The sequence below is a fragment of the Streptomyces sp. NPDC104309 genome (genome assembly GCF_055584025.1).
In genome coordinates this window covers 1-114917 of sequence record NZ_JBVJMV010000023.1, presented here as the reverse complement: position 1 = coordinate 114917, position 114917 = coordinate 1, and the positions used below count along the sequence as shown (strand labels likewise).

Annotated in this window: 104 protein-coding genes, 1 tRNA gene, 1 pseudogene and 1 riboswitch (1 of these 107 running past the window's edge); of the genes and pseudogenes, 68 read left to right on the top strand and 38 right to left on the bottom strand. The window is 71.0% G+C overall.

What is annotated here, in order from left to right; genetic code table 11:
- Positions 1 to 418, top strand: the final stretch of a protein-coding gene (locus tag ACZ68L_RS29280; protein WP_469582516.1) for a class II 3-deoxy-7-phosphoheptulonate synthase. Its footprint begins 929 nt before the window's first position; only the last 418 of its 1347 coding nucleotides appear in the window; its start codon lies beyond the left edge, outside the window; the stop codon is at positions 416 to 418.
- A gap of 168 nt (positions 419 to 586) precedes the next feature.
- Positions 587 to 895, top strand: coding sequence for a (2Fe-2S)-binding protein (locus ACZ68L_RS29275; protein ID WP_469582451.1), 309 nt, complete (start codon positions 587 to 589; stop codon positions 893 to 895).
- A 257-nt stretch (positions 896 to 1152) separates the two neighbouring features.
- On the opposite strand, the gene bfr is transcribed toward ACZ68L_RS29275, so the two are convergent.
- The gene (gene bfr / locus ACZ68L_RS29270; RefSeq protein WP_329616800.1) at positions 1153 to 1632 is read right to left on the bottom strand and encodes a bacterioferritin; all 480 of its coding nucleotides are present in this window, start codon (positions 1630 to 1632) and stop codon (positions 1153 to 1155) included.
- A gap of 155 nt (positions 1633 to 1787) precedes the next feature.
- Here bfr and ACZ68L_RS29265 point away from each other — a divergent pair, with 155 nt between their 5' ends.
- Entirely contained in the window at positions 1788 to 2420 is a 633-nt protein-coding gene (locus ACZ68L_RS29265) for a sulfite oxidase-like oxidoreductase (protein WP_469582447.1), read from the top strand.
- A gap of 31 nt (positions 2421 to 2451) precedes the next feature.
- Here ACZ68L_RS29265 and ACZ68L_RS29260 read toward each other — a convergent pair whose 3' ends face one another.
- From ACZ68L_RS29260 to thiO, 6 genes are all read right to left on the bottom strand, one after another.
- On the bottom strand, positions 2452 to 2757 hold the full coding sequence (locus tag ACZ68L_RS29260; RefSeq protein WP_469582445.1) for a DUF4396 domain-containing protein: 306 nt from the start codon (positions 2755 to 2757) through the stop codon (positions 2452 to 2454).
- Between the two features lie 163 nt (positions 2758 to 2920).
- Entirely contained in the window at positions 2921 to 3778 is an 858-nt protein-coding gene (locus tag ACZ68L_RS29255) for a deoxyribonuclease IV (protein WP_469582442.1), read from the bottom strand.
- A gap of 6 nt (positions 3779 to 3784) precedes the next feature.
- Entirely contained in the window at positions 3785 to 5683 is a 1899-nt protein-coding gene (pknB, locus tag ACZ68L_RS29250) for a Stk1 family PASTA domain-containing Ser/Thr kinase (RefSeq protein WP_469582441.1), read from the bottom strand.
- A 161-nt stretch (positions 5684 to 5844) separates the two neighbouring features.
- Positions 5845 to 6639, bottom strand: coding sequence for a thiazole synthase (locus ACZ68L_RS29245; protein WP_469582440.1), 795 nt, complete (start codon positions 6637 to 6639; stop codon positions 5845 to 5847).
- A gap of 2 nt (positions 6640 to 6641) precedes the next feature.
- Entirely contained in the window at positions 6642 to 6896 is a 255-nt protein-coding gene (thiS, locus tag ACZ68L_RS29240) for a sulfur carrier protein ThiS (RefSeq protein WP_469582434.1), read from the bottom strand.
- Positions 6893 to 8074, bottom strand: coding sequence for a glycine oxidase ThiO (thiO, locus tag ACZ68L_RS29235; protein ID WP_469582432.1), 1182 nt, complete (start codon positions 8072 to 8074; stop codon positions 6893 to 6895). Before thiO ends, thiS begins: the two co-directional genes overlap by 4 nt.
- Positions 8072 to 8185, bottom strand: a riboswitch (TPP riboswitch). It overlaps the preceding gene by 3 nt.
- Positions 8186 to 8236: 51 nt before the next feature.
- On the opposite strand from thiO, the gene ACZ68L_RS29230 reads away from it, so the two are divergent.
- The 6 genes from ACZ68L_RS29230 to ACZ68L_RS29205 all read left to right on the top strand — a co-directional run bounded on the left by ACZ68L_RS29230 (position 8237) and on the right by ACZ68L_RS29205 (position 13055).
- A complete protein-coding gene (locus ACZ68L_RS29230) occupies positions 8237 to 8599 on the top strand; it encodes an avidin-fold protein (RefSeq protein WP_469582429.1) in 363 nt (120 codons plus the stop codon).
- Between the two features lie 9 nt (positions 8600 to 8608).
- Complete coding sequence (locus ACZ68L_RS29225; RefSeq protein ID WP_469582426.1) at positions 8609 to 9862, top strand: NAD(P)/FAD-dependent oxidoreductase; 1254 nt, start codon at positions 8609 to 8611, stop codon at positions 9860 to 9862.
- A gap of 71 nt (positions 9863 to 9933) precedes the next feature.
- Positions 9934 to 10299, top strand: a complete 366-nt coding sequence (locus tag ACZ68L_RS29220) for an Rv2175c family DNA-binding protein (protein WP_469582424.1) — start codon at positions 9934 to 9936, stop codon at positions 10297 to 10299.
- 102 nt (positions 10300 to 10401) lie between these two features.
- The gene (thiE, locus tag ACZ68L_RS29215) at positions 10402 to 11055 is read left to right on the top strand and encodes a thiamine phosphate synthase (RefSeq protein ID WP_469582421.1); all 654 of its coding nucleotides are present in this window, start codon (positions 10402 to 10404) and stop codon (positions 11053 to 11055) included.
- A 99-nt stretch (positions 11056 to 11154) separates the two neighbouring features.
- Positions 11155 to 12072 carry a methylenetetrahydrofolate reductase [NAD(P)H] gene (metF, locus tag ACZ68L_RS29210; RefSeq protein ID WP_469582418.1) on the top strand — a complete coding sequence of 306 codons (918 nt, stop codon included), beginning with the start codon at positions 11155 to 11157 and terminating at the stop codon, positions 12070 to 12072.
- 50 nt (positions 12073 to 12122) lie between these two features.
- Positions 12123 to 13055, top strand: coding sequence for a hypothetical protein (locus ACZ68L_RS29205; RefSeq protein ID WP_469582416.1), 933 nt, complete (start codon positions 12123 to 12125; stop codon positions 13053 to 13055).
- Between the two features lie 97 nt (positions 13056 to 13152).
- Here ACZ68L_RS29205 and ACZ68L_RS29200 read toward each other — a convergent pair whose 3' ends face one another.
- The 5 genes from ACZ68L_RS29200 to ACZ68L_RS29180 all read right to left on the bottom strand — a co-directional run bounded on the left by ACZ68L_RS29200 (position 13153) and on the right by ACZ68L_RS29180 (position 19220).
- Positions 13153 to 14667, bottom strand: a complete 1515-nt coding sequence (locus ACZ68L_RS29200; protein ID WP_469582413.1) for a phytoene desaturase family protein — start codon at positions 14665 to 14667, stop codon at positions 13153 to 13155.
- 30 nt (positions 14668 to 14697) lie between these two features.
- Positions 14698 to 15315, bottom strand: coding sequence for a DUF4126 domain-containing protein (locus ACZ68L_RS29195; protein ID WP_469582411.1), 618 nt, complete (start codon positions 15313 to 15315; stop codon positions 14698 to 14700).
- A gap of 416 nt (positions 15316 to 15731) precedes the next feature.
- On the bottom strand, positions 15732 to 16343 hold the full coding sequence (locus tag ACZ68L_RS29190; protein ID WP_376280292.1) for a TetR/AcrR family transcriptional regulator: 612 nt from the start codon (positions 16341 to 16343) through the stop codon (positions 15732 to 15734).
- A 29-nt stretch (positions 16344 to 16372) separates the two neighbouring features.
- Positions 16373 to 18460: a YhgE/Pip family protein gene (locus ACZ68L_RS29185; protein WP_469582408.1), complete on the bottom strand. Its 2088-nt coding sequence runs from the start codon at positions 18458 to 18460 to the stop codon at positions 16373 to 16375.
- Positions 18432 to 19220 carry an ATP-binding cassette domain-containing protein gene (locus ACZ68L_RS29180; RefSeq protein WP_469582406.1) on the bottom strand — a complete coding sequence of 263 codons (789 nt, stop codon included), beginning with the start codon at positions 19218 to 19220 and terminating at the stop codon, positions 18432 to 18434. The genes ACZ68L_RS29185 and ACZ68L_RS29180 overlap by 29 nt, the downstream gene beginning before the upstream one ends.
- Before the next feature lie 168 nt (positions 19221 to 19388).
- On the opposite strand from ACZ68L_RS29180, the gene ACZ68L_RS29175 reads away from it, so the two are divergent.
- The 3 genes from ACZ68L_RS29175 (at position 19389) to ACZ68L_RS29165 (ending at position 21466) form a co-directional block, all read left to right on the top strand.
- A complete protein-coding gene (locus ACZ68L_RS29175) occupies positions 19389 to 19916 on the top strand; it encodes an SAV_6107 family HEPN domain-containing protein (protein ID WP_469582403.1) in 528 nt (175 codons plus the stop codon).
- 102 nt (positions 19917 to 20018) lie between these two features.
- A complete protein-coding gene (locus ACZ68L_RS29170; RefSeq protein ID WP_351078139.1) occupies positions 20019 to 20777 on the top strand; it encodes a methyltransferase in 759 nt (252 codons plus the stop codon).
- Between the two features lie 296 nt (positions 20778 to 21073).
- The gene (locus ACZ68L_RS29165; protein ID WP_469582399.1) at positions 21074 to 21466 is read left to right on the top strand and encodes a DUF3040 domain-containing protein; all 393 of its coding nucleotides are present in this window, start codon (positions 21074 to 21076) and stop codon (positions 21464 to 21466) included.
- A 318-nt stretch (positions 21467 to 21784) separates the two neighbouring features.
- Here ACZ68L_RS29165 and ACZ68L_RS29160 read toward each other — a convergent pair whose 3' ends face one another.
- The 4 genes from ACZ68L_RS29160 to ACZ68L_RS29145 form a co-directional block, all read right to left on the bottom strand.
- Positions 21785 to 24208: a transglutaminase TgpA family protein gene (locus ACZ68L_RS29160; RefSeq protein WP_469582396.1), complete on the bottom strand. Its 2424-nt coding sequence runs from the start codon at positions 24206 to 24208 to the stop codon at positions 21785 to 21787.
- Positions 24205 to 25599 carry a DUF58 domain-containing protein gene (locus ACZ68L_RS29155; protein WP_469582394.1) on the bottom strand — a complete coding sequence of 465 codons (1395 nt, stop codon included), beginning with the start codon at positions 25597 to 25599 and terminating at the stop codon, positions 24205 to 24207. Before ACZ68L_RS29155 ends, ACZ68L_RS29160 begins: the two co-directional genes overlap by 4 nt.
- Positions 25599 to 26648, bottom strand: coding sequence for an AAA family ATPase (locus ACZ68L_RS29150; protein WP_469582391.1), 1050 nt, complete (start codon positions 26646 to 26648; stop codon positions 25599 to 25601). The genes ACZ68L_RS29155 and ACZ68L_RS29150 overlap by 1 nt, the downstream gene beginning before the upstream one ends.
- A 269-nt stretch (positions 26649 to 26917) precedes the next feature.
- The gene (locus ACZ68L_RS29145) at positions 26918 to 27481 is read right to left on the bottom strand and encodes a beta-class carbonic anhydrase (protein ID WP_469582388.1); all 564 of its coding nucleotides are present in this window, start codon (positions 27479 to 27481) and stop codon (positions 26918 to 26920) included.
- 380 nt (positions 27482 to 27861) lie between these two features.
- Between ACZ68L_RS29145 and rsmH the strand changes: the two genes are divergently transcribed.
- The 16 genes from rsmH to ACZ68L_RS29065 all read left to right on the top strand — a co-directional run bounded on the left by rsmH (position 27862) and on the right by ACZ68L_RS29065 (position 45827).
- Positions 27862 to 28827: a 16S rRNA (cytosine(1402)-N(4))-methyltransferase RsmH gene (rsmH, locus tag ACZ68L_RS29140; RefSeq protein WP_469582386.1), complete on the top strand. Its 966-nt coding sequence runs from the start codon at positions 27862 to 27864 to the stop codon at positions 28825 to 28827.
- A 49-nt stretch (positions 28828 to 28876) separates the two neighbouring features.
- Positions 28877 to 29422 carry a cell division protein FtsL gene (ftsL, locus tag ACZ68L_RS29135; RefSeq protein WP_469582383.1) on the top strand — a complete coding sequence of 182 codons (546 nt, stop codon included), beginning with the start codon at positions 28877 to 28879 and terminating at the stop codon, positions 29420 to 29422.
- Positions 29423 to 29426: 4 nt separating this feature from the next.
- Positions 29427 to 31409 carry a peptidoglycan D,D-transpeptidase FtsI family protein gene (locus ACZ68L_RS29130; protein ID WP_469582380.1) on the top strand — a complete coding sequence of 661 codons (1983 nt, stop codon included), beginning with the start codon at positions 29427 to 29429 and terminating at the stop codon, positions 31407 to 31409.
- 18 nt (positions 31410 to 31427) lie between these two features.
- A complete protein-coding gene (locus ACZ68L_RS29125) occupies positions 31428 to 33155 on the top strand; it encodes a UDP-N-acetylmuramoyl-L-alanyl-D-glutamate--2,6-diaminopimelate ligase (protein WP_469582378.1) in 1728 nt (575 codons plus the stop codon).
- 4 nt (positions 33156 to 33159) lie between these two features.
- Positions 33160 to 34566: a UDP-N-acetylmuramoyl-tripeptide--D-alanyl-D-alanine ligase gene (locus tag ACZ68L_RS29120; RefSeq protein WP_469582375.1), complete on the top strand. Its 1407-nt coding sequence runs from the start codon at positions 33160 to 33162 to the stop codon at positions 34564 to 34566.
- Positions 34563 to 35633, top strand: coding sequence for a phospho-N-acetylmuramoyl-pentapeptide-transferase (gene mraY, locus ACZ68L_RS29115; protein WP_469582372.1), 1071 nt, complete (start codon positions 34563 to 34565; stop codon positions 35631 to 35633). The genes ACZ68L_RS29120 and mraY overlap by 4 nt, the downstream gene beginning before the upstream one ends.
- The gene (gene murD, locus ACZ68L_RS29110) at positions 35630 to 37057 is read left to right on the top strand and encodes a UDP-N-acetylmuramoyl-L-alanine--D-glutamate ligase (protein WP_469582510.1); all 1428 of its coding nucleotides are present in this window, start codon (positions 35630 to 35632) and stop codon (positions 37055 to 37057) included. The genes mraY and murD overlap by 4 nt, the downstream gene beginning before the upstream one ends.
- Positions 37058 to 37170: 113 nt before the next feature.
- Positions 37171 to 38616, top strand: a complete 1446-nt coding sequence (gene ftsW, locus ACZ68L_RS29105; RefSeq protein WP_469582370.1) for a putative lipid II flippase FtsW — start codon at positions 37171 to 37173, stop codon at positions 38614 to 38616.
- A 6-nt stretch (positions 38617 to 38622) separates the two neighbouring features.
- On the top strand, positions 38623 to 39717 hold the full coding sequence (murG, locus tag ACZ68L_RS29100) for an undecaprenyldiphospho-muramoylpentapeptide beta-N-acetylglucosaminyltransferase (RefSeq protein WP_469582366.1): 1095 nt from the start codon (positions 38623 to 38625) through the stop codon (positions 39715 to 39717).
- Between the two features lie 54 nt (positions 39718 to 39771).
- Complete coding sequence (locus ACZ68L_RS29095; protein ID WP_469582363.1) at positions 39772 to 40566, top strand: cell division protein FtsQ/DivIB; 795 nt, start codon at positions 39772 to 39774, stop codon at positions 40564 to 40566.
- A gap of 277 nt (positions 40567 to 40843) precedes the next feature.
- Complete coding sequence (ftsZ, locus tag ACZ68L_RS29090; protein ID WP_469582360.1) at positions 40844 to 42058, top strand: cell division protein FtsZ; 1215 nt, start codon at positions 40844 to 40846, stop codon at positions 42056 to 42058.
- 44 nt (positions 42059 to 42102) lie between these two features.
- A complete protein-coding gene (gene pgeF / locus ACZ68L_RS29085) occupies positions 42103 to 42813 on the top strand; it encodes a peptidoglycan editing factor PgeF (RefSeq protein ID WP_469582358.1) in 711 nt (236 codons plus the stop codon).
- A 6-nt stretch (positions 42814 to 42819) separates the two neighbouring features.
- Entirely contained in the window at positions 42820 to 43539 is a 720-nt protein-coding gene (locus ACZ68L_RS29080; protein WP_469582355.1) for a YggS family pyridoxal phosphate-dependent enzyme, read from the top strand.
- Positions 43540 to 43665: 126 nt separating this feature from the next.
- On the top strand, positions 43666 to 44277 hold the full coding sequence (locus tag ACZ68L_RS29075; protein ID WP_136328319.1) for a cell division protein SepF: 612 nt from the start codon (positions 43666 to 43668) through the stop codon (positions 44275 to 44277).
- Between the two features lie 70 nt (positions 44278 to 44347).
- On the top strand, positions 44348 to 44632 hold the full coding sequence (locus ACZ68L_RS29070) for a YggT family protein (RefSeq protein WP_072483208.1): 285 nt from the start codon (positions 44348 to 44350) through the stop codon (positions 44630 to 44632).
- A 49-nt stretch (positions 44633 to 44681) separates the two neighbouring features.
- On the top strand, positions 44682 to 45827 hold the full coding sequence (locus tag ACZ68L_RS29065) for a DivIVA domain-containing protein (protein WP_469582350.1): 1146 nt from the start codon (positions 44682 to 44684) through the stop codon (positions 45825 to 45827).
- A gap of 236 nt (positions 45828 to 46063) precedes the next feature.
- Here ACZ68L_RS29065 and ileS read toward each other — a convergent pair whose 3' ends face one another.
- On the bottom strand, positions 46064 to 49246 hold the full coding sequence (ileS, locus tag ACZ68L_RS29060) for an isoleucine--tRNA ligase (protein WP_469582348.1): 3183 nt from the start codon (positions 49244 to 49246) through the stop codon (positions 46064 to 46066).
- Between the two features lie 540 nt (positions 49247 to 49786).
- Between ileS and ACZ68L_RS29055 the strand changes: the two genes are divergently transcribed.
- The 4 genes from ACZ68L_RS29055 to ACZ68L_RS29040 are packed head-to-tail and all read left to right on the top strand — an operon-like array spanning position 49787 to position 52670.
- The gene (locus ACZ68L_RS29055; protein WP_469582345.1) at positions 49787 to 50575 is read left to right on the top strand and encodes a TraR/DksA family transcriptional regulator; all 789 of its coding nucleotides are present in this window, start codon (positions 49787 to 49789) and stop codon (positions 50573 to 50575) included.
- 59 nt (positions 50576 to 50634) lie between these two features.
- Positions 50635 to 51225 (top strand): signal peptidase II, encoded by a 591-nt coding sequence (gene lspA, locus ACZ68L_RS29050; protein WP_469582342.1) that lies wholly within the window; start codon positions 50635 to 50637, stop codon positions 51223 to 51225.
- Between the two features lie 24 nt (positions 51226 to 51249).
- Complete coding sequence (locus ACZ68L_RS29045; RefSeq protein WP_469582340.1) at positions 51250 to 52191, top strand: RluA family pseudouridine synthase; 942 nt, start codon at positions 51250 to 51252, stop codon at positions 52189 to 52191.
- Positions 52188 to 52670: a GNAT family N-acetyltransferase gene (locus ACZ68L_RS29040; RefSeq protein ID WP_469582338.1), complete on the top strand. Its 483-nt coding sequence runs from the start codon at positions 52188 to 52190 to the stop codon at positions 52668 to 52670. Before ACZ68L_RS29045 ends, ACZ68L_RS29040 begins: the two co-directional genes overlap by 4 nt.
- A 152-nt stretch (positions 52671 to 52822) precedes the next feature.
- Here ACZ68L_RS29040 and ACZ68L_RS29035 read toward each other — a convergent pair whose 3' ends face one another.
- Entirely contained in the window at positions 52823 to 55144 is a 2322-nt protein-coding gene (locus ACZ68L_RS29035) for a glycosyl hydrolase family 95 catalytic domain-containing protein (RefSeq protein ID WP_469582337.1), read from the bottom strand.
- A gap of 240 nt (positions 55145 to 55384) precedes the next feature.
- Here ACZ68L_RS29035 and ACZ68L_RS29030 point away from each other — a divergent pair, with 240 nt between their 5' ends.
- Positions 55385 to 56971, top strand: a complete 1587-nt coding sequence (locus ACZ68L_RS29030) for a Na+/H+ antiporter (RefSeq protein WP_469582334.1) — start codon at positions 55385 to 55387, stop codon at positions 56969 to 56971.
- A gap of 112 nt (positions 56972 to 57083) precedes the next feature.
- Here ACZ68L_RS29030 and ACZ68L_RS29025 read toward each other — a convergent pair whose 3' ends face one another.
- Positions 57084 to 58208: a mechanosensitive ion channel family protein gene (locus ACZ68L_RS29025; protein ID WP_469582507.1), complete on the bottom strand. Its 1125-nt coding sequence runs from the start codon at positions 58206 to 58208 to the stop codon at positions 57084 to 57086.
- 37 nt (positions 58209 to 58245) lie between these two features.
- On the opposite strand from ACZ68L_RS29025, the gene ACZ68L_RS29020 reads away from it, so the two are divergent.
- Entirely contained in the window at positions 58246 to 58824 is a 579-nt protein-coding gene (locus ACZ68L_RS29020; RefSeq protein WP_469582332.1) for a dienelactone hydrolase family protein, read from the top strand.
- 46 nt (positions 58825 to 58870) lie between these two features.
- On the opposite strand, the gene ACZ68L_RS29015 is transcribed toward ACZ68L_RS29020, so the two are convergent.
- From ACZ68L_RS29015 to ACZ68L_RS28995, 5 genes are all read right to left on the bottom strand, one after another.
- A complete protein-coding gene (locus ACZ68L_RS29015; protein ID WP_469582329.1) occupies positions 58871 to 59851 on the bottom strand; it encodes a zinc metalloprotease in 981 nt (326 codons plus the stop codon).
- A gap of 315 nt (positions 59852 to 60166) precedes the next feature.
- Positions 60167 to 61825: an alkaline phosphatase D family protein gene (locus ACZ68L_RS29010; protein WP_469582327.1), complete on the bottom strand. Its 1659-nt coding sequence runs from the start codon at positions 61823 to 61825 to the stop codon at positions 60167 to 60169.
- A gap of 128 nt (positions 61826 to 61953) precedes the next feature.
- Positions 61954 to 62769, bottom strand: coding sequence for a DsbA family protein (locus tag ACZ68L_RS29005; protein ID WP_469582326.1), 816 nt, complete (start codon positions 62767 to 62769; stop codon positions 61954 to 61956).
- A 48-nt stretch (positions 62770 to 62817) separates the two neighbouring features.
- On the bottom strand, positions 62818 to 63540 hold the full coding sequence (locus ACZ68L_RS29000) for a hypothetical protein (RefSeq protein WP_469582323.1): 723 nt from the start codon (positions 63538 to 63540) through the stop codon (positions 62818 to 62820).
- A gap of 70 nt (positions 63541 to 63610) precedes the next feature.
- Entirely contained in the window at positions 63611 to 64945 is a 1335-nt protein-coding gene (locus ACZ68L_RS28995; protein WP_469582320.1) for a DUF2252 domain-containing protein, read from the bottom strand.
- A gap of 169 nt (positions 64946 to 65114) precedes the next feature.
- On the opposite strand from ACZ68L_RS28995, the gene dnaE reads away from it, so the two are divergent.
- Positions 65115 to 68654, top strand: coding sequence for a DNA polymerase III subunit alpha (gene dnaE / locus ACZ68L_RS28990; protein WP_469582318.1), 3540 nt, complete (start codon positions 65115 to 65117; stop codon positions 68652 to 68654).
- A 100-nt stretch (positions 68655 to 68754) separates the two neighbouring features.
- Here the strand turns inward: dnaE and ACZ68L_RS28985 are convergent, their stop codons facing one another.
- On the bottom strand, positions 68755 to 68934 hold the full coding sequence (locus ACZ68L_RS28985; RefSeq protein ID WP_469582316.1) for a hypothetical protein: 180 nt from the start codon (positions 68932 to 68934) through the stop codon (positions 68755 to 68757).
- Positions 68935 to 69158: 224 nt separating this feature from the next.
- Between ACZ68L_RS28985 and ACZ68L_RS28980 the strand changes: the two genes are divergently transcribed.
- The 4 genes from ACZ68L_RS28980 (at position 69159) to ACZ68L_RS28965 (ending at position 73330) form a co-directional block, all read left to right on the top strand.
- Complete coding sequence (locus ACZ68L_RS28980) at positions 69159 to 70436, top strand: NYN domain-containing protein (protein ID WP_469582313.1); 1278 nt, start codon at positions 69159 to 69161, stop codon at positions 70434 to 70436.
- A 156-nt stretch (positions 70437 to 70592) separates the two neighbouring features.
- Entirely contained in the window at positions 70593 to 71567 is a 975-nt protein-coding gene (locus tag ACZ68L_RS28975) for an ABC transporter ATP-binding protein (RefSeq protein WP_469582504.1), read from the top strand.
- A 265-nt stretch (positions 71568 to 71832) separates the two neighbouring features.
- Positions 71833 to 72561 (top strand): ABC transporter permease, encoded by a 729-nt coding sequence (locus tag ACZ68L_RS28970; protein ID WP_469582500.1) that lies wholly within the window; start codon positions 71833 to 71835, stop codon positions 72559 to 72561.
- Positions 72562 to 72595: 34 nt separating this feature from the next.
- Entirely contained in the window at positions 72596 to 73330 is a 735-nt protein-coding gene (locus ACZ68L_RS28965; RefSeq protein WP_469582310.1) for an ABC transporter permease, read from the top strand.
- A 187-nt stretch (positions 73331 to 73517) separates the two neighbouring features.
- Here ACZ68L_RS28965 and ybaK read toward each other — a convergent pair whose 3' ends face one another.
- From ybaK to ACZ68L_RS28945, 4 genes are all read right to left on the bottom strand, one after another.
- Positions 73518 to 74021, bottom strand: a complete 504-nt coding sequence (ybaK, locus tag ACZ68L_RS28960; RefSeq protein WP_469582307.1) for a Cys-tRNA(Pro) deacylase — start codon at positions 74019 to 74021, stop codon at positions 73518 to 73520.
- A gap of 28 nt (positions 74022 to 74049) precedes the next feature.
- Complete coding sequence (locus ACZ68L_RS28955; RefSeq protein WP_469582303.1) at positions 74050 to 74793, bottom strand: LON peptidase substrate-binding domain-containing protein; 744 nt, start codon at positions 74791 to 74793, stop codon at positions 74050 to 74052.
- Between the two features lie 5 nt (positions 74794 to 74798).
- Positions 74799 to 75836 carry a hypothetical protein gene (locus ACZ68L_RS28950; protein ID WP_469582300.1) on the bottom strand — a complete coding sequence of 346 codons (1038 nt, stop codon included), beginning with the start codon at positions 75834 to 75836 and terminating at the stop codon, positions 74799 to 74801.
- A 325-nt stretch (positions 75837 to 76161) separates the two neighbouring features.
- Entirely contained in the window at positions 76162 to 77763 is a 1602-nt protein-coding gene (locus ACZ68L_RS28945) for an oxidoreductase (RefSeq protein ID WP_469582299.1), read from the bottom strand.
- Positions 77764 to 77901: 138 nt separating this feature from the next.
- On the opposite strand from ACZ68L_RS28945, the gene hisD reads away from it, so the two are divergent.
- The 10 genes from hisD (at position 77902) to ACZ68L_RS28895 (ending at position 85741) form a co-directional block, all read left to right on the top strand.
- Positions 77902 to 79224, top strand: coding sequence for a histidinol dehydrogenase (gene hisD / locus ACZ68L_RS28940; RefSeq protein WP_469582296.1), 1323 nt, complete (start codon positions 77902 to 77904; stop codon positions 79222 to 79224).
- A complete protein-coding gene (locus ACZ68L_RS28935) occupies positions 79221 to 80360 on the top strand; it encodes a histidinol-phosphate transaminase (RefSeq protein WP_469582293.1) in 1140 nt (379 codons plus the stop codon). Before hisD ends, ACZ68L_RS28935 begins: the two co-directional genes overlap by 4 nt.
- Positions 80357 to 80959: an imidazoleglycerol-phosphate dehydratase HisB gene (hisB, locus tag ACZ68L_RS28930; RefSeq protein ID WP_383862861.1), complete on the top strand. Its 603-nt coding sequence runs from the start codon at positions 80357 to 80359 to the stop codon at positions 80957 to 80959. Before ACZ68L_RS28935 ends, hisB begins: the two co-directional genes overlap by 4 nt.
- The gene (locus ACZ68L_RS28925; RefSeq protein ID WP_176740053.1) at positions 80956 to 81123 is read left to right on the top strand and encodes a hypothetical protein; all 168 of its coding nucleotides are present in this window, start codon (positions 80956 to 80958) and stop codon (positions 81121 to 81123) included. Before hisB ends, ACZ68L_RS28925 begins: the two co-directional genes overlap by 4 nt.
- Before the next feature lie 10 nt (positions 81124 to 81133).
- A complete protein-coding gene (gene hisH / locus ACZ68L_RS28920) occupies positions 81134 to 81817 on the top strand; it encodes an imidazole glycerol phosphate synthase subunit HisH (RefSeq protein WP_469582289.1) in 684 nt (227 codons plus the stop codon).
- Entirely contained in the window at positions 81817 to 82542 is a 726-nt protein-coding gene (gene priA, locus ACZ68L_RS28915; RefSeq protein WP_469582287.1) for a bifunctional 1-(5-phosphoribosyl)-5-((5-phosphoribosylamino)methylideneamino)imidazole-4-carboxamide isomerase/phosphoribosylanthranilate isomerase PriA, read from the top strand. Before hisH ends, priA begins: the two co-directional genes overlap by 1 nt.
- Positions 82539 to 82937 (top strand): RidA family protein, encoded by a 399-nt coding sequence (locus ACZ68L_RS28910; protein WP_469582285.1) that lies wholly within the window; start codon positions 82539 to 82541, stop codon positions 82935 to 82937. The genes priA and ACZ68L_RS28910 overlap by 4 nt, the downstream gene beginning before the upstream one ends.
- Positions 82934 to 83689: an imidazole glycerol phosphate synthase subunit HisF gene (hisF, locus tag ACZ68L_RS28905; RefSeq protein WP_469582283.1), complete on the top strand. Its 756-nt coding sequence runs from the start codon at positions 82934 to 82936 to the stop codon at positions 83687 to 83689. Before ACZ68L_RS28910 ends, hisF begins: the two co-directional genes overlap by 4 nt.
- A gap of 196 nt (positions 83690 to 83885) precedes the next feature.
- Positions 83886 to 84473, top strand: coding sequence for a helix-turn-helix domain-containing protein (locus tag ACZ68L_RS28900; protein ID WP_469582281.1), 588 nt, complete (start codon positions 83886 to 83888; stop codon positions 84471 to 84473).
- Between the two features lie 23 nt (positions 84474 to 84496).
- Positions 84497 to 85741: an MFS transporter gene (locus ACZ68L_RS28895; protein ID WP_469582278.1), complete on the top strand. Its 1245-nt coding sequence runs from the start codon at positions 84497 to 84499 to the stop codon at positions 85739 to 85741.
- Between the two features lie 15 nt (positions 85742 to 85756).
- Here ACZ68L_RS28895 and ACZ68L_RS28890 read toward each other — a convergent pair whose 3' ends face one another.
- Positions 85757 to 86389 carry a TIGR03085 family metal-binding protein gene (locus ACZ68L_RS28890; protein ID WP_469582276.1) on the bottom strand — a complete coding sequence of 211 codons (633 nt, stop codon included), beginning with the start codon at positions 86387 to 86389 and terminating at the stop codon, positions 85757 to 85759.
- A gap of 84 nt (positions 86390 to 86473) precedes the next feature.
- Between ACZ68L_RS28890 and hisI the strand changes: the two genes are divergently transcribed.
- The 11 genes from hisI (at position 86474) to lgt (ending at position 95442) form a co-directional block, all read left to right on the top strand.
- Positions 86474 to 86857, top strand: a complete 384-nt coding sequence (gene hisI, locus ACZ68L_RS28885) for a phosphoribosyl-AMP cyclohydrolase (RefSeq protein ID WP_469582273.1) — start codon at positions 86474 to 86476, stop codon at positions 86855 to 86857.
- Positions 86858 to 86868: 11 nt separating this feature from the next.
- A complete protein-coding gene (locus ACZ68L_RS28880; protein WP_469582271.1) occupies positions 86869 to 88359 on the top strand; it encodes an anthranilate synthase component I in 1491 nt (496 codons plus the stop codon).
- Between the two features lie 26 nt (positions 88360 to 88385).
- Complete coding sequence (locus tag ACZ68L_RS28875; RefSeq protein ID WP_469582269.1) at positions 88386 to 89033, top strand: TIGR02234 family membrane protein; 648 nt, start codon at positions 88386 to 88388, stop codon at positions 89031 to 89033.
- Positions 89034 to 89160: 127 nt separating this feature from the next.
- Positions 89161 to 89409: an HGxxPAAW family protein gene (locus tag ACZ68L_RS28870; RefSeq protein WP_469582267.1), complete on the top strand. Its 249-nt coding sequence runs from the start codon at positions 89161 to 89163 to the stop codon at positions 89407 to 89409.
- 87 nt (positions 89410 to 89496) lie between these two features.
- Positions 89497 to 90033 (top strand): DUF2752 domain-containing protein, encoded by a 537-nt coding sequence (locus ACZ68L_RS28865; RefSeq protein ID WP_469582264.1) that lies wholly within the window; start codon positions 89497 to 89499, stop codon positions 90031 to 90033.
- Positions 90034 to 90148: 115 nt separating this feature from the next.
- Entirely contained in the window at positions 90149 to 90958 is an 810-nt protein-coding gene (gene trpC / locus ACZ68L_RS28860) for an indole-3-glycerol phosphate synthase TrpC (RefSeq protein WP_469582261.1), read from the top strand.
- Positions 90959 to 91017: 59 nt separating this feature from the next.
- Positions 91018 to 91185, top strand: a complete 168-nt coding sequence (gene trpM / locus ACZ68L_RS28855; protein ID WP_469582497.1) for a tryptophan biosynthesis modulator TrpM — start codon at positions 91018 to 91020, stop codon at positions 91183 to 91185.
- Positions 91186 to 91321: 136 nt separating this feature from the next.
- A complete protein-coding gene (trpB, locus tag ACZ68L_RS28850) occupies positions 91322 to 92602 on the top strand; it encodes a tryptophan synthase subunit beta (protein ID WP_469582259.1) in 1281 nt (426 codons plus the stop codon).
- A complete protein-coding gene (gene trpA / locus ACZ68L_RS28845; RefSeq protein ID WP_469582256.1) occupies positions 92599 to 93411 on the top strand; it encodes a tryptophan synthase subunit alpha in 813 nt (270 codons plus the stop codon). The genes trpB and trpA overlap by 4 nt, the downstream gene beginning before the upstream one ends.
- A 74-nt stretch (positions 93412 to 93485) precedes the next feature.
- Positions 93486 to 94313: a DsbA family protein gene (locus tag ACZ68L_RS28840; protein WP_469582253.1), complete on the top strand. Its 828-nt coding sequence runs from the start codon at positions 93486 to 93488 to the stop codon at positions 94311 to 94313.
- 100 nt (positions 94314 to 94413) lie between these two features.
- A complete protein-coding gene (lgt, locus tag ACZ68L_RS28835; protein WP_469582250.1) occupies positions 94414 to 95442 on the top strand; it encodes a prolipoprotein diacylglyceryl transferase in 1029 nt (342 codons plus the stop codon).
- Between the two features lie 101 nt (positions 95443 to 95543).
- Here the strand turns inward: lgt and ACZ68L_RS28830 are convergent, their stop codons facing one another.
- The 7 genes and pseudogenes from ACZ68L_RS28830 to ACZ68L_RS28800 all read right to left on the bottom strand — a co-directional run.
- Positions 95544 to 96356, bottom strand: a complete 813-nt coding sequence (locus tag ACZ68L_RS28830) for an HpcH/HpaI aldolase/citrate lyase family protein (RefSeq protein ID WP_469582248.1) — start codon at positions 96354 to 96356, stop codon at positions 95544 to 95546.
- A complete protein-coding gene (locus ACZ68L_RS28825) occupies positions 96353 to 97552 on the bottom strand; it encodes a CaiB/BaiF CoA transferase family protein (RefSeq protein WP_469582244.1) in 1200 nt (399 codons plus the stop codon). Before ACZ68L_RS28825 ends, ACZ68L_RS28830 begins: the two co-directional genes overlap by 4 nt.
- Positions 97549 to 98433 (bottom strand): ribokinase, encoded by an 885-nt coding sequence (gene rbsK, locus ACZ68L_RS28820; protein WP_469582241.1) that lies wholly within the window; start codon positions 98431 to 98433, stop codon positions 97549 to 97551. The genes ACZ68L_RS28825 and rbsK overlap by 4 nt, the downstream gene beginning before the upstream one ends.
- A complete protein-coding gene (locus ACZ68L_RS28815; RefSeq protein ID WP_469582239.1) occupies positions 98430 to 99803 on the bottom strand; it encodes an ADP-ribosylglycohydrolase family protein in 1374 nt (457 codons plus the stop codon). The genes rbsK and ACZ68L_RS28815 overlap by 4 nt, the downstream gene beginning before the upstream one ends.
- Positions 99800 to 100978 (bottom strand): ADP-ribosylglycohydrolase family protein, encoded by a 1179-nt coding sequence (locus ACZ68L_RS28810; RefSeq protein WP_469582492.1) that lies wholly within the window; start codon positions 100976 to 100978, stop codon positions 99800 to 99802. Before ACZ68L_RS28810 ends, ACZ68L_RS28815 begins: the two co-directional genes overlap by 4 nt.
- Complete coding sequence (locus tag ACZ68L_RS28805; protein ID WP_469582490.1) at positions 100929 to 102107, bottom strand: ADP-ribosylglycohydrolase family protein; 1179 nt, start codon at positions 102105 to 102107, stop codon at positions 100929 to 100931. The genes ACZ68L_RS28810 and ACZ68L_RS28805 overlap by 50 nt, the downstream gene beginning before the upstream one ends.
- A 359-nt stretch (positions 102108 to 102466) precedes the next feature.
- A pseudogene (locus tag ACZ68L_RS28800) lies at positions 102467 to 103520 on the bottom strand (ADP-ribosylglycohydrolase family protein); the annotation flags it as partial.
- A gap of 262 nt (positions 103521 to 103782) precedes the next feature.
- On the opposite strand from ACZ68L_RS28800, the gene ACZ68L_RS28795 reads away from it, so the two are divergent.
- The 3 genes from ACZ68L_RS28795 (at position 103783) to ACZ68L_RS28785 (ending at position 111002) form a co-directional block, all read left to right on the top strand.
- Entirely contained in the window at positions 103783 to 104517 is a 735-nt protein-coding gene (locus tag ACZ68L_RS28795; protein WP_469582237.1) for a VIT1/CCC1 transporter family protein, read from the top strand.
- A 445-nt stretch (positions 104518 to 104962) separates the two neighbouring features.
- Positions 104963 to 109549: a glutamate synthase large subunit gene (gene gltB, locus ACZ68L_RS28790; protein ID WP_469582233.1), complete on the top strand. Its 4587-nt coding sequence runs from the start codon at positions 104963 to 104965 to the stop codon at positions 109547 to 109549.
- Entirely contained in the window at positions 109542 to 111002 is a 1461-nt protein-coding gene (locus ACZ68L_RS28785; protein ID WP_469582230.1) for a glutamate synthase subunit beta, read from the top strand. Before gltB ends, ACZ68L_RS28785 begins: the two co-directional genes overlap by 8 nt.
- A gap of 118 nt (positions 111003 to 111120) precedes the next feature.
- On the opposite strand, the gene ACZ68L_RS28780 is transcribed toward ACZ68L_RS28785, so the two are convergent.
- The gene (locus ACZ68L_RS28780; protein ID WP_469582227.1) at positions 111121 to 112044 is read right to left on the bottom strand and encodes a rhomboid family intramembrane serine protease; all 924 of its coding nucleotides are present in this window, start codon (positions 112042 to 112044) and stop codon (positions 111121 to 111123) included.
- A gap of 138 nt (positions 112045 to 112182) precedes the next feature.
- On the opposite strand from ACZ68L_RS28780, the gene ACZ68L_RS28775 reads away from it, so the two are divergent.
- From ACZ68L_RS28775 to ACZ68L_RS28755, 5 genes are all read left to right on the top strand, one after another.
- Entirely contained in the window at positions 112183 to 112926 is a 744-nt protein-coding gene (locus ACZ68L_RS28775) for a vWA domain-containing protein (protein ID WP_469582226.1), read from the top strand.
- Entirely contained in the window at positions 112923 to 113513 is a 591-nt protein-coding gene (locus ACZ68L_RS28770; RefSeq protein WP_469582223.1) for a HutD/Ves family protein, read from the top strand. The genes ACZ68L_RS28775 and ACZ68L_RS28770 overlap by 4 nt, the downstream gene beginning before the upstream one ends.
- A 124-nt stretch (positions 113514 to 113637) precedes the next feature.
- Positions 113638 to 114156 (top strand): DUF402 domain-containing protein, encoded by a 519-nt coding sequence (locus tag ACZ68L_RS28765; RefSeq protein ID WP_469582220.1) that lies wholly within the window; start codon positions 113638 to 113640, stop codon positions 114154 to 114156.
- Positions 114157 to 114304: 148 nt separating this feature from the next.
- Positions 114305 to 114805 (top strand): pyridoxamine 5'-phosphate oxidase family protein, encoded by a 501-nt coding sequence (locus ACZ68L_RS28760; protein WP_469582218.1) that lies wholly within the window; start codon positions 114305 to 114307, stop codon positions 114803 to 114805.
- Positions 114786 to 114855: transfer RNA gene (locus ACZ68L_RS28755), tRNA-OTHER, on the top strand. The genes ACZ68L_RS28760 and ACZ68L_RS28755 overlap by 20 nt, the downstream gene beginning before the upstream one ends.
- Positions 114856 to 114917 lie beyond the last annotated feature (62 nt).

Here is a 114917-nt window from a genome sequence, read left to right as displayed (position 1 = left end):
CGAGCGCGAGCCCGGCCGGCTGACCTTCATCGTCCGCATGGGCGCCGACAAGGTCCGCGACAAGCTTCCCGACCTGGTCGAGAAGGTCACCGCCTCCGGTGCCACCGTGGCCTGGGTGACCGACCCGATGCACGGCAACACCTTCGAGGCCGCCTCCGGCCACAAGACCCGTCGCTTCGACGACGTCCTGGACGAGGTCAAGGGCTTCTTCGAGGTGCACAAGGGCCTCGGTACGCACCCGGGCGGCATCCACGTCGAGCTCACCGGTGACGATGTCACCGAGTGCGTCGGTGGCGGACACGAGATCTTCGTGGACGATCTGCACCAGCGCTACGAGACGGCCTGCGACCCGCGGCTCAACCGCAGCCAGTCCCTCGACCTGGCGTTCCTGGTCGCGGAGATGTACCGGGACCAGTAGGCATCACCGCAGGTGGCGCGCGTACGACTGTGGGGCACGGATCGATGTGATCCGTGCCCCACAGGGCGTTCGGAGGTTTTCACGGGCTCTTGGCGCCGGGTAAGGTTAGGTAAGCCTCACCGATTACGGGGTGGCAGCAACGACCGATCCCGCCGGGAGGTGAACCGCGTGTACGTCTGTTCGTGCTTCGGCATCACGGAGAAGCAGGTCAAGGAACATGCGGACGCCGGTGCGTGCACGCCCCGGCAGATAGCCTCCGCCTGCAAGGCGGGCACGGACTGCGGCGGCTGCGTCCGTGCCATCCAGGCGGTGCTGGGCCGTGGCGCCTGCCCGCGCCGCGAATTGCTGGACCGGAAGCGGACGCCCGGCACGGCCGACGAGTCCGCCGTGGACGCCGTCCCCGCGTCCGGCCCGGGGTCCGCTCCCGGCATCGCCCCGGGCGTGGCCCCGGGAATCCGGCTCTCCGAAGCGGCCTGACTCTCGCGGGGCCCTGACCGTCGCGAAGTCCTGGGGCACCCGAGCCCGGCATGATCCGAACGAGAGACCCTGGCGCCGTGACCGGCACTGAGGGCTGTCCCGTCATCCCTGGCGGGCGCGCGACGACAGCTACAGCTACGGCACCTCGCCGCGTTGTCGGAACGCCCGCATACATCCAGTACGCGGACGTCCCTCCGCCTTGCGATGCACCGCATCTGACGCCGCGCGCTGATCCACCACGGATTACGGGACAGCCTTCAGCTGTCCGGCTGCTCGATCTGCTGCGCGATGTAGAGCGGCTCGCCGAGCTTCTCGACCAGTTCCAGCTGGGTGTCGAGGTAGTCGATGTGGTGCTCCTCGTCCTCCAGGATCGATTCAAAGATGTTTGCGGACGTGATGTCGCCCTTGCCACGCATCAGGTCGATCCCGCGCTTGAGGCGGTCGATCGCCTCTACCTCGACCTGGCGGTCGGCCTGGAACATCTCGGTGACGGTCTGCCCCACTCGTACATGGAAAAGCCGCTGGTAGTTGGGCAGTCCATCGAGGAAGAGGATGCGGTCCGTGAGGATCTCGGCGTGCTTCATCTCGTCGAACGACTCGGAGCGGGTGTACTTCGCGAGCTTTGTCCAGCCGAAGTTGTCCTGCATCTTTGCATGCAGGAAGTACTGGTTGATGGCAGTCAATTCGGCGGTCAGCTGCTCGTTCAGGAACTCAAGGACCTCGGGGTCGCCCTGCATCGCAGAGGCTCCTTCCAACCGGTGAACGGGGCAAGTTGGCCGCATCCTCGCATCGCACCCGGCGATCGTCCAGTAAGTGCATGCTTAGTATGAGTTGCCCGAATTGCCCCCTGTCCTGGTCGGGACCACCCCTGCCTGTCTGTCACCATGGAGGCATGGGTCAGCCGGAAAGCCGGGAAAACCGCGCGTCAGAGCAGTCCGAGCTTCCGCCGGGACAGCGACTCCAGCGTGGTTGGCCGGTTACCCACTACGGGCCGGTTCCCAAGTTCAAGCCCGACCGCTGGGAGTTCCGGGTCTTCGGTGCCACGGTGGACGGCGAGAAGCGCTGCTGGAACCATCAGGAGTTCTCGGAGCTGCCGTTCGCCTCGGTCGTCGCCGATCTGCACTGCGTCACCAAATTCAGCATGCTCGGCGCCGAATGGGGCGGGGTTCTCGCCCGTACGATCCTGGAACTCGCGCCCCCCGCGCCGAACGTCACCCATGTGATGGTCTGGGCCGAATACGGGTTCAGCTCGAATCTGCGGCTCTCCGACTTCGCCTCGGACCGAACGCTTTTCGCCACCCACAAGGGTGGTGAGCTGCTCACCGCCGAGCATGGCTTTCCGCTCCGGCTCGTGGTGCCGCACCTCTATGCCTGGAAGGGACCCAAGTGGGTCCGTGGCATCGAGTACATGACCGCCGACCGCCGGGGCTTCTGGGAGGAGCGCGGCTACCACAACATCGGCGACCCGTGGCGCGAGCAGCGTTACTCGTACCAGGAGGAGCCCGGGGACGGCCCCGAGCTCTGACCTGACGGCTGCCGGTCGCGTCCGGTCGTCCTCAGTGGTGGTACTGGTGCACCACCGCGTGGCCCTTGCCCCGGCCGATCATCCACTTGTTGACCGGTGTGGTGACGACGAAGGCGAGGCCGAGCGAGAGCGCGAGCGCCCCCCAGAACAGCGCGTCGGCGAGGGTCGCATCCATGGCGCCCGGCCACAGCGCGATCACGCCGTTGTCGATCAGCTCCATCACCGCGATGGAGAGGGTGTCGGCGGCGAGGGCGACCCGGAGGGCGGCTGGTGTGGCCTGTGGGGTCGATGTCGGCAACGTGGCTCGGGTGGTCGACGTGACCTGCGCGGCTTGCATGGGTCACGCGCTCGCTGTGCCGCTCGTGCGGGCTCTGGTTCGCGTGTGGCGTCTCGTGTTGCATGGCGATCCCCCGATGCCGAGTAACGGATCCTGCTGACGGCGAGAACCGTATACCCTCATGGGGTATTCCTCGCTGAGAACAGGACGGCGGCTCAGGAACTCAGTCGCGGTCGCGCAGCCCCTTCAGCCGGGCCACATCCGCCGCATGGCCCTCCTTGCCGCCCGGCGTCTCGATGATCAGCGGTACGCCGGCGGTCGCCGGATGCGAGAACAGCTCCCGGAACGGTTCCTCACCGATGTGCCCGGCGCCGATGTTCTCGTGCCGGTCCTTGTGGGCGCCCACCAGGTCCTTGGAGTCATTGGCGTGGATCAGTTTCAGCCGGCCCTCGCCGACCGTCTCCACCAGCAGGTCCAGGGTCTGCCGCATGCCTGCGGGGCCCGCCAGATCATGGCCCGCCGCGTATATGTGGCAGGTGTCGAGACAGACGCCGAGCCGGGGGTGGGCATCGAGCGCGTCGAAGTACGGGCCGAAGTCCCAGGTCCGCGAGCAGAGCGAGAACCCCTGTCCGGCGGTCGACTCCAGCAGGAGGTACGGGTCGTCGTCGTGCGTCAGCTCGTCCAGGAGCGGCCTCAGGTGCGTGCGTACCTGTGCGAGGGCCTGCGCGCGCGGCCGGCCGCCGGTCGCCGATCCGGTGTGCACCACGACGCCCAGGGCGCCTATCTCACGAGCCCGGCGCAGCGAGTGACGCAGTGATTCCACGGACTTCTCGACGGTGGCCTCGGTGTGCGAACCGAAGTTGATCAGATACGGGGCGTGGACGTACGCCGGCATGGAACCGGCGGCGCACTCCGCGCGGAACTGTTCGTCCTGGGCCGGATTTCCGGCGGGCGTCGCCCAGCCGCGCGGGTTGGCGACGAAGACCTGGACGGCCTCCGCCCCCATCTCGCGGGCGTAGGGGAGGCCGACCTTGGCGAGGCCGCCGGCCACGGGAACATGGCCGCCGACGGGGTTGCGCATGTGGATCTAGAGTCCCTTGGTCTTGATGGTGATGGTGCTGCCCTCGGGGGCCTGCCGGCCACCGGCGACGGACTGGCTCGCGATCGTGTCGCTGAAGGAGAGGAACGGGCGGTCGACCTTGACTTCGAAGCCCGCGTCCTCCAGCTCGCTCCTGGCGTCGTCGAGATTCTTGCCGGTGACGTCCGGGACGTCGATCATCCGCGGTCCCTTGGAGACCGTGAGAGTGATGGTGTCGCCCTCGGCGGCCCGGCTGCCCTCGGCCGGTGACTGATGCGCGATGTCGCCCGCGACCTCGGGGGAATTGACCCGGTCGGGCAGCACCTCGGCCTTCAGCCCCTCCTTGTCCAGCGCGGCGGTGGCGTCCTCGACGGACAGCCCGGTGACATCGGGGACATCGACCGGAGCGCCCTTGCTGACCACCAGGGCGACCGCGGAGTCCGGGTGGCGCTCGGTGCCCGCCTCGGGATCCGTACGGATCACTTCGCCCCGGTCCGTGTCCTCGCTGAATTCCTTGGTGACCATGCCGGGCACCAGGCCGGCCTTCTCTAGCGCGCGTTTGGCGTCGGCCGGCGCGAGACCCTGGACATCGGGCACCTTCACGATCTCCGGGCCGCGCGAGACGACGAGCGTCACCGCGTCGTTCCCCCGGATGCGGGCGCCGGAAGCGGGATCGCTGCTGATGACCTCGCCGCGCGCCACGGTGTCGCTGTAGTCCCGCTTGACGCCCTTGAGCTCCAGGCCCGCGTCCGAGAGCCGCTTCTGGGCGGCCTTCTCGGTCTGCCCGAGCAGCGAGGGGACCCGGGTGAACTGTCCGGAGTTGATGTACCAGACACCGGTGCCGATCCCCAGCGCCAGCAGCACGGCGACGACCACGGCTATGACGGAGCGCCGCGGACCGCGTCGGCCCTCCGGCGGTATCGGCGGGGGCATTTCCAGCCGGCTGGTGTGGTGGGCGACGCCCTGGTCGGCCGGGAGCAGCCGGGGGATCACGCTCGTGCGGTCCTCGGCGGCGTCGTGCGCCTCGGCGAGGGCCTGCGGCGGTACGGCGTCGAGTTGCGCGTCGGTGAGTCCGGCGCGGGCCTCCCGGGTCTCGGCGAGCAGCGCCACCGCGTCGAACGGGCGGACCTCGGGGTTGCGGGCGGTGGCGCTCGCCACCAGGTCGTCGAGCTCGACGGGGAGACCCGCGACGGCGGCCGACGGGGCCGGGACGTCCGCGTTGAGGTGCTGGTAGATGACCTGGGCGGGGGTGTCACCGGCGTGCGGCTTGGACCCGGTCAGCATTTCGTACAGGACGACACCGCAGGCGTACACATCCGTGCGCGTGTCCGCCGTGCCGTGTTCTATCTGCTCGGGGGCGAGATAGGAGACGGTGCCCAGGACGGACCCGGTGGTGTTGGTGACGGTGCCCACCGCCCGCACGAGCCCGAAGTCGGCGACCTTGACCCGGCCGTCGTCCCCTATGAGGACGTTCTCCGGCTTCATGTCGCGGTGCACGAAGCCCGCCCGGTGTGCGGCGCCGAGGGCGGCGAGCACCGGTTCCAGGATGTCCAGTGCGGCCCTCGGCTGCAGGGCGCCACGATCACGCAGTACGTCGCGCAGGGTGCAGCCCGCGACGTACTCCATCGCGAGGTAGACGTACTGTCCCTGGGCGCCCTGGTCGAAGACCGCGACCACATTGGGGTGCGCCAGCCGGGCCACGGACTTGGCCTCGCGGATGAAGCGCTCGACGAACGAGGCGTCGGTGGCGAGCGCCGGGTGCATCACCTTGAGGGCGAGCACCCGGTCGAGCCGGGTGTCCACGGCCCGGTAGACCGTGGCCATGCCGCCCACGGCGATGCGGGCATCGACGCGGTAACGGCCGTCGAGCACCTGCCCGACAAGAGGGTCCTGGAGGGTCGTATCCACGCATGCGAGTCTACGAGCAGCCACGGACACGGCTCACGCGCCGGGGCACACCCGGGGCAGTACTGCAGCCGAGCCGTGACAGGGACATGCGCCCCAGGCGTCCCGGCGGGTCCACGGTGGCGCCCCGCCGGGGCACGGTCGGTCCCGGCGGGGCCGGCGGGTCAGAACGCCGGACGTTCCGGGTCCAGCACCGCGCGCCCTTCCACCGGGGAGGAAGCCTCGGCGAAGTGCCGGCGCGGGATCCGGCCCGCGCGGTACGCCAGCCTCCCGCCCGCCACCGCGTGCCGCATCGCCGCGGCCATCAGCTCGGGCTCCTGGGCCCGGGTCACCGCGGACGCCAGCATCACCGCCGCGCACCCCAGCTCCATCGCGAGCGCCGCGTCCGACGCCGTTCCGGCGCCCGCGTCGAGGATCACCGGCACCCGGGCCTGCTCGACGATGAGCTGGAAGTTGTGCGGGTTGCGGATGCCGAGGCCGGAGCCGATGGGGGAGCCGAGCGGCATGATCGCCGCGCACCCCACGTCCTGGAGCCTGCGGGCCAGCACCGGATCGTCGTTGGTGTAGGGCAGCACGGTGAAGCCGTCGTCCACCAGGGTCTCCGCGGCGTCCAGCAGCTCGATCGGGTCGGGCAACAGGGTCCGCTCGTCGGCCACCACCTCCAGCTTGATCCAGTCGGTGCCGAGCGCCTCGCGGGCCAGCCGGGCGGTCAGCACGGCCTCGCCCGCGGTGAAGCAGCCCGCCGTGTTCGGCAGCACGCGAATGGAGAGCCGCCGGAGCACGGAGAGCACCGAGCCCTGCACGGTCGGGTCGAGGCGGCGCATCGCGACGGTGGTCAGTTCGGTACCGGAGGCGGTCAGTGAGCGTTCGAGCACGTCGAGGCTGGGTGCCCCGCCCGTCCCCATGATCAGCCGGGAGCCGAAGGCGGTGTCGCCGAGGGTGAAGAGGTCGTCGGACATGGTCAGCCTCCCTGGACCGCGGTCAGGACCTCGACGCGGTCACCGTCGCCGAGCACAGCGGTGGACCACTGGCCGCGCGGGACGACGGTCTCGTTGACGGCGGCCGCGACGCCGGAGTGCGCGGCGGTCAGGGTGGCTACGAGGGTGTCCAGGGTGGTGCCCGCGGCGAGGAGGCGGACCTCGCCGTTCACGGACACGGACAGGGGCGCGGGCTCGGGAGTGGAAGCCGGCTCGGACAGGGGCGCGGGCTCGGTCATGCGGGCTGCTCCTGACGTACGGGGGCGGCGGGTGAGAAACGGAACGGGGTGAAGGGGCGGGCCACCTCGGGCACCTCGCCACTGGTGAGGAGCTCCGCCATGACGTCACCGGTGACGGGGGTGAGCAACACCCCGTTGCGGTGGTGGCCGGTGGCGAGGTGGAGGCCGGGCAGGGCGGTGGGGCCGAGCAGCGGGGCGTTGTCGGGGGAGGCGGGGCGCAGACCGGCCCAGGTCTCGGTGAGCGGCAGTTCGGTGATGCCGGGCACCAGTTCGTGGGCGTCCCGCAGCAGCTCGTAGACGCCGCCGGCGGTGACGGTGGTGTCCCAGCCCATCTCCTCGCTGGTGGCGCCGACGACCAGTTCGCCGTTCTCGCGTGGTACGAGATAGACATGGCTGCCCCGGACCACGGCCCGGACCGTCCGGGTGAGGAAGGGCGCGTACGCGGCGGGCACCGTCAGCCGCAGCACCTGTCCCTTCACCGGACGGACCGGCGGCACGACCTCGTCCGGCAGTCCCGGGAGCCGGCCGCTCAGGCTGCCCGCGGCGAGCACGACCTGGTCGGCGGTGAGTTCCGTGCCCCCCGCGAGGACGGTTCCGGTGGCCCGGTCGCGTACCACCGTCAGGCGCTCCACCCATCCGCGGTGGAAGACCACCCCGGCCCGCTCGCAGGCGGCCAGCAGCGCGGTGGCCAGTCGGCGGGGATCGATCTGGTGGTCGCCGTCGACCCGCAGACCGCCGCGGACGCCCGGCGCGAGCATCGGCTCCAGGCGGCGGCATTCGCGGCCGGTGAGCCACTCCGACTCCAGGCCGGAACGCTGCTGCAGGGCGTGCAGTTCCCGCAGATGGGCGCGGTCGTCGGAGTCCAGCGCGACGGCCAGCGTGCCGCAGGCGCGGAAGCCGGTCTCCCGCCCGCTCGCCGCCTCCAGTTCGGCCGCGAAGTCCGGATAGCGGGCGGCCGAGGCGACATTGAGGCCCAGCAGCATCTGTTCGCCGTAGTGGAGTTCGGTGACGGCGGCCAGCATGCCGGCCGCCACCCGGGCGGCCCCGCCGCCCGGTTCGGGGTCGACGACCGCGGTGCGCAGTCCGCGTTGCGCGGCCCGCCAGGCGGTCACCAGACCGATGATCCCGCCCCCGATGACGAGGACGTCGGATCCGTTTCCGTTCCGAGAAGAACGCATGGGCGTCCAGCCCCTCCCTTCGCCGGCATGACCCGGATCAGGTTCGTACGGTCGGAGGCCGCCCCAGCCTCCCTCTCAGCCCGGTGCGTCCGGGCTCCCGCGAGTGTTTTACGTTGGCCACCCTAAACCCCGCCCGCCGGACCCAGTAAGGGAGCAGCCATCGTGGCCCGTTCGCTCGACGGACTCGTCCTCTCGCCGGTCGCCGACCAGGCCCCTGGCCAGGTCGGCACCCGTACCCGCTTCACGTACCACGAGGAGAACGGCCGGATCTGGGCCGAGTACGCGGGCGGCGACGTGGTCCGCGGCCATCTCGTCGGCACCCGCGCGGGCGACGCCCTCGACTTCCGCTACGTCCAGCTGAAGCACGACGGAACGACATCCTCCGGCCACTGTGTCTCCACCGTCGTCGACCTCGCGGACGGCAGGGTCCGGCTGGACGAGCGGTGGGAATGGGAGTCGCAGGACGGCAGCGGTACGAGCACGGTGGAGGAGCTCTCCTTTCCTGACGATGCGTCAGATGCGTAAGGTGTACGGGTGAGCGAACAGCAGCAGTCGGAGCGGCCGGACCGGCAGGCGGGGCGACGTGTCGTCATCGTCGGCGCGGGCATGGCCGGAGTACAGACGGCGGTGGCCCTGCGGGAGCAGGGCTTCACCGGCCCCGTCACCCTGATCGGCGCCGAGCCGCACCAGCCCTACGACCGGCCCCCGCTGTCCAAGGCGGTACTGCTGGGCGAGGCCGAGGGCTCCGCCTTCGACGTCGACTTCGAGGCACTGGACATCGATCTGTGGCTGGGGTGCGAAGTCACCGGTGTACGGCCCGCGGCGCACGAGCTGGGCACGCCGTCAGGACCCGTTCCCTACGACGTCCTGGTGGTCGCGACCGGCGCCGAACCGATCGTCCTGCCCGGTGCCGAAGGCGTTCCCGGGGTCCATCTGCTGCGCACCCTCGACGACGCGGCACGACTGCGGCCCGTCCTCGACGAGCGGCACGGCGTCGTGGTCGTCGGCGCGGGCTGGATCGGCGCGGAGTTCGCCACCGCGGCCCGCGCCGCGGGCTGCGCGGTCACCGTCGTCGAGGCCGCCGACCGGCCGCTCGCCGGCGCGATGCCCGCCGAGGTCGCCGCCCCGATGGCGGCCTGGTACGCCGAGAGCGGCGCCGAACTCCTCACCGGGGCCCGGGTCGAGCGCATCGAACCCGGCCGTGTGATCCTCGCGGACGGTCGCGCTATCCCGGCCGGAGCGGTCGTCGTCGGCATCGGCGCACGGCCCGCCACCGGCTGGCTCTCCGGCTCCGGCATCGCGCTCGGCCCCGACGGATCGGTGACCGCCGACGACGCGCTGCGCACCTCGCTGCCCGATGTGTACGCGGTCGGCGACTGCGCCTCGTTCCCCTCCGCCCGATACGGCGAACGCCTTCTCGTCCACCACTGGGACAACGCCCTCCAGGGCCCGCGCACCGCCGCCGCCAACATCATCGCGGCAGGGGCCGAGGACGGTCCGCCGCCGCGGACGTACGACCCCGTGCCGTACTTCTGGTCCGAGCAGTTCGGCCGGTTCGTGCAGTACGCGGGCCACTACGCGGCGGCCGACACCCTGCTGTGGCGCGGCGATCCGACGGACCCCGCCTGGTCGGTGTGCTGGCTGCGCGACGGCGTCCTGGTCGCGGTCCTCGCCGTCGGCCGTCCCCGCGATCTGGCGCAGGGGCGCAGACTCATCGAGGCGGGGGCGCGGCTCGATCCGGCACGGGTCGCGGACCCCTCCGTACCGCTGAAGTCGGCGACCCCCTGACGGCGTACCCGGCACCCCCGTACGGTCGGCCCGGCTACCGACTGTCGGTCCGGGATGGCACGCTTGTCCCCGTGACCGAGATTGACGCAAAGATCGATGCTCTCGTCCCTGCCTGGCTCTACCTCCCCGACATCGCGGAAATGCTCGATGTCGAGGTGACGCGCGTGCGGCAGCTGGTCAAGGAGGGCCAGCTCATCGCCGTACGACGTGGTGAGAACCGGGCGCTGCAGGTGCCTGCCGCCTTTATCGCGGGCGACAAGGTCGTCAAGGGCCTCTCCGGGACCCTGACGCTGCTGCGGGACGACGGCTTCACCGACGAAGAGATGCTGGAATGGCTCTTCACCCCCGACCCGACCCTGCCCGGCACCCCTGCCCAGGCGCTGAGCGAGAATCGCGGCACGGAGGTGAAGCGTCGCGCCCAGGCGCTCGCCGTCTGACCGCCGGCCGTAGGTGAGGTGCGGGCCCCGCGGTATCGCGCGGCCCGCACCCCGCACCGTCCCGACCACCGCTCCACCACGCTCTCCAGGGGGAACCGCACCATGTCCACGCCTCGCGCGCTGCTGTCCGACGCCCGGCTGTATCTGTGCACGGACGCCCGCAAGCGGCAGGGTGACCTCCCCGCCTTCCTGGACGCCGTCCTCTCCAGCGGGGTGGACATCGTCCAGCTGCGCGACAAGGGCATGGAAGCGGCCGAGGAGCTCGAACACCTGGCTGTCCTCGCCGAAGCCTGCAGGCGCCACGGCAAGCTCCTCGCGGTGAACGACCGGGCCGATGTCGCCCACGCCATCGGCTCCGACGTGCTGCATCTCGGCCAGGGCGACCTGCCGGTGCCCGCCGCCCGCGCCATCACCGGCGAGAAGGTGGTGATCGGCCGCTCCACCCACGCGGAGTCCGAGGTCGACGCGGCCGTCGCCGAGCCCGGTGTGGACTACTTCTGCACAGGCCCCTGCTGGCCCACCCCGACCAAGCCCGGCCGGCCCGCCCCGGGGCTGGACCTGGTGCGCCACGCCGCCTCGCTCGGCACGCGGCGCCCGTGGTTCGCCATCGGCGGGATCGACGCGGGCAACCTCGACGAGGTGCTGGACGCCGGAGCCCGCCGGGTGGTCGTCGTACGGGCGATCACGGAGGCCGCCGACCCCGCCGCCGCCACCGCCGAGCTCGCCGAGCGAATCCGGGCACGCACCGGAGCGTGATCCGGCCAGATGTCCGAGGGGTGGACAAACAACCTGTCAATTCGGACAATTAACGCTGGTCTGGTCCTGCGGTCGTCGCGCTCTGGTTAACCTGCCCATATGGCCCTTGGCACATCTTCCACCAGGACGGATCACGCGCGTACGGTGCGTGAGCTCCTTGCGACCGGCAAGACCTCGTATTCGTTCGAGTTCTGGGCGCCGAAGACCGAGAAGGGCGAGCGGAATCTCTGGAACGCGCTCCGCCGCGTGGAGGCGGTGGGGCCGAGCTTCGTCTCCGTGACCTACGGGGCCGGCGGCTCCACCCGGGCCGGGACGGTCAAGGCCACCCAGCAGATCGCCGCCGACTCCACCCTCACTCCGGTCGCGCACCTCACGGCGGTCGACCACTCCGTCGCCGAGCTGCGCAACATGATCGGGCAGTACGCCGACGCCGGAATCCGGAACATCCTCGCCGTGCGCGGAGACCCGCCCGGCGACCCGATGGGTGCGTGGATCGATCACCCGCAGGGTGTGCGGTACGCGGCCGATCTCGTCCGGCTCATCAAGGAATCCGGCGATTTCTGTGTCGGCGTCGCGGCATTTCCCGAGATGCATCCCCGCTCGACCGACTGGGACACCGACATCCGGCATTTCGTGGACAAGTGCCGCGCCGGTGCCGACTATGCCATCACTCAGATGTTCTTCAATCCGGAGGACTATTTGCGGATGCGTGACCGCGTGGTCGCGGCGGGTTGCGAAACCCCGATCATCCCCGAGGTCATGCCGCTGACCAGCGTCAAGCAACTGGACCGGTTCGCGCAGCTCAGCAACGCGTCTTTCCCTTCCTCTCTGAAAGAACGCATCCTCGCCGCCAAGGACGATCCCGCCGCTGTACGCTCCATTGGCATCGACTTCGCAACGCGGTTCTGCGCGAGGCTGCGCTCCGAGGGTGTGCCCGGACTGCACTTCATCACGCTCAACAACTCGACGGCGACGCTCGAAATCTACGAGAATCTCGGACTGCACAAGCAGTCGTGACCGGCCGTACCCGCCACGACCCGGGGCGGTGGCCGTAGGAGGGGGCGGGCATGGGCTGGACGGTCCTCTACATCGCGTTCGGAATAGTCGCGCTGTGGCTGCTCGGCGAGGTGCTCCTGCAGTACAAGGCGCGCCTGCGCTGGCGTCTGCTCGCCTTCGCGGGCTTCGGCTGTGTCGTCGTCGGCGTGCTGATACCGTCCGTGTTCGTCATCGCCCTCGGCACGATCGCGTTCGCGACCGGTCAGACCTACGTCACGTTGTCCTTCCGGCGGGGCTTCTCCACCGGCTGGGCGATAGGGGGCAGCCCCGGCGCGAGCCGCCGCCGCCGGGGTGGCGGCGGGCGGGCGCGCCGGGAGCCCACCCTTGAGGTGTCGGACCTGGAAATGGAGTACGACGGGCAGTTCCCGCAGCGGACGGGTGCCGAGGCGGCTGCGACACCGGCGGCCACGGTCTACGAGCCGGAACCGCTGCCGGACGACACCGGGCAGTACGGCGTCTACGGCGATCAACGCCAGTCGCAGCAGTCGCAGCAGAGTGCGCAGCCCGAGCAGCAGCCGCAGTACGCCGCCTATGAGCCCTACGCCGACCACGCCGCTTACGCGGCGCACGGCCAGGACCCGTACGCCGGTCACGACGCCTTCGGCGGACAGGACCCCCTGGCCGGCCAGCACGACTACGGCACCGACCGGCAGCAGTACGCCGCGTATTCCGATCCGTACATCGGGACCGGCGCCGGTGGCTCCACGCAGTACACCTCGTACGACAGCCACGGCAACGGCTTCGACGGCTACGGGGCCCAGCAGCAGCACGCCGCCGACCCGTACGCCCAGGAGTACGCCGCCGAGACCCCGCCCGGCGGGGTCTGGGTGCCGCAACAGCGCGAGGGCGAGCAGTACCCGGCCGCGCCCCCGCAGCAGCCTGCCCCGCACCCGAACGGCTACGCCGACGGCAACGGCTACGACGAACAGCAGCACCGCTACTGACGACGGCCCGGCCAGGGTCTGCGGGGGAGACCGGGGGCGGGACGGCGACCGGAGGCACCCGGAATCCCCGGCGCGCCGCGAGCCGGCCTCTCCCGCCTCATTGGGAGCCCCGGAATCCGTCTCCCTCCACGATCAGCCCGGCGACCAGCGCCCCCGACATTCCCGCGTGGGCGAGCCCGCCGCCCGGGTGCGACCAGCCCCCCGCGGCGTAGAGCCCCGGCAGCCGGGTGCGATTGCCCGGATGCAGATACCCGCCCTCCGCCCCGGCCAGCGTGGGCGCGGGCACCGAGCCGCCCTCGGCGCCGGTCTCCGCCGCGGTCTCGGCCGGGGTCCGCACCTCGGCGTGGAGCAGCCGGTCCCGTATGCCGGGCACGACCGCGCCCGCCGCCTCGATCAGCGCGTCGGCACACCGCTCGCGCAACGCCGCGTCCGTCCAGTCCACCGCCCCGTGCGGAGCGACCGTCGCCATCAGTGTCACCGCCTCGTGCGCGTCGTCGGGGCGGGTCGACGGGTCGTCCGGACGCAGCACCGTCACCGTGGGACGGCCTGCGAGCCTGCCGCCGAACACCGCCTCGCGCTCCGCCCCGCCGTCGGCCGGGTGCACCAGCGTCCGGTGCACGGCATCCGCGGGCCGGGCGCCACGCAGCGACAGCAGGACCAGGAACCGGCCCGGCAGCACGCCCTGCCCCCGCGGCTGCACCGCCACGTCGCCGTCGCGCCACAGCTCCTGACCGGGCACCAGGCCCGGATGCGGACGGGCCCCCAGCACCACATGGGCGGCCTCGGCCACCGTTCCGTCCGTCAGCTCGACACCCGCCGCCCGGCCGTCCTTCTCGACGACCCGGGCCACCTCGCCGCCGAAGGCGAACTCCACCTTCCGGGCCAGACACCGCTCGTACACCGCCTGCGCCAGGGCCCGGATCCCGCCGGAGACGTACCAGCTGCCGAAGGTCTCCTCCATGTACGGCAGCAGGGCTGCCGCCGCCGGTGCGCGCAGCGGGTCCAAGCCGTACGACAGGGCATATCCGTCGAGGAGGGCCGCGAGCCGGGGGTCCGAGAGTTCCCACGCGCCGATCTCCGTCAGCGTGTCCGCCTGCCGGGCCGGGCGCAGCAGCCTGCGCTGCCGGAGCGCCGGATAGGGATCACGTCCGAGCACCTGCCAGTCGGCGCGCAAGGGCTCTTCGAGCAGAGGACGCCTCGACCGGTCCCAGGCATCCCGCGCCCGGTCGAGGAACTCGCCCCAGGCCGTGCCCGCGCCGCTCCCGAGCGCGGCGTCCAGGGCGGCGACCACTCCGGCCCGTGAGGCATTCGGCAGGGAGACCGCCGTGCCGTCCGCGAAGACGTGGCGGCTCGCCGGATCGACCTGCGTCATGGTGACGCATCGCTCCAGCGGCTCCTTGCCTGTCTTCACGAACAAGTCGCGGTAGACCGCGGGCAGATGCAGCAGCGTGGGACCGGTGTCGAAGGCGAAGCCCTCATGGGCATACCGGCCGACGGAGCCGCCGAAGGTCTCCGACCGCTCGTACACCGTCACCCGATGGCCTGCCACGGCGAGCCGGGCAGCCGCCGCCATCGCGCCCATCCCGGCGCCGATCACCGCAATACGTGCCATGTCAGTGACCTTAACGGCCGCCTGTGACACTCACTCCGGCGGCCAGTGCGAACCTGCCCCGGCCAGGCGTTTCTCCTCGCGGCGCCGGCCCCTGCGGCGCAGGAACCGGCGGATCCGGGACGCCAGGAAGAGCAGTGTCACGATGCCGAGCAGCAGCAGCGTCCCGGCGATGACGGCGGCCACCAGCGGATGGAATATCGCGAAGGTGACGATCCCCGCGACGCCCAGGTCCTCGGCCGTGCTCACCGCGATGTTGCTGAACGGCTCGGGGGAACTGTTGACCGCCATCCTGGTGCCCGCCTTCACCAGATGGCTCGCCAGTGCGGTGGAACCGCCGATGGCACCGGCCGCGAGCTCCGGCAGCGACCCGCTCTCCCCGGCCAGCAGGGCTGCCACGACGGCACCGGCGACCGGCCTGACGACGGTGTGCACCGAGTCCCAGACCGAGTCCACGTACGGGATCTTGTCCGCCACCACCTCGCAGAGGAAGAGGACACCGGCCACCACGAGGACATCGGTGCGCTGCAGCGACGCGGGCACCTCGTCGGAGAGGCCGGTCGCGCCGAAGACACCGAGCAACAGGACCACCGCGTAGGCGTTGATCCCGCTCGCCCAGCCGCTTGTGAACACCAGAGGGAGTACGGACACGGGGCGATCGTAACGAGAGGGCGCGCGGGCCGGGGTGGGGTTCGGTGCGCAGCCCTGAGTATCCGTACCTAGGCGATGAGATGAGTAGGTGCGCGGATGGGCTCCCGCCTGCGTTGACGGGAGAGTGGAGAACACGGGGAGGGGCGCGGCCCGGCACCGCCGGCACGGGGCGGCGGAACGGGCGCGGTACCCCTTCCGGAACGGGGGAGCACGACGGAGGGCCCGGGGACCACGGGGGAGAACGGGGCACGGGGGAAGGCCCTCCGGCAGCACGGAAGGCGCCGGTCCGGCGCAGGCTCGGGGGGATCGAGCCTCGCCGGACCGGCGCCTTCGTGCGTCGGTGCGCCAGGTCGTCGCGGGGACGGCCGGGCCGTGGGGACGGTCCGGCGCACGGTCGGCCGGCCCCGCACCGTGGGTCAGCGCCCGCTGACCCGCCCGTGCAGCAGCAGCGACAGCGCCGAGTGCACATCGTCGATCGACCGCTCCGGCTGGAACGCCTGCCAGTCCAGAGCCGCCACGAGCACCATCCCGACCAGGGCCGCGGCCGTCAGCGGAATGTCGATCTCCTCGCTGAGCTCACCGTTGTCCACGCCTTCGCGCAGCACCCCTTCGACCACGGCGACGGCCTCCTGACGCACCACCAGGAGGGTCGACTGCCAGGCCCGGTTGGTGCGCCACAGCTCCGCGACGTAGAGCTGGGTGAAGGACGGATAGCGGTCGATGAAGGCCAGACCGGCTCTGATCATCGCGTCCAGGGCCTCGACCCGGGTGCCGCCGCGCGCCCCGGTCCCCTCGGCCGCGGAGCGCAGCGATGCCGTGAGCAGCCCGACGCCGTGGCGCAGCAGCTCCTCGAACAGCTCGGTCTTGCTCTTGAAGTTGTAGTAGACCGTGCCCTTGGCGACCCCGGCGCGCTCGGCGATCTCGTCCACCGTGGTCGCCGAGAATCCCTTTTCGGCGATGAGAGTGACGGCCGCCTCGTAGAGCCTCTGCCGGGTGGCCTGGCGGCGCGTGGTGCTACTGCTTTCCATGCCCCCGATTCTCACAGGTCCGGGCGCGCTCACAGGCTCAGCTCCGGGTGAAGCCGGTCCAGGGTCCACACCTGCTTGCGGCGCGCGGAGACCGCGGTGAGGGCCAGCGCCCCCGCCGTGAAGGCCAGCAGCACCGCACAGCCCTGCCAGACCGGTCCGAGACCGCCGCCCGTGATCAGCCGGCGCAGCCCGTCGACGACGTAACTCATCGGCAGATAGGGGTGGATCGCGTTGAAGAACCCGGGGCTGGTCTGGACGGGATACGTGCCCCCGGCCGAGGTCAGCTGGAGCATCAGCACCGCGAGCACGAGGATGCGCCCCGCGGCCCCGAACCGGGCGTTGAGCCACTGCACGATCGCTGCGAAGCAGCAGGTGACGAGTGCCAGGAAGCCGATCGTCCCGGCGGCCCTGGTCATCTGCAGCCCGAGTCCCCAGTGCAGTACGGACATCAGAGCGGCCACCTGGAGCAGACCGAGCGCGGCCACCGGCAGCCAGCCCGCGAAGGCGATCCGCCAGGCGGAGGCCCCGGCGGCGAGCGCCCGCCGGTTGAGCGGCTGGATGAGCATGTACGCGACCATCGCGCCGACCCAGAGGGAGAGCGGAATGAAGTAAGGGGCGAAGCCGGTGCCGTAGTTGGGCGCCGCGTGCAGCGACTTGGAGGCCAGCTGCACAGGGTCGGCCATGACTTCGGTACGCGCGTCACGGTCCTTCTTGTCGTAGTCGGGGATCTTGCCGACGCCGTCGTTGAGCCCCTGGGCGAGGCTCGTCGAACCGTCGCCGAGCCGGATCAGCCCGCTGTCCAGGTCGTTCGCGCCCTTCTTGAGGTTGCTCACGCCGGTGTCCAGGTCGGCGGAGCCCGTCCTGGCCGTGGCCAGGCCGGTGTGCAGTTCGTTCGCACCCTTGGCGACCTTGTGGGCGCCGGTGTTGAGCGCGTTGACCTTCTCCACGGCGGACTTCAGGTCCTCGTCGAGATGCGGCGCCGCCTCGGTCAGGCCGTCGGCCTGCTGCTGCAACGTGGTCAGTTGGGTGCGCAGCTTCTTCAGATCGCCGTTCTGGCTGGTGACCAGGGCGTTCACGTCGTCGGCGACCTTCGAGACATCGGCCGCCGCGGCCTTCGCGCGCTTCAGCGGCGGGCAGACGGAGGGGTCGGCGGGCGACTGCTCCGTGCAACTGGTGCGGTAGACCTCGTCGAGGTCGTCGGAGGCCGTGCGGGCGGTGGTGGCCGCGGTCGGCGCCGCCTCCACCAGCAGGCCGAGGTTGTCCCGTACGGTCTGCGCGGAATCGGCGACCAGCCGGGCGGTGTCGCCGATCGACTTGCCGTTGTCCTTGAGGAACGGGCGTACGTCGCCCGCCACCCCGTTGACCTTGTCGGCCAGCAGCTGGGTGCCGTCGGCGACCTGCCGGGAGCCGGTCTCCAGGTCGCCCGCGCCCTTGTTCAGCCTGACGATGCCCCCGGCCAGGTTGCTGCTGCCGTCCTTGGCGTTCTTCAGCCCGTCGGCGAGGTCCTGCGATCCCTTCTTCGCCTTGCCGATGCCGCCCTTGAGGTCGTCGGCCCCCTTGGCGGCCTTCGCCGTGGCGTCGTGGAGGTCGGAGAAGTTGATGAAGATCCGGTCGAGGAAGCCGCGCGAGGCGTTGGTCGACGCGGCGGTGCGCACCTCGGAGAACACCGACCGGGAGATCTGCCCGACGATGTAGTTGTTGGCGTCGTTGGTCCGCACCTGGAGCGCGCCGGTCTCGGGGGAGTCACCCGAACTCGACGCGATCCGCTTGCTGAAGTCCGACGGCATGGTGAGCGAGAGGTAGTACGTGCCGTTCTCGACGCCCCTGTGCGCCTCGGCGGAACTCACCTCGTGCCACTCGAAGGTCTTGGAATCGAGGAGCTTGCCGGTGATCTCGTCGCCGGCCGCGACGTGCTTCCCGTCCGCGGTGACGCCCTTGTCGTTGTTGACCAGCGCGACCGGGATCTTGTCGAGGCGGCCGTAGGGGTCCCAGAAGGAGCACAGGTACAGGGCGCCGTAGAGCAGCGGCAGCAGCAGGAGTGCGATCAGCGCGGCGACCGGCAGCTTCCCCCTGCCGAAACGCTTCAGCTCAAGCGCGGCCAGTCTGGGCGAACGCATCGGCCGGTCCTTCCTCGGTCGTGGTGTCCCCGGCCGGGGCGTCCTGCGTGTCCGCCGGCGCGGCCGTGGTGTCGGTACGTACGGTGATGGCGCCCTCGGGCGCCTGGCTGCACACCGCGAGCACGGTGGTCCCGTTGTCGGCGATGGACCGCAACAGCTCCCAGGCCTCCGCGCGTTCGGCGTCGGACAGCTTGAGGTCGGTGTCGTCCACCGCGAGCAGCCGGGGCCCGCCGATCAGCGCGAGGGCGATGGACAGCCGCAGCGCCTCCAGCCGCTCCAGATCCCGTACGGAGGTCCGCTCGGCCTTGGGCAGGGTGGCGGTGTCGAGTCCGGCGGCGGCCAGGGCCGCGTCGATCCGTCCCCGCGCGGCGGCGACGCGCTCGGAGCGCGGGCGCAGCAGAGCACGCAGCGAACCGTCGAAGCGGTGCTGCAGCAGGGCCCGCTCGCGCAGGTGCTCGGCGACGGTGAAGGCCGGGTCGAGCTCGTTGACCCCGGGCACCTGGCCCAGCGCGGCCAGGCGGCGCACGGCGGCCATCTTGCGGGGCAGGCGCAGCCCGCCGATCTCCGCGTGGCCCTCGGTGGGGCGCATCCGGCCGGTGAGAGCGAGCAGCAGGCAGGTGCGGCCGGAACCGGACGGGCCTTCGATCGCCACCAGTGAGCCGGGGCCGGCCGCGATGTCCACGCCCCGGAAGGCCCAGCCGCGCGGCCCCTTGAGCCCGAAATCCTCCGTGGTGACGGCTGCCCCGTGCGGGCTGTCCACAGGCTCTCCCTTCTTTTTGAACTGACCAGTCAGTTCAAAAAGGTAGCCCGAACTCGCTGTCGAAGCAAAAGGGCAGGTCAGAGGTTGGTTGAGGCCGATTGTCAGTGGTGCCCCTCACGATGGATACATACGGCTACGGAGCCGTTGCACGAGACAGGAGGTTTCGTCATGGCCCCATCGTCCGCAGCAGCGGCACCCCGGCGCCGCGTAGCCGGCCCTGCCCCCTCACTGACCGGCCCGGCACACGACGTCCATCCCGTTCCGCGCCGCACCGCGGCGCCGCCGGCCGCCCTCGACCTGCTCTCCCAGGCCCGCACCGGCCTCGACGAGGCCGCCGTTCTCGATGTGCCGAACGAGCGGTATGCCACCGCCCACCTCGCCGCGTTGCGCATCGCCGCGGCCGTGCTCGCCGCGCGGGGCCGTCCCGAGACCTCCAAGCGGCGCCGGGAGCGGATCCGCAGCGCCTGGGAGGTCCTCCCGGAAATAGCTCCGGAGCTGACCGAGTGGAGCGCACTGTTCGCCTCCGGGGCCCGCCGCAGGGCCCGAGCGGAAGCCGGCATACCGGGCGCGGCCAGCCGGCGGGACGCCGACGACCTGCTGCGGGACGTGGCGATGTTCCTGCGTCTGGTCGAGCGGTTGCTGGTCCTTCAGCCGGTGCTCCCGAAGGCCCGGAAGGAGCGGCCCGACGCGCGATGACGGTGACGGCGGTGCGAGGCAATAGGGTGGACAGCACCTGCACCACCTGCACTGTTCACGCTCCGCCGTCAGCGGCGGCATCGTGCCGAGGAGTCATCTGCCGTGTCGGACCAGTTGCGCCCCCGCGCTTCCCTCCGTACCGCCGTGGTCTGGGAGGTCCTGAAGGACGCCCTCGACCACCAGGTCAAGGCGACCGGCAGGGACGCCCTGGATGTTCTGGACACCGGCGGCGGCACCGGCAACTTCGCGGTGCCGGTCGCCCGCCTCGGCCACCGGGTCACCGTCGTCGACCCCAGCCCCAACGCGCTCTTCGCCCTGGAGCGCCGTGCCGCCGAGGCCGGGGTCGCCGACCGGGTCCGCGGCGTCCAGGGCGACATCCACGGCCTGTTCGACGTGGTGGAACGCGGTGGCTACGACGCGGTGCTGTGCCACGGAGTCCTGGAGTACGTGGACGACCCCGCCGAAGGCGTGCGCAACGCGGTCGAGGCGCTGCGGCCGTCCGGTGCGCTCAGCCTGCTCGCCGCCGGGCTCGGCGGCGCCGTCCTGGCACGGGCACTCGCCGGGCACTTCACCGAGGCCAGGCGGGCGCTCAGCGACCCGGCGGGCCGCTGGGGCGACGGGGACCCGGTGCCCCGGCGCTACACCGCGGAGCAGCTCACCGAGCTGGTCTCCGCGGCGGATGTCGAGGTCGGCGCGGTCCACGGCGTGCGGGTCTTCGCCGACCTCGTCCCGGGCGTCCTGGTGGACACCGAACCCGGTGCCATGGAGGCGCTGCTCAAGCTGGAGGCGGCCGCCGCCGAACTGCCCGCCTTCCACTCGGTCGCGACGCAGTTGCACGTCCTGGGCACGAAGCGCGCCTGAGCGCGAGGCAGCCGACCGGTGGCAGCTCGGCCGTAGCGTGGCTGATCAGGGACGCAACCGCAGATGGAGTACGTCTCAGGACCCCCGATCGGGGGCTTCGCCACGTATGATCGGGGGACACCATCCGGCATGACGGATCGGAGGTTGGGGAATCAACGCCTCAGCAGCTGAGCCGTCGTGGCGGCCCGGACTGGCTGATTGGCAAAGAGGGCGGGTTTCACGGGGGCGATTCCCTGCCTATCCTGGAAGGGCCGCATACCGGTCGCCCCCCCGCGGCCGACGACGAGGAGGACTCCGTGCCGCTCTCGGAGCACGAGCAGCGAATGCTCGAGCAAATGGAGCGAGCGCTGTACGCCGAAGATCCCAAGTTCGCGACAGCGCTCGAGGGAAGCGGACTGCGTACGTACACCCGGCGACGGGTTTACCAGGCGGTCGCAGGCTTTCTGGTGGGTATCGCGCTCCTCATGGCCGGAATGGTCGCCCAGCAGATCTGGATCAGCGTGGTGGGGTTCCTCGTCATGCTCGGCTGTGCGGTTCTTGCGGTCACCGGTTGGCGCAAAGCCCCCAAGCCCGGCGAGCAGCAGGCAGCCGCAGGCAGCGGCGGACGCCGTCAGCCCAGGCAACGCCGGACCGTCATGAATCGGATCGAGCAGCGGTGGCAGCGTCGCCGTGACGAACAGGGGCAGTAGGATCTCGGACACTCTTGGGTGAGGGGCGGTCGCGTCTTCGCGACCGCCCCTCACATGTGTCCGCCGCGGCCCGGTCAGTCTTCGGCCTCCGCCCGGAGCCGAGCCGGCCCGGCGATCGACGGCGCCCCCTCGTCCGGCCGGGCCGAGAAAGCTCCGAGCCGCCCGACCGCTCGGGGACGCGGGGCCAGGACTTCTCGTTCGGATCAGGCCGGATCGGCGAGCGGGACGACGAAGGGATCCGGACGGGTCCGGGGGCACCCGCTCAGGTGGCCGTACGGCGACTGAGGCCAGGGACGCGGACCGCAGTCCACGCCCCTGTCACCCCTGCTGGCGGGACGGCCGTCGCAGCCAACCCGTCCACGGGCCACGGCGCAACCGCGCCGCCCCCTTGCCGGTGAACGCCGCCCACCGTTCCGATGCTCCCCAGATCACCCGAATGGCCGAGCGCGGTACCGCGACTGCGCGGATCCGGGCGAGCCGGCCGGCCGATGCCCGCAGACCGGCCCGTACCGCTTCCACATCCGCCGCGAGCCCGGTGCCCGACCGGGGCTCCCGGGCGTAGAGCACCTGCTCCACCGCCCCGGCCACCCGGTGCGCTGCGGCGGCCTCATCCGGTTCGAGCCGGCCCAGGCGCACCACCCGGGCCGCCGCTTTACGGGGCGTCCGGGAGTCGTCCGGCTCGATGCCGTGGTCCCACGCCGTATCGATGATCTCCTGCCAGGCCGCCAGCGTTCTGGCCGTCGCGTCCGCCCGCGTCCGTCCGGCGGAGAAGCCCAGCCGACGCCTGCGCACCCGAAGCCGCCAGAGCAGCGGCAGCAAGGGCAGCACCACGACCACCACGGCGACCAGGGACAGACCGAGAACGGTGCCCAGAGGCGTTCCGGAATCAGTCGGCGTCGCCACCCCCGGCCCCGTCGGTCCGCCGCACTCGCCCTGCTTGCGCAGCTGGGCCGGGCAACTGTCCGAGACGGACGGGGCGGCCGTCGGGGCGGCCGAGGCGCCCCTTTCCGGCAGAACCGGGTCCGCGGCGCCACCGGCCGGGGCGTCCGGCCGGGTGTAGGACGGGACGGAGCCCCGCGTCGGGGTCGGCTCGAAACGGGTCCATCCGACGCCCTCGAAATACAGCTCCGGCCAGGCATGCGCATCGCGCAGTCCGACCGAGACCGAGCCGTCCGGCTGCCCGGTGCCGGGAGTGAAGCCCACCGCGACCCGGGCCGGAATGCCCAGCGTCCGCGCCATCGCGGCCATCGTGAACGAGAAATGGACGCAAAAGCCCCGCTTCTCCTTGAGGAACCGTCCGATCGCCGCGCTCCCGGTGCCCGAGGTCACCGAGGTGTCGTAGCTGAAACCGCCCTCCGAGGCGAAGTAGTCCTGCAGCTTCACCGCCCGCTCGTAGTCGTTGCCGGCCCCCTTCGTCACCTTGTCCGCGGTTTCCCCGACCACCTTCGGCAGGGAGTCGGGAACGCGGGTGTACTCGCGTCGCAGCGCGACCGGCGGGGCGCCCGCCGCGGCGAGCTGATCGGCGGTCGGCTGGACCACCAGACTGGAGACCCGGTACTGCGCGCCACGGGTCGTCTCCCCGCCGTCACCGACGAGCGTCCGCCCCCGGGGCTCGTACCGCCAGCGTCCGCCGATCCGGACCTCGGACGCGGGGTAGGGGAGCGGCAGATAGGTCTGCTGGTAGGAGCGGGACGCGGAGATGGTCGAGTTGGTCTCCGTGACCAGGACGTCCGGGCCCAGGCCCTCCGGGGTCGGCAGCCGCTTGGGCACGTCCTCCAGACGGCGCGTGGAGGGCCGCCACTCGTTCCCGTTGAACTGGTCCAGGGCCAGGATCCGCAGATAGAAGCCCTGCGGGTCACCGGAGTCGGTGCGGTAGGACATCACCTGCCGGTTCTCCGGCTGGTTCAGATTGTTCTGCAGCGAGACCAGGGGATTCACCGCGGAGATGGTGCCTCCGCCTCCGCCCTTGCCGTTCCCGCCGCCCGTACCGGTCAGCAGCCCGCCGTCCAGCGCGGGCAGCGCCGCCGGCACGACCAGCGAGACCCCCAGCGCCAGCGCACCGATGCGGCGGCCGGTGCGGACCGGGGCCGTGGGGCGGCTGCCGGAGATCGCCGCACCGACCGCCGAACCCCTCGGGGATCCGGACGCGCCGCTGAAGACCCGTCCCCACTGGGAGAGCCGGTCCCGGCCCTCGGCCAGCAGAAGCAGTAGATAGCCACCGGCCGCGAGCAGGAACCAGAGCCAGTCCGCTCCTCCCTCGGACAGTCCCGCCGCGACCGAGTACAGCGCGAGGAGCGGCAGACCCGCCGGGGCGGCGCTGCGGAACGTCACCGCGAGGGTGTCCACGACCAGACCGACCAGCAGCACACCGCCGATCATCATCAGCCGGATGCCGTCCGTCACGGGCGCCGGAGCGGCGTACCTTCCGACGTCCTCGGCGCCCGACGTCAGCAGATCCGCGAGCCGCTGGACGACCTCCGGACCCGGCAGGACACCGACCAACGCCTGCCCCCTGGCGAAGACCACCGTGAGCAGAACCAGGGTGACCAGTGTCTGCGCCGCGACGACCAGCATCCGGGGCATGGGCACCCGGCGGGCGAGCACCCCCGCCCCGCTCTGGACCGCCAGCAGGAGCGCGGCCTGAAGAATCCACCCGGCCGGCTCGACCAGCGGCAGCATCGAGCCCGCCGCCATCAGCGTCGCCGCGAAGGCGCACAGCGCCAGCCGACCACGACCGTTCATGACCATCCCCCGGAGAAACCTGTCGTGCCACCTGTGCCGCCGCCGACGGCGGTTGACTGCGCGGTTACGCCCGGGTGCCCCGCCGCCTGCTGCCAGTACCGGGCGAGACCGGCCCCGGGCGCCACCGCCACCGCCGTCCAGCCGGATTCGCGCAGCAGCCGCAGCCGCCGCTCGACGTCCGCGTCCGACCCCGTGGGCGGGGCGCCGCCCTGCGTCCAGGCCACGCTGTCCAGTACGAACGCGACGGCGCCACCGCTGCGCTGCCGCATCCGGGCCGCCACCGCCGCCTGCTCCTCGTCCAGATCACCGAAGAACGCGATCAGCAGCCCTTCGTCGCCGCCGCGCAGCACGTCGTACGCGCGCGACAGACCGCCCCCGTCGGAATGGTCGACCACCGCCAGGGTGTCCATCATCAGGCCCGAGGAGTCGGCGGACTCCTGCGTCGATCCGGCGAAGCCCCCCGTGCTCTCGCCCGGAACGGCGTTCCCGTCGTCGGTCAGCAGCCGCACCGCGAAGCCGCGCTCCAGCATGTGCAGCAGCGCGGACGCCGCCCCGGAGACCGCCCACTCGAAGGCGGAGTCGGGCCCCGTCCCCTGATAGGCGATCCGCCGGGTGTCCAGCAGCACCGTGCACCTGGCCCGCTGCGGCTGCTCCTCGCGGCGCACCATCAGCTCGCCGTAGCGCGCGGTGGAACGCCAGTGGACCCGGCGCAGATCGTCGCCGTGCCGGTAGCCGCGCGGAATCACGTCGTCATCACCGGCCAGCGCCAGCGAACGCTGCCGCCCGTCGCCGTATCCCGAGGCTTCGCCCGCCAGCCGTACCGGCGGCAGCGGCTCGGTCCGCGGAATGACGACGAGGGTGTCGTACGCGCTGAAAGAACGGGTCAGCTCGCACATCCCGAACGGATCGTTCAGCCGCAGCTGCAACGGGCCCAGCGGGTAGCGCCCGCGCAGATCCGACCGCACCCGGTAGGACACCTCGCGACGGCCGCCCGCCTCGACCCGGTCCAGCACGAACCGGGGACGCGGCCCGAGCACGTAGGGCACCCGGTCCTGCAGCATCAGCAGCCCGGTAGGCAGCCGCGACACGTTCTCCATCCGCAGGTGGACCCGCGCCTCCGTGCCCGCGGGCACCCGCGACGGCGAGAGCCGCCGGGTACCCGCCACCCGGTAGCGGGTGCGGACGAGCACCACCACACAGACCAGCGGCAGCGCGGCGAGCAACAGCCCGACCCGCAGCAGATCCGCCTGGCCCAGCACGTAGGCGCAGATCGCCGCGGCGACTCCCGCCGCGAGGAAGGACCGCCCGCGCGTGGTCAGCCCGCTCAGCGCGGCCCGCAGACCGCCCCTGTCGTCGCCGTCGTCCATGGCGGCCGGCCCCCCGGCCGCCATCAGGCCCGCCGTACGCCGGGCTGCTGCCGGCCATGGACCGGACGGTCCGGCCGGTGCTGGGGCTGCACCCGCGCGACGCCGCCACCGGCGGTCGGTACCGGTGTCTGCTGGAGGATCTCCAGCACGACCTGCTCGGCGGTACGGCGGTTCAGCTGGGCCTGCGCCGTCGGCAGCAGCCGGTGCGCGAGGACCGCGACCGACAGGGCCTGCACATCGTCCGGCAGGCAGTAGTCCCGGCCGCTCAGCGCCGCGGAGGCCTTCGCCGCGCGCAGCAGGTGCAGGGTGGCTCGCGGCGAGGCGCCGAGCCTGAGATCGGGATGGCCGCGGGTGGCTCCGACGAGCTCCACCGCGTACCGCCGCACGGCGTCGGCCACATGGACCGTCCGTACCGCGTCGATGAGCTTCACCACGTCATGGGCGTGCGCCACCGGCTGCAGATCGTCGAGCGGCGAGAGCCCGCCGTGCACGTCGAGCATCTGCAGCTCGGCCTCCGGACTCGGATAGCCGATCGACACCCGCGCCATGAACCGGTCGCGCTGGGCCTCGGGCAGCGGATACGTGCCCTCCATCTCGACCGGGTTCTGGGTGGCCACCACCATGAACGGGTCGGGCAGCTCGTACGTGTGCCCGTCGATGGTGACCTGGCGCTCCTCCATCGACTCCAGCAGCGCCGACTGGGTCTTCGGCGAGGCCCGGTTGATCTCGTCGCCGATCACGATCTGGGCGAAGATCGCGCCCGGCTTGAACTCGAAGTCGCGCCGCTGCTGGTCGAAGATGGACACACCGGTGATGTCCGAAGGCAGCAGGTCCGGTGTGAACTGAATGCGTCGCACCGAGCAGTCGATGGACCGCGCCAGCGCCTTGGCCAGCATCGTCTTGCCGACGCCGGGGACATCCTCGATGAGGAGATGTCCCTCCGCCAGCAGCACGGTCAGCGAAAGCCGTACGACCTCGGGCTTGCCCTCGATCACACTCTCCACCGACCTGCGCACCCGCTCCGCGGTCGTGGTCAGATCTGTGAGGCTCGCTCGATCGTCATAGGTCGTCACCCGGCCCTCCTCGGCCCTGCCCCACGCTCACCAGGAGCAGGGGATACCCCAATTCACGGGCCGGCGCGCGTGCGGCGGCCCGGCCCACCCCGAAACATGGACACCCCTCCGGAAACGTCCGGCGAGATGTCACATGCGCATTCTTGTTGCCGTTACCGCTTCGTGTCACTCGCCTGTGGACAAGTGGGGGCGGTATGTCGGCTTCGGGTGGGGATATCGGCTCCGACGGGCACCGTCCCGGGCCGCCCGGACCGGCACCGACCGGGCGGTCAGGAGGTGGGAAGGATCTCGCGCAGCAGGCCGCTGGTCACATCGAAGACGAAGCCGCGGACGTCGTCGGTGTGCAGCAGGAACGGCGAGGTGCGCACCCGCTGCATCGACTGCCGCACGTCCTGGTCGGCGTCCTTGTACGCCTCGACCGCCCAGACCGGACGCTGGCCGACCTCCCGCTCCAGCTCCTGGCGGAACTCCTCGGTGATCGACTCCAGGCCGCAGTTCGTGTGGTGGATCAGTATGACGCTGCGGGTGCCCAGGGCCCGCTGGCTGATGGTCAGCGAACGGATGACGTCATCGGTGACCACGCCGCCCGCGTTGCGGATGGTGTGGCAGTCGCCGAGCGACAGACCGAGGGCGCCGTGCAGGTCGAGCCGGGCGTCCATGCAGGCGACCACGGCGACGCGCAGCACCGGCTTGGCGTCCATGCCCGGGTCCTCGAACGCGGAGGCGTACCGGGTGTTCGCTTCGACGAGGCGGTCGGTGACCGTTCCTCCGGAACGGGCCCGGTCGGCAGCGGGTGCGGAAGGCTCGGCGGGGGAGTGTGCGGAAGTCGGCATGGCTATGACGTTAGCTCTCACCAGCGGCCCCGTCGTGCTGCGGAAAGGGACAAAGAACGTCGACGAGGCTTGTTGTGAGGTAGCCCACAAGCTTCGCCGTCGTTGGTTCGACCGGGTGAACAGGGGCCGGAGCGACGCGCTGCCGGGCTGATTGATCGGGAATCGATCGAATGGCAGGGTGGACTAAAGTGACGGGAAGTTACCGACACCCTGCACATTCCGTAGATTTCCCCCGTGTGCGCGGCGTACGTACGGTCCGGCCCTCTCCCGCTCGCCGGTCGACCGACGCCCCTTCCCCGGCGCCGGCCGACCTCCCCTTCTGAGCGGGTGGGGACCAGGCCGTACGTGGAGCCACACGGGACCTGAGCCTGAGAGGGCACATGAGCCAGACCCGACACGTCCCGGTGATGCTCCAGCGGTGCCTGGACCTGCTGGCCCCGGCTCTGGAGGTGCCGGGCCCGCAGCAGCCCGTGGTCGTCGACTGCACCCTGGGACTCGGCGGACACAGCGAGGCACTGCTCTCGGCCTTCCCCTCCGCGCGGCTGATCGCGCTGGACCGGGACAAGGAGGCGCTGCGGCTCTCCGGCGAGCGGCTCGCCCCGTACGGCGACCGGGCCACCCTGGTGCACGCGGTCTACGACGAACTGCCGGAGGTGCTCGCCAGGCTCGGCATCCCGAAGGTCCAGGGAGTCCTGTTCGACCTCGGCGTCTCCTCCATGCAGCTGGACGAGGCCGACCGCGGCTTCGCGTACTCGCAGGACGCCCCGCTGGACATGCGCATGGACCAGACGACGGGCATCGGCGCAGCCGAGGTGCTCAACACCTATCCGGCGGGTGAACTGGTACGGATCCTGCGCGCGTACGGCGAGGAGAAGCAGGCCAAGCGGATCGTCTCCGCGATCGTGCGCGAGCGCGAGAAGGAGCCGTTCAGCAACAGCGCCCGGCTCGTCGAGCTGATCCGTGACTCGCTGCCCCAGGCGGCCAAGCGCACCGGCGGCAACCCCGCCAAGCGCACCTTCCAGGCGCTGCGCATCGAGGTCAACGGCGAGCTCACCGTGCTGGAGCGAGCCATTCCGGCCGCCGTGCAGAGCCTCGCGGTCGGCGGTCGCATCGCCGTTCTCTCCTACCACTCGCTGGAGGACCGGCTGGTCAAACAGGTCTTCGCGGCGGGTGCCGCCACCACGGCGCCGCCCGGACTGCCGGTCGTGCCCGAGCGCTACCAGCCCCGGCTGAAGCTGCTGACCCGTGGCGCGGAGCTGCCCACGGAGGAGGAGGTCGCCGAGAACCGGCGCGCCGCCCCCGCCCGGCTGCGAGGCGCCCAGCGGATCCGCGAGGAGGAACGATGAGTGCCCGGCGACCGGGGACCCGGACACCGGCGACGCCGGGGGCGGCACGGTGAGCAGACCGGCCGCGCAGTTGAGAGGGCGGGCGGCGAGGATCGCCCGGCTGATGCCGTCCGGGCCCAGCAACGCGGCCCGTACCCCCTTCGTCCTGCTGGTCGTGCTGCTTCTCGGCGGTGGGCTCATCACGCTCCTGGTGCTCAACTCGGCCCTCAACGAAGGATCGTTCAGGCTGAGCGAGCTGAAGAAGAAGACCACTCAGCTCACCGACGAGCAGCAGGCCCTCCAGAACGACGTCGACAACTACTCCGAGCCGGACGCCCTGGAGCGCCGCGCCCGCCGGCTGGGCATGGTGCCCGGCGGCAGCCCCGCCTTCCTCGACCCGGACGGCAAGGTCCGTGGCGTACCCGCCGAGACGAGTGCCCGGCCGACCCCCACAGCGCCGCCGCGGAAGCCCCGTACGCCCCCCGCGAGCGCGCCGTCCCCCGGCTCGCCCTCCCCCCCGGCACCGGCCACCCCCTCCGGTACCGCCGTGGCGCCCGGCCCCTCCGCGGCCCCGCCCGCCTCGGCAGACCAGCCCTCGACGAGCCCAGGCAGGTGACGCAGTGCCTCCCAAGGAACCACCGCGCCGCCGGGTCCCCGGGCCCGCGCGCCCCCGCGGCGCCGCCGGCGGCCAGGGACGCCCCCGGCCGGCCGGCCGCCGCCCGTCGTCCCCGGCCCCCCGCGCCCGGAAGCCCCGCAGCCGCCCCGTGTCCTCGCTGCGTCTCGGCAGCCCGCGCCCCCGGCTCCGCCTGGTCAGCCTTGCCCTGACGCTCGTCATGCTGACGTTCGTCGTCCGGCTCCTCCAGGTCCAGGCCGTCGACGCCAACGCGTACGCGGCCAAGGCCAAGGTGAACCGCTACCTCAGCTACACGATCTCCGCCGAGCGCGGTCAGATCACCGACCGCAGCGGTATCGCGCTGGCCACCAGCGTCGACGCGTACGACATCACCGCCGACCCGTCGATGTTCACGCCCGAGTTCAGCAAGGCCCCCGACGCGCCCCAGCAGGCGGCGGCCCTCCTCGCCCCGATCCTCGGCGTCGATGCCGCCGAGCTGACCGCGAAGCTGTCCAAGAAGGGCCGCTACACCGTCCTGGCCCGCCGCCGGACCCCGCAGGTCTGGAACCAGATCAAGGACCTCAAGTCCGTCTTCGCCGAGAAGGCCACGAAGGACAAGGCGGCCGGCGGCCCCGGAGCCAATGTGCTGGCCGGGATCTTCCAGGAGTCGACCACCAAGCGGGTCTACCCCAACGGCGGGCTCGCCGCCGGGATACTGGGTTACGTCAACGCCGAGGGCAAGGGTGCGGGCGGCCTCGAATCGCAGCTGGACAAGGAGCTCGCGGGCGAGGACGGCAAGATCAAGTACGCCCAGTCCGGCGGTCGGCGGGTGCCCACAGCGGGCACCCAGGAGGTCCCGGCCGTCGCCGGGTCCGACATCGAGCTGACCATCGACCGCGACATCCAGTGGGCCGCCCAGCAGGCCATCACCGACCAGGTGAAGAAGTCCAAGGCGGACCGCGGCTACGTGGTCGTGCAGAACACCAGGACCGGCGAGGTCCTCGCCATGGCCAACGCGCCGGGCTTCGACCCCAACGACCTCTCGCAGGCCGACGCGGCCTCGCTGGGCAACGCGGCGCTCCAGGACGTGTACGAGCCCGGCTCCACCAGCAAGGTCATGTCCATGGCCGCCGTGCTGGAGGAGGGGGTCGCGACCCCCGGCACCCATGTCACCGTCCCCAACCGGCTGCACCGCGGCGACCGGCTCTTCAAGGACGACATCGACCACTCCACCTGGTACCTGACGCTCAACGGCGTACTCGCCAAGTCCAGCAACATCGGCACCATCCTGGCCACCGGAGAACTCGGCAGGAGCCAGGCCGAGGCCAACCAGGTCCTCTACTCCTACCTGCGCAAATTCGGGATCGGCTCGCCGACCGGTCTCGACTACCCGGGCGAGACCCCCGGCATCCTCGCCAAGCCCAAGGACTGGTCGACCTCGCAGCAGTACACGATCCCGTTCGGCCAGGGACTCTCCCTCAACGCCATGCAGGCCGCCTCCATCTATTCGACGATCGCCAACGACGGGGTCCGTATCGCGCCCACGCTGGTACGCGGCACCAAGGGCCCCGACGGCCACTTCAAGTCCGCCCCCGCTCCCGAACGGACCCGGGTGGTCAGCGAGAAGACCGCCAGGACGCTCGCCGCCATGCTGGAATCGGTGGTCGGTGACGAGGAAGGCACCGGAGCGAAGGCCAAGATCCCCGGCTACCGCGTGGCGGGCAAGACCGGTACGGCCAACCGGGTCGACCCGGTCCGCGGCGGCTACCACGGCTACACCGCGTCCTTCGCGGGCTTCGCACCCGCGGACAACCCCCAGATCACGGTCTACTGCGCGATCCAGAACCCGACCAAGGGAAGCTACTTCGGCGGTCAGATCTGTGGACCGATCTACAAACAGGTCATGGAGTTCGCTCTGAAGACCCTCCAGACCCCACCGTCCGGCAGCGAGTCAGCACGGCTGCCGGTGTCCTTCAAGCCCGGCGAGTGAACACGGGGAAACCAGCCAGTGACAACCATCACCCCCGATCCCGGGAACCGGAACGGGAACCACCAGAACCCCGGCCCCTCACTTCGCGAGAGGCCGGGTGGGCCCGGTACGCTCACCGCCGTGCCCCACGCTGATCAGTTCCAAACCACCCAGAAGGACGCCCCTGTGAACTACCCGGGAGCGCCCCGCCCGGATCGGCTCAGGCCGACACCCCTCGGCGAGCTGGCGGCCCGGCTGGGAGTCGAACCGCCGGGATCCGGCGAGGTCACCGGCATCACCCACGACTCGCGGGCGGTCCGCCCCGGTGATGTGTACGCGGCCCTGCCGGGCGCCCGGTTCCACGGCGCCGACTTCGCAGCCCAGGCGGCCGGCCTCGGCGCGGCGGCGGTTCTCACCGACCCGGCCGGCGCCGAGCGCGCCGCCGCCACCGGACTGCCGGTGCTGGTCACCGAGGACCCGCGCGGCCGGATGGGCGAACTCGCCGCCGAGATCTACGGACGGCCCGGTGCCGACCTCCTCCAGATCGGCATCACCGGAACCTCCGGAAAGACCACCACCGCGTACCTCGTCGAGGGTGGCTTCCGCGGCGCCGGGCGCGCCACCGGGCTGCTCGGCACCGTGGAGACGCGGATCGGCGACGAGCGCATCAAGTCCGAGCGCACCACCCCCGAAGCCACCGATCTGCAGGCCCTGTTCGCCGTCATGCGCGAACGCGGGGTCGACTCGGTGACGATGGAGGTCTCCAGCCACGCCCTGGTGCTCGGCCGGGTCGACGGCTGCGTCTTCGACGTTGCGGTCTTCAACAACCTCAGCCCGGAGCACATGGAGTTCCACTCCGGGATGGAGGACTACTTCCAGGCCAAGGCGCAGCTCTTCACCCCGCGGCGCAGCCGGCGGGGCGTCGTCAACTTCGACGACGAGTACGGCCGCAGGCTGATCACCGAGGCGTCCGTCCCGGTCGTCACCTTCTCCGCCGAGGGCCACCCGGACGCCGACTGGCGCACCGAGGACGTCGAAGTGGGGCCGCTGGGCTCCACCTTCACCGTCGTCGGTCCCGAGGGCGAGCGGATCGCGGCCAGGGCGCCGCTGCCCGGCCCGTTCAACGTCGCCAACACCCTCGCCGCGATCGTCACGCTCGCCGTCGCGGGCCTGGACCCCCAGACCGCGGCCGACGGCGTCGCCGCCGTGCCGGGCGTCCCCGGCCGGCTGGAACGCGTCGACGCCGGACAGCCGTACCTCGCGGTCGTCGACTACGCGCACAAGACCGACGCCGTCCAGTCCGTCCTGCGTTCCCTGCGCAAGGTCACCAAGGGCAGGCTGCACATCGTCCTCGGCTGCGGCGGCGACCGCGACGTCACCAAACGCGGCCCGATGGGCGCCGCGGCGGCCCGCCTCGCCGACACCGCCGTACTGACTTCCGACAACCCCCGTTCCGAGGACCCTCTCGGAATCCTCGCCGCGATGCTCGCGGGCGCCGCCGAGGTGCCCGTGCACGAGCGCGGCGACGTCCTGGTCGACGCCGACCGGGCCGCCGCCATCGCCGCCGCAGTCGCCCGCGCCGAGCCCGGTGACACGGTGCTGATCGCCGGCAAGGGCCACGAGCAGGGCCAGGACATCCACGGCGTGGTCCGCCCCTTCGACGACCGCGTGGTCCTGCGCGCGGCCATCGAGCGTTCCCTGGGGCACAGCGGCACCGAGAGCGCCGCCCACCGCGCCCACACCCACGAGAACAACAGTCAGGGATGACCAAGTGATCGCCCTTTCCCTCGCCGAGATCGCCGAAATCGTCGGCGGGCAGTCGCACGACATACCCGATCCGGCAGCAACCGTCAGCGGGCCCGTCGTCATCGACTCCCGAGAGGTGAAGCAAGGCAGCCTGTTCGTCGCCTTCGTCGGCGAGCGGGTCGACGGCCACGACTACGCGCAGCGCGCCGTCGAGGCGGGCGCGGCAGCCGTGCTGGCCGCCCGCCCCGTCGGTGTTCCGGCGATCGTCGTCGACGACGTCGTGGCCGCACTCGGCGCGCTCGCCCGCGCCGTCGTGGGCCGCCTCGGCACCACCGTCGTCGCCCTCACCGGTTCCGCGGGCAAGACGTCCACGAAGGACCTCATCGCCCAGCTCCTCGAACGCAAGGGGCCCACCGTCTACCCGGCGGGCAACCTCAACAACGAGATCGGCCTGCCGCTCACCGCGCTGCGCGCCACGGAGGAAACCCGCCACCTCGTCCTCGAAATGGGCGCACGCTACATCGGCGACATCCGCTATCTCACCGGTCTCGTCCCGCCTCGTGTAGGCCTCGTCCTCAACGTCGGCACCGCCCACATCGGCGAGTTCGGCGGCCGGGAGCAGATCGCCCAGGCCAAGGGCGAGATGGTCGAGTCGTTGCCCGAGGACGGCCGCGCCGTGCTCAACGCCGACGATCCGCTCGTGCGTGCCATGTCCCCCCGTACGAAAGCCCCGGTGCTGCTCTTCGGCGAAGCCGCGGATGCGGACGTACGGGGCGAGAATGTCCGTCTCACCGACGACGGCCGCCCCACTTTCAAGCTCCACACACCCACCGGGTGCAGCGACGTGACCATGCGCCTGTACGGTGAGCACCACGTGTCGAACGCGCTCGCCGCGGCCGCCGTCGCCCATGAGTTGGGCCTGTCCGCAGACGAGATCGCCGAAGGGCTCTCCGAGGCGGGCACCCTCTCCCGCTGGCGCATGGAGGTCACCGAGCGTCCGGACGGCGTGACGTTCGTCAATGACGCCTACAACGCGAACCCCGAATCCATGAGAGCAGCGCTGCGCGCGCTGGTCGCCATGGGGAAGGGCCGGCGTACGTGGGCGGTGCTCGGCCCCATGGCCGAGCTCGGCGACGCCTCGCTCGCCGAGCACGACGCGGTCGGACGGCTCGCCGTCCGGCTCAACGTCAGCAAGCTCGTCGCGGTCGGGGGCAGAGAGGCCTCCTGGCTGCAACTGGGCGCATACAACGAGGGTTCGTGGGGTGAGGAGTCGGTGCACGTGTCCGACGCACAGGCTGCCGTCGACCTGCTGCGCAGTGAACTGCGCCCGGGAGACGTCGTGCTGGTGAAGGCGTCCCGGTCGGTCGGCCTGGAGCAGGTCGTCATGACGCTGCTGGAGAACACGTCCGAGGGCGAGGTCGCCGGCCGATGAGGCAGATCCTCTTCGCGGGGGCCATCGGGCTCTTCCTGACCCTGGTCGGAACTCCGCTGCTGATCAAGCTGCTGGCCCGCAAGGGATACGGGCAGTTCATCCGGGACGACGGCCCGCGCACCCACGGGTCGAAGAAGGGCACGCCCACCATGGGCGGCATCGCCTTCATCCTGGCGACGATCATCGCGTATCTCGCGGCGAAGCTGATCACCGGAGAGGAGATGCGCTTCTCCGGCGTGCTGGTGCTCTTCCTGATGACCGGCATGGGTCTCGTCGGCTTCCTCGACGACTACATCAAGATCGTCAAGCAGCGTTCGCTGGGTCTGCGGGCCAAGGCGAAGATGGCGGGCCAGCTGATCGTCGGTATCGCCTTCGCGGTGCTCTCGCTGCAGTTCGCCGACTCCCGCGGCAACACCCCGGCCTCCACCAAGCTGTCGTTCGTCGCGGACTTCGGCTGGTCGATCGGCCCGGTGCTGTTCGTCGTCTGGGCCCTGTTCATGATCCTCGCCATGTCCAACGGCGTGAACCTGACGGACGGTCTGGACGGCCTGGCCACCGGTGCGTCGGTGATGGTCTTCGGCGCGTACACCTTCATCGGGCTGTGGCAGTTCCAGGAGTCCTGCGCCAACGCGACGACCCTGACCAATCCCAACGCCTGTTTCCAGGTACGCGACCCACTGGACCTCGCGGTCGTCGCCTCGGCGCTGATGGGCGCCTGCTTCGGCTTCCTGTGGTGGAACACCTCACCCGCCAAGATCTTCATGGGAGACACCGGTTCGCTCGCCCTCGGCGGCGCCCTCGCCGGTCTGGCGATCTGCTCCCGTACCGAGTTCCTGATGGCCATCCTCGGCGGCCTCTTCGTGATGATCACCATGTCCGTGGTCATCCAGGTCGGTTCCTTCAAGATGACCGGTAAGCGGGTCTTCCGGATGGCGCCGCTCCAGCACCACTTCGAACTCAAGGGGTGGTCCGAAGTCCTTGTCGTGGTCCGCTTCTGGATCATCCAGGGCATGTGCGTGATCGTCGGACTCGGTCTCTTCTACGCGGGATGGGCAGCCGAGAAGTGAGCAACCAGGACTGGCAGGGCAAGCACGTCACCGTCGCGGGACTCGGGGTGTCCGGAATCCCGGCGGCCAAGGTGCTGCACGGCCTCGGGGCCGTCGTCACGGTGGTCAACGACGGGGACGACGAACGGTCCCGTGCGCAGGCCGCGGAGCTGGAGGCGCAGGGCATCACCGTGCGCCTCGGCGACGGGGCGACCCTGCCCGAGTCCACCGAGCTCATCGTCACCACCCCCGGCTGGAAGCCCGACAAGCCGCTCTTCGCCGCAGCCGCCGAGGCGGGTGTCCCGGTCTGGGGCGACGTCGAACTCGCCTGGCGGCTGCGCGGCCTGGACGGGAGGGAACCGGCACCCTGGCTCGCGGTCACCGGCACCAACGGCAAGACCACGACCGTACGGATGCTCGCCTCGATCCTGGAGGCGGCCGGGCTGCGCACCGCCGCCGTCGGCAACATCGGCGTCTCCCTCCTGGACGCCGTCCTCGGCGACGAGAAGTACGACGTACTCGCCGTCGAGCTGTCCAGCTTCCAGTTGCACTGGGCGCCCTCGCTGCGCGCCCACTCGGCGGCGGTCCTCAACCTGGCGCCCGACCATCTCGACTGGCACGGCTCCATGGAGGCGTACGTCGCGGACAAGGGCCGGATCTACGAGGGCAACCGCATCGCCTGCGTCTACAACGCGGCCGAGAAGGCGACCGAGGACCTGGTCCGCGGGGCCGATGTCGAGGAGGGCTGCCGCGCCATCGGCTTCACGACGGCCACACCGGGCCCGTCCCAACTGGGCGTCGTCGACGGCATCCTCGTCGACCGCGCCTTCGTGGCCAACCGGCAGAAGCAGGCCCAGGAGCTCGCCGAGGTCGCCGACGTCAACCCGCCGGCCCCGCACAACATCGCCAACGCCCTGGCGGCCGCGGCCCTGGCCCGCGCCTTCGGTGTCGAGCCCGCGGCCGTACGGGACGGACTGCGGGCCTTCCGCCCCGACCCGCACCGCATCGAGCACGTCGCGGACGTCGCCGGGGTCGCGTACATCGACGACTCCAAGGCCACCAACACCCACGCCGCCGTGGCCTCCCTCGCCGCCTACGACCCGATCGTCTGGATCGCCGGCGGCCTCGCCAAGGGTGCCGCCTTCGACGAACTGGTGACGGGGGCGGCCGGGCGGCTGCGGGGCGTCGTGCTGATCGGCCGCGACCGGGCGCTGATCCGCGAAGCCCTCGCGCGACACGCCCCCGAGGTCCCGGTGGTCGACCTCGACCGGACCGACACTGGGGCGATGTCCGAGGCGGTCCGCGAGGCGGCACGGCTCGCCCGGCCGGGGGACACCGTACTGATGGCCCCGGCCTGCGCCTCGATGGACATGTTCGTCAATTACAACAAGCGGGGCGAGGCGTTCGCGGACGCGGTCCGCGCACTCGCCGCCGAGAGCGCCTGACGGGCCCGGCCTCTGCGCCGTACTGTCCCGGACAACCGGGTGCGGGCGGCCGCGCCACGGGCCCCGGCCCTCGGCGGCGGCCCCGGGCACGAGCAGTGGAGGGGACAGCGACAATGCCGGCCGAAGAGAGCTCCGCCGTGCCCCGTGAGGACCGCTCACGGGGCACGGCGATCAGCCGGGCGCTCACCCCGCCCCTCCTCGCGGGCGCGGGCCCCGGCGCACCGCTCGGTCCCGCCCTGCGGGTCAGGTCGGTCACCGGCACCCGGCGCCCCTCGGCGGCGCGTCCCAAGGGGCGCTCCACCGGCAGCCCACGTGCTCCCCGCAGCGGGGGTGTGCGGCGGATGTACGAAGAGGCGCGCCGGGCCTGGGACCGCCCGCTGACCGCGTACTACCTGATCCTGGGCGCCGGCCTGCTGATCACCGTGCTCGGCCTGGTGATGGTCTACTCCGCCTCGATGATCAAGGCCCTGGAGCTACACAAGCCCGGCACCTACTTCTTCCGCAAACAGTTCCTCGCCGCGGTCATCGGTGCCGGACTGATGGCGCTCGCTGCCCGGATGCCCGTCAAACTGCACCGGGCGTTCGCCTATCCGCTGCTCGTGGGGACCGTCTTCCTGATGGCGCTGGTCCAAGTGCCGGGGATCGGAATGTCGATCAACGGCAACCAGAACTGGCTCTCTCTGGGCGGTCCCTTCCTGCTCCAGCCCAGCGAGTTCGGGAAGCTCGCCCTGGTCCTGTGGAGCGCGGACCTGCTCGCCCGCAAACAGGACAAACAGCTGCTGACGCAGTGGAAACACATGCTCGTGCCCCTTGTCCCGGTCGCCTTCGTACTCCTCGGGCTGATCATGCTCGGCGGCGACATGGGCACTGCGATCATTCTCACGGCGATCCTGTTCGGACTGCTCTGGATCGCCGGGGCCCCCACCCGGCTCTTCGCGGGGGTGCTCGGCTTCGCCGGGGTGATCGCGTTCGTGCTGATCAAGACGAGCCCGAACCGGATGTCCAGGCTCGCCTGCGTCGGCGCCAGTGATCCCGGGCCCGGGGACTCCTGCTGGCAGGCCGTGCACGGCATCTATGCTCTGGCGTCCGGCGGATGGTTCGGTTCCGGGATCGGTGCGAGTGTGGAAAAATGGGGTCAACTACCTGAACCGCACACGGACTTCATCTTCGCCATCACCGGGGAGGAACTGGGGTTGGCGGGGACGCTGTCGGTACTCGCCCTCTTCGCGGCTCTAGGCTATGCGGGTATCCGCGTGGCCGGACGCACGGAGGACCCCTTCGTGAGGTACGCCGCGGGAGGTGTGATCACCTGGATCATGGTGCAGACCGTGATCAATATTGGTGCGGTGCTCGGCCTGCTGCCGATCGCCGGTGTCCCGCTCCCGCTGTTCTCCTACGGAGGATCGGCCCTGCTGCCGACCATGTTCGCTGTCGGGCTGCTGATCGCGTTCGCGCGACAGGATCCCGCCGCGAAGGCGGCCCTGGCCATGCGGAGGCCCGGGGTGAGATGGAAGACGATGAGACGGCGCGTCAAGAAGCGTCCGTCCGGAGAGCGGTGAATTTCGGTGCATGTCGTACTCGCCGGTGGGGGGACCGCCGGCCACATCGAGCCCGCGCTTGCCCTCGCGGACGCCCTGCGCAGGCAGGACCCGACCGTGGGAATCACTGCCCTCGGCACGGAGCGCGGACTCGAGACCAAGCTCGTACCCGAGCGGGGGTACGAACTCGCCCTGATCCCGGCCGTGCCGCTGCCGCGCAAGCCCACCCCGGAACTGATCACCGTCCCGGGACGGCTGCGCGGCACCATCAAGGCGGCCGAGCAGGTCCTGGAACGCACCAGGGCGGACTGTGTCGTGGGCTTCGGCGGCTATGTCGCCCTGCCCGGCTACCTCGCCGCCAAGCGGGTCGGTGTGCCGATCGTCGTCCACGAGGCCAATGCCCGGCCGGGCCTGGCCAACAAGATCGGCTCCCGGTACGCCCACGGGGTCGCCGTCTCCACCCCCGACAGCAAGCTGCGCGGTGCCCGCTACATCGGCATCCCGCTGCGCCGGACCATCGCCACCCTGGACCGGGCCCGGGTCCGCCCCGAGGCGCGTGCCGCCTTCGGCCTCGACCCCAACCTGCCGACGCTGCTGGTCTCCGGCGGCTCGCAGGGCGCCCGCCATCTCAACGAGGTGGTCCAGCGGGTCGCCCCGCTGCTGCAGCGCTCCGGGATCCAGATCCTGCACGTGGTCGGTCCGAAGAACGAATTGCCGCGTGTCGACAACATGCCCGGGATGCCGCCCTACATCCCGGTACCGTACGTGGACCGGATGGATCTCGCGTACGCGGCGGCCGACATGATGCTCTGCCGCGCGGGCGCGATGACCGTCGCCGAACTCTCCGCCGTCGGGCTCCCCGCCGCCTACGTCCCGCTGCCCATCGGCAACGGTGAACAGCGGCTCAACGCCCAGCCGGTGGTCAACGCCGGCGGCGGTCTGCTGGTGGACGACGCGGCGCTCACCCCCGAGTGGGTGCAGGGCAACGTCCTTCCGGTGCTCGCGGATCCGCACCGGCTGTACGAGATGTCCCGCGCCGCCGCCGAGTTCGGCCGCCGGGACGCCGACGACCTGCTCGTCGGCATGGTGTACGAGGCGATTGCCGCACGCCGAGGCGCGTGAGGCGGTGGCCGGGTCCGGGGGCGGCGCTCCCCGGACCCGGCATAAGGAGCGAGCGTGGCCGGACCGACGACCGCCCAGCGCGGTGCAGCACAGCGGGAGGACTCCCCGGCCCGCCCGTCGCGCCCGCGCCCGCAGGGGCGCAGAACGCCCAGCCGCGGACAGTTGATCGTGATCGGCGTGCTGGTGCTGCTGCTCGGCTCCGGCGCCGCCTGGGCGCTCTACGGCTCCGCCTGGCTCCGTGCCGAACAGGTCGGGATCAGCGGGGTCGACGTGCTGACTCCGGCCGAGGTGGAGGCCGCTGCGGCGGTGCCGATCGGCGCTCCGCTGATCTCCGTGGACACCGATGCCATCGCTGACCGGTTGCGCCAGAAATTGCCCCGTATCGACTCGGTGGATGTCGCGCGGTCATGGCCGCACGGAATCCGACTTCAGGTGGCCGAACGGCAGCCGGTCCTGTTGATGAAAAAGGGCGCAAAGTTCATTGAAGTGGACGCGAAAGGCGTGCGCTTCGCAAAAGTGGACAAAACGCCCGGCCATGTACCTTTGCTGGAATTGACGCCTGATCGCTCCGCGAGTCTGCGCCGCTTCGACAGCGACCGGTTGGTGCGGGAGGCTGTCCGGGTCGCGGGCGGCCTTCCGGACGGCATCGCCAGGGACACCGAGGTCGTACGGGTCACCTCGTACGACTCGATCTCCCTGGAGCTCACCCGGGGGCGGACGGTGGTCTGGGGCAGCGGGGAGGACGGGTCGGTGAAGGCGAGAGTCCTCACCGCTCTCATGAAAGCCGCTCCCAAAGCGGGACACTTCGACGTGAGTGCACCCACCGCCCCTGCCGTGTCGGGTAGTTGACGCATATTCGGCCTGGCCAGCACCCTGGTTGGTCAGCGCTACGGGTGATCACATAGGGTGAAAAGAAAAACGGGAGGTTCGGCGTGTTCGTTGAACGGGCGCCACTTGTCGACTTAGTGTCCTGTTCGGAAGAGTCCATGAAGCAGACACACTGGTAACCCTAAACTTCAACGTTAGGGTTTGGGTCGGCGTTCCGGACCGTCCCAATCGGCATCCGTCGTCGCGGCGGGACTACCGCGAAGCGACGACACGTAACTCGAGGCGAGAGGCCTTCGACGTGGCAGCACCGCAGAACTACCTCGCAGTCATCAAGGTCATCGGTGTCGGCGGCGGTGGTGTCAATGCCATCAACCGAATGATCGAGGTCGGTCTCAAGGGCGTCGAGTTCATCGCGATCAACACTGATGCGCAAGCCCTGTTGATGAGCGATGCCGACGTCAAGCTCGACGTCGGCCGCGAACTCACCCGCGGCCTCGGCGCCGGGGCCAACCCGGCCGTCGGTCGCAAGGCGGCAGAGGACCACCGTGAGGAGATCGAGGAGGTCCTCAAGGGGGCCGACATGGTCTTCGTCACCGCCGGAGAGGGCGGCGGCACCGGCACCGGCGGCGCACCCGTCGTCGCCAACATCGCGCGCTCGCTCGGCGCCCTGACGATCGGCGTGGTCACCCGCCCGTTCACCTTCGAGGGCCGGCGACGCGCGAACCAGGCGGAGGACGGCATCGCCGAGCTCCGCGAAGAGGTCGACACCCTCATCGTCATTCCCAACGACCGGCTGCTGTCCATCTCGGACCGCCAGGTCAGCGTGCTCGACGCGTTCAAGTCGGCCGACCAGGTGCTGCTCTCGGGTGTCCAGGGCATCACCGACCTCATTACGACGCCGGGCCTGATCAACCTCGACTTCGCCGACGTCAAGTCGGTCATGTCCGAGGCCGGTTCGGCACTCATGGGCATCGGCTCGGCCCGCGGCGACGACCGCGCGGTGGCCGCCGCGGAGATGGCGATCTCCTCGCCGCTCCTGGAGGCGTCCATCGACGGCGCCCGCGGTGTCCTGCTCTCCATCTCCGGCGGCAGCGACCTCGGTCTCTTCGAGATCAACGAGGCCGCCCAGCTGGTGAGCGAGGCGGCGCACCCCGAGGCGAACATCATCTTCGGTGCGGTCATCGACGACGCGCTGGGCGACGAGGTCCGCGTCACCGTGATCGCGGCGGGCTTCGACGGCGGACAGCCGCCGGCCCGGCGCGAGAACGTCCTGGGCGCGAACTCCGCCAAGCGTGAAGAGCCGGCTGCGCCGGTCCGGACCGCCGAGCCCGTGCGCCAGACCGGCGGACTGGGCTCCGTGCCCCCGCGCGAGGAGTCCTCGATCCAGGCCGAGCCCGTACCGGCGGCCGGCGAGAGTCACCTGCCCCCGGTCACTCCGCCGCACATCCCGCCGGCCCGTCCCTACCAGGACTCCGCGGCCGAAGAACTGGATGTTCCGGACTTCTTGAAGTGATAAGTCCGCATCACGCAGGTTCCGCAGCACCTTCAGTGTCCTCAGTGGATCGAGCGCACTTCGCCTTCACCGACAGGTGGGGCGGGGTGAGCGCCGCTCCGTACGAGGAGCTCAACCTCGGCGGCGCGGTCGGAGACGACCCCGCCGCCGTTCTGGCCAATCGGGAACGCGCCGCGCGGGCCCTCGGTCTGGACCCGGCGCAGGTCGTCTGGATGAATCAGGTGCACGGTCGGGACGTCGCGGTGGTCGACGGCCCGTGGGGCGACGCCGCGGAGATCCCCGCGGTGGACGCGATGGTGACCGCACGGCGCGGGCTGCCGCTCGCCGTGCTCACTGCCGACTGCACCCCCGTACTGCTGGCCGACCCGGTCGCCGGGATCGCGGCGGCGGCGCACGCGGGCCGCCCCGGTCTGGTCGCGGGAGTGGTCCCCGCCGTGGTCGAGGCCATGGTCGGACTCGGTGCCGAGCCCCACCGGATCATCGCCCGCACCGGACCGGCTGTCTGCGGGCGGTGCTACGAAGTCCCGTCGGGGATGCGCGCCGAGGTCGCCGAGAGCGTCCCGGCCGCCTGGTCCGAGACCAGTTGGGGCACCCCGGCCGTGGATGTCACCGCCGGGGTCCAGGCCCAGCTCGAAGCCCTCGGGGTCGACGACCGGCAGGCATCGCCGGTCTGCACCCTCGAATCGGGCGATCACTTCTCGTACCGCCGCGACCGCACCACCGGGCGGCTCGCCGGATATGTCTGGTTGGACTGATAGGGCATGACGGACCGTAGGACTCAACTCGCCGACAATCTGGCACGGGTGGAGGAACGCATTGCTTCCGCCTGTATCGCCGCGGGCCGCGAACGGGAAGAAGTGACCCTCATCGTGGTCACCAAGACCTACCCCGCGAGCGATGTGCGGATTCTGCATGAACTCGGTGTGCGTCATGTCGCGGAGAATCGTGACCAGGACGCGGCCCCCAAGGCAGCCGAATGTGCGGATCTGTCGCTCATCTGGCACTTTGTTGGTCAATTGCAGACGAATAAGGTTCGTTCTGTGGCGAGTTATGCCGATGTCGTGCAGTCAGTGGATCGGGTCAAATTGGTCACGGCCCTGTCGGCGGCGGCCGTGCGCGAGGAGCGCGAACTCGGCTGCCTCATCCAGGTCGCGCTCGACGCGGAGAGCGGCGAACGGGGTGACCGGGGCGGTGTCGCGCCGGACGGGATCGAGGAGTTGGCCGCCGCGGTCGACTCCGCCCCCGGGCTGCGGCTCGGCGGTCTGATGACCGTCGCGCCGCTCGCCGGCCCGTACGCGGGACGGCAACGCGCCGCCTTCGACCGGCTGATGGAATTCTCATCCCGCCTGCGCGGGAACCATCCGGCTGCGAACATGGTCTCCGCGGGGATGAGTTCGGACCTCGAGGACGCGGTCGCGGCCGGAGCGACACATGTGCGCGTCGGTACGGCGGTACTCGGAGTCCGACCGAGGCTCGGGTAACGTCGCCAAGCAGGTCGGACCACAGCAGAAAATATGGTCATTCCCGCCTATGGCGGGCAGGCCTCAGTGGATCGCGGGGCACTTGGTGACAGATGCCGATCCACCACAGAGCGGAGGACTCGGAGCATGGCCGGCGCGATGCGCAAGATGGCGGTCTACCTCGGCCTCGTGGAGGACGATGGGTACGACGGTCCGGGGTTCGACCCCGACGACGAATTCGAACCCGAGCCGGAGCCCGAGCGGGACCGGCGGCGGCACCAGCCCGCGCATCAGGTGGAGCGGGAACGGGACGAACCGGTACGAGTGGTGCAGCCTCCCGCGCAGCGGGAGCCGGTTCAGATCCCGGCGGAAAGGGAGCGACCCGCCCGAATCGCACCCGTGGCATCCATCACACCTGAACGCCCGAACATGGAGAAGAACGCACCGGTGATCATGCCCAAGGTTGTGTCCGAGCGGGAGCCCTACCGCATCACCACGCTGCACCCCCGGACCTACAACGAGGCCCGTACCATCGGGGAACACTTCCGTGAGGGCACTCCGGTGATCATGAATCTCACGGAGATGGACGATACGGACGCGAAGCGACTTGTCGACTTTGCTGCAGGACTCGTCTTCGGTCTCCATGGCAGCATTGAGCGCGTGACGCAGAAGGTGTTCCTGTTGTCGCCTGCTAACGTCGATGTCACGGCGGAGGACAAGGCCCGCATTGCTGAGGGCGGATTCTTCAACCAGAGCTGAGAACACGACACCGGGAACGACCCGGCCGTAAGGCCGGAGCTACGAGAGCCAGGGGAGAGGGAAGCGCGAAATGGGCGTCGCACTGCAGGTTGTCTATATCGCGTTGATGTGTTTCCTCATCGTGCTGATCTTCCGGCTGGTCATGGACTACGTCTTCCAGTTCGCACGTTCATGGCAGCCCGGCAAGCCGATGGTGGTCATACTTGAGGCCACCTACACTGTCACGGATCCACCGCTCAAGCTTCTGCGGCGGTTCATCCCGCCGCTGCGTCTCGGGGGCGTGGCACTCGACCTGTCCTTCTTCGTTCTGATGATCATCGTCTACATCCTGATCAGCATCGTGATCAGGTTGTGAGCGATACGGTCTTGCCGACTGCCGACGACTACGTAGAGGTGAAGAAGAGATGCCGCTGACCCCCGAGGACGTGCGGAACAAGCAGTTCACGACCGTCCGCCTCCGAGAAGGCTATGACGAGGACGAGGTCGATGCCTTCCTCGACGAGGTCGAGTCCGAGCTGACGCGCCTGCTCCGTGAGAACGAGGACCTGCGCGCGAAGCTGGCCGCCGCCACGCGTGCCGCCGCGCAGAACCAGCAGCAGGGAATGCGTAAGCCGGAGCCGCAGGACCGGCCCGGGGCACCTGTGCCCGCCGCCATATCGGGTCCGCCGGTCCAGCAGCAGCCCCCGCAGATGGGTCCCCCCCAGCTGCCCGGTGGTGCTCCGCAGCTGCCCGCCGGTCCCAGCGGTCACGGTCCTGGTCCCCAGGGCCCGCACGGCCCCGGCCCGCAGGGCCCGCACGGCCCCGGTCCGATGCAGGGCGGTCCCATGGGTGGCCCGATGGGCGGCCCCATGGGCGGTCACGCCCCGCAGCAGCAGATGCAGCAGATGCAGCCGCCGCCGCAGATGCAGCAGCCCGGTCAGGGCCCCGGCGGCGACAGCGCCGCCCGTGTCCTGTCGCTCGCGCAGCAGACCGCCGACCAGGCGATCGCGGAGGCCCGTTCCGAGGCCAACAAGATCGTCGGCGAGGCGCGCAGCCGTGCCGAGGGACTGGAGCGGGACGCGCGTGCCAAGGCGGACGCGCTGGAGCGGGACGCGCAGGAGAAGCACCGCGTGGCGATGGGCTCGCTGGAGTCGGCCCGCGCGACGCTGGAGCGCAAGGTCGAGGACCTGCGTGGCTTCGAGCGCGAGTACCGGACCCGGCTGAAGTCCTACCTGGAGAGCCAGCTGCGTCAGCTGGAGACCCAGGCCGACGACTCGCTGGCCCCGCCGCGGACCCCGGCGACCGCTTCGCTGCCGCCGTCGCCCTCGCTGGCTCCGGCCGGTGCGGGCGTCATGGGTCACACCATGGGGAGCGGCAACCACGGCGGTCACGTCAACCCCCCGATGGGCGGCAACCCGTCCATGGGCGGTGGGCCCTCGTACGGCGGTCAGCAGCAGATGTCGCCGGCGATGACCCAGCCGATGGCGCCGGTGCGGCCGCAGGCGCCGCAGCCGATGCAGCAGGCCCCGTCACCGATGCGTGGGTTCCTGATCGACGAGGACGACAACTGAGCCCGGTGCGCGCGGTGAGCGCGTAGCCGTCGGCAGGCTGAGGGCCGGGCCCCGGGGTTTCCCCGGGGCCCGGCCCTTTTGCCGTGGACGGGGGCGGTGTGCGGGTGGGGGCGCCTCCGGTGGAACCCCGTTCCCTTTCCTGCCCCTTCCCGGAGCCCGGACCCCGGACCCCGGGCTCTGCCGGGAGCATACAGAAAGGCCCGCCCTGTTCCGGGCGGGCCTTCGATGCGCCTGGGCTACCGCTCCGTCCTGCGGAGGCGGAACGTCAGGGACAGGCCCTCGTCCTCGAACGGCGCGCCGTACTCCGCGTCCGCCTCGCCCTGTGCGTAGTCCAGGGCCAGGACCTCGTCCGCGATCAGGGCCGCGTGCTCGGTCAGGGCCTCCGCGGTGGCGGGGGAGGCCGACGTCCAGCGGACGGCGATACGGTCCGCGACGTCCAGGCCGCTGTTCTTGCGGGCCTCCTGGATGAGGCGGATCGCGTCACGGGCCAGGCCCGCGCGCCGCAGCTCCGGGGTGATCTCCAGGTCCAGGGCGACCGTCGCGCCCGAGTCGGACGCCACCGACCAGCCCTCGCGCGGGGTCTCGGTGATGATCACCTCGTCGGGGGCGAGGGCCACCGTCTCGCCGTCCACCTCGACCGATGCCGTGCCCTCGCGCAGGGCCAGCGACAGAGCCGCCGCGTCGGCGTTCGCGACCGCCTTGGCCACCGCCTGGACGCCCTTGCCGAACCGCTTGCCGAGCGCGCGGAAGTTGGCCTTCGCGGTCGTGTCGACCAGCGAGCCTCCGACTTCGGAGAGCGAGGCCAGCGAGGAGACGTTCAGCTCCTCCGTGATCTGCGTGTGCAGTTCGGGGGAGAGGGACTCGAAGCCCGAGGCCGCGACCAGGGCCCGGGACAGCGGCTGACGGGTCTTGACGCCCGACTCGGCGCGGGTGGCCCGGCCCAGCTCGACCAGGCGGCGCACCAGCGCCATCTGGGTGGAGAGGGCCGGGTCGATGGCCCCGAAGTCCGCCTTCGGCCAGGCGGAGAGGTGGACCGACTCGGGGGCGTCCGGGGTGACCGGAGCGACCAGGTCCTGCCAGACCCGCTCGGTGATGAACGGGGTGAGCGGGGCCATCAGCCGGGTCACCGTCTCGATGACCTCGTGCAGGGTGCGCAGCGCCGCCTTGTCGCCCTGCCAGAAGCGGCGGCGCGAGCGGCGTACGTACCAGTTGGACAGGTCGTCGACGAACGCGGACAGGAGCTTGCCGGCGCGCTGGGTGTCGTAACCCTCCAGAGCCTGCGTGACCTGGTCCACCAGCGCGTTCAGCTCGCTCAGCAGCCAGCGGTCCAGGACCGTGCGGTCCGCCGGGGCCGGGTCGGCGGCGGAGGGCGCCCAGTTCGACGTACGGGCGTACAGGGCCTGGAAGGCGACCGTGTTCCAGTACGTCAGGAGGGTCTTGCGGACGACCTCCTGGATCGTGTTGTGGCCGACACGGCGCGCCGCCCACGGGGAGCCGCCCGCCGCCATGAACCAGCGCACCGCGTCCGCGCCGTGCTGATCCATGAGGGGGATCGGCTGAAGGATGTTCCCGAGGTGCTTGGACATCTTGCGGCCGTCCTCGGCGAGGATGTGGCCCAGACAGACCACGTTCTCGTAGGACGACTTGTCGAAGACCAGCGTGCCGACCGCCATCAGCGTGTAGAACCAGCCGCGGGTCTGGTCGATGGCCTCCGAGATGAACTGCGCCGGGTAGCGGCTCTCGAAGATCTCCTTGTTCTTGTACGGGTAGCCCCACTGCGCGAAGGGCATCGAGCCCGAGTCGTACCAGGCGTCGATGACCTCCGGGACGCGGTACGCCTCCAGCTGGCAGTTCTCGTGCGAGCAGGTGAACGTGATCTCGTCGATGAACGGGCGGTGCGGGTCGAGGCCGGAGAGGTCGGCGCCGGTGAGCTCGCTCAGCTCGGCGCGCGAGCCGACGCAGGTGAGGTGGCTGTCCTCGCAGCGCCAGATCGGCAGCGGGGTGCCCCAGTAGCGGTTGCGGGACAGTGCCCAGTCGACGTTGTTGTTCAGCCAGTCACCGAAGCGGCCGTGCTTGACCGAGTCCGGGAACCAGTTGGTCTTCTCGTTCTCTTCGAGCAGCCGGTCCTTGATGGCGGTCGTACGGATGTACCAGGACGGCTGCGCGTAGTAGAGCAGCGCGGTGTGGCAGCGCCAGCAGTGCGGGTAGCTGTGCTCGTACGGGACGTGCCGGAAGAGCTTGCCGCGGGCGGCCAGGTCCTCGGTGAGCGCCTCGTCGGCCTTCTTGAAGAAGACGCCGCCGACCAGCGGCAGGTCCTCCTCGAAGGTGCCGTCGGGGCGGACCGGGTTCACGACGGGGAGGCTGTACGCCTTGCAGACGACGAGGTCGTCGGCGCCGAAGGCGGGGGACTGGTGGACCAGACCCGTGCCGTCCTCGGTCGTCACGTACTCGGCGTTGACGACGTAGTGGGCCTCGGCCGGGCTGTGTCCATCGCTTCCCTCGCCGACGCTCGGGAAGTCCACCAGGGTGAACGGGCGCTCGTACGTCCAGCGCTCCATCTCGCGGCCCGTGAAGGTCTGGCCGGTGGTCTCCCAGCCCTCGCCCAGCGCCTTCTCGACGAGCGGCTGCGCGACGACGAGCTTCTCCTCGCCGTCGGTCGCCACGACATAGGTGACGTCGGGGTGCGCGGCGACAGCGGTGTTGGAGACCAGGGTCCAGGGAGTGGTCGTCCAGACGAGGAGGGAAGCGTCGCCGGCCAGCGGGCCGGAGGTGAGGGGGAAGCGTACGAAGACCGACGGGTCGACGACCGTCTCGTAGCCCTGGGCCAGCTCGTGGTCGGAGAGGCCCGTGCCGCAGCGGGGGCACCAGGGGGCGACGCGGTGGTCCTGGACCAGCAGGCCCTTGTTGAAGATCTCCTTCAGCGACCACCACACCGATTCGACGTACTCGGGGTCCATCGTGCGGTACGCGTCGTCGAGGTCGACCCAGTAGCCCATCCGGGTCGTGAGCTCGGTGAACGCGTCGGTGTGGCGGGTCACGGACTCGCGGCACTTGGCGTTGAACTCGGCGATGCCGTACGCCTCGATGTCCTTCTTGCCGTTGAAGCCCAGCTCCTTCTCGACCGCGAGCTCGACCGGCAGTCCGTGGCAGTCCCAGCCGGCCTTGCGGCCGACGTGGTAGCCCTGCATGGTGCGGAAGCGGGGGAAGACGTCCTTGAAGACGCGGGCCTCGATGTGATGGGCGCCGGGCATGCCGTTTGCGGTCGGCGGACCCTCGTAGAAGACCCACTCGGGGCGGCCCTCGGACTGTTCGAGGCTCTTGGCGAAGACCTTGCTCTCGCGCCAGAAATCGAGCACGGCGTGCTCCAGCGCGGGCAGGTCGACCTGGGCGGGCACCTGGCGGTACTGCGGCGATGTCATGGGCGGACTTCCTCCGGCGGACGTTTTCCACTTCCGTCGGAGGGACGAGGGCCTCATCGGCTCCCGCGGTACCACCCTCCTTGGCCCCGGGTGTGTGCCCGTGGCCCCCTCATTGGGGTCGCGATGCCGGTTCTACTTGCCTTGCGGCGTTCTTCCGACGGCTCCGGGTGATCTTCACGACGCGCTCGCCCCCGGGCTCCCACCGTCCCCGGGTCGCTCCTGGCTGCGTACGACGCTACTCGTCCCATCCACGCCTCTCGCTGAGGCCAGTGTACGGGCCCGTCCGGGCGACGGCCGACCGGTTTAACCCGTGGGGCGGGGCGTGACCCGAATGGGCAGACGCGGGCGTACGGAGTCCCGGCGGGGGACGGGAGGCGGATTACCCGGCGGGGAGCTGGGCACAACGGATTCAGACGCGTCGGTGTCCGGACACGGGGAGGGGCGATTCGGCGGCGTGCCCCGTTGCCGCGGGGCTGGGGTCGATTTATCGTCCCAGCACGATTCGCGTGCAAGATCACAATATGTGAAGGGGCCGCGGCCATGGTGGCGAAGAAGACCGCCGCGAAGAAGTCGGCGTCAACGAGATCCACGGGTGCGGCGGCCGGGAGCACGAGCGGAGAGGCTGCCGAGAAGTCCGCGGTGAAGCAGGCCGCGGCCAAGAAGGCCGCCGCGAGGAAGACCGCGGTCCGGAAGAGGACGGCGCCCGCCGAGCACGCGGATGCCGAGCACGCGGCGTCGGCCGAGAGGGCGCCCGCGAAGAAGAGCGCGGCCAAGAAGGCTTCGAAGAAGGCCGCTGCGGCGGCCACGGTGGCGGCCGAGGCCGCCGAACAGACGGGAGCCCACACGGTGGTAGCCAAGAAGAGCGCGGCCCGGACCCGCACGCCCGGCAAGGGCGTCGTGCCTCCGGCCGGTGGAATCGCCACGGCAGTCCCCGGCGAGCTGGCGGTCCGGCCGGGTGAGGACCCCTGGACGCCGGGGGAGGTCGAAGAGGCGCGGTCCGTGCTGAGCAGCGAGATCACGCGGCTGCGCAATGAGCTGGAGGCGGCGAGTGCCGCGCTCGCCGGGCTGATGCGCGACTCCGGCGACGGGGCGGGTGACGACGAGGCGGACACCGGCACCAAGAACATCACCCGCGAGCACGAGATGTCGCTCGCCGCCAACGCCCAGGAGATGCTGGACCAGACCGAGCGGGCGCTGGCCCGGCTCGATGCCGGGACGTACGGGCTGTGCGAGGTCTGCGGCAATCCGATCGGCAAGGCACGGATGCAGGCGTTCCCCCGCGCCACGCTCTGTGTCGAGGACAAACAGAAACAGGAGCGACGCGGTTGATCCGTGGCGGTGTGTCGTACCCTCGTCCTCAGTCAGGAACCTAGGGTTGAGGGACTCACGTGGCAGAGGCGGAGCGCATCATCGGTACGCCGGACATCCCCGATGCCGAGGGGACTGAAGGGGACGAGGCCGGGGGCCGGGTCGAGGAGACCGCTCCGAGCAGGGGCAAGCGGAAGATCGCGGTGCTCTTCGTCGTGGCCGCCTTCGCCTTCCTGCTCGACCTGATCAGCAAGATGGTCGTGGTCGCGAAGCTGGAACACCACCCGCCGGTCGAGGTCCTCGGCAACTGGCTGAGGTTCGAGGTGATCCGCAACTCGGGCGCCGCGTTCAGTGTCGGCGAGGCGTACACGGTGATCTTCACCGTCATCGCGGCCACCGTGATCGTCGTGATCGCCCGGCTCGCCCGCAAGCTCTACAGCCTGCCGTGGGCCATAGCGCTCGGTCTGCTGCTCGGCGGAGCGCTCGGAAACCTCACCGACCGCCTCTTCCGCGCTCCCGGCACCTTCCAGGGCGCGGTGGTGGACTTCATCTCCGTCGAACACTTCGCCGTCTTCAACCTGGCGGACTCCGCGATCGTCTGCGGCGGCATCCTGATCGTGCTCCTCTCCTTCCGGGGCCTGGACCCCGACGGCACCGTGCACAAGGACTAGCGGGCGCAAGGCATACTCGATCAGGTGAGTACGTATCCCGAGGTCCGCACCCTGCCCGTACCCGACGGTCTGGAGGGCGAGCGGATCGACGCCGCCATTTCCCGGATGTTCGGTTTCTCCCGCACCAAGGCCGCCGAGCTGGCCGCTGCCGGGAAGGTGCAGGTGGACGGTTCGGTGGTCGGGAAGTCCGAGCGGGTGCGGGGCGGTGCCTGGCTGGAAGTGGAGATGCCGCAGGCACCCGCTCCGGTGCAGATCGTCGCCGAGCCCGTCGAGGGCATGGAGATCGTGCACGACGACGACGACATCGTCGTGATCGTGAAGCCGGTCGGGGTCGCCGCCCATCCGAGCCCCGGCTGGACCGGCACGACCGTCATCGGTGGTCTCGCCGCGGCCGGATACCGGATCTCCACGTCCGGAGCGGCCGAGCGCCAGGGCATCGTCCACCGTCTCGACGTGGGCACCTCCGGCCTGATGGTCGTCGCCAAGTCCGAGCGCGCCTACACCCTGCTGAAGGCGCAGTTCCGCGACCGGGTCGTCGAGAAGAAGTACCACGCGCTGGTGCAGGGCCACCCGGACCCGATGAGCGGCACCATCGACGCCCCCATCGGGCGCCACCCCAACCACGACTACAAGTGGGCCGTCACCGCAGACGGCAAGCCCTCCGTGACGCACTACGACCTCATCGAGGCCTACCGCGCCGCCAGTCTTCTGGACATCAAGCTGGAGACGGGCCGCACCCACCAGATCCGGGTGCACATGTCCGCCCACCGCCACCCCTGCGTCGGCGACCTGACCTACGGCGCCGACCCGACGATGGCCAAGCGCCTCGGTCTGACGAGGCAGTGGCTGCACGCCGTCCGGCTCGGCTTCGAGCACCCCGCCGACGGCAGCTGGGTGGAGTTCTCCAGCGACTACCCTGCCGACCTCCAGCAGGCCCTGGACAAGATCACCGCGGAGAGCGAATGAGTGGCACGCCCGCCCCGTACGCCACCCGTACCGTCGTCGACGAGCGGGACCGCGCCGCCTGTTTCCAGGTCCGCAAGGACGTCTTCGTCGGCGAGCAGAACGTGCCCGAGGAGATCGAGTACGACGCCTACGACGCGGGCGCGGTGCATGTGATCGCCGTCGCGGCGGACGGTTCGGCGCTCGGTACCGGGCGGCTGCTGCACGGCCCGGCCGCAGCGGCCAAGACCGGCACGGACCTCGCCGTCGGCTCGCTCGGCCGGCTGGCGGTGATCAAGCGGGCGCGCGGCCTCGGTGTCGGCGTGGCGCTGGTGAGGGCCATCGAGGACGCGGCCCGCGAGCTGGGACTGGCCGCCGTCGACCTGCACGCCCAGACCCATGCGCTCGGCTTCTACGAGCGGCTCGGGTACGCGGCGTACGGTCCCGAATTCCCGGACGCGGGTATTCCGCACCGCGCGATGCGACGCACTCTGCAGGACTGACGCACTTCGCAGGACCAGGGCCTCTCGTTCGGATCCTGCCGGGCCGGCGGCGCCCGGCAGGATCCGGCCCGACCGAACGAAGGAACCGGGGCCGGGCCCCCGGCGCGGGGTGCCGCTCCGGTCGTACGGACGCGGCGGCACCCGGGCGGTCGTCAGGGGCGGTCCGGCAGGCCCCAGCGGGTCCACGTCCCGTTCGACGGCACGTCGCGCGGTTCTGTCCCGGAGGGGCGCGCGCCGTGCGGAGTGACCACCGCCGTGCCACCGCGCGGCAGGCTCAGGGCGATGCGGCCCGGCCCGGTCTCCCGCCAGCGCAGCGGTCGCCCGTGTGCGTCGCGCACGTCGATCCGGCCCGTGATCGAGTGGTCCAGGGTCAGTGGCGCGCCCGCCTCGCTGTGCACCCGTACCCAGCGCGTGGCACCTCCGGAGCGGTCCGCGTCCACGAGGAACGCGCCCTGGGTGCGCAGTGAAGCGATCGAGGCGTCCGCCCAGCGGTCCGAGACGGAGGGGAAGACCCTCACGACTCCCTCGTGGCCCTGCACCACCATGTCGAGCATCGACTGGGCAGCGGACAGCGGACTCTCCAGGGCGAGGTTCTTGCCCTCCCTGTACATGGTGTTGACCGTCATCTGGCAGTCCGCGACCACCTTCAGATCGGTGAAGAAGGTCAGGAAGTCGAGAGCCTTCTCCGGCTCGTCCATCACCGAGTACATGGACGAGGCGGTGGCGTAGCTGTATCCGTGCCACAGCTGCTGCATGGAGACCCAGTGGTCCATGGAGCGCCGCATCACATCGCGGTCCCCGGCCCGGTCCCAGTTCCGCTCGCGCAGCGGATGGAGCCAGAGCAGATGCGAGTGGTGGCGGTGCGAGTCCGCGAGCGGGACGTCCTTGCCGATCATGACGCCGGCCACCGGGTCCTCGGCGTACGGGGTGAGCCTGCGGTCGATGTCCTGCCAGCGCTTCAGCCGGGGGTCGTCGTTGCGCAGCAGCTTCGCGGAGGTGATGAGGGTGCGCACGCCCCAGCGGACGAGCGAGAGGTCGTAGGTGCAGTCCGCGGCGTTGGCGTACTCGGGGGAGCGGGTCTCCAGCAGATGCAGCCTGCCGTCGGGGCCCTCGTGCAGGAAGTGGGCGTAGAAGTTGATGGCCTTCGCCAGGATCGGGTACACCACGTCGCGCAGCACGGTCAGGTCCATCGAGTGCCGGTAGGACTGCCAGACGTTGTGAAGCGCCCAGGTGAGGTTGCCGAAGTTGTCGGAGACGTGGTCCGAGCCCGGGGCTCCGACGTCGTACGTGTCGCCCGCGCGCAGCTGCCAGTCGGAGGGGTGGCCCAGCGCGTAGCTCTCGCCGTCTCGGTGGTCGACGGGGACGGAGGCCGGGAGGTTGTGCTCGAAGCGGCGGAAGGCGCCCGTCACCGAGTCGAGTTCGGGGTGGTTGGAGCCATGGACGGGCGCCATGCCGATCTGGACGTTGAGGTTCCACCAGACCGCGGTCCAGTTGTTGCCGACCTCGGGGAACCACGGGCCCCATTCGGAGATCGTCGGGCCCTCGGCCCTGGTCGACGCGGCGAGCTTGTAGAGCTGGATGAGGTAGAAGCTCTGCAGCCGCTTGTCCGGCACGGAGAGGAAGCTGCGCCGGTAGTACGTGTGCCACCAGTCGCGGTGTCGGTCCACCAGTCGGTCGAGGTCGGTGGCGAGGGTGCGGTCCACGGCCCGGAGCGCGGCGGTCGTCGCCTCCGACACCCGGCCGGGAAAGCGGTACACGAGGTGTGCGGCGAGCAGCCGGCCGGTGCCCTCGCGGCGTTCGCGCCAGGCGGTGGTCCAGCCGCCGCCCGCGAGCAGCGGCTGCTCGACGAAGCCGTCGCCGACGCGCGGGTCCGGGTTGGGCGTGTAGTCCTCCGGCTTGCCGCTGTTGCGGGTGGTGGCGGCCTGCAGCCACTGGAAGGACCAGGCGGCGGACTCCTCGCCGGGGGAGGGCCGGGTGGAGATCAGCAGAGCACTGGTGTCGTTCTGGACGAGGGCGGAGAAGGCCAGCGAGCCGCGGCTGGTGGTGACCGTGCCGCGCAGCTCGGCGTCGTACGGATCCAGGGTCCAGTCGACGCCGGTGATCTCCCCGGCGAGGGTCAGGGTGAAGTACCCGACGGGGAGGCGGGAGAAGCCGATGCCGCCGCGCCACTGGCCGCGCTGGTCCTGCACCTGGCTGTGGCTGAGCATCAGCTTCAGCGTGTTGGCGGTCTTTCCCGCGTACAGCTGGGCGCCGAGGTAGCCGTTGGCGAGGAAGGGGGCCTGCTGCCAGCCGGTGGGGAGGGTGCGCCAGGTCATGGCGGCGTCCCGGACGGTCGTCTCGTGGACGTCCGCCCCTGGGCGGCCCGCCGGGCCGGGGGCGGACGCGGCCCATGCGGTACGGGAGCCGGCGAGCCAGAGCGCGGATGTTCCGGCAGCGGCGGCGCCGACGAAATGCCTTCGGGAGAACGCGGTCACGTGGATTCTCCTGTCAGTCATGTATGTGGTGAGGGTTCCTGTCCCTGAATCACGCACGCCGCATACTGCCCGCCCCGGAGAGGGAGCGGAAGAGGGGGGACCGTATAAACATCGGAGGAATGGTCGGCCGGTGGGGGCCATGAAGGGGGTGTTGTCTGGATAGCGGGCCTTGCGTGTCAGGCTTGAAACCCCATGTCGGCCGATCGCGGTGGCCGGCTCACCGCGCTCGGAAGGCACCTCGTGGACCAAATGGCACTGCTCCTCCTGCTGTTGCTCGGAGCTGTGGTCACGGTGCCACTGGGGGAACGCCTGGGACTGCCCGCGCCGGTGCTGATGACGCTCGCCGGAGTCGGCATGGCGTTCCTCAGCTTCGTGCCGAATGTGGACATCCCGCCCGAGATCATTCTTCCCGCGCTGCTGCCGCCGCTGCTCTACGCCTCCGTGCAGCGCACTTCCTGGCGGCAGTTCGCCGCCAATAAACGACCGATCTTTCTGCTGGCCGTGGCGCTGGTCTTCATCACGACGGCCGCCGTCGCCGCGGTGGCCAACGCGCTGGTCCCCGGGCTGCCCATCGCCGCCGCGGTGGCGCTCGGAGCGCTCGTCGCCCCGCCCGACCCCGTCGCGGCGACGGCCGTCGCGGGCTCGGTCGGGCTGCCGCGCAGGCTCGTCTCCATCCTGGAGGGCGAGGGGCTGTTCAACGACGTGACCGCGATCGTGCTCTACCACGTGGCGATCGCCGCCGCGGTGAGCGGCACGTTCTCGCTGCCGGAGGCCTTCGGGCTGCTCGTACTCTCCGCGGTCGTCGCCGTGGTCGTGGGCCTCGCGCTCGGCTGGATCACCATCAAGCTCATGGGCCTGCTCGGCGACGCCACGCTCCAGGTCGGCCTCACCCTGCTGGTGCCGTTCGTGAGCTATGTGCTCGCGGAGGAGCTGATGGGATCGGGTGTCCTCGCCGTCCTCACCACCGCGCTCTTCCTCGCCGAGCACACCGCCGACGCCGACGACGTCCTCGGGCGGCTCACCGGCCGTAGCTTCTGGGAGATCGTCGACACCCTCGTCACCGGAGTCGCCTTCGGACTGATCGGCCTCGAACTGCACAACGTCTTCGGGACGGCCGACGGCCGCGAGCTCCGGATGCTCGGCTGGGGTCTGGCCGTCGTCGCGGTCGTCGTCGGCGTACGGCTGCTGTATCTGCTGCCCGCGACCTGGCTCGCCAAGCGGCTGCACACCCGGCGCGACGTCAGCGAGGAGATCCCCACCAGCTGGCGGGAGACCGTCGTCATGTGGTGGTCCGGGATGCGCGGCGTCGCCTCGGTCGCGCTGGCGCTCGCGATCCCGCTGAAGACGGACGACGGGAAGCCGTTCCCGGGACGCGACGAGATCGTCTTCATCGCCTTCGCCGTGATCATGGCCACGCTCGTCGTCCAGGGACTCACCCTGCCGTGGCTGGTCCGCAAGCTCCGGGTCCGGGCGGACACGGACGCCGAGGAATCGCTGGAGAAGGACCTCGCGATCCGCGCCGCGAAGGCCGCGAAGCAACGGCTCAAGGAGATCCAGGAGGTCGAGGAGTTCCCGGAGGAAGTCGCGGAGCGGCTGCAGCGGTTGGCGTACGACGTGGGGGCGCGGATCAGTCCCGACATGGTCGACGAGGAGCGCCGCGAGGCGTACGCGCAGCGCGTCGAGCGCTTCAAGGCGGTCAACCGCGTCCAGCGCGAAATGATGTCGGCCGCCCGCCACGCGGTGCTGTCGGCCCGCAACGAGGCGGGCACGGACCCGGAGATCGTCGACCGGGTGCTGCGACAGCTGGATGTACGCAGCCTGCGGTGAGGCGGCGCCGGCGGCGGGCCGGCCCGCCGCCGGCGCCCGCGGGAACCGGTTGAGGCAGGCGTCCGGTCGCACGGGGCGGCTCCCGCCGGCGCCCGCGGGAACGCGCGGCGGATCAGCCGCGTCCCGTGCGCGGCGACTTGTCACGGTCGGCCGGTTTCTCGTCCGTCGGGTGGGACGGGTTCGGCCACTCGTCACCGGGCGGAGGCGTCGCGGGCGCCGTCGCGATCCGTGGCAGCGCGTACGGATGGTGGTCGCGCAGCCAGCCGATGAGCTGCTCCCGGACGGCACAGCGCACCGTCCAGATGTCGTCGGCGTCCTTCGCCGTGACCACCGCGCGGACCTGGATCGTCGACGGTGTGGTGTCCGTGACCGCCAGGGACCAGTTGCGTCCGTCCCAGGCGGCGCACTCGCCCAGGATGTCCCGCAGCTGCTCGCGCATCGCGGCGACCGGGGCCGAGTGGTCGAGGTGGAAGAAGACCGAGCCGGTCATCTGGGCACCGCCGCGCGACCAGTTCTCGAACGGTTTGCCGGTGAAGTACGAGACCGGCATCGTGATCCGCCGCTCGTCCCAGGTCCGTACCGCGAGGAAGGTCAGCGTGATCTCCTCGATCGTGCCCCACTCGCCGTCCACCACCACCGTGTCACCGATCCGCACCATGTCGCCGAACGCGATCTGCAGCCCCGCGAAGAGGTTGCCCAGCGTCGACTGGGCCGCGATGCCCGCGACGATGCCGAGGACACCGGCCGAGGCCAGCATCGAGGTGCCGAACGTCCGCATCGCCGGGAACGTCAGCAGCATCGCGCCGACCGCGACGACCGCCACGATCGCCGTGACCACCCGCTGGATCAGCGTCACCTGCGTACGGACCCGCCGCACCCGCGCCGGATCGCGGGTCCTCGCCGCGTACCGGGCGTAGACGGAATCGACCACGGCCGCCGCGATCCGCACGACCAGCCAGGCCGACGCGCCGATCAGCACCAGTGTCAGCACCTGGCCGATCCCCGCCCGATGGTCGTCGACCGGTTCGAGCCGGGTGTGGGTGTACGTGCCCCTCAGCAGCGCCGTGCACAGGGTCAGCTGGAGCGGGATCCGGCAGCGCCGCAGCAGACCCCACAACGGCGTCTCCCGGTGGCGGCCGTCGGCCCGTCTGAGCAGCAGATCGACCAGCCAGCCGACCAGCAGCGTGATCACGACCGCGCCACCGACGACGATCAGCGGACGCAGCACGCTCTCCATCCCGCCGCTCTCCATGCTCTCGGCCGTAGCTGGCACCATGGGCCCCATGAACATCATGCTTTTCCACTCGACGTACGGTCTGCGCCCCGCGGTGCACGCTGCCGCCGACCGGCTGCGCGCCGCCGGGCATGAGGTGCACGTGCCCGATCTCTTCGAGGGGCACACCTTCGAAACCGTCGAGGAGGGCCTGGCCTTCAAGGAAGAGGTGGGCAAGGACGAACTGCTCAGGCGGGCCGTGCTGGCCGCCGCGCCCTACTCCGACCGGGGCCTGGTGTACGCCGGATTCTCCTTCGGCGCGTCCACCGCGCAGACCCTGGCGCTCGGCGACGAGAAGGCGCGCGGTCTGCTGCTGTTCCACGGCACCTCCGACATCGCGGAGAACGCCTCGGTGGACGAGCTGCCCGTACAACTGCATGTCGCGGACCCCGACCCGTTCGAGACGCACGACTGGCTGAACTCCTGGTATCTGCGGATGCAGCGGACCGGTGCCGATGTCGAGATCTATCGCTACCCGGGGGCGGGCCATCTCTTCACGGACCCCGAACTGTCCGACTTCGACCAGGCGTCGGCCGAGCTGGCCTGGAAGGTCTCGCTCGGATTCCTCGCCACGCTGTGACCGTACGAAGGGCCCCGCACGCGGGGCCCTTCGTACGGACGGTGGATCAGCCCCGGTAGGCGGTCCAGCTGTCGCTCATCCGCTGCACCTGGCCCGGCGTGAACTGGTACATGCACGAGTCGTAGGTGTAGTCCATGAAGTTGTGGATCGGGTCGACACCGGGCTTGCTGGTGCAGGTGTCGCGTCCGGTCGGGCAGGCGTACGCCGCGCTCGCCTCGGCCGGGGTGTCGGCGACGTAGTCGCCGTTGCCGTTACAGCCGCCCTGGAAGGTGTGGTACAGCCCCATCCAGTGGCCGACCTCGTGGGTGGCGGTGTCGCCCTCGTTGTAGTTGGTGGCCGACCCGCCGGGCAGCGAGGCGTCCAGGATGACGACGCCGTCCATGCTCGGGCTGGACGTGTACGAGCTGGGGAAGGTGGCCCAGCCCAGCAGGCCGCCGCCGAGGTTGGCGGTGTAGACGTTGAGCGCGTTCTTGCCACCCTTGCGCAGCGTCGACTTCATCGACTTCTCGGCGGCCGAGCCCGACGAGAGGTTGTACCAGGAGGCGTTGTCCGTGTAGTCGGTACCGGCCAGCGAGAACTGGAAGCCGGAGTTGGTGTTGCCGGTGCCCTGGCCGCTGTAGGCCGCGTTGAGCACGCTCATCTGGCTGCTGATGTCGCTCGCGGTGAGCTTGCCGGTGGTGCCGGAGTGGATGACGTGGAAGTAGACCGGGACGGTCGCTCCGGCGGCGAGCGTGGAGCCGCTCACCCGGCGGTCCGCGAGTCTCTCCTTGAGCTGTGTGTCCATGGCCTTGGCCTGGGCCGCGGTCAGTTCATTGGGGTCCGAGGCGTGCTTGGCGCCCGAGGGGCGGGCCGCGCGTGCGGTGGCGCCGGCGCTCGTACCGCTCGCGCACTTCTCGGCGGACGTGGCGGACGCGGAGGACGCGGAGGAGGCGGACGTCTTTGCGGCGGCGGTGCCGGGGGTGGCGGAGAGCGGTGCCAGGGCCAGGGTTCCGGCCAGGACGGCGGTGCCGATCGCACGGTTACGCATACGCGGTGATATACGGGCAAGAGTGCGCACAGGGACTCCTCGCGGATGTGTGGGGGAGGGATTTCCTTCCCCGCCGCCGGGAGATTACGTGCGCATGTCAGATCTTGAGGAGAATCGATCAAGCCCAATCAATCACGGGGCAAAGCGGAGAAACAGGAAGAAATAATTCTGCGCGTTCCAGAGTTTGAGACGTCGGCGTAACGTCCCGCGTTACCCCGGTGGGTGGTGTGTCCCCATTGGGGTCGGGGAGCACACCACCCGCCGTAGCGACGTAATACGCCGTCAACACGGCCTGGAGTGGCTGAAAACAGACCCTCAGCGCACCGGTTGGTTCACCCGCTCGACCTTCTGTGTTCCGTTGAGCGTCCGGTAGGAACGCGTCCAGGCGGCGGTCGCGTCCCGCTTCGTCCTGTCGGAGACCACGTAGTAGTCCATCTGCGAGCGCTCGGCGGTGACGTCGAGCACGCCGTAGCCGTGCGAGTCCATGTCCACCCACTTCACATGACGGTTGGCCGCCTTGACCGCCGCGCTCGCGACGACCGAGACGGTCCCCGGTGCGACATGCAGGATGTCGTCCAGGTTGTCCGAGGTCACCGATGTCACCACGAACTCGGTGGCGGCCGAGGCCGAGAGCGGATACGTGGCCGCCTTCACCGGTACGTCGTTGGCCCACGCCATGTGGATGTCGCCGGTCAGGAAGACCGTGTTGGTGATCGACCGGTCCCGCAGATGCGTGATCAGTTCCTTGCGGTCGTCCGTGTAGCCGTCCCACTGGTCGACGTTGACGGCGAGCCCCTCCTTGGGCAGCCCCAGCAACTCGGCCAGCGGACCCAGCAGATGCGCGGGTACGGAACCGAACGCGACCGGCGAGATCATCACCGATGTGCCGACCAGCTTCCAGGCGGCGTCCGAGCCGGCCAGGCCCGACTTCAGCCAGTCCAGCTGGGCCCGGCCGGTGATCGTGCGATCCGGGTCGTCGACCGAGCCGTTGCCGATCGTCGACTGCTGGGAGCGGAAGGTGCGCAGATCGAGGAGGTGGAGATCGGCCAGGTTGCCGAAGCGCAGCCGGCGGTAGACGGTGCCCTCGGTGGAGGCGCGGACCGGCATCCACTCGAAGTACGCCTGCTTGGCGCCTGCGACCCGGTCGGCCCAGGCGCCCTCCGTGCCCGGCGTGTGGTTCTCGGCCCCGCCCGACCAGGCGTCGTTGGCGAACTCGTGGTCGTCCCAGATCGCGATCACCGGGTGGGCGGCGTGCAGCGCCTGGAGGTCGCTGTCCGTCTTGTAGGTGCCGTGCCGGGTGCGGTAGTCGGCGAGGGTGAGGATCTCGTGCCTCGGCTCGTGCGGACGTACGACGTACTTCGCGGCCGGGTAGCTGCCCGAGGCGTACTCGTAGATGTAGTCGCCGAGGTGCAGCACCGCGTCGAGATCGGCGCGGGCGGCGAGATGCCGGTACGGGGAGAAGAACCCGGCCTCCCAGTTGGCGCAGGAGACCACCCCGAAGCGCACACCGGGGGTGGCCGCGCCCGCCGCGGGCGCGGTGCGGGTGCGCCCCGTCGGTGAGCAGGCCCGTGTACCGTCGCCCGCCGAGAAGCGGAACCAGTACGCGGTGGCCGGGCTCAGTCCCCGTACATCGGCCTTGACGGTGTGGTCGCAGGCGGCGCTCGCGACGGTGGAGCCCTGCGCGACGACCCGGGCGAACTCCTTGTCCTCGGCGACCTCCCAGCGCACTGCCGTATCGACGCCGCGGCCGGAGCCGGGCACGGCGTCGGGGGTCGGGGTGACGCGGGTCCACAGGAGTATGCCGTCGGGCAGGGGATCGCCGGAGGCGACGCCGTGCAGGAAGGCGGGCCCGTCCGCGGCGCGGGCGGTGGTGGCGCTCAGCGCGGGGGCCATGACGGCGCCGGCGGCAGCGGCCTTGACGACCGTGCGGCGGCTGGGGGCGGGCAGGGACGGAGAATTACGTCGACTGGTCACGGCCCATCAGCCTACTGACGGGTAAGGTGAACGGGCAGGCGAACCAAGGAAGTTCGCCTGCCCGTCGGAGAGCCGCAGCCGGGGGTTCGTCGGCCGGACGGGGCCTTCGGCCCTGCCCGCCGGAGGCCCTACCCCTTCAGCGCGGCGTTGACCGCGGTGTTGAAGTCGGCCACCGTCATCGGAGCGTTCTCGCTCTTTCCGTCGGTGAGCGCCTTGCCGTCCATCTTCAGCGTCGGGGTTCCCCTCACACCGCTCTTGTTGAACGCCTCGGACATCTTCATCGCCCAGCTGTCGTACGTACCGTCCTCGACGTCCTTCTGGAACGCCTTGTTGCCCTTCAGCGCGTCCACCGAGTCGGCGATCTTGATCAGATAGGCGTCGTCCTTGAACTTGTCGTCGGTCTCCTCCGGGTGGTACTTCGCGGAGTAGAGCGCGTACTTGTAGTCGAGGAAGGCCTCGGGGCTGACATTGAGCGCCGCGCCGAGCGCGCTCAGCGCGTTCTTCGAGCCCTCGCCGTTGGAGGCGTTGTCGATGAACGTGGCGCCGATGTACTTGATCTTGTACTTCCCGGCGTCGACGTCCTTGTGCACCGTCTCGCCGATGGTCTGCTCGAACGTGGCGCAGATCGGGCAGCGCGAGTCCTCGTACAGCTCCAGGGTCTTCTTGGCGGTCGACTTGCCGATGACGACGGTCGTGCCGTTCTCGCCCGAGGTGTTCTTGGGCGCCGTGACGTTCTTCGCGTCCTTGGCCGCCTCCCAGTGGGACGGCTTGTTCAGCTGCATGACACCCCAGCTGGCGGCGCCGACGACCGCCAGTGCGCCGACGATCGAGACACCGACGATGATCTGCCTGCGTGCCTTGTCCTTCTTGACCTGGCGCTCGCGCTCGGCGCGCAGTCGCTCGCGGGCCGCCGTCTTGTTGGCCTGGCTGTTGCGCTTGCTCATGTTCGTCTCTCCGTGGTGTGGGTGGTACGTCGTCAGGGATGTGCGTGCTCAGGCGATGGCGCAGGCCGAGCGCGGCGGTCCCCTCCGTCCCACGGAGTGCACGAGCAGACGGGCGTGAACGAGCGGGAGCGGGCCGCGTCCGGCGGGGCGCACCCGGCGGCGTTCGGAGCGGCGGGCCGTACCCACCACGGCGACCGCGATCAGCAGCGGCCGGAACGCCAGAACGGCGACCGCGCCCAACAGGCCGACGAGCGCCGACTCGCCGCGCCGCAGCCAGGCCGCAGCGAGCAGCCCGACCGTCACATGGGCGGCGAGCAGCAGCCACGGCACCGCGGGACCCGGGGATGCCAGCAGCGCGGCCGTCGTGTGTCCGGCGCCGGTGACCGAGGCGAACGGGGTACCGACGTCACCGACCTGGGCCGCCCCGGCGCCGATGTCACCGCCGCCGCACAGCACATCGACGCCGACCGAGCGCAGCGGGCCCGCGATCGGGCCGCCCGCCGCGCCGTAACAGAGGTGCTGGCCGGTGGTGAAGACGGTGTCGGCGGCCAGCTCCAGCGGGATCAGCAGCCCGGCGATCGCCCCGAAGCCGCGCTCCCGGCCGGCCAGCGCGTACGCCACGGCGAAGACCGCACCGGCCAGCAGCGCGACGACGTTCAGCGGCAGCGCGACCCGGGAGAGCAGCACATGGGACGCGCTGGAGAGCGTCACGACGAGCGCTGTGAAAAGCGCCGCGCGAACGACTCTGAGCTGCGTCCCGGATATGTCCATCGTCGAGGAGTGTCGCATGCGAACCTGTAGGCGCTCCCCGAAGGGGCGGGAACAGTTTCGCGCGAGGGTCCTACAGCCCCGGAATCCGGCCGTTGCGGAAGAGATCCACGAAGATCTGGTGGTCGGCGCGGGCCCTGGCGCCGTAGCCGTGGGCGAAGTCCACCAGCAGGTCGGCGAAGCCCTCCTCGTCCGCCGCGATCGCCGCGTCGATCGCCCGCTCCGTGGAGAACGGCACCAGCGAGTGGCCGCTCTCGTCGTCCGCCGCGGAGTGCATCGTCGCCGTCGCCCGGCCGAGGTCGGCGACGACCGCGGCGATCTCCTCCGGCTCGTCGATGTCGGACCAGTCCAGATCGACCGCGTACGGAGACACCTCGGCGACCAGCTGTCCGGCCCCGTCCAGCTCGGTCCAGCCCAGCCACGGGTCGGCGTGCGCCTGCAGGGCGCGCTGCGAGATGACCGTGCGGTGACCCTCGTGCTGGAAGTAGTCGCGCACGGCCGCGTCGGTGATGTGCCGGGAGACGGCGGGGGTCTGCGCCTGCTTGAGATAGATCACCACATCGTTCTCCAGGGCGTCGCTGTTGCCCTCCAGAAGGATGTTGTACGAGGGCAGCCCGGCCGAACCGATGCCGATGCCGCGACGGCCGACGACATCCTTCACCCGGTAGGAGTCGGGGCGCGCCAGGCTCGACTCCGGCAGTGTCTCCAGATAGCCGTCGAAGGCGGCCAGCACCTTGTAGCGCGTCGCCGCGTCCAGATCGATCGAGCCGCCGCCCGCCGCGAACCGGCGCTCGAAGTCCCGGATCTCCGTCATCGAGTCCAGCAGCGAGAACCGGGTCAGCGACCGGGCGTCGCGCAGCGCGTCCAGCAGCGGGCCCTCGGCGGTGTCGAGGGTGAAGGGCGGCAGCTCCGATATGTCGCTGTTCTTCGCGCCGGTCGCCAGCGCGTGGATCCGCTCGCGGTAGGCCGCGGCGTAGATCCGGACCAGCTCGGTGATCTGGTCGTCGCCCAGCGCCTTCGCGTACCCGATCAGCGCGACGGAGGCGGCGAACCGCTTGAGGTCCCAGGTGAACGGGCCGACGTACGCCTCGTCGAAGTCGTTCACGTTGAAGATCAGCCGGCCGTTGGCGTCCATGTACGTGCCGAAGTTCTCCGCGTGGAGATCACCGTGGATCCACACCCGGCCGGTCCGCTCGTCCAGATACGGGCCACCGTGCCGCTCCCGCTCCAGGTCGTTGTAGAACAGACACGCCGTGCCCCGGTAGAAGGCGAACGCGGAGCCCGCCATCTTGCGGAACTTGACCCGGAAGGCAGCCGGATCGGCGGCCAGCAGCTCCCCGAACGCGGTGTCGAAGACCTCAAGAATCTGCTCCCCGCGCTGCGCCGCGCCGGTCTGCGCTTCCGACATCTGTGGGTGCCTCCTGCTACCTGACGTGCATGACAAAGGGGACGGGCTTCTCAGCCCCTCCAACGCGCGACCGTACCCGGGAGTGCCCCTCGTCTGTCAGCTCGGAGACGTAGACTTCCACGCTGTCCCCCCAGCCAGCCATCGCCAGTTCTCCCGGAGGCCCGACGCCGTGACCAAGCCGCCCTTCACGCACCTTCACGTCCACACCCAGTACTCGCTGCTGGACGGTGCCGCGCGGCTCAAGGACATGTTCAACGCGTGCAATGAGATGGGCATGTCGCATATCGCGATGACGGACCATGGCAATCTGCACGGGGCGTACGACTTCTTCCATTCGGCGCAGAAGGCGGGGGTGACGCCGATCATCGGGATCGAGGCGTATGTCGCCCCGGAGTCGCGCAAGCACAAGCGGAAGATCCAGTGGGGTCAGCCGCATCAGAAGCGCGACGACGTCTCGGGTTCGGGCGGGTACACCCACAAGACGATCTGGGCGGCGAACTCGACGGGGCTGCACAACCTCTTCCGGCTGTCGTCGGACGCGTACGCGGAGGGCTGGCTGCAGAAGTGGCCACGTATGGACAAGGAGACCATCGCCCAGTGGTCCGAGGGGCTGATCGCGTCGACCGGCTGTCCCTCGGGTGAGGTGCAGACACGGCTGCGGCTGGGTCAGTTCGACGAGGCGGTGCAGGCGGCCTCGGACTACAAGGACATCTTCGGCGAGGGCAGGTACTTCCTGGAGCTGATGGACCACGGCATCGAGATCGAGCGCCGCGTCCGTGACGGGCTCCTCGAAATCGGCAAGAAGCTCAGCATTCCGCCGCTGGTGACCAACGACTCCCACTACACCTATGCCCACGAGGCGACCGCACACGACGCGCTGCTGTGCATCCAGACCGGCAAGAACCTCTCCGACCCGGACCGCTTCCGCTTCGACGGCACCGGCTACTACCTCAAGACCACCGACGAGATGTACGCCGTCGACTCCTCCGACGCCTGGCAGGAGGGGTGCGCCAACACGCTGCTGGTCGCGCAGCAGATCGACACCGCCGGGATGTTCGAGAAGCGCGACCTGATGCCGAAGTTCGACATCCCGGACGGGTTCACGGAGATCACCTGGTTCCAGGAGGAAGTGCGGCGCGGGATGGAGCGCCGCTTCCCGGGCGGTGTCCCCGACGACCGGCAGAAGCAGGTCGAGTACGAGATGGACATCATCATCCAGATGGGGTTCCCGGGCTACTTCCTCGTCGTCGCCGACTTCATCATGTGGGCGAAGAACAACGGCATCGCGGTCGGCCCCGGCCGAGGCTCCGCGGCCGGTTCGATCGTCGCGTACGCGATGGGCATCACCGACCTCGACCCGATCGAGCACGGACTGATCTTCGAGCGGTTCCTCAACCCCGAGCGCGTCTCCATGCCCGATGTCGACATCGACTTCGACGAGCGTCGGCGCGTCGAAGTGATCAGGTACGTGACGGAGAAGTACGGCGCCGACAAGGTCGCCATGATCGGCACGTACGGCAAGATCAAGGCGAAGAACGCCATCAAGGACTCCGCCCGCGTCCTCGGCTACCCGTACGCGATGGGCGACCGGCTCACCAAGGCCATGCCCGCCGACGTCCTCGGCAAGGGCATCGACCTCAACGGCATCACCGATCCCAAGCACCCGCGCTACAGCGAGGCGGGCGAGATCCGGGGGATGTACGAGAACGAGCCGGACGTGAAGAAGGTCATCGACACCGCGAAGGGCGTCGAGGGCCTGGTCCGGCAGATGGGCGTGCACGCCGCGGGCGTCATCATGTCCAGCGAGCCGATCGTCGACCACGCCCCGATCTGGGTGCGGCACACCGACGGCGTCACCATCACGCAGTGGGACTACCCGCAGTGCGAGTCGCTCGGCCTGCTGAAGATGGACTTCCTGGGCCTGCGCAACCTGACCATCATGGACGACGCCGTCAAGATGGTGGAGTCCAACAAGGGCGTCAAGCTGGACCTGCTCGGCCTCCCGCTGAACGACCCGAAGACGTACGAACTGCTCTGCCGCGGTGACACGCTCGGCGTGTTCCAGTTCGACGGCGGCCCCATGCGTTCGCTGCTGCGCCAGATGCAGCCCGACAACTTCGAGGACATCTCCGCCGTCTCGGCCCTGTACCGGCCGGGCCCGATGGGCATGAACTCGCACACGAACTACGCCGAGCGCAAGAACGCCCGGCAGGAGATCACCCCGATCCACCCGGAGCTGGAGGAGCCGCTCAAGGAGACGCTCGGCCTGACCTACGGCCTGATCGTCTACCAGGAGCAGGTGCAGAAGGCCGCCCAGATCATCGCCGGATACTCGCTCGGCGAGGCCGACATCCTGCGCCGCGTGATGGGCAAGAAGAAGCCCGAGGAACTGGCGAAGAACTTCGTCCTCTTCCAGGCGGGCGCCAAGAAGAACGGCTACTCGGATGCGGCGATCCAGGCGCTCTGGGACGTCCTGGTGCCGTTCGCCGGATACGCGTTCAACAAGGCCCACTCCTCCGCGTACGGCCTGGTCACCTACTGGACCGCGTACCTGAAGGCGAACTACCCCGCCGAGTACATGGCGGCGCTGCTGACCTCGGTCAAGGACGACAAGGACAAGTCGGCGGTCTATCTCAACGAGTGCCGTCGCATGGGCATCAAGGTGCTGCCGCCCAATGTCAACGAGTCCCTGTCGAACTTCGCCGCCCAGGGCGACGACGTGATCCTCTTCGGCCTCACGGCCGTCCGCAACGTGGGCCAGAACGTCGTCGACTCGATCATCCGGTGCCGCAAGGCGAAGGGGAAGTACGGCAGCTTCCCCGACTTCCTGGACAAGGTCGAGGCGGTCGTCTGCAACAAGCGCACCGTCGAATCACTGATCAAGGCCGGCGCCTTCGACGAGATGGGCCACACCCGCAAGGGGCTGGTCGCCCACCACGAGCCGATGATCGACAACGTGGTGCAGGTCAAGCGCAAGGAGGCCGAGGGGCAGTTCGACCTCTTCGGCGGCATGGGCGAGGAAGAGAGCGACGAGCCGGGCTTCGGGCTCGACGTGGAGTTCTCCGACATCGAGTGGGAGAAGTCCTACCTGCTGGCGCAGGAGCGCGAGATGCTCGGCCTGTACGTCTCCGACCACCCGCTCTTCGGTCTGGAACACGTGCTGTCCGACAAGGCCGACTCCTCGATCTCGCAGCTGACCGGCGGGGAGCACGCCGACGGTGCCATCGTCACCGTCGGAGGCATCATCTCCGGCCTGCAGCGGAAGATGACCAAGCAGGGCAACGCCTGGGCCATCGCCACGGTCGAGGACCTGGCCGGCTCCATCGAATGCATGTTCTTCCCCGCCACGTACCAGCTCGTGTCCACCCAGCTCGTCGAGGACACCGTCGTCTTCGTCAAGGGACGCCTCGACAAGCGCGAGGACGTACCCCGCCTGGTCGCCATGGAGATGCAGGTCCCCGACATCTCCTCGGCCGGCACCAACGCCCCCGTGGTCCTGACCATCCCCACGGTCAAGATCACCCCGCCGATGGTCAGCCGCCTCGGCGAGGTCCTCAGCAACCACCGGGGAGACACCGAGGTGCGGATCAAGCTCCAGGGCCCCCGCAAGACCACGGTGCTCCGGCTCGACCGGCACCGGGTGAAGCCCGACCCGGCGCTCTTCGGTGACCTGAAGGTGCTGCTCGGCCCGTCCTGCCTGGCCGGCTGAACCGGTTCACCGCCGACCTACGAGAGGGGCGCCCCGCGAAAGCGGGAGCGCCCCTCTCGTAGGTCGGCCGGTGTCCGGACCGGGGCCGGCGATTCGCCCGTCAGTTGTGGCCGAAGCGTCGCTGGTGCTTACGGGCGACATCGGCAGGGCTGCCCTGGGGCTGCGACTGAGGCTGTATCTGCGAGTCGTACGCGGGCGACTTGGTCTCTTCCGCACCCCGCTCCGGACCGGTCGCGCGGTTCTGCCGGCTGCCCTGCTTGCGGTTCTTGTTCTTGGCCATGGTGTTCCTCCTGTGGGGACTCTCGGGGCCAGGACCGCGTTCAGATTCACATAATGGTGTAAAGGATGCATGTTGGATCATTACCGTGCGTAGTGATCGGGTATCATGCGCCGTTTTCGGGATCCGCCACGCCGATGATCGAGTTCCGGCCGTCAACCCCTGCGTGGTCGGGCAGACTCGAAGGAAACCCTTGGTAAGGACCACACCCGAACTTCTGGAAGAGGGTGGAACGCGTGGACCGTTGCGTCGTCCTGGTGGACGCCGGCTACTTGCTGGGCGCGGCCGCGAGCCTGCTGGCCGGAGAGCCCGCCCGTTCCCGCATCACCGTCGACCACGCGGCCCTCATCCGGGGCCTGCGCGAGCTGGCGGAGGCCGACACGCGGCAGCCGCTGCTGCGGATCTACTGGTTCGACGGCGCCCCCGACCGCGTACCGCAGCCCGAGCACCGCAGGCTGCGTGTGATGCCCCGGGTGACCGTCCGGCTCGGTGCTCTCACCCGCAGCGACGGGCGCTGGGCGCAGAAGGGCGTCGACGCCGCGATGCACGCCGAACTCACCGAACTGGCCAGGAACCGGGCCTGCTCGGACGTGGTGCTGGTGACCGGTGACGGCGATCTGCTGCCCGGCCTGATGTCCGCCAAGGAACACGGCGTCGCCGTCCATCTGTGGGCCGTCCAGGCCGCCGACGGCGACTACAACCAGTCCGAGGACCTGGTCGCCGAGGCCGATGAACGAAGGGTGCTCGACCGGGCCTGGATCACCGGGGCCGTACGCGCCAAGGAGACCGGCGGTGTCTGCGCCCCGCCGCCCGTGCCCCGCCCGGAGATCGCCGCGATCCTCTCCGCGCCCCTGCCCGAGGCGGCCCTCGCCGCCTCCGCCGAGCGGGCCGCGGAGGCCCGGTCGGCGGAGAACGCCGCCGACAGCGCCGTCCCACCGCCCGAGGAGGGCCCCGCCGCCGACCGGCCCGGCCCCGGCGCAAGAGGTGTCCCCACCCCCAAGGACCTGGCAGGCACCCTGCGCGGCCCCGGCGCCCAGCCGGCCCAGCAGCCCTCGCCCGCCAACGCGACCCTGCGCTGGTCCTCCGACAAGGGCTGGATGGAGCGCGGCGGACCGCTGGGCGAGCCCGCCGAAACCGCGTCCCTCCCGACGCTGGCGCAGCTCACCAGCGCCGAGCAGCGCTGGGCGGACCGCGAGGAGGACATCACCACCGTCGGCGGCGATCCCTTCGAGGTGGGACAGGTCTTCGCCCGCCGCTGGATGGAGCGGCTGCCGGAGAACACCCATCTGCAGAAGCTGTCGACCATGTATCCGCGCATCCCGCACCGCATCGACGGTGAACTGCTGCGGTACGCGGCACGGTTCGGCCTGCTCGCCCACAAGGACGACCAGATCGACGAGCACGACCGCTATGCGATCCGTGCGGGGTTCTGGCGGGAGATCGATGTACGGGCCGCGGCGGAACACGCCCCGTTGGCGGAGCGGACGGGTCTGTCCGGCGACTGACGGGGCAGCGGGCCCGCCGATCGGGCATCCCCGTCCGGCGAATGCGGCGTCGATGCCCGACCGGCACGGCCCCGGGCGTAATACGGGGCATCCGACCCCGTACTCTCGTACCTCGTGAGTACGGGCACAGCACAGGCGCAGACGGCGACCGGGACCGTGTGCGTGGTGCGTGATCTGGTCAAGACCTATCCCGCCGCCCGCGGCCGTCGCGGGGCACCCGCCACACCCGAGGTGCGCGCCACCGACGGGATCAGCCTGGAAGTGCGGCGCGGCGAGATCTTCGGACTCCTCGGACCCAACGGCGCGGGGAAGTCCACCCTGGTACGACAGCTCACCGGGCTGATGCGGCCCGACTCCGGCAGCGTCACCGTGCTGGGCCACGATCTCGTCCGGCACCCCGAGCGGGCCTCCCGGCTGATCGGGTACCTCGGGCAGGAGTCCACCGCCCTCGATGAACTGACCGTGTCGCTCGCCGCCGAGACCACCGGACGCCTGCGCGGCCTCGCGGTACGGGACGCCCGCGCCGAACGCGACGCCGTACTCGACGAACTCGGCCTCACCGAGATCGCGGGGCGCCCCCTGAAGAAGCTGTCCGGCGGGCAGCGGCGGCTGGCCTGCTTCGCCGCCGTGCTGGTCGGCGAGCGGCCGGTGCTGGTGCTGGACGAGCCGACGACCGGGATGGACCCCGTCGCGCGGCGCGCCGTCTGGGCCGCCGTGGACCGCCGCCGGGCCGAGCGCGGCACCACGGTGCTGCTGGTCACCCACAACGTCATCGAGGCCGAAACGGTCCTCGACCGGGTCGCCGTGATCGAACGCGGCAAGGTCATCGCCTGCGACACGCCGACCGGACTCAAGGAACGGGTCGCCGACGAGGTCCGGGTCGAGCTGGTGTGGCGCGAACGCGCGCCCCTGGAGGTGCCCGAGGTGGCCGCGCTGCGCGGCTCGGCCCAGGAGTCCGGGCGGCGCTGGGTGCTGCGGCTCGGCCCCGACGAGGCACGGGCGGCGGTCGCCGCGGTGACCGGCGGCGCGGCCTTCGCCGCACTCGACGACTTCACACTGGCGACGCCCAGCCTGGAGGACGTCTATCTCGCGCTCGGCGGGGACGCGACCATGGGGCTGGTGAAGTCATGACCGGGGCGGGCGGGGCGACCGGGATGCCTGGGACGCGCGGGAGGCGCGGGGCGGCCGGGTACGCGCGCGTGGCCGGGACGGGAGTGGCGGCCGGCTGCGTGTGCGTGGCCGGGCAGGGAGCGAAGAGGAGCAGCGCCAGGTGACGAGCATCGTTCCCGCGCAGGCGGTGACCGGACCCGTCCGGACCGCCGAGGACGGCCGTGCCGTCGGCGACGGTCACGGTCACGACGGGGCGGCCCCCGCGCCGCTCGCGCCGCGGGCCCGGCTGTTCCCCTCACTCGCGGCCGTCTACCGCGCCCAGCTGTCCAGGGCCAGGGTCGCCCGCATCCCGCTGCTCTTCGTCGCGACCTTCCAGTCCGTGGGGATCATGGTGCTGATGCGCGGGGTCGTCGACGGCGGCTCCGAGGCACGGGCCGTCGTCGCCGGGTCCAGCGTTCTCGTGGTGGCCTTCGTCGCGCTCAATCTGCTCGCCCAGTACTTCGGGCAGCTGCGGGCGGGCGGTGGGCTCGACCACTACGCCACGCTGCCCGTGCCGCCCGCCGCGGTGGTGCTCGGCGCGGCCGGGGCGTACGCCTCCTTCACCGTGCCCGGCACGATCGTCACGGCCGTGGCGGGGAGCGTGCTGTTCGGACTGCCGCTGACGCATCTGTGGGTGCTCGTCGCCGTCATCCCGCTCTCCGGGGCGGCGCTGTCCGGGCTCGGCGCGGCGTTGGGACTGCTCGCGCCCCGGCAGGAGCTGGCCACGCTGCTCGGGCAGCTGGGCATGTCGGCGGCGCTGCTGCTCGGTGTCCTGCCGGCCGAGAGGCTGCCCGCGCCGATCGACTGGGCCCGTGATCTGCTGCCCTCGACCTACGGTGTCGAGGCGCTCTCCCGGTCCTTCGACGCCCACCCCGACTGGGTGGTCGTCGCACTGGACCTCGCGGTCTGCGCCGCGGTCGGTGTCCTGTCGCTGGCCGTGGCCACCTGGGCGTACCGCAGGGCAGCGGTCCGGTGAGGCGCGGCACAGGTACGCCTGGCACGATGGCACGGTGACCGCACCTCTGACACCGCCTCACGAGCCCTCGTCCAACAACCCCTGGCAGACCCCGCCGAAATGGGGCGGGTCCGGTGGCCCCGGTGGCCCCGGCCCCGGTGTCCTGGCGGAGTCCGAGGGGGAGAACGACCGCCGGTCGGATCTGCGGCGGGCCGCTCTCGTCACCCTGCTCGTGACCGTCTCGGGTGTCGTGCTGGGACTCCTCTGGGTGTGGCTGGCTCCGCGGGTCCCGCTGATCTCGGACGGCACGGCCGTCTTCCTGAGTGACAGCGAGGGAGAGGAGGCGATCGGCGCCGACGGCACGTTCGTGCTCCTCGCGCTGGCATGCGGTGCGGTCTCCGCGGCGCTGGTCTTCTGGTTCCAGCGGCGCGGTGGGATCGCCCTGGTGGTGGGGCTGGCGCTGGGCGGACTGCTCGCTTCCCTCGTCGCCTGGCGGCTGGGCGTATGGCTCGGGCCGAACCAGGACGTGGTCGCGCACGCGCGGGCGGTCGGCAAGGGCGTGGTCTTCGACGCACCGCTTCGGCTGCGGGCCAAGGGGGCCGCGTTGCTCATGTGGTCGCTGGCGGCGATGGCGGTTCATCTCGGGTTGACGGCGCTGTTCGGGCCGAGGGATCCGGAACCGGAGTGGGGCGCGTTCCCGGGGTGGACCGCGGGTGGCCCCGTGCCGGGTGCGGGGCCCGCTGCGGGGCCCGCTGCCCCGGGTGCGGGTGGGCCGCCGGACGGGTCCTAGTCGGGTACGGGTACGGGGTGGGCCGCCGCGGGGAACCGGCCCCTGCCCGCCCTTCCCGGAGCGCCGAGGGCTCAGCCCCTGGCCCCCCGGATCCACCGCCGGCCCCCGAAGCCATCGGACCCCCGGGTCCGCAAGCACAGGGCGGGCACCCTTGCGCCCGTCGGATCGGGAGAACAGCGGGGCGGGACTACTCCCGGCCGATCTCCGCGAACACCGCTCCCGTCAGCGAGGCCAGATCCGTGGGGGCCAGTTCGACCTCCAGGCCGCGGCGGCCCGCCGAGATGCAGATGGTCTCGTGGGACCGCGCCGACGCGTCCAGCACCGTACGCAGCCGCTTCCGCTGGCCCAGGGGCGAGATGCCGCCCCGTACGTAGCCGGTGGTGCGTTCCGCCGCCGCCGGGTCGGCCATCGCGGCTCGCTTGCCGCCGACCGCGGAGGCCAGGGCCTTGAGGTCCAGGGAACCGGCCACCGGGACGACCGCGACGGTGAGGGCGCCGTCGACGTCCGCGACGAGCGTCTTGAAGACCCGGTCGGGGGAGACGCCCAGTGCCTCGGCGGCCTCCTCGCCGTAGGAGGCCGACGCCGGGTCGTGCTCGTAGGCGTGGACGGTGAACGCAGTACCGGCCGCGCTCAGCGCGACCGTCGCCGGGGTGCCGCCGGGCTGTTGCTGCTTCTTCGGCTTCTTCGCCACGGGGAAGGGTCCTCGGGTCGGTCGTCGGTCAGTTGGGGTGGGTCGGGGCCCGGGTCAGGTCCACCGCCGGCAGGGACGGCAGATGCCGGATGACGGCGGTCTCGGCGCGCAGCAGCGTCAGTTCCTCGCGCAGCCGGGTCGCGGTGTCGGGTGCCTGGAGCAGCCGCTGCTTCGACGGAATGTCCAGCACGGCCGCCGCCGCGACCAGGTAGGAGACGACGGAGGGGTCGTCGGGAAGGTCCGCGCCCGTGGTCAGCGACCGTTCGCTCGCCCCGGCCAGCCGTTTCTGGTAGGCGCGGAAGGCCCGCAGAACACCCTCCGCGAGCGCGCCGGCCTCCTCGCCGGGTTCCTCGTCCAGCTCTTCGAGCTCGGCCGTGAGATAAGGACCGCTCGCCTCGACGGAGAGCAGCTTGACCCGGGTGGTGCCGGTCGCGAGGACCTCGAAGCTGCCGTCCGGCCGTTCCCGGATCTTCGCCGCGTCGGCGATGCAGCCGACCCGGTGGAAGGTCTGGACCGGATCCGGGCCGAAACCGTCGGAGGGACCGCGCTCGGCGCGGGTGTGCGTCGCGGCCGGCATGCCGGTGGCCGTCGGGGCGATCTCGCGGCCGTCGCGGATCGCGACCACGGCGAAGCGGCGGGGCTCGTCGTCGTCGGTCTTCAGCAGCTCGCGCATCATGGCGCGATAGCGCTCCTCGAAGACGTTCAGCGGCAGCACGAGGCCGGGGAACAGCACCGCGTTCAGCGGGAACAGAGGCAGGCGGGCGGTGGTCACAACGGTCAAGCGTAATGGCCGTGTGGCCCGCTGTGGTCGGCCCGGCCCGGCGAGAACGTCACACAGGCCACCCGGCGCCGCGCATCGTCCCTCGTGTCGAGGAACCGGCCGAGCGGGTCGTCGGAGACCGACGACCACGGGAACGAGGCCGCATGCGGTCCGATCCGCCGGAACTGTTCCAGTGCCTCTTCCCAGCGGCCCCGGGCGACCAGTACGAACGCCAGCAGGTTGCGGGCCTCGGCCGGCCAGGGATCGCCCGGTGCGAACGAGGCGGACAGCGTGATCGCCAGGTCCGCCGCGGCGTCGATCCGTTCCTCCTGCACCGAGGTGGTCCGTACGGCCGGTCCGTCGACCAGGACGGCGAAGGCGGCCCGCAGCGGCAGCGCCTGCACCAGCGAGCCGGGCAGCGAGTCCTCGGCGGCCCGCTCGGCGAAGTCGAAGCACTCGCGGTGCGAGCCGTACCAGGCGGCGGAGAGGTACCGCAGGGCCGCGACATGGCAGCCGTAATGGTGCGAGGAGCGCTGGATCGCCTGCTCCCACAGCGCCTCGAAGGTGGTGTGCGTGGCGTGGGTGCCGCGCGCGTGGTCGAGCGCGAGCCGCCAGGGCACCGGGTCGCGCGGATCGGCGTCGGCCGCCGCGGTGATCAGCGGTCCCAGCTCGCGCAGCTGCTCGGCCCGGACCGGCGACTCCCAGGCCCGGCGGACCGCCAGTTCGGCCTTGACGAGCAGCGCGTCCGGGTCGTGCGGCGCGGCGGCGAGCCAGTCGGTCAGCCAGGCGTCGCGGTTGCGGGCGAAGGTGACGAGCCGGTCGAGGTAGCGGTCACGGTTCTCCCACTCGGCGCCGTCCCGGGTGGTGGCGAGGAGTTTCGCGGCCGGTTCGTACTCCCCGAGGGCGGCGGCGACGAGCGCCGGGGAGAGCCGCTCGTCGGGGGCGTCGAGCAGCACCGCGTCGTCCGACGGCAGCCCGGCGAGCCCCCGGGGGGAGCGCCGGATCGTGCGCGCGGTACGGAGCAGAGCGCGAAGGAATGGCATGGTGCAGACCATTGAAAAGCGCTGGTCGGGGCGGCGCCAGGGGGGCACTGTGAAGAGTTGGTGCCGAGTGAATGGGTTGTATCGAGCGTGGTCAATAAAAAGCAAAGGAAAGTGCGGAATCTGGCTTGTTCCTGACGCTCCGGTGTCGGCCGGCCGGTACGTGTGCCGTGGTTCGGCCAGTCGTTCGACCCGGGAACCCGGCCATCGTGACGGGTGCCGACGGAAGGGTGACGGTCGCTCGGACGGTCGCCCCGTGCTCGCCGCTCCTCCCCGCCGTGGCCGGATTCCGCTCGGAGGCTGTCGGGCGACCTGCGGTCGGAGGTCGCCCGACAGCCTCTCAGCCGCGGCGCAGCAGTCGTGAAGCGCCGGCCGCGACCGTCGTGGCCAGTATCCAGCCGAGCAGGACGAGCACCGCCGCCGTCCACTGCCAGCCGCCCTCCATCCGCCAGGAGCCGTCCTGACCGAGGTTGATCACCGGCACCAGTAGATCGAGGGCGTACAGCGCCGGGTTCCACTCCGGATGCTCATCCTGTTTGATCGCCGCGGGGACGTGCCGGGAGAAGGCCAGCGTGCCCGCCGCCCACAGCACCGCCATCCACACCGCGGCCCGCCCCGGCCGGTAGCCGTACGCCACCGTCCAGTCCTGCAGGAAGCCCCAGAGCTTCGCCGCGGGCGGCAGCGTCTCGCGCCGCCGCCGCTGCTTGGCCAGCAGGACCTCGCGGGCGTCCGCGTCCTCCCCGCAGCTGCGCAGCACCGTCGCGAGGCGTTCGTACGGCTCCGGTACGTACTCCGGGGTCGCCGCCGCCACCCACTCCAGGCGCCGGGAGAGCGGGAAGTGCCCGTACGGGACGAGGTTCTCGTACACGAAACCGCCCATCGCCAGACCGCCGGGCCCCGGCCAGCTCGTCGACACGTCGATCAGTGTGACGACCCTCGCGCCGTTCAGGACGACCCGGCCCTCCTCCGGCCGCTCCGCGTTGAAGCGCAGCTCCGGGGTGACGATCCGGCGCAGCGACAGCTCCTCGTGCCGGGCCAGTACGAACCGCGCCTTGTGCAGATCGACCGCGTCGCCGAACCGGCCGTCGTCCAGACGCACCCCGCCGCGGCACTCGAAGAACTGCGAACGCGTACCGCGTGCCGGGGTCGGGGCCATGACGATGCCGTACGGGGGAGTGGTGCCCTGGATCCCGGTGTCGATGCTCACCCACGCCTCGCTCATGTACAACGTGCGCTCCACCGTCAGCTGCGGGGCGTTCAGCGCGCGCCGCCCCTCCCTGCCCCGCAGCCGGCTGCCGCGCAGACTCAGCGAACCACCGACCTTCGCCCCGCGCAGACTCAGCTCGCCGCGCGCCTCGACCAGTTCCGCCTGCAGGTCCTGGGCGACCGCCAGCCCGTCGGCGGCCAGGGCCCGCCCGTTGCGGTCGGGGCCGATCTCGATCTGGTTGATCAGCAGATCGGTGCCGATCTGGGCGTCGGTGAGCCGGATCCCGCGAGCGACGCGGCAGCGCGGCAGATGCAGATCGCCCTCGGTGCGCAGCCGCGCCGCCTCCAGCCGAGGCATCGCGCAGCCGACGATCCGCAACGTCGTGAAGTGGCACTCGGGCAGCACCACCTCGTTCTCGAAGCGGCAGCCGGTCAGCTCGACGTACGGCGCGACGCGCCCGCCCGCCAGATCCAGTGTCCCCGTGATCCGCACGCCCCGGAGCTTCAGCGCGGCGACCCGGCCGGGCCGCGGCGGGGGACCGGACAGCAGCAGCCGGGCGACGACGCGCCCGTCCACACTGCGTTCCGGTCCCCAGGCACGCGGGGCGAACGGATCGTCCCGCGCCGGATCACGCGCGCGCAGATCGTAGGTACTGCCGTTCCTGAAGGCCTGCCACATGCCCAGCTCGGCCGCGCTGAGACCGTCCGGAAAATCGCCGTCGTGCGGTTCGGTCACGGGTGCCCCTTCCGCTCGGAGCTGTTCTTCCCTCTGAGTGACGACGTGAACGCTATTGGTCAGGAGTGATGGCCGGGGCATGTATCAGCCAGTGATACGGGCGACCGGACGCCGGAGGCGGTCTGCGAGAATTGCGGTGTGATCTCTCGAATCGATCTGCGCGGCAACGTCCTCCCCGAGGGTGGAGCCCTGCGCGACCTGCTGCCCCGTGCCGAGTTCGACGTGGAAGCCGCCCTGGAGACGGTGCGGCCCATCTGCGAGGACGTACGCCATCGTGGCTCGGCGGCAGTGATCGAGTGGGGGGAGAAATTCGACGGCGTACGGCTCGACTCGACCCGCGTCCCGGCCGCCGCGATCGCCGAGGCGCTGGAGCGGCTCGATCCCGCCGTACGGGCCGCGCTGGAGGAGTCGATCCGCCGCGCCCGCCTCGTCCACCGCGAGCAGCGCCGCACCACGCACACCACCCAGGTCGTCCCCGGCGGCACCGTCACCGAGAAGTGGGTGCCGGTCGAGCGCGTCGGGCTGTACGTGCCGGGCGGGCGTTCCGTCTACCCGTCCTCCGTCGTCATGAACGTCGTTCCGGCCCAGGAGGCGGGCGTCGAGGGCATCGCCGTGGCCTCGCCGCCGCAGAAGGACTTCGGCGGTCTGCCGCACCCCACCATCCTCGCCGCCTGCGCGCTGCTCGGCGTCGACGAGGTGTACGCGGCCGGCGGCGCCCAGGCCGTCGCGATGTTCGCGTACGGAACGGCCGAATGTCCTCCGGTGAACCTCGTCACCGGCCCCGGCAACATCTACGTCGCCGCCGCCAAGCGCCTCCTCAAGGGCCGGATCGGCATCGACGCCGAGGCGGGCCCCACCGAGATCGCGATCCTCGCCGACTCCACCGCCGACCCGGTACACGTCGCCGCCGACCTGATCAGCCAGGCCGAGCACGACCCGATGGCCGCCGCCGTCCTGGTCACCGACTCCGAGGAACTGGCCGCCGCCACCGAGGCCGAGCTGAAGCCTCAGGTCGCCGCGACCAAGCACGTCACCGACCGGATCGAGCCCGCACTGGCCGGCCGCCAGTCCGCGATCGTCCTGGTCAACGACCTGGAGGACGGCCTCAAGGTCGTCGACGCGTACGCCGCCGAGCACCTGGAGATCCAGACCGCCGACGCCGCCGCGCTCGCCGACCGGGTCCGCAACGCCGGGGCGGTCTTCGTCGGTCCGTGGGCCCCCGTCTCGCTCGGCGACTACTGCGCCGGCTCCAACCACGTCCTGCCCACCGGCGGCTGCGCCTGCCACTCCTCGGGCCTGTCGGTGCAGTCCTTCCTGCGCGGCATCCACATCGTCGACTACACGCGTGACGCGCTCGCCGAGGTCACCCACCATGTCGTGACCCTCGCCGAGGCGGAGGACCTCCCCGCCCACGGCGCCGCGCTCAAGGCCAGGTTCGGCTGGAAGGTCCCGCAGCAGTGACGAACAGCGACACCCCCCACAAGGCCACCCGCAACGCCTGGGACGAGCTCCCGATCCGCGACGAGCTGCGCGGCAAGTCCCCGTACGGGGCGCCGCAGCTCGACGTACCCGTGCGGCTGAACACCAACGAGAACCCGTACCCGCTGCCCGAGGCGCTCGTCGAGCGGATCGCCGAGCGCGTCCGCGAGGCCGCCCGCGACCTCAACCGCTACCCCGACCGGGACGCCGTCGAGCTCCGTACGGAACTGGCCCGCTACCTCAGCCGCACCGCCGGGTACGAGGTCGCTCTCGCCAACGTCTGGGCGGCCAACGGCTCCAACGAGGTGCTCCAGCAACTGCTGCAGACCTTCGGCGGCCCCGGCCGCACCGCGATCGGCTTCGAGCCCTCGTACTCCATGCACGCCCTCATCGCCCGGGGCACCGGCACCGGCTGGATTTCCGGACCGCGCAACGAGGACTTCACCATCGACGTCGACGCGGCCCGGAAGGTCATCGCCGAGCACCGGCCCGACGTCGTCTTCATCACCTCGCCCAACAACCCCACCGGCACCGCCGTCGACGCCGAGACCGTTCTCGCGCTGTACGACGCGGCCCAGGCGGCCGGGCCGTCGATGGTCGTCGTCGACGAGGCGTACGGCGAGTTCAGCCACCACGCCTCGCTGCTCCCGCTGATCGAGGGCCGGCCGACCATGGTGCTCTCGCGGACCATGTCGAAGGCGTTCGGCGCCGCCGGGCTGCGCCTCGGCTACCTCGCCGCCGACCCGGCCGTCGTCGACGCGGTCCAGCTGGTGCGGCTGCCGTACCACCTGTCCTCCGTCACCCAGGCCACCGCGCTCGCCGCCCTGGAGCACACCGATACGCTGCTCGGATACGTCGCCCAGCTGAAGAGCGAGCGCGACCGGATCGTCACGGAGCTGCGCGCGCTCGGCTACGACGTCACCGACTCGGACGCCAACTTCGTCCAGTTCGGCCGCTTCGCCGACAGCCACGCCGCCTGGCAGCGGATCCTCGACCGGGGCGTCCTCGTCCGGGACAACGGCGTACCGGGATGGCTGCGGGTCTCCGCGGGCACCCCGGCAGAGAACGACGCGTTCCTCGATGCGGTACGCGAACTGAAGAAGGAGCACGACGCATGACTCGCGCGGCCCGCGTAGGAAGAGTCGAACGCACGACCAAGGAAACCTCGGTGCTCGTCGAGATAAACCTCGACGGCACCGGCAAGGTCGAGGTGTCGACCGGGGTCGGTTTCTACGACCACATGCTCGACCAGCTCGGCCGGCACGGGCTCTTCGACCTCACGGTCAAGACCGACGGCGACCTGCACATCGACTCGCACCACACCATCGAGGACACCGCCCTCGCGCTCGGAGCCGCGTTCAAGCAGGCCCTCGGCGACAAGGTCGGCATCTACCGCTTCGGCAACTGCACCGTTCCCCTGGACGAGTCGCTCGCCCAGGTCACCGTCGACCTCTCCGGCCGCCCGTACCTGGTGCACACCGAGCCCGAGAACATGGCGCCCATGATCGGCGCGTACGACACGACGATGACCCGGCACATCCTGGAGTCCTTCGTCGCCCAGGCCCAGATCGCCCTGCACGTCCACGTGCCGTACGGGCGCAACGCCCACCACATCGTGGAGTGCCAGTTCAAGGCGCTCGCCCGCGCCCTGCGCTACGCCAGCGAGCACGATCCGCGTGCGGCCGGCATCCTTCCTTCCACGAAGGGCGCGCTGTGACCGGCCTCAACACCATCCTGATCCTGGTCGGCCTCTTCCTGGCCGGCGGGGTCTACTCCTTCTCGAAGCAGAAGATGCCCAAGGGAGTCATCGTCCTGCTCGGGCTCGCGTCCGTGATGTGCCTGGTCGCGGGCGTCATGCGGATCCAGGGACTCTGGGACTGAGGTGGTACTCGTGAGCGCCAGGAACAGCGACCCGAAGAACAGCGACCCGAAGAAGAGCGGCCGGAAGAAGGTCGTCGTCTTCGACTACGGCTTCGGCAATGTCCGTTCCGCCGAGCGGGCCCTCGCGCACGTCGGCGCGGATGTCGAGATCACTCGCGACTACGAGAAGGCGATGAACGCCGACGGGCTGCTGGTGCCCGGCGTCGGCGCGTTCTCCGCCTGCATGGAGGGGCTGAAGAAGGCCCGCGGGGAATGGATCATCGGCCGCAGACTCTCCGGCGGCCGCCCCGTCATGGGTATCTGCGTCGGTATGCAGATCCTCTTCGAACGCGGCATCGAGCACGGCGTGGAGACGGAGGGGCTGGACGAATGGCCCGGTACCGTCGCCCCGCTGAAGGCCCCGATCGTCCCGCACATGGGCTGGAACACCGTGCGGTCCCCCGAGGACTCCCAGCTCTTCGCAGGTCTCGACCCCGAGGCCCGGTTCTACTTCGTGCACTCCTACGCCGTGCACGACTGGAGCCTGGAGGTCACCAACGCGAAGATCCGCGCGCCCCGGGTCACCTGGGCCACCCACGGCGAGCCGTTCGTCGCGGCCGTGGAGAACGGCGCCCTGTGGGCTACCCAGTTCCACCCCGAGAAGTCCGGCGATGCCGGCGCCCAGCTGCTGACCAACTGGATTGAGACGCTGTAATGCCGAAGCTTGAACTCCTCCCCGCCGTCGACGTCCGCGACGGCCAGGCCGTCCGCCTCGTCCACGGCGAGTCCGGCTCCGAGACCTCCTACGGCGACCCGCTGCAGGCCGCTCTCGCCTGGCAGCAGGCGGGCGCCGAATGGCTGCATCTCGTCGACCTGGACGCCGCGTTCGGCACCGGTGACAACCGGGAGCGGATCGCCGAGGTCGCCCGCTCCATGGACATCAAGGTCGAGCTGTCCGGCGGCATCCGCGACGACGCGTCGCTGGCCGCCGCTCTCGCCACCGGCTGCACCCGGGTCAACCTCGGCACCGCCGCCCTGGAGACCCCGGAGTGGGTCGCCAAGATCATCGCCGAGCACGGTGACAAGATCGCCGTCGGCCTCGACGTCCGCGGCACGACCCTGCGCGGCCGCGGTTGGACCCGAGACGGCGGCGACCTCTACGAGACGCTCGCGCGCCTCGACTCCGAGGGCTGCGCCCGTTACGTCGTCACCGACATCGCCAAGGACGGCACGCTCCAGGGCCCCAACCTGGAGCTCCTGAAGAACGTCTGCGCCGCCACCGACAAGCCCGTCGTCGCCTCGGGTGGCGTCTCCTCGCTGGACGACCTGCGGGCCATTTCCTCGCTCGTCCCGGCGGGCGTCGAGGGCGCGATCGTCGGCAAGGCGCTGTACGCGAAGGCGTTCACCCTCGAAGAAGCGTTGCAGGTGGTCTCCGGATGACCGATTCCGTCAACCGCATCTCCTCGGGCGCCCCCTGGGAGGAGAAGTTCGGCTACTCCCGCGCGGTCGAGCTGCCGAACGGCCTTGTCCTGGTGGCGGGTTGCACGTCGGTGGAGAACGGGCAGATCTCCGCGGGCGGCCCGTACGAGCAGACCGTCACCTCCTTCAAGGTCGCCTTCGACGCGCTGAAGCAGCTCGGTCTGGGCCGTGAGGACGTCGTCCGCACCCGGATGTACGTCACGCACGCCCGGGACGTGGACGAGGTCGGCCGCGCCCACAAGGAGCTCTTCGACGACGTCCGCCCCGCGGCGTCGATGATCATCGTGTCCGGTTTCGTGGACCCGAGCCTGGTCGTCGAGGTCGAGGTCGAGGCCTACCGGGCAGGTGCGCGATGACTCTCGCGGTACGCGTCATCCCGTGCCTGGACGTCGACAAGGGCCGGGTCGTCAAGGGCGTCAACTTCCAGAACCTGCGCGACGCGGGCGACCCGGTCGAGATGGCGAAGCTGTACGACGCCGAGGGCGCCGACGAGCTGACCTTCCTGGACATCACCGCGTCCAGCGGCGACCGGGAGACCACCTACGACGTGGTGCGCCGCACCGCCGAGCAGGTCTTCATCCCGCTCACGGTCGGCGGCGGCGTCCGGACCGCCGACGACGTCGACAAGCTGCTGCGGGCCGGTGCGGACAAGGTCGGCGTCAACACCGCGGCCATCGCCCGCCCCGACCTGATCCGGGAGATCGCCGAGCGCTTCGGCCGCCAGGTCCTGGTGCTCTCCGTGGACGCCCGGCGCACCCCCGTCGGCACCTTCGAGGTCACCACGCACGGCGGTCGCAAGGGCACCGGCATCGACGCCGTCGAATGGGCGCACCGGGCCGCCGAGCTGGGCGCGGGCGAGATCCTGCTCAACTCGATGGACGCGGACGGCACCAAGGACGGCTACGACACCGAGATGATCGCGGCGGTGCGCCGGCACGTGACCGTCCCCGTCATCGCCTCCGGTGGTGCCGGCCGGCTCGCGGACTTCGCGCCCGCCATCGCGGCGGGGGCCGACGCGGTACTCGCCGCGTCCGTCTTCCACTTCGGCGATCTGCGGATCTCCGAGGTCAAGGGCGCGCTCAAGGAGGCCGGACACCCGGTCCGCTGACCGCAGCACCCATCGATTGACCGCAGCACCCATCGATCGCCGGACGGAGCCGATTTCTCGGCTCCGTCCGGCGATCGTCGTTCCAGGGCCGTCCGCCCGCCGATCGACGCGGCACCACCGTCGCCACCAAAAACCCGCCACATTTCTTGCGCAATAAATATTGCGCAAGTTTTCTTTCCTATCTACCGTGAGCGGCATGGCAAGCAATGAATCGCGCCGGATCTCGGATCTGGAGACCCTCAAGGCGTTCGGGCACCCTCTGCGGATGAAGCTGTACCGGCTGCTCTACATCTCCCGCACGGCCACCGCCTCCCAGCTCGCCGAGCAGGTCGACGAGGCCGTCTCGCTGGTCAGCTACCACCTGCGCAGGCTCGCCGACCACGGCCTGATCGAGGAGGCCGAGCAGCAGGGCAAGGACGGCCGGGAGCGCTGGTGGCAGCCCGCCTCGAAGGGGCTGACCTTCCACGAGGAGGACTTCAGCGACGCGCCCGAGAAGGCCGCCACGCACGCCGCGGTCGGCCGGCTCTCCTTCGACCAGCGCAACGAGCTGTACCGCCGCTACCTCGACTCGGCCCAGACCTGGCCGGAGGAGTGGCGCGGCGCCGCCTCCGGCTCCGAGTACCTCGCCCGGCTCACCGCCGAGGAGCTCACCGCGCTCAGCCGCGAGGTGCACGAGCTGATCGACCGGTACGAGGACCTCGGGCGGGCCCGCGACGAGGCGGGCGACACGGAGGGGCGCGAGAACGTCGCCATGCACCTGTACGCATTCCCGTTCCGCACCTGAACCGGCGCCCCGAGAGGACCCTCATGACCGTCACCGCAACGGCCGCGAAAGCCCCCGAACGCCCCGCCCACCGCGACGGCAACGTCCTGCGCTGGCTCGGTGCCTACACCGCGTCGATGATCGGCGACAGCGTCTACTACATGGCGCTCGCCTGGGCCGCCGCCCGCAGCGGCAGCGCCACCCAGGCCGGACTCGTCCTCGCCGTCGGCTCCGTACCCAGAGCCCTGCTGATGCTCGGCGGGGGAGTGCTGGCCGACCGGATAGGACCGCGTCGCGTCGTCATCGGCAGCGACGCCGCCCGCTGCCTGGTCGTGCTGGGCCTGGCGGGCGCGCTGCTGCTCACCTCGCCCGCCGTGTGGATGCTGATCGCCGTCGCGCTCGTCTTCGGCGTGGTCGACGCCCTCTTCCTGCCCGCCGTCGGCGCCCTGCCGCCCCGGATCACCGCCGCCGGACAGCTCGCCCGCGTCCAAGGGATGCGTGGACTCGCCTCCCGTACCGCCAATGTCGTCGGGGCCCCGCTCGGCGGCGTCGCGGTGGCCGGCGGCGGCCCGACCCTCGCGTTCGCCGTGGCCGGGGTGCTCTTCGCCGTATCGCTGCCGCTGCTCCTGACCCTGCGGATCGGTCCACTGCCCGTCCGGGAGACCGCCGAACCGTCCGGCACCGCCTGGCACGAACTGGTGGACGGGCTGCGCCACATCCGCCGTCACCCGGTGCTCGGACCGCTGATGCTCGCCGTCGCCCTGAGTGAACTGGGCTTCGTGGGGCCGCTCAACCTCGGGCTGATCCTGCTCGCCCGCGAGCGCGGCTGGGGCGCCTCGGGCATGGGCTGGATCGTCGCCGCGTTCGGGATCGGCGCCGGCGCGTCGGCCCTGTTGCTCACCGTGCGCGGCCGGGTGCCGCGGGCCGGACTCGTCATGTGCCTGACGGTGCTGATCGGCGCGGTCGCCATAGCGGCCCTGGCGTACACGCCCTCGCTGGGCCTCGCCGTCGCCGTCGCCGTCTGCATCGGGCTCTTCGCGGGACTCGGCGGCTCCCTGTGCGGCGCACTGATCCAGACGGTCACCGACCCCGGGTATCTGGGCCGGGTCACCTCCGTGTCGACGCTCTTCACCCACGCGATCGCACCGCTCAGCTACCCGGTCACGGGAGCCGCCGTCGCCGCCTGGGGGACGGGCCCGGTCTTCGTCGCCAGCGCCGCGGTGTGCGCGGTGGGGGCGGTGGTCGCTCTGACCTTCACCCACTTGCGCCGCGCGGAACTGCCGTGCTGACCCGCCCCCTACGCCCTACACGCCCAGCTCCGCCGTGTGCAGCCGGGCCACCGCGTCCTGGTCGCCCTCCAGCCCCACCGTCGCCGCGTCCTGCCGGCCGAACACGAAGAGCAGCAGCTCGCCCGGCTCGCCGGTGACCGTCACGACCGGGGTGCCCTTGTGCGCCACCGCCGTCTGGCCGTCGGGGCGGCGCAGTACCAGCCCCACCGGGGACTTGCGGCCCAGCAGCCGGGCCGTCCGCTCCGCACGGGACCACAGCACATCGGCGAAGACCGGGTCCAGCTCCCGCCGCGACCAGTCCGGCTGGGCCCGGCGCACATCCTCCGCGTGGACGTAGAACTCGACGGAGTTGGCGGCCTCGTCGATCTGCTTCAGACCGAACGGGGACATCCGCGGCGGACCGGTACGGATCAGCTGGATCAGCTCCTCGTACGGCTTCGCCGCGTACTCCGCCTGCACCCGCTCCAGGCGGTTCTTCAGCAGGCTCAGCAGCGCACCTCCCGCCGCGTCCGGCCGGCGTTCGCGGACCACCACATGGGCGGCGAGGTCCCTGGTCGTCCAGCCCCGGCACAGAGTCGGGGCCTCCGGTCCCGCCGCCTCCAACAGGTCGGCGAGCAGAAGTCGTTCGCGCTTCGCATGGGTCGACATGTTCGCCAGCGTACGACCGTCGCGCGCGGTCCGCCCAGTGGACGTCGCACGGAACCCCTCCCGCGACCACGGCACAATGGGCGCATGACCAGCGCGCCCACGCCCAGCACCCCGCCGCCGTCCGGCACCCTCGACCCGGCCATCGCCGCCCGCCTCAAGCGCGGCGCCGACGGGCTCGTCCCGGCCATCGCCCAGCAGTACGACACCGGCGAGGTGCTGATGCTCGGCTGGATGGACGACGAGGCGCTGCACCGCACCCTCACCACCGGCCGCTGCACCTACTGGTCCCGCAGCCGTCAGGAGTACTGGGTCAAGGGCGACACCTCGGGCCACGTCCAGCAGGTCAAGTCCGTCGCACTCGACTGCGACGCCGACACCGTCCTCGTCAGGGTCGACCAGACGGGTGCCGCCTGCCACACCGGCGACCGCACCTGCTTCGACGCCGACGTCCTCCCGCTCGCCCAGTAGGGTCAGCCGCCATGGATCTCGATACCTTCCGCAAGCTGGCCGTCGAACGGCGCGTCATCCCCGTCAGCCGCCGGCTCCTCGCGGACGGCGACACCCCGGTCGGCCTCTACCGCAAACTCGCGGGCGAGCGCACCGGCACCTTCCTGCTGGAATCCGCGGAGAACGGCCGCACCTGGTCGCGCTACTCCTTCATCGGGGTGCGCAGCGCCGCGACCCTCACCGCACGCGACGGGCAGGCGCACTGGCTGGGCACCCCGCCCGTCGGGGTCCCCGTCGACGGTGACCCGCTGCAGGCCCTGCGCGCCACCATCGAGACCTTGCACACCCCGCACGACCTGGTCGTCGACGACGGGCTGCCCCCGTTCACCGGCGGCATGGTCGGCTATCTGGGCTACGACATCGTGCGCCGCCTGGAGAAGATCGGCGACAGCGCGGAGGACGACCTCCGCCTTCCCGAGCTGACGATGCTCCTCACCTCGGACCTGGCCGTGCTCGACCACTGGGACGGCAGCGTCCTCCTGATCGCCAACGCGATCAACCACAACGACCTCGCGACCGGTGTCGACGAGGCGTACGCGGACGCCGTCGCCCGTCTCGACGCCATGGAGCGGGACCTCTCGCGCCCGGTCGAGAACACCCCCGCCGCCCTGCCGCCGTCCGAGCTCCCCCCGTACACCGCGCTGTGGGGCGGCGCGGCGTACCAGGACGCCGTCGAGGACGTGAAGGAGCGCATCAGGGCCGGCGAGGCCTTCCAGGTCGTCCCCTCCCAGCGCTTCGAAACCCCGTGCACGGCGAGCGCGCTGGACGTCTACCGGGTGCTGCGCGCCACCAACCCGTCGCCGTACATGTACCTCTTCCGCTTCGACGGCTTCGACGTCGCGGGCTCCAGCCCGGAAGCCCTCGTCAAGGTCGAGGACGGACGCGCCATGGTGCACCCGATCGCCGGAACCAGGCACCGCGGCGCCACCCCGCAGGAGGACCAGGCGCTCGCCGACGAACTCCTCGCCGACCCGAAGGAACGCGCCGAGCACCTGATGCTCGTCGACCTCGGCCGCAACGACCTCGGGCGGGTCTGCGAACCCGGCACCGTCGAGGTGGTCGACTTCATGTCGATCGAGCGGTACTCCCACGTGATGCACATCGTCTCCAGCGTCACCGGCCGGGTCGCCGAGGGCCGCACCGCCTTCGACGTCCTCACCGCCTGCTTCCCCGCGGGCACCCTCTCCGGCGCCCCCAAGCCCCGTGCGATGCAGATCATCGAGGAGCTCGAACCGACCCGCCGCGGACTGTACGGAGGCTGCGTCGGCTACCTCGACTTCGCCGGGGACTCCGACACCGCCATCGCGATCCGGACCGCCCTGCTCCGCGACGGCACGGCGTACGTCCAGGCCGGAGCGGGTGTGGTCGCCGACTCCGACCCGGTCGCCGAGGACACCGAGTGCCGCAACAAGGCCGCCGCGGTGCTCCGCGCGGTGCATACGGCCAACCGGCTCCACGGCTGACGAGGCCGTAGGGGATAGTGGGGTAGGTGAGTGCTGTTCCCGTACCCCAGCCCCGTGCCCGAGCGGCCACCGCCGACGCCACGGGAAGCCGCCGCAGCCTGGCCGCCGGACTGCTCCTCGGCGCGGCCGGTGCCACCGTCGTCCTGCTCGCCTCCGGCCAGACCTGGGCCGAGGGCCGGGCGGCCGTCGGCGGTGGCTCCCTGCCGCTGGCCGCCGACGGCCAGGACGTCACCGGTCTCCCGGCGGCCCTGGCCATCGTCGGCCTGGCCGCCCTCGTCGCCGTCTTCGCCGTGCGCGGCAGCGGGCGGCTGGTCGTCGCCGGGCTGCTCGCCCTCAGTGGCCTCGGTGCCGGACTGAGCGCCTGCCTCGGCGCCTCCGACAGTTCGGCGCTCGACGAGAAGGCCGCGCAGACCACCGGCGACACCGCGGCGACCATCGGCGCCCTCAGCCACACCGCGTGGCCCTACGTCACCGCGGCCGGCAGCCTGCTGATCCTCCTCGCCGGGCTGCTCGCCCTGCGGTACGGGAAGCTCTGGCCCACCATGTCGGGACGGTACGAACGGGACGGCACCCCCCGCCCCCGCAAGGCCGCCCGCACCGCCCCGGACCCGGACCGGCCCGAGGACCTCTGGAAGGCCCTGGACCGCGGCGAGGACCCGACGGGCGAGGCATGACCCCGAGCTCACCCCGTACCCGCGCGTACGGGACAATGAAGCCGAGCTTTCTGCACAGCGGCACCAACAGCGGCACCAGCTTTGCGTACAGCGATACCAACAGCGCATCACCAACAAGGAGCAACTCATGGCGGGCAGCAGCCACGGACACACCCCGGCCGCCTGGACCGGTGTCATCATCTCCTTCATCGGCTTCTGCGCCGCCGGCGTCTTCGTGGTCGCGGCCAACCCGATCGGCTTCTGGGCAAGCATCGCCGTCATCCTCCTCGGCGGGGTCGTCGGCCTCGCGATGAAGGCCGCGGGCCTCGGTATGCCGAAGGAGTCGGCGGAGATGGCCGCGGCCCGGGCGGCGGCCGGGCAGGCCCAGATCTCCTGACACACGCGGCAACCCGACACCCCGCGGGTGTGCGAGGCGCAGCCCGGCCGGGCTGCGCCTTTCCGCGTCAGCGGGGACAATCACCGAGTGGACGCATCGCCTACCCCAGCCGCAGCGCCGTCGGCGCCGGGCCCCCGGCCCGCCCCCGGCCCTCCGCCGATGTCCGGACAGCCGCCGGCGTCCGGCCGGCCGTCCCCGCCCGTCTTCCCCCCGGCCCCCGTGCCCGCCTCGCCGATCCGGCGGCTCGCCGTCCCGGCGGGAGTCATGGCCGCGGTCATCGGCGCCTTCGGGTACGTCGGCGCCGTCGACCCCAATCAGCCGGGCCACTACCCGGTCTGCCCGCTGCTGCGGTTCACCGGCCTGTACTGCCCGGGGTGCGGCGGGCTGCGCAGTGCCCACGCCGTCGCGCACGGCGACATCGCCGCCGCCCTCGGCTCCAACGCGCTCGCCGTCGTCGGCTACGCGGTCTTCGCCGTCCTCTGGGTGGTCTGGACGGCCCGCGCCGCCCGGGGAAGGCCCATGGGCATCGCCGCGAAACCCGTCGTCTGGTGGGGGGTCGGGGCCGTGCTGCTGATCTTCTCGGTCGTCCGGAATCTCCCGTTCGGATCGGCGCTGGCGCCTTGAATGCCCAGGTAGTGGGACATTCGCGGACTGGATTCGGGCCCTTCGCCCTCCTGCGGATAGCATTGACATGACTGATCCTGTTCCTTCATCACCGTCCTGGAAGGGGGCCGCTCGCGTGAGTGTGCTCGACGAGATCATCGACGGCGTACGCGCCGACCTCGCAGAGCGGCAGGCGCGCGTCAGCCTCGACGAGCTGAAGGAGCGCGCGGCGCGCGCTCCCGCGGCCAAGGACGGAGTCGCCGCCCTGCGTGGCGAGGGCGTGACCGTCATCTGCGAGGTCAAGCGCTCAAGCCCCTCCAAGGGGGCACTCGCCGCCATCGCCGACCCGGCCGCGCTCGCCGCGGACTACGAGGCGGGCGGCGCGTCCGTCATCTCGGTCCTCACGGAGGAGCGTCGCTTCGGCGGTTCGCTCGCCGATCTGGAGGCCGTCCGCGCCAAGGTCGACATCCCGGTCCTGCGCAAGGACTTCATCGTCACCTCCTATCAGCTCTGGGAGGCCCGCGCCTACGGTGCCGACCTCGCCCTGCTGATCGTCGCCGCCCTCGACCAGGAGGCACTGGTCTCCCTGATCGAGCGCGCCGAGTCCATCGGTCTGACGCCGCTGGTCGAGGTGCACGACGAGGAGGAGGCGGAGCGCGCCGTGGACGCCGGGGCGAAGATCATCGGTGTCAACGCCCGCAATCTGAAGGACCTCAAGGTCGACCGTTCCACCTTCGAGCGCGTCGCCCCCGAGATCCCCAACCACATCGTCAGGGTCGCCGAGTCCGGCGTCCGCGGTCCGCACGACCTGATCGCGTACGCCAACGCGGGCGCCGACGCGGTGCTCGTGGGCGAGTCCCTGGTCACCGGCCGCGACCCGAGGGCCGCCGTCGCCGACCTGGTCGCCGCGGGCGCCCACCCGGCGCTCCGTCACGGACGGGGCTGACCCGCACCATGTCCGCCGATCGTCCCGTGCTCCGCACCTCGCCGCGCCTGCGCCTGGCCATGGTGACGGCTGCCCGGGACCCGCACGCGCCGCTGGCGCGCGGCTGCCGCCCCCGCGGCTGCCGTGCCCCCGCGCGCCGGGTGCACGGCCGGCGGGTGCGGTACGTGATCGGCGACGAGCCCGGCCAGGTCAACGGCATGCGATGGCGCACGGGGTCCGCGCTGTAGCGAGCCCCGGCCGACGTACCCGCACCACTCCTGTCGTACGTACGACCGCACCTCCCGACCATTTCCGGTCGCGGTGGCGCTCCGCTCACGGCGCATACGGTGAACCCACCCATTGCGATGTCGAGGAGCACGTCGGATGTCATCTGACTTCTTCATCCCGGACCCGGAGGGTCTGGTCCCCAGCGCCGAAGGTTACTTCGGTGCGTTCGGCGGCAAGTTCATCCCGGAGGCGCTCGTCGCCGCCGTGGACGAGGTCGCCGTCGAGTACGACAAGGCGAAGGCCGACCCGGCCTTCGCCGCCGAGCTCAACGAGCTCATGATCAACTACACCGGCCGCCCCAGCGCGCTGACCGAAGTCCCGCGCTTCGCCGAGCACGCGGGCGGTGCCCGGATCTTCCTCAAGCGCGAGGACCTGAACCACACCGGCTCGCACAAGATCAACAACGTGCTGGGCCAGGCGCTGCTCACCAGGCGCATGGGCAAGACCCGGGTCATCGCCGAGACCGGCGCCGGACAGCACGGGGTCGCCACCGCGACCGCCTGTGCGCTCTTCGGCCTCGAATGCACCATCTACATGGGGGAGATCGACACCGAGCGGCAGGCGCTGAACGTGGCGCGCATGCGGATGCTGGGCGCCGAGGTCATCGCCGTGAAGTCCGGCTCCAGGACGCTGAAGGACGCCATCAACGAGGCGTTCCGCGACTGGGTCGCCAATGTGGACCACACGCACTACCTCTTCGGCACCGTCGCGGGACCGCACCCCTTCCCCGCCATGGTCCGCGACTTCCACCGCGTCATCGGCGTCGAGGCCCGCCGCCAGATCCTGGAGCGGACCGGCCGGCTGCCGGACGCGGCCATCGCCTGTGTCGGCGGCGGCTCCAACGCCATCGGGCTCTTCCACGCCTTCATCCCGGACGCCCATGTCCGGCTGATCGGCTGCGAGCCCGCCGGGCACGGGGTGGAGACCGGAGAGCACGCGGCCACCCTGACGGCGGGCGAGCCCGGCATCCTGCACGGCTCGCGCAGTTACGTCCTCCAGGACGACGAGGGCCAGATCACCGAGCCGTACTCCATCTCGGCCGGTCTCGACTACCCGGGCATCGGCCCGGAGCACGCGTACCTCAAGGACATCGGCCGCGGCGAGTACCGTGCGGTCACCGACGACGCCGCCATGCAGTCGCTGCGCCTGCTCTCCCGTACCGAAGGGATCATCCCGGCCATCGAGAGCGCCCACGCGCTGGCCGGGGCCCTGGAGGTCGGGAAGGAACTCGGCAAGGACGGACTGCTCGTGGTCAATCTGTCCGGCCGCGGCGACAAGGACATGGACACGGCGGCCCGCTACTTCGGGCTGTACGACGGGACCGACGGGGTCGTCGAGGCCGATGTGGCCGACGGGGAAGAGGAGGTCACCAAGTGAGCGGCAATGTGGAGCTGTTGAGTTCCTCCCTCGCGCGGGCCAAGGCGGAGAACAGGGCCGCGCTCATCGCGTACCTGCCGGCCGGCTTCCCGACCGTCGACGGCGCGATCGCCGCCGTGAAGGCGGTCGTGGCGGGCGGTGCGGACGTCGTCGAGGTGGGGCTGCCGCACAGCGACCCGGTGCTCGACGGACCGGTCATCCAGACCGCCGACGACATCGCCCTGCGTGGCGGCGTGAAGATCGCCGACGTGATGCGCACGGTCCGCGAGGCGTACGAGGCGACCGGCGTGCCGATCCTCGTCATGACGTACTGGAACCCGATCGACCGGTACGGCGTCGAGCGCTTCACCGCCGAACTCGCCGAGGCGGGCGGCGCCGGGTGCATCCTGCCCGACCTGCCGGTCCAGGAGTCCGAGCTGTGGCGCGAGCATGCCGACAAGCACGGTCTCGCGACCGTCTTCGTCGTCGCGCCGAGCAGCAGGGACGAGCGCCTCGCCACCATCACCGCGGCCGGCTCCGGCTTCGTCTACGCGGCCTCGCTGATGGGGGTCACCGGCACCCGTGAGTCGGTCGGCGAGCAGGCCCAGGAGCTGGTCGGGCGCACCCGGGCCACCACGTCCCTCCCGGTCTGCGTCGGCCTCGGCGTCTCCAATGCCCGGCAGGCCGCCGAGGTCGCCGGTTTCGCCGACGGGGTGATCGTCGGTTCCGCCTTCGTCAAGAGCATGCTGGACGCTCCCGACGAGGAGGCCGGCCTGGCCGCGGTCCGCTCCCTGGCGGGCGAACTCGCCGAAGGCGTTCGAAAGCGCTGAATCGGGTGTAACCCAAACGGGTGGACCTGGACCGGGGAGGCACGCGCGTGCCTCCCCGGTTCGTTGCTGCGGGTGTGAGCGAGAAGAACGAACAGGGAAAAAGGGCCGCGCGAGACCGGCTCGTCCAGCGGCGTGAGCGCGAGAAGGCGCACGAGCGCCGCAGGCGCGGGCTGATCGTCGGCGGCGCCGTGGTGGGTGTGCTGGCGCTGGCCGCCGTCGTCGGCGTGATCGCCGCGAACACGGGCGGCAACGGCAACAAGAGCAAGACGGCGGGCCCCGTCGTCGCACCGTCCGGTGCGACCGGCAAGGACAGCCTGGCCATCCAGGTCGGCGCGGACGGCGCCCCGTCCACGCTCACCATCTGGGAGGACTTCCGCTGCCCGGTCTGCGCCCAGTTCGAGAACGTGTTCCGGGACACCATCCACCAGCTGGAGAGCACCGGACAGATGAAGGTCGAGTACCACCTCGCCACGATCATCGACGGAAATCTCGGCGGCAGCGGCTCGCTGCGGGCGGCCAACGCGGCGGCCTGCGCACAGGGCGCGGGCAAGTTCTTCGCGTACCACGACGTCCTCTACCGCAACCAGCCGCAGGAGACCGACGACGCCTTCGGCGACAACGCCAAGCTGATCGAGCTCGCCGGGAAGGTCCCGGGACTCGACACCCCCGCCTTCCGCGGCTGCGTGGACGACGGCAAGCACGACAGCTGGGTCCAGAAGTCCAACACGGCATTCCGGAACGGCGGATTCCAGGGCACGCCGACCGTACTGCTCAACGGTGAGTCGATCTTCCCGAAGAAGGGGAACGAACCGCTCACCGCGGCGAACCTGAAGAAGTGGGTCGCCGAGGCCGACAAGGGCAAGAAGCCGGGCGCGGCCACACCGGCGCCGTCGCACTCCTGAGCGGTGGTCCGGCAGGGGGAATCCATGACCGGCCCGTTACCCATACGTTGTCGGGTGGGTTGCCGTAGGCCCCACCCGGCAAGGTAGCGTCGACCCTGCCATGGACCTTGCCTACATTCCCAGTCCGTCGACCGGCGTGATCGATCTCGGCCCGATCCCGCTCCGCGGCTACGCGTTCTGCATCATCATCGGCGTCTTCGTCGCCGTCTGGTTCGGCAACAAGCGCTGGATCGCCCGGGGCGGCAGAGCCGGCACCGTCGCCGACATCGCCGTCTGGGCGGTGCCCTTCGGGCTTGTCGGCGGGCGGCTCTACCACGTCATCACCGACTACCAGCTGTACTTCAGTGACGGTAAGAACTGGGTCGACGCCTTCAAGATCTGGCAGGGCGGCCTCGGCATCTGGGGTGCGATCGCGCTCGGCGCCGTCGGTGCCTGGATCGGCTGCCGCCGCCGCGGGATCCCGCTGCCGGCCTGGGCCGACGCGCTCGCCCCCGGTATCGCCCTGGCCCAGGCCTGCGGCCGCTGGGGCAACTGGTTCAACCAGGAGCTGTACGGCAAGCCGACCGATGTGCCGTGGGCGCTGAAGATCAGCGAGGGCCCCAACAGGGTCGCCGGTACGTACCACCCGACGTTCCTGTACGAGTCGCTGTGGTGCATCGGTGTCGCCCTGCTGGTGATCTGGGCGGACCGCCGCTTCAAGCTCGGTCACGGCCGGGCGTTCGCGCTGTACGTCGCCGCGTACTGCGCGGGGCGCGGCTGGATCGAGTACATGCGGGTCGACGAGGCCCACCACATCCTGGGCGTACGCCTCAACGTGTGGACCGCGGGGATCGTGTTCCTGCTGGCGGTGGTGTACATGGTGATCTCGGCGAAGGTGCGGCCGGGGCGCGAGGAGGTCGTGGAGCCGGGCGCGGTGGACGCCGAGGGCGGCGAAGGCGCGAAGGACGGCGAAGGCGCCGATGCCGTGAAGGACGGCGACGCCTCGGACGACGCGGACGGAGCGGTCGCGTCCGACGTGGACGCGGGTCCTGACGCGGACGGCGGTGCCGAGCGTGCCGACGACTCCGAGGACAGTGCCGCGAAGACGCCGGAGAAGAACGGCGCCGCGGAGGCGGCGAAGCACGGCTGAGCCGAGCGTTCGTCATGCGTGGGGCCCCGAACCGCCTGGTTCGGGGCCCCACGCGTGTCCTCGATCGCCGGATCGGGCGGGCCGGCAGTGGATCTTGGCCGTCACCCCGCCCGCGCGGCCAGTGCCAGCGTGCGGCGGGCCGAGGCCACCACCGCCGCGTCGACGAACCGGCCGTCCGGCAGGGCCAGCGCGCCCTCGTCCGTCACGGCCGCCGCCACGATCTCCGCCGCCGCCTCGACCTCCCGCGCCGTCGGGCGGAACGCCCGCTCGATGACCGGGAGCTGGCGGGGATGGATCGCCGCCCGGCCCAGGAAACCCAGCGCCCGGCCGCGCGCGCAGGACGCCCACAGGCTGTCCAGGTCCCGTACGTCCGTGAACACCGACTGGGCGGGTGGGACGAGACCGGCCGCGCGGGCGGCCACCACGACCCGGCTGCGCGACCAGTCGAGCCCGGTGTCGTCCCGTACCCCCAGATCGGCCCGGAGGTCCGCCTCGCCCAGCGCGATGGAGCGCACCTGGGGATGGGCGGCGGCGACGGTGTAGGCGTGCTCGATGCCGAGCGCCGATTCCAGCAGCGGACAGAGCGCGACCCCCGGCGCCACGGCCGCGATGTGGTGGACGGAGGCCGCATGCGTGATCTTCGGCAGCCGGAATTCGGCGAGACCCGGCAGTCCGGCCAGGGCGACGACATCCGCCTCGGTGTGGACCCGGACATGGATCGGCACGGTCGTGTCCTCGGCCGGTTCGGACAGCAGCTCGGCGGTGGCCGACCGCGCGTACTCCTTGCGGTCCGGCGCGACCGCGTCCTCCAGATCGACGATCACCACGTCCGCACCCGCGTCGCGTGCCTTGCGCACCACCTCGGGCCGGTCCCCGGGCACGTACAGGAAGGTGAGGGGGACCACCGCCGTCACAGGACGCTCTCCGCCCGCAGCGCGGCGATCTCCGGGCCCGACAGACCCAGAGCGGTGAGGATCTCGTCGGTGTCCGCACCGTGCGGCCGGCCCGCCCAGCGGATCGCGCCCGGTGTCGCCGAGAGGCGGAACAGCACGTTCTGCATCCGCAGCGGCCCCAGCTCCGGGTCGTCCACCTCGGTGACGGAGTCCAGGGCCCGGTACTGCGGGTCCTCCATCACGTCCTGGATGCCGTGGATGGGCGCGATGGCCGCCTCCGCCTTCTCGAACGCGGAGACCGCCTCCTCACGCGTGTGCCGGGCGACCCAGTCGCCGACCGCCTCGTCGAGTTCGTCGGAGTGCTCGGCGCGCGTGGTGCCGGAGCCGAACCAGGGCTCGTCGATCAGCTCGGGCCGGCCGACCAGACGCATGACCCGTTCGGCGATCGACTGCGCGGAGGTGGAGACGGCGACCCAGTGCCCGTCCGAGGTGAGGTAGGTGTTGCGCGGGGCATTGTTCCGGGAGCGGTTGCCGGTGCGCGGCTGTACGTAGCCGAGCTGGTCGTACCAGACCGGCTGCGGGCCGAGCACGGTCAGGATCGGCTCGATGATCGCCATGTCGACGACCTGCCCCTCCCCGGTTCTGTCGCGTCCGGCGAGCGCGGCCATCACGGCGTACGCGGTGGCCAGCGCCGCGATCGAGTCGGCGAGCCCGAACGGCGGGAGCGTGGGCGGCCCGTCCGGTTCCCCGGTGATCGCGGCGAACCCGCTCATCGCCTCGGCCAGGGTGCCGAAGCCGGGACGGTGCGCGTACGGACCGAACTGGCCGAAGCCGGTGACCCTGGCCAGCACCAGCCGTGGATTGACGGCGTGCAGCTCCGCCCAGCCGAGACCCCAGCGCTCCAGGGTTCCGGGCCGGAAGTTCTCGATGATCACATCGGTCCCGGCAGCCAGCCGGAGCAGGATGTCGCGCCCGCCGGGGCTGGACAGGTCGAGGGTCAGATTGCGCTTGTTGCGGCCGAGGAGTTTCCACCACAGGCCGACGCCGTCCTTCGTAGGCCCGTGCCCGCGGGACGGATCGGGCCTGCGCGGATGCTCGACCTTGATCACCTCGGCGCCGAAGTCACCGAGCATGGTGGCGGAGAGGGGGCCCGCGAAGAGCGTGGCGAGGTCGATGACCCGCAGCCCGGTCAGCGGCGCCTGCGCGGTGGTGTTCATGCGGCGTCGATCTCGCTGCGGTACGGCATGGAGGTCGAGGCGCCCGGCCGTTGTACGCACAGCGCGGCGGCGGACGACGCCCAGGCCAGCGACTCGGGTACGGGCCGCCGCTCGCCGAGCGCCACGGCGAGCGTCCCGACGAAGGTGTCCCCGGCCCCGGTGGAGTCGACCGCGGTGACCTCGGGGGCGGGGAAGAGGACGGGCTCGCCGCCCCGGGCGGCGTACAGGCAGCCCTTCGAGCCGAGTGTGACCACGACCGCGGGGACCTGGCCGAGCAGCAGTTGCGCCGCCGCGTGGGGGTCCGTGGCGCCGGTGAGTGCGGCCGCCTCGTGCTCGTTGGGGATCAGCAGGTCGACACAGTCGAGGAGTTCGCCGGGCAGCGGCTGTACGGGGGACGGGGTGAGGATGGTCCGTACGCCCTGGGCGTGGGCCACGCGCGCCCCCTCCATCACGGCGGACAGCGGCAGCTCCAGCTGGAGGAGCAGCAGATCGGCCCCGGCGATGGCGGCCATCTCGCCGGGGCCGAGAGCGGTGACGGTGCCGTTGGCGCCGGGGATCACCACGATGGAGTTGGCACCCAGCTCGTCGACGACGATGTGCGCGGTGCCGCTGGGGCCTTCGGCCGTCTGCAGCAGATCGGTGTCGACGCCCGCGTGCTCCAGGTTGGACCGCAGCAGGGTGCCGTACGCGTCGTCGCCGACCGCGCCGATCATCGTCACGCCGCCGCCCGCACGGGCGGCGGCGACGGCCTGGTTGGCACCCTTGCCGCCGGGAACGGTACGGAACTCCCGTCCGGTGACGGTCTCTCCTCGCTCCGGAGCCCGTGCGACGTACGCGACGAGATCCATATTGGTGCTGCCGAGCACCGCGATGCGGGTCATGGGCGGAGTGCCTCCTTGAGGGTGAGCCGGTGGGTCTGTTCGGCGAGGGCGTCGAAGCCGATGGAGTCGAATCCGGCGACCGACGTGGCGAGACGGTTCTTCAGCGGGGCGGTCCAGCGGTCGGGCAGCGCGCCGGGGCTCCCGGCCAGCAGTCCGGCGAGTGAACCGGCGGTCGCACCGTTGGAGTCGGTGTCCCAGCCGCCCGACACCGCACGGCAGATGGACTCGGAGTAGTCGCCGTCGGCGTGGGTGAGGGCTGCGGCCAGCAGGGCGGCGTTGGGCAGCACATGGACCCAGTGGTACCCGCCGTACTCGGCGTGCAGCCGGTCGGCCACCGCGTCGAAGCCGCTCTCGCCGCGGGCCGCCGCGATGCCGAGACGCACCGCGTGCGCGAACCGCGAACGCGGCGGCACGACGCGCAGCCCGGCGGCCAGACAGCCGTGCACATCACGCGCGCCGCCGGCCGCTTCGGCGAGTGCGGCGGCGGCGAACATCGCCCCGTACACCCCGTTGGCGGTGTGGGTGAGGACCGCGTCCCGGTGGGCCTGCTCCGCCGCGGCCGACGGGTCGCCCGGATGCGTCCAGCCGTGCACATCGGCCCGGATCTGCGCACCGATCCACTCCCGGAACGGATTGCGGTACCGGGCGGTGCGCGGGGGCTCGATCCCGTCGAGCAGATTGCGGTACGCGACCCGCTCGGCGGTGAACGCGCGGCCGGCCGGGAGTTCATCGAGCCAGAGCCGGGCGAGATCGCAGGTGGTGAAGGACGGACCGTACCGCTGGAGCAACAGCAGGGTGAGCAAGGGGTGGTCGAGGTCGTCGTCCTCCGGCATGCCGTCGATGTTCTCGGCCAGGGAGGTGGACGCGGAGCGACGGTTCCAGGGGTAGGTGGCGGCCAGCTCGGCGGGCAGCCCCTTGGCGGTGAACCAGGTGGTCAGCGGCCAGTTGCCGGTGGCACGGGCCAGTGCGCGGATACCGGCGAGCGGCAGTTTCTCGACGGGTTTGCCGAGCAGACAGCCGGCGGCCCGGCCCAGCCAGGCGGCGTGCAGCCGTTCGTGGCTCACCGGTGTCGGGCCCGTGCGGGGGGCCGGCCAGTCCGGACAGGCGGCCCGGACCGCGGCCAGGTCCGTCGGTTCGTCCGCCTCCAACGGCGAGTCCAGCAGGGCGAGTTCGTCGAGCAGTCGCTCGGCGAGCGCGCGCAGCTCCGGTGCCGCAGGGGTCGACGCGCCCGCCCGCTCCGGAGCGGGGGCGCCGCCCGCCTCGTACCACCGGCGGGCGATGGCCCGTGCGTCCCGCCCGTCCTCGGCGGCCTGGCGCAGCTCGTGCCCGACCAGGTCCTCGGGCTGCACCCACGTCACCCGGAGGCTCATGGCGTACCCGCCAGCGCGGCGAACGCCGACTCGTGGGCGCGGCGCCGGGCCGTGTCCCGGACGAACACCTCGCGGGCGACGCCCGCCAGGGCCCGCGCGGGGGCGTGCAGATCGAGCCGGCTGGCCCCGGCGACCGTTCTCACCCAGTCGGCGGGGATCGCCCGTTCGCCGTGGAGCGCGCCCGCGACGGCGCCGCTCATGGTGGCGATCGAGTCGCAGTCCCGGCCGTAGTTGACCGAGCCGAGGACCGCGTGCCGGTAGTCGCCGTCCGCGACGAGCAGCATGCCGAGCGCGATCGGGAGCTCCTCGATGGCGTGCAGCCGGGACGGCCGGCGGGCGCCGAGGGAGGGGGCGCGGTAGTCGGGGCCCACGGTGTCGAAGGGTGCGACGGCGGCGCGCAGCGGAGCGAGCGCGGTCTCGAAGTCGTGGTGGCGGGCGGCCACTTCGCACACCGCTTCGATGGCGGACCGGGTGCCGTCCTTGGCGAGCGACAGACAGGTGTCGACGACGCCGGCGGGCGTCGCGTCCGGGGCACAGGCGGCGGCGACGGCCGCGGCGAAGACTCCGGCCGCTTCCCTGCCGTAGGAGGACTGATGGGCGCCGGCGACATCCAGCGCCTCGGCGTACGCGGCCTCCGGGTGAGCGGCGTTGACCAGGCCGACCGGTGCCATGTACATCGCCGCACCGCAGTTGACGATGTTTCCGGAGCCCGCCTCGCGCGGATCGACGTGGCCGTAGTGCAGCCGCGCGACGATCCACTTCTCGGCGAGGAAGATCCGCTGGAGCGGCAGCGCGTCGGCCTCCAGCTCCGGAATCCAGCGGGGGGTGGAGATCAGCTCCGGCACGAGGTGGTCGGCGACCGCGTACGCGTCGAGATGGTCGCGCACGGCGTCGTACACCCGCACCAGCGCATGGGTCATCAAGGTGTCGTCGGTGATGTGTCCGTCGCCCTTGTGGTACGGGGCGATGGGGCGGGCCGTACGCCAGTCGTCGCCGTCCCACGGGCCGACGACGCCGCTGATCCGCCCGCCGTGGCGGGCCACGATCTGCTCGGGGGGCCGGCCCTCGACCGGACCGCCGAGCGCGTCGCCGACCGCGGCGCCGACGAGCGCTCCCGTGATCCGCTCATCGAGTGTGAGTACCGTGGTTCTCGCCCCGGATCGCACGGGCGTCATGGATGTCATGTCCGAATTGTCCACCCGTGGGGTTCGGTTCCGTGTCTGCCAGCAGCCCGGCGAGTTCGATCAGATCGGTCCCCGCGAGACGGGGCAGCGCACACCCCGCCAGGGTGCGGCAGGCCTCGCGCCAGCCGTCCGGGACGGCGCCGATGCCGCAGAGCGCGCCGGTCAGCGCGCCGGCCAGCGCCGGCGCGGAGTCGGCCACCCGTGACAGGCACGCCGCCGCGGGAACGGCCTGGGCGATCTGGCCGCGGGCCGCGGTGGCCAGGGCGAGCGCGACCGGGACGGTCTCGGCGGCGGCGATCCCGTAGCTGTAGACGTGGTCGACGATCTGATGCTCCAGCACCGGTACCAGGGCGAACGCGCCCGCCGGCTCGCCGACGAAGTCACGGGCGATCCGGACGGCGTGGGCGGCGTTGCGGGCGATCTCCGTGCCGTCGGGGAGCTGCGCGAGCGCGGCGTTCACCGCGGTGTCCACGTCCGCGCCGCCCAGCGCCTCGGCGATCGCGGCCGCCATCGCGCGGGCGCCGTGCACCCCGTCGCCGTCCTGGGTGTAGCGGGCGTCGAACTCGGCGAGGTCGGCGGCGGCCGCCGGGTCGGCGGGGTGGACGACGGCGAGCACGGCGGCCCGTACGCAGGCCGCGTCGTCGAAGTAGTGCGGGTTGTCGTGGCCGGTGGCGGGCGGGCGCAACCCGGCGGCGAGATTGCCGAGTCCGGCGCGTACCGAGATCCGGGCGCGCAGCGGGAGCACCGCGGACTCGACCTCGGGGGCGCGGGCGGCAGCCGCGGCGACCTCGGCCGCCAGCGCGTTCCAGGCGACGTCGACGGCGGCCCGCATCCGGTGTCCGGGGGACAGCCCGTGCAGCGGACCGGCCGTCGAGGTGAGCACGGTCCCGGCGGCGAACGCCGCCCACTCGGCGTCGTCGGACGGTCCGAGCCGCAGGGGTTCGGGCGGCTGGTTGAGGGCGATGGGGACGGGCAGCGTGGTCGTGGCGTTCTGCTCGGCGAAGGTGTCGAGCTCCCGGGTGAGGCGCCGGGTCCATTCGGGCATCCGGGCGGCCCGGTGCCGTGCGGCGGGCCATCCGGCGGCGTCCCCGGCGGCGAGCCCGAGCAACAGTCCCTCGATCCGGGCCCGATGACCGGGGGACGGGCGGGCGCGGAGCCGGGCGGGCGGGGAAGCGGGGGTGCGGGGGGCGTCGCGGTGGGTGTCGTGCGGGGCGTCGCCGGAGGTGTCGTGCGGGGCGTTGTCAGGGGTGTCGCGGTGGGTGTCGTGCGGGGCGGTCCGGTGTGTTTCGCGTGCGGTGGCGGGTGCGACGGGGGAGCTGTGCGCCGGCCCGGCCGTGGACGCGCGAGGCGTGCCGCCCGCTTCCGTACGCGGGCGGTCCCGTGCCGGGCCCTCTTGGCCGGCGGCGGACGGGGCGTGCTCGGTGTCGGCGGGGTGTGCCCGGCCGCCCTCCGGTGTACGGGCTTCCGCCCGCCCGCCGTCGTCCGCCTCGTCCGGGGTGAGCAACTCCGCGATGTCCAGGACGTGGTAGCCCCGCATCGACGGCAGGCAGCTGCCCCGGACCGGGCCGATCGCCTCTCCCCAGTGCCGCGGAATCGCCGACGCCCCGTGCAGGGCGCCGGCCAGGGCCCCCGCCACCGCGGCCGTCGTGTCCGCGTCGCGGCCCATGTTGACCGCGGTGAGCACCGCCGTGCGGAAATCGCCGCGTGCCGCCGCGAACGCTCCGAAGGCCAGGCCGACCGCCTCGGGCGCCAGGTCCGTCCACGGGTAGCCGCCGACGACCACCGCGGAGCGCACCGCGCGTTCCCCGGTGAGCCGGTCGGGGTACGTGCGCTGCGCGGCGGCCACGGCGCGCCGCAGTGAACGCGCCGTCCAGGAGTCCATGGGGACGACGGACAGCGCGGCGGCGATCACCGACGCGACCCCGGCGCCCGCCATCGCGGCGGCCACCCCGGCAGCCACCGCCTGGCCGCCGTAGATGCCCTCCCCCTCATGGCTGACCCGCCCGTCGACCGCGACCAGGCGCGCCGCCTCGTCCGGCCGGCCCGCCGCGAAGACACCGAACGGCGCCGCCCGCATCGCCAGGCCGTCGCTCCAGGCATGCCGGTGCTGGGCGGAGATCGGGGCGGCCAGGCCCCGGCGCAGATTCTCCAGCGTGCCCCGCTCGCTGAACCCGGCACCGCGGAACGGCCCTTCGTCCAGGTCGGCGATCCACAGGTGCCACGCCCGCTCCACCTGGGTGACCGTCAGCGCCGATCCGTGCCGGGCGAGGAGCAGCCCGGAGAAGATCGCGTACTCCGTGTCGTCCGTGCCCGCGGGGTCGTCGCTCACGAAGCCCTCGATCCGGCCCCAGCGACGGCGGATCTCGGACGGCCGCAGGTTCTCCGCCGGTGCGCCCAGCGCGTCACCGACCGCGAGACCGAGCAGTGCGCCCCGGGCCCGGTCGCCCAGGTCCCCCCGGGGCGCGCCGCCCCGTACCGCCGCGCGGGCGCCATGCGTCCGAGGCTCCGCCGGATTTCCTGCAATCGACTCCATCGCGTCGACCCTTCGCTCGCACCGGGCCAGTTCTCGTGCCTCCTCGATATGTGCCACGCGGAGCCTCGGCAGAGGCCGAAATCGCAACAAAAGGGCCAGTCGGATGATGGCCCGGAAGCGGCAAGGCAGGCCGTACTTACCTGGTCACAGGGCAGGTAAGTACGGCCTGCCTTGCTGGCGGGGGCCCTTTTTCGTGCGTACTTTCGATGGTGCTGAGCGGGGGCGGAGCGCGTGAAACCCGCTGCCGGAGAAGGGGAGAGCTGTGTCCATCATCGAGACCGACGCCGTACTGCACGAGGCGCACCGCGACAACCACACCCACCGCGATGTGAACGGCGGCTGGCTGCGCCCGGCGGTGTTCGGCGCCATGGACGGGCTCGTCTCCAACCTCGCGCTGATGACCGGCGTCGCGGGTGGCGCCGTCTCCCAGCAGACCATCGTGATCACCGGTCTGGCGGGCCTGGCCGCCGGCGCCTTCTCCATGGCGGCCGGCGAATACACCTCCGTCGCCTCGCAGCGTGAGCTCGTCGAGGCCGAACTCGACGTCGAGCGGCGCGAGTTGCGCAAGCACCCCAAGGACGAGGAGCGGGAGCTCGCCGCGCTCTACGAGTCCCGCGGCGTCGAGCCCGGTCTCGCCCGCGAGGTCGCGCGCCAGCTGTCGCGCGATCCGGAGCAGGCCCTGGAGATCCACGCCCGCGAGGAGCTCGGTATCGATCCGGGCGATCTGCCCTCGCCGCTCGTCGCCGCGGTGTCGTCGTTCGGCGCGTTCGCGCTGGGGGCCCTGTTGCCCGTACTGCCGTATCTGCTCGGCGCGAGCGCGCTGTGGCCGGCCGTGCTGCTCGCGATGGTCGGACTGTTCGCCTGCGGTGCGGTGGTGGCCAGGGTGACGGCGCGCAACTGGCTGTACAGCGGGCTGCGGCAGCTGGCGCTCGGCGGGGCCGCCGCGGCGATCACCTACGGTCTGGGCATGCTGATCGGTGTGGCCGTCGGAGGCTGACCACGTAGATCGGGACATGACATGGAGCCCGTCCGGCCGGAGGCGTCGTCCTCGTGTGCCGGGCGGGCTCCGTTCCGTGGCGTGTCCGCCATTCGTGTGACGTACGTCTTGGGGTCCGCCTCTGGGCGGAACGGTTCCGCCCGACGTAAAATGAGTCTCTATACAGAGCTACACATAAGTAGCCGTTACCCTGCGGTTTCATTTCCTTTGCCGCCGGGCATGAGCCGTAGACACCGCAGGCAACGACGCCTGCTCTCTGCGGTCCCCCCAGGGCGCCGATCCTCCGACTGCGACCCACCCCCACCGCCTCAGGCGGTGTCCGGATGTTGGAACGGACTATCCGCTTCTTGAGAAGCGCCCCATCATGTAAACACGCACGAAATTTCGCAGAGGGCCAACGTCGTCCCTCGGCACTGCATATGCCACGACGACGACGGGAGAGCCCATGCGTACCGACGCCTGGTCGCCCATGGACGGTCGCCCCGCCCAGCAGGGGCTGTACGACCCCCGTAACGAGCACGACGCCTGTGGTGTCGGGTTCGTGGCCACCCTGACCGGTGTGGCCAGCCATGAGCTGGTCGAGCAGGCGCTGACGGTACTGCGCAACCTCGAACACCGCGGTGCCACCGGGTCCGAGCCCGACTCCGGCGACGGCGCCGGAATCCTCCTCCAGGTGCCGGACGCCTTCCTCCGCGACGAGGTCGCCTTCGACCTCCCCGAGGCCGGTGCCTACGGCGTCGGAATCGCCTTCCTGCCCGCGGACGACTCCACCGAGGCCGTCCGGAAGCTGGAGAAGATCTCCGCCGAGGAGGGCCTCAGGGTCCTCGGCTGGCGCCAGGTCCCCGTCACCCCGGACATCCTCGGCAACGGCGCCCGCGCCACCATGCCCGAATTCCGCCAGCTCTTCGTCACGGACGGCCAGAGCACCGGCATCGCGCTCGACCGCAAGGCCTTCGTGCTGCGCAAGCGCGCCGAGCGGGAGGCCGGGGTGTACTTCCCCTCGCTCTCCGCCCGCACGATCGTCTACAAGGGCATGCTCACCACGGGGCAGCTGGAGCCGTTCTTCCCGGACCTCTCCGACCACCGCTTCGCCACCGCCGTCGCACTGGTGCACTCGCGGTTCTCCACGAACACCTTCCCGAGCTGGCCGCTCGCCCACCCGTACCGCTTCGTCGCGCACAACGGCGAGATCAACACGGTCAAGGGCAACCGCAACTGGATGAAGGCCCGCGAGTCGCAGCTCGCCACCAGCCTCTTCGGGGCTGCGCAACTGGACCGGATCTTCCCCGTCTGCACCCCTGACGCCTCCGACTCCGCCTCCTTCGACGAGGTCCTGGAGCTGCTCCACCTCGGCGGCCGGTCGCTGCCGCACTCGGTGCTGATGATGGTCCCCGAGGCGTGGGAGAGCCCCGAATCCCTGAACGCCATGGATCCGGCCCGTCGTGCCTTCTACCAGTACCACTCCACGATGATGGAGCCCTGGGACGGCCCGGCCTGCGTCACCTTCACCGACGGCACCCAGGTCGGCGCGGTGCTGGACCGCAACGGGCTGCGCCCTGGCCGCTACTGGGTCACCGACGACGGCCTCGTCGTGCTGTCCTCCGAGGTCGGTGTCCTGGACATCGACCCCGCGAAGGTGGTCCGCAAGGGCCGCCTCCAGCCCGGCAGGATGTTCCTCGTCGACACGGCCGAGGGCCGCATCATCGAGGACGACGAGATCAAGGCCGCCCTCGCCGCCGAGCAGCCGTACCAGGACTGGCTGGAGGCCGGCGAGATCGAGCTGGAGGACCTCCCCGAGCGGGAGCACATCGTGCACACGCACGCCTCCGTCACCCGCCGCCAGCAGACCTTCGGCTACACCGAGGAAGAGCTGCGCGTCCTCCTCGCGCCGATGGCCCGCACCGGCGGCGAACCGCTCGGCTCCATGGGTACGGACTCGCCGATCGCCGCCCTGTCCGAGCGCCCGCGGCTGCTCTTCGACTACTTCACCCAGCTGTTCGCGCAGGTCACCAACCCGCCGCTGGACGCCATCCGCGAGGAGCTCGTCACCTCGCTGCGCTCCACGCTCGGCCCGCAGGGCAACCTGCTGGAGCCGACCGCCGCGTCGTGCCGCAGCGTCACGCTGCCGTTCCCGGTGATCGACAACGACGAGCTGGCCAAGCTGATACACATCAACGCCGACGGCGACATGCCGGGGATGAAGGCCGCCACGCTCTCCGGTCTCCACCGGGTCGGCGGCGGCGGCGAGGCCCTCGCCGCGCGGATCGAGCGGATCTGCGCCGAGGTCGACGCCGCCATCGAGGACGGTGCCCGCCTGATCGTCCTGTCCGACCGGCACTCCGACGCCGAGCACGCGCCGATCCCGTCGCTGCTGCTCACCTCCGCCGTCCACCACCACCTCATCCGCACCAAGCAGCGCACCCAGGTCGGTCTGCTGGTCGAGGCCGGGGACGTCCGCGAGGTCCACCACGTCGCGCTGCTCATCGGTTACGGCGCCGCCGCGGTCAATCCGTACCTGGCGATGGAGTCCGTCGAGGACCTGGTCCGCGCCGGTACGTTCATCGAGGGCATCGAGCCCGAGAAGGCCATCCGGAACCTGATCCACGCGCTCGGCAAGGGCGTCCTGAAGGTCATGTCCAAGATGGGCATCTCGACGGTCGCCTCCTACCGCGGCGCCCAGGTCTTCGAGGCCGTCGGCCTGAACGAGGACTTCGTCGCGAAGTACTTCAACGGCACCGCCAGCAAGATCGGCGGCGCCGGTCTCGACGTCGTCGCCCGGGAGGTCGCCGCCCGCCACGCCAAGGCATACCCGGCCTCCGGCATCTCCGCCTCGCACCGCGCGCTGGAGATCGGCGGCGAGTACCAGTGGCGCCGCGAGGGCGAGCCGCACCTGTTCGACCCGGAGACGGTCTTCCGCCTCCAGCACGCCACGCGCACCAAGCGCTACGACATCTTCAAGAAGTACACGGACCGGGTGAACGAGCAGTCCGAGCGCCTGATGACGCTCCGTGGCCTGTTCGCCCTCAAGACACATGAGAACGGCAGGAGCGACCGCGAGGCGATCTCCGTCGACGAGGTCGAGTCCGTCTCCGACATCGTCAAGCGTTTCTCCACCGGCGCCATGTCGTACGGCTCGATCTCCCGCGAGGCGCACGAGACCCTCGCCATCGCCATGAACCAGCTGGGCGGCAAGTCCAACACCGGTGAGGGCGGCGAGGACGCGGACCGGCTCTACGACCCGGCGCGCCGCTCGTCCATCAAGCAGGTCGCCTCCGGCCGCTTCGGTGTGACCAGCGAGTACCTGGTCAACGCGGACGACATCCAGATCAAGATGGCGCAGGGCGCCAAGCCCGGCGAGGGCGGCCAGCTGCCCGGCCACAAGGTCTACCCCTGGGTCGCCAGGACCCGGCACTCCACCCCGGGTGTCGGCCTGATCTCGCCGCCGCCGCACCACGACATCTACTCCATCGAGGACCTGGCCCAGCTGATCCACGACCTCAAGAACGCCAACCCGGCGGCCCGCATCCACGTGAAGCTGGTCTCCGAAGTCGGCGTCGGCACGGTCGCGGCGGGTGTCTCCAAGGCGCACGCGGACGTCGTCCTGATCTCCGGCCACGACGGCGGAACGGGCGCCTCGCCGCTCACCTCGCTGAAGCACGCGGGCGGCCCCTGGGAGCTCGGCCTCGCCGAGACCCAGCAGACCCTGCTGCTCAACGGCCTGCGCGACCGCATCGTCGTGCAGACCGACGGCCAGCTGAAGACCGGCCGCGATGTCGTGATCGCCGCGCTGCTGGGCGCCGAGGAGTTCGGTTTCGCGACCGCGCCGCTCGTCGTCTCCGGCTGCGTCATGATGCGCGTCTGTCACCTGGACACCTGCCCCGTCGGCATCGCCACGCAGAACCCGGTCCTGCGGAGTCGTTTCTCGGGCAAGGCCGAGTACGTCGTCAACTTCTTCGAGTTCATCGCCCAGGAGGTCCGTGAGCTCCTCGCCGAGCTGGGCTTCCGGACGATCGAGGAGGCCGTCGGCCACGCCGAGCTGCTCGACACCGACCGTGCGATCACCCACTGGAAGGCGCAGGGCCTGGCCCTGGAGCCCCTGTTCCACGTCCCGGAGCTGCCCGAGGGCGCGGTCCGTCACCAGCGGATCGAGCAGGACCACGGTCTCGCCAAGGCACTCGACAACGAGCTGATCAAGCTCGCAGCCGACGCCCTGAACGCGGAGAGCGCCGAGGCCGCCCAGCCGGTCCGGGCCCAGATCGCGATCCGGAACATCAACCGGACCGTCGGCACCATGCTCGGCCACGAGGTGACGAAGAAGTTCGGCGGCGCCGGTCTGCCGCAGGACACCATCGACATCACGTTCACCGGCTCAGCCGGCCAGTCCTTCGGCGCGTTCGTGCCGAGCGGAGTGACCCTGCGCCTGGAGGGCGACGCCAACGACTACGTCGGCAAGGGCCTCTCCGGCGGCCGCGTCGTCGTCCGCCCGGACCGCGCCGCCGACCACCTCGCCGAGTACTCCACCATCGCGGGCAACACGATCGCCTACGGCGCCACCGGCGGTGAGCTGTTCCTGCGCGGCCGGACCGGTGAGCGGTTCTGCGTCCGCAACTCCGGCGCGACGGTCGTCTCGGAAGGCGTGGGCGACCACGGCTGCGAGTACATGACCGGCGGTCACGCCGTCGTGCTCGGCGAGACCGGACGCAACTTCGCCGCGGGCATGTCGGGTGGCGTCGCGTACGTCATCGACCTGGACCGCGACAACGTCAACTCCGGCAACCTCGGCGCGATCGAGGAGCTCTCCGACACCGACGAGCAGTGGCTGCACGACGTGGTGCGCCGCCACCAGGAGGAGACCGGTTCCACGGTCGCCGAGAAGCTGCTCGCCGAGTGGGACACCGCGGTGCCCCGCTTCAGCAAGATCATCCCGTCCACGTACAAGGCAGTGCTCGCCGCCAAGGACGCCGCTGAGCTCGCCGGTCTCTCCGAACAGGAGACCACCGAGAAGATGATGGAGGCGGCGACCCATGGCTGACCCCAAGGGCTTCCTGACCACCGGGCGCGCGGTCGCCGAGACCCGCCCCGTGGGCGAGCGCGTCAAGGACTGGAACGAGGTCTACGTTCCGGGCTCGCTGCTCCCGATCATCAGCAAGCAGGCCGGCCGCTGCATGGACTGCGGCATCCCGTTCTGCCACAACGGCTGCCCGCTCGGAAACCTCATCCCCGAGTGGAACGACTACGCCTACCGCGAGGACTGGACGGCCGCGTCCGAGCGCCTGCACGCCACGAACAACTTCCCGGAGTTCACCGGGCGGCTCTGCCCGGCCCCGTGCGAGTCGGCGTGTGTGCTCGGCATCAACCAGCCGGCCGTCACCATCAAGAACGTCGAAGTCTCCATCATCGACAAGGCGTGGGACAGCGGCGACGTCACCCCGCAGCCGCCCGAGCGGCTCTCCGGCAAGACCGTCGCCGTCATCGGCTCGGGCCCGGCGGGGCTCGCCGCGGCCCAGCAGCTGACCCGGGCCGGCCATACGGTCGTCGTCTACGAGCGCGCGGACCGCATCGGAGGCCTTCTCCGGTACGGCATCCCCGAGTTCAAGATGGAGAAGTCGCACATCAACCGCCGTATCGAGCAGATGCGTGCGGAGGGCACCAAGTTCCGCGCGGAGACGGAGATCGGCAAGGACATCGACGCCGCCAAGCTCCGCCGCCGGTACGACGCGGTCGTCATCGCCGCCGGTGCCACCGTCTCCCGCGACCTGCCCGTCCCGGGCCGTGAGCTGAACGGTGTGCACTTCGCCATGGAGTATCTGCCGCTCGCCAACAAGGTGCAGGAGGGCGACCTGACGGTCTCCCCGATCACCGCCGAGGGCAAGCACGTCGTCGTCATCGGCGGCGGCGACACCGGCGCCGACTGCGTCGGTACCGCCCACCGTCAGGGCGCGCTCTCCGTCACCCAGCTGGAGATCATGCCCCGGCCGGGCGAGGACCGTAACGCCAACCAGCCCTGGCCGACCTTCCCGATGCTCTACAAGGTCACCTCCGCGCACGAGGAGGGCGGCGATCGCGTGTACTCCGTCTCCACCACTCACTTCGAGGGCGACGAGGACGGCAACGTCCAGGCGCTGCACCTGGTCGAGGTGGAGTTCAAGGACGGCAGGCTGGAGCAGAAGCCCGGCACCGAGCGGAAGATCCCCGCACAGCTGGTCACCCTGGCCATGGGCTTCACCGGCACCGACCGGACCAACGGCCTGGTGCAGCAGTTCGGCCTGGAGCTCGACGAGCGCGGCAATGTCGCGCGCGACGCGGACTACGCTACCAACGTCGGCGGCGTGTTCGTCGCCGGTGACGCGGGCCGCGGCCAGTCCCTCATCGTGTGGGCCATCGCCGAGGGCCGCTCCGCGGCACGCGGCGTGGACCGCTTCCTGACCGGAGCCAGTGCCCTGCCGGCCCCGATCCGCCCGACGGACCGTATCCTGACGGTCTGAACCACGGCACACAAAGACGTCCCGTACAAAGGCGTACGGAACTGAACGCGGCGCCTGCCCGTCCCCGACCGGACGATCTCGGCAGGCGCCGTGGCGCGTTCCGGGACGGGCGGACCGCTCAGCCCGTCAGCGCGGACGTCTTCAGCACCACCAGCAGCACCAGCACGGCGAGGAGCACCACACCCGAGGCCGCCTGAACCGTCGTCCGCCGTTTCGCCGGGGCGTACGCGTACGCGAGCGTGACGATGCCGCCCGTCAGCAGCCCGCCCAAGTGGCCCTGCCACGAGGCGAATCCGGCCGAGATCAGCATCCAGATCAGGAAGCCGGCCATGAACCGGTTCACCGCCCGCATATCGCGGCCCAGGCGCCGGTTGATGACGTAGAACGCCGCGCCGAGACCGAAGATGGCACCCGACGCGCCCACGGTGACGTCGAACGGGGCGATCAGATACACCAGGACCGAACCGCCCAGCGCGGACAGCAGATACAGCGTGAGGTAAAGGGCCCGGCCCAGCTGCTCCTCGACGACCCGGCCCAGGTTCCACAGCGCGTACATGTTGAAGAGGATGTGCAGCACCCCGAACGGCAACGCGCCGAAGGACGACCCACCGGGCGGGAGATGGAGAAAGGCCCCGGTCAGCAGCCGGTACCACTCGCCGCCCACCACCCCGACCACATCGAAGCCGGGGAAGTCTCCGCCCTCGTAGACGTACTGGCCTCCGTCGGGGCCGGTCAGTCCCGCACCGAGCATGGCGAAGCGGTCGATGATCCCCGGACGGACCAGCTCGCCCAGATACGCCAGGATGTTGAGGCCCATCAGTACGTACGTGACGAGCGGCACCGCGGTCCTGGACACGGCGCCGCCGAACACCGTGCGTGCCTGCCGGACCGAACGCTGCCCCTCCTTCACGCACTCCACGCAGTGGTGGCCGACGGCCGCCTCCCGCATGCAGTCGGGGCAGATGAAGCGTTCGCAGCGGGTGCAGCTCACATACGTCTCGTAGGACGGATGGCGATAACAGGTGGTGACCGCGGCCTCCACGGCAGGCTCCTTCACGGTGGGCGGACACGAGCGGCCGGTGGGGACGGCGGCGATCAAGATAGCGAACACCGCCCGCCGCGGGCGCGGCCGGGTGCCTTACGCTCGGGATCCTGACACGTCGAGGATCGGAGAATCCGCATGGTCGGCCCGTCCGCCGCAGCAGGTTCGGCCATCAGTCTCCGCAAGATCGAGGAGAGGGCCCCCGCGCTGGTCAGCCTCTACAAGAGCGCGTCGGTGTCGCTGACGAAAACCGGAATGAACGGCGAGCGGGCCGCGGTCTACCTGGTGCTCGACTACTCCGGCTCCATGAGGGAGTACTACAAGGACGGCAGCGTCCAGGCCCTGGCGGACCGGGTGCTGGGCCTTTCGGCGCATCTGGACGACGACGGCCGCGTACCCGTCGTCTTCTTCTCCACGGACGTCGACGCCGTCACCGACATGGTCCTGGGTGATCACCAGGGCCGGATCGACGCGATCGTGGCGGGTCTGGGACACATGGGGAAGACCAGCTACCACCTGGCCATGGACGCCGTCATCGACCACTACCTCGACAGCGGCTCGACCGCCCCCGCGCTCGTCGTCTTCCAGACGGACGGCGGTCCGATCAGCAAGCACGCGGCGGAACGATACCTCTGCAAGGCCGCCAAGCTGCCCCTGTTCTGGCAGTTCGTCGGCTTCGGCAACAAGCGCAGTACGCAGTTCGACTTCCTGCGCAGGCTCGACGATCTGGCCGTGCCCGCCAAGCGCCCCGTCGACAACGCGGGCTTCTTCCACGCCGGCTCCGACCCGCGCCGGGTTTCGGACGCCGAGCTGTACGACCGGCTGCTCGCCGAATTCCCGCAGTGGCTGGCCGCGGCCCGCGCCCAGGGGATCGTCGGATGACGGCCCGGGTGCTGCGGGCGGCCGACCGTACGGCCAGGCCCTGGAAGAACGGTGGGGGAGTCACCCGGGAGATCGCGGCGTCCCCCGAGGGCGCGCCGCTGGACGCCTTCGACTGGCGGGTCAGCCTCGCCGATGTGTCCGGGGACGGACCGTTCTCCTCCTTCCCCGGCGTCGACCGCATTCTGACCGTGGTCGAGGGCGCCGGGATGGACCTCATGGTGGGCGGCGAGCACCACATCGTCGACGAGCCGTACTGGCCGCACGACTTCCCCGGTGACCTGGAGACGTACGGCAGGCTGCTCGGCGGCCCGGTCGTGAACTTCAATGTGATGTACCGCCGGGAGCGTACGAGCGCGGAGGTCGCGGTTGTACGCGGCACCGTCCGGCTGTCGGTGCCTCGGGGCGGTGCGGTCCTGGCCGTCGCGCTGGAGGACGGTGCGGTGGTCGACGGCCAGGGCATCGAACTCGACCGCTACGACGCGTTGTTGGCGCAGGGCGAATCACCGGGGGTGCTGCGGACGCAGGGGTGGGGGCTGGTGGTGACCCTGTCGGGCAGCAGCGCGCCACCGGCCGGTCCCGCTCGGTAGGGGCTGCGGGGAGTCGCTGCTCGGTAGACCTGTGGCAGGCTCTGCCGGTGGCAGTAGGGTCACGATGTGAAACCGGACAGGGATTCAGGAATGCTGGTTGATGCCGTCGGGTCAGTGGGTTGACGTGATCACAGAGAGCGCCTCCGTGCTGGTCGACATGCGGAAGTACGACGGCAGTCTGAGCGCGCAGTGGACTGCTACCCGGCTCGGCGAGGACGAGCACGGCGTGTGGCTGGGCACGGCGCAGGGTGTCCTCGTCAGTTCGGCCCCGGGCGGCTGGACGAGCCGGTTCGCGTACGTGATGTTGGTCCCGCCCGGTGAGTGGTGGACGGCCACGTTCTGTGTGGAGCCGGGCCCCGAGATGTACTGCGATGTGTGCACGGTGCCCGAGTGGAACGCGGAAGGGACCGTCCTGCGCGCAGTGGATCTCGATCTGGATGTCGTGCGACCTCGTGGCGGCGAGGCCCGTATCGAGGACGAGGACGAGTTCGCCGAACACCGAGTGCGCTACGGCTACCCCGACAGCGTCGTCGGCAAGGCCCGACAGACCTGCGAGTGGTTGATGGAGGCGGGCCGTCGCGACGGTGATGGCGTCGAACCCTTTGCCTCGGTGTACCGCTACTGGCTCGACCTCATCGGGTAGGTCCGAAGGGCGGTCTCGCCGTGTGAGGCGGGGCGTCCCCCTTGATCACGACTGCCGGACCGCAACAGTGGCCAGGCGTTTCGGGATCAGCGGGTACGGGCTCGGAATCCGGACAGAAGATGTCGGGATTCCAGGGTTTCATCGCCTCATGACATCGAGTTCCTGGGAAGAGTTCCGGTCGGCACAGCCGGCCTTCGCCGACGTTGTTCAGGCCCGTTTCGGGCAGTACAAGCACCACGTCCTGGCGACCCTGCGCAAAGACGGGTCGCCACGTGTGACCGGCCTGGAGGTGGACTTCCGTATCGGTGAGCTGTGGCTCGGCATGATGCCGAACTCGCGCAAGGCGCTGGACCTGCACCGCGATCCACGGTTCGCGGTGCAGGCCAATCCCGGACCGGACGCCGAGATGGCCGACGGCGACGTGCGGGTCTCCGGCCGGGCCGTGGAGGTGACCGACCCCGGGATTCTGGCCCGCTTCATCGAGGAGGCGAAGCCGCCGGAGCCGTTTCACCTCTTTCGCGCGGAACTCCAGGAGGTGGTCCGCACCACCCTCGATTCCGAGGAGCTGGTGGTACAGGTGTGGCGGCCCGGAAAGCCGTTGCGCACGATCCACCGGGCCGCGGACTACAGCGCTCCGTACGAGACCTGACCGCCGTTCTCCTAAAGCGGGTGTCGCAGGTTCGAATCCTGCCGGGGGCACAGAAGAAAAGGCCAGCTAGGACACCCTCCTAGCTGGCCTTCGCCATGGGCATAGGAACGTT

Excerpts from the sequence above, each read along its gene's own strand:
- bfr (WP_329616800.1), bottom strand. The coding sequence starts at position 1,632 with ATGCAGGGCGACCCCGAGGTCCTTGAGTTCCTGAACGAGCAGCTGACC.
- ACZ68L_RS29265 (WP_469582447.1), top strand. The coding sequence starts at position 1,788 with ATGGGTCAGCCGGAAAGCCGGGAAAACCGCGCGTCAGAGCAGTCCGAG.
- ACZ68L_RS29260 (WP_469582445.1), bottom strand. The coding sequence starts at position 2,757 with ATGCAAGCCGCGCAGGTCACGTCGACCACCCGAGCCACGTTGCCGACA.
- ACZ68L_RS29255 (WP_469582442.1), bottom strand. The coding sequence starts at position 3,778 with ATGCGCAACCCCGTCGGCGGCCATGTTCCCGTGGCCGGCGGCCTCGCC.
- ACZ68L_RS29245 (WP_469582440.1), bottom strand. The coding sequence starts at position 6,639 with ATGTCCGACGACCTCTTCACCCTCGGCGACACCGCCTTCGGCTCCCGG.
- thiS (WP_469582434.1), bottom strand. The coding sequence starts at position 6,896 with ATGACCGAGCCCGCGCCCCTGTCCGAGCCGGCTTCCACTCCCGAGCCC.
- thiO (WP_469582432.1), bottom strand. The coding sequence starts at position 8,074 with ATGCGTTCTTCTCGGAACGGAAACGGATCCGACGTCCTCGTCATCGGG.
- thiE (WP_469582421.1), top strand. The coding sequence starts at position 10,402 with ATGTCCACGCCTCGCGCGCTGCTGTCCGACGCCCGGCTGTATCTGTGC.
- metF (WP_469582418.1), top strand. The coding sequence starts at position 11,155 with ATGGCCCTTGGCACATCTTCCACCAGGACGGATCACGCGCGTACGGTG.
- ACZ68L_RS29205 (WP_469582416.1), top strand. The coding sequence starts at position 12,123 with ATGGGCTGGACGGTCCTCTACATCGCGTTCGGAATAGTCGCGCTGTGG.
- ACZ68L_RS29200 (WP_469582413.1), bottom strand. The coding sequence starts at position 14,667 with ATGGCACGTATTGCGGTGATCGGCGCCGGGATGGGCGCGATGGCGGCG.
- ACZ68L_RS29190 (WP_376280292.1), bottom strand. The coding sequence starts at position 16,343 with ATGGAAAGCAGTAGCACCACGCGCCGCCAGGCCACCCGGCAGAGGCTC.
- ACZ68L_RS29185 (WP_469582408.1), bottom strand. The coding sequence starts at position 18,460 with ATGCGTTCGCCCAGACTGGCCGCGCTTGAGCTGAAGCGTTTCGGCAGG.
- ACZ68L_RS29175 (WP_469582403.1), top strand. The coding sequence starts at position 19,389 with ATGGCCCCATCGTCCGCAGCAGCGGCACCCCGGCGCCGCGTAGCCGGC.
- ACZ68L_RS29160 (WP_469582396.1), bottom strand. The coding sequence starts at position 24,208 with ATGAACGGTCGTGGTCGGCTGGCGCTGTGCGCCTTCGCGGCGACGCTG.
- ACZ68L_RS29155 (WP_469582394.1), bottom strand. The coding sequence starts at position 25,599 with ATGGCGGCCGGGGGGCCGGCCGCCATGGACGACGGCGACGACAGGGGC.
- ACZ68L_RS29145 (WP_469582388.1), bottom strand. The coding sequence starts at position 27,481 with ATGCCGACTTCCGCACACTCCCCCGCCGAGCCTTCCGCACCCGCTGCC.
- rsmH (WP_469582386.1), top strand. The coding sequence starts at position 27,862 with ATGAGCCAGACCCGACACGTCCCGGTGATGCTCCAGCGGTGCCTGGAC.
- mraY (WP_469582372.1), top strand. The coding sequence starts at position 34,563 with ATGAGGCAGATCCTCTTCGCGGGGGCCATCGGGCTCTTCCTGACCCTG.
- ftsW (WP_469582370.1), top strand. The coding sequence starts at position 37,171 with ATGCCGGCCGAAGAGAGCTCCGCCGTGCCCCGTGAGGACCGCTCACGG.
- ACZ68L_RS29080 (WP_469582355.1), top strand. The coding sequence starts at position 42,820 with ATGACGGACCGTAGGACTCAACTCGCCGACAATCTGGCACGGGTGGAG.
- ACZ68L_RS29075 (WP_136328319.1), top strand. The coding sequence starts at position 43,666 with ATGGCCGGCGCGATGCGCAAGATGGCGGTCTACCTCGGCCTCGTGGAG.
- ACZ68L_RS29070 (WP_072483208.1), top strand. The coding sequence starts at position 44,348 with ATGGGCGTCGCACTGCAGGTTGTCTATATCGCGTTGATGTGTTTCCTC.
- ACZ68L_RS29065 (WP_469582350.1), top strand. The coding sequence starts at position 44,682 with ATGCCGCTGACCCCCGAGGACGTGCGGAACAAGCAGTTCACGACCGTC.
- ileS (WP_469582348.1), bottom strand. The coding sequence starts at position 49,246 with ATGACATCGCCGCAGTACCGCCAGGTGCCCGCCCAGGTCGACCTGCCC.
- ACZ68L_RS29055 (WP_469582345.1), top strand. The coding sequence starts at position 49,787 with ATGGTGGCGAAGAAGACCGCCGCGAAGAAGTCGGCGTCAACGAGATCC.
- ACZ68L_RS29040 (WP_469582338.1), top strand. The coding sequence starts at position 52,188 with ATGAGTGGCACGCCCGCCCCGTACGCCACCCGTACCGTCGTCGACGAG.
- ACZ68L_RS29025 (WP_469582507.1), bottom strand. The coding sequence starts at position 58,208 with ATGGAGAGCGTGCTGCGTCCGCTGATCGTCGTCGGTGGCGCGGTCGTG.
- ACZ68L_RS29020 (WP_469582332.1), top strand. The coding sequence starts at position 58,246 with ATGGGCCCCATGAACATCATGCTTTTCCACTCGACGTACGGTCTGCGC.
- ACZ68L_RS29015 (WP_469582329.1), bottom strand. The coding sequence starts at position 59,851 with ATGCGTAACCGTGCGATCGGCACCGCCGTCCTGGCCGGAACCCTGGCC.
- ACZ68L_RS29005 (WP_469582326.1), bottom strand. The coding sequence starts at position 62,769 with ATGAGCAAGCGCAACAGCCAGGCCAACAAGACGGCGGCCCGCGAGCGA.
- ACZ68L_RS29000 (WP_469582323.1), bottom strand. The coding sequence starts at position 63,540 with ATGGACATATCCGGGACGCAGCTCAGAGTCGTTCGCGCGGCGCTTTTC.
- ACZ68L_RS28995 (WP_469582320.1), bottom strand. The coding sequence starts at position 64,945 with ATGTCGGAAGCGCAGACCGGCGCGGCGCAGCGCGGGGAGCAGATTCTT.
- ACZ68L_RS28985 (WP_469582316.1), bottom strand. The coding sequence starts at position 68,934 with ATGGCCAAGAACAAGAACCGCAAGCAGGGCAGCCGGCAGAACCGCGCG.
- ACZ68L_RS28950 (WP_469582300.1), bottom strand. The coding sequence starts at position 75,836 with ATGGTCTGCACCATGCCATTCCTTCGCGCTCTGCTCCGTACCGCGCGC.
- hisB (WP_383862861.1), top strand. The coding sequence starts at position 80,357 with ATGACTCGCGCGGCCCGCGTAGGAAGAGTCGAACGCACGACCAAGGAA.
- priA (WP_469582287.1), top strand. The coding sequence starts at position 81,817 with ATGCCGAAGCTTGAACTCCTCCCCGCCGTCGACGTCCGCGACGGCCAG.
- ACZ68L_RS28910 (WP_469582285.1), top strand. The coding sequence starts at position 82,539 with ATGACCGATTCCGTCAACCGCATCTCCTCGGGCGCCCCCTGGGAGGAG.
- hisF (WP_469582283.1), top strand. The coding sequence starts at position 82,934 with ATGACTCTCGCGGTACGCGTCATCCCGTGCCTGGACGTCGACAAGGGC.
- ACZ68L_RS28900 (WP_469582281.1), top strand. The coding sequence starts at position 83,886 with ATGGCAAGCAATGAATCGCGCCGGATCTCGGATCTGGAGACCCTCAAG.
- ACZ68L_RS28895 (WP_469582278.1), top strand. The coding sequence starts at position 84,497 with ATGACCGTCACCGCAACGGCCGCGAAAGCCCCCGAACGCCCCGCCCAC.
- ACZ68L_RS28890 (WP_469582276.1), bottom strand. The coding sequence starts at position 86,389 with ATGTCGACCCATGCGAAGCGCGAACGACTTCTGCTCGCCGACCTGTTG.
- hisI (WP_469582273.1), top strand. The coding sequence starts at position 86,474 with ATGACCAGCGCGCCCACGCCCAGCACCCCGCCGCCGTCCGGCACCCTC.
- ACZ68L_RS28880 (WP_469582271.1), top strand. The coding sequence starts at position 86,869 with ATGGATCTCGATACCTTCCGCAAGCTGGCCGTCGAACGGCGCGTCATC.
- ACZ68L_RS28870 (WP_469582267.1), top strand. The coding sequence starts at position 89,161 with ATGGCGGGCAGCAGCCACGGACACACCCCGGCCGCCTGGACCGGTGTC.
- trpM (WP_469582497.1), top strand. The coding sequence starts at position 91,018 with ATGGTGACGGCTGCCCGGGACCCGCACGCGCCGCTGGCGCGCGGCTGC.
- trpB (WP_469582259.1), top strand. The coding sequence starts at position 91,322 with ATGTCATCTGACTTCTTCATCCCGGACCCGGAGGGTCTGGTCCCCAGC.
- lgt (WP_469582250.1), top strand. The coding sequence starts at position 94,414 with ATGGACCTTGCCTACATTCCCAGTCCGTCGACCGGCGTGATCGATCTC.
- ACZ68L_RS28825 (WP_469582244.1), bottom strand. The coding sequence starts at position 97,552 with ATGAACACCACCGCGCAGGCGCCGCTGACCGGGCTGCGGGTCATCGAC.
- rbsK (WP_469582241.1), bottom strand. The coding sequence starts at position 98,433 with ATGACCCGCATCGCGGTGCTCGGCAGCACCAATATGGATCTCGTCGCG.
- ACZ68L_RS28815 (WP_469582239.1), bottom strand. The coding sequence starts at position 99,803 with ATGAGCCTCCGGGTGACGTGGGTGCAGCCCGAGGACCTGGTCGGGCAC.
- ACZ68L_RS28810 (WP_469582492.1), bottom strand. The coding sequence starts at position 100,978 with ATGACGCCCGTGCGATCCGGGGCGAGAACCACGGTACTCACACTCGAT.
- gltB (WP_469582233.1), top strand. The coding sequence starts at position 104,963 with ATGCGTACCGACGCCTGGTCGCCCATGGACGGTCGCCCCGCCCAGCAG.
- ACZ68L_RS28785 (WP_469582230.1), top strand. The coding sequence starts at position 109,542 with ATGGCTGACCCCAAGGGCTTCCTGACCACCGGGCGCGCGGTCGCCGAG.
- ACZ68L_RS28775 (WP_469582226.1), top strand. The coding sequence starts at position 112,183 with ATGGTCGGCCCGTCCGCCGCAGCAGGTTCGGCCATCAGTCTCCGCAAG.
- ACZ68L_RS28770 (WP_469582223.1), top strand. The coding sequence starts at position 112,923 with ATGACGGCCCGGGTGCTGCGGGCGGCCGACCGTACGGCCAGGCCCTGG.
- ACZ68L_RS28760 (WP_469582218.1), top strand. The coding sequence starts at position 114,305 with ATGACATCGAGTTCCTGGGAAGAGTTCCGGTCGGCACAGCCGGCCTTC.